Source organism: Dictyobacter alpinus, from assembly GCF_003967575.1.
Classification (GTDB): Bacteria; Chloroflexota; Ktedonobacteria; order Ktedonobacterales; family Ktedonobacteraceae; genus Dictyobacter; species Dictyobacter alpinus.
In genome coordinates this window covers 403,700-519,042 of record NZ_BIFT01000001.1, presented here as the reverse complement: position 1 = coordinate 519,042, position 115,343 = coordinate 403,700, and the positions used below count along the sequence as shown (strand labels likewise).

Genomic DNA, 115,343 nt, shown 5'->3' with positions numbered 1-115,343 from the left:
CATGATTGTCACGTGTATGTACCAGATAGCGCATAACCATCGGCTCAATAATAGTCTGACCTGTATAAACCTCTTCTTTCAAGAATGACAGATCGGCTGTTTCCAGATACTTGCCTGCTACAATCCTTACTGCAAGAGGGACGCCGCGCGTAATCTCTAAAATCCGTGTAGCATTCTTTTGTGCTTCTTCAGGCAGCCATGGAGTATGCGTTTTCTGACAGATAAGGGCAAAGTATTGTTCAATATCACTGAGGGTAAAATCACCGACTCCATCGGCACTAAAGTCAACAACGATACTTCGATTAGGGTAAACTAGCTCGCGATAACCATATTCAGCATCCATGCTGCGTCGTCGTTGTGTGGTGCCGGACCAGAGATTATCCCGCCCCGAAATAATCCAGCCTACGCGTGCTCCCGCAGCTCCCATGCAGATTTGTAGCAGTTTATCGCCTTCATCAATTTCTTCATACGTATCGAAAAATAGTAATAAAGGACGTCGGATCGCAAAGCGGGCTAGATCTTGTCCCAACGCCAGTCCTAATTGTAGCGGCGCATCGAGATAGTCACTGAGGTCGCCTCCCAACTGCTCCTGGAGATACGTGCGTAGCCGTTGCAATTGCTCGCCACCAATTTCTGCCCCTGCATCAAACATCTCACGAACTTTAGCCAGCAGTAGCTCATTGGTGAGCATAATACCTACCCCGGCGGGAGCTATAGTTGCCAGTACAGCCAGAAAAACGTCACGTGCTACACTGAGATGACGTAGCCAGCTAAATCCCTCCTCATGGCGTAATTCTTCCAGTATTTCATACGCTTTGCTGCGCGCACTTAACACCGATTGCTCGGCAGCACGATACATGGTAAATTCTTTACGTTGTTTGCCCATTACAGAAGCCAGACGCTTATACAGTAAATTGTAGTATTGATATGCATCAATACTTTCGCGTTGAGTTACATTGAAGAGCATACGTCGGTCTTGTATCGCGTATTCCCAGTCCAGGATTTCACTGACCAGCAATTCATTTTTGTGTTCCAGGGCAATATCGTGGTAATGATTGAGTAAAGTGCTCTTGCCAAAGCCTCCTCGGCCATGGAGCAATACAAAAAATCCAGCAATTCTATTATTGGGAGAGGGGGGCATCGTAAGTGAGGAAGAGCCTGTACTTTGTATTTGTTGTTGCCAATTCTCTAAATAGGCAATAAAATCATTGACTTGTCGTTCTCTGCCAATGAAGATCTCATTGAGATCTAGATCTTCGGGCGAAACAAACGCATTATTCATATATATGCATCTCCCTATAAAGCATTAACGCTAATTGCCTGCTCAATGGATATTTGCTCCCTTAACTTTTGATTATCCTATGAGTTTGAGAATAGGATGACATATATATAAACGCATATAATGTTGATATCTACAATTATAGAACGAGTGTAGTAAATGTAGAGAGTTGGTTTTTTGATGAGCTAGCGTGTAATAGGCGCGCAAAAAGGAAGATTTAATTGGGGCAGGAGCATAAAATCTACAGCCCAGGGACCTGATCGAGCTCGATCAGGTCCCTGGGCTGTGACGGCGTAATTCACTTACTCGTGTGTTAACACTTCGTCGATGATGCCGTATTCTACTGCTTGTGGTGCTGAGAGATAGTAGTTACGGTCGGCGTCTTTTTGGATGCGCTCAATTGGTTGTCCGGTATGCTTTGAGAGAATACCAAGCAAGCTCTGGCGCAAGCGAATGATTTCGCGGGCAGTAATCTCAATATCGGAGGCCTGTCCTTCGGCTCCACCAAGTGGCTGGTGAATCAGGATGGTGGAATTGGGGAGCGCAAAGCGTTTGCCATGGGCTCCAACGGCCAGTAGAACGGCTCCCATACTCATTGCCATTCCCATACAGACGGTTGAGACATCCGCTTTTAGCGACTGCATGGCGTCATAAATGGCCAGCCCAGCATAAATGACACCACCCGGGCTATTGACATACATACTGATATCTTTTGTGGGATCTTCATTTTGCAAGTAAAGCAACTGTCCTACGACGCTATTGGCCACCATGTCATCAATCTGTGTGCCTACGAAAATGATGCGATCCTGAAGTAGGCGCGAGAAGAGGTCATGGCTGATGATACCACGTGGCGTTGTCTCCACCACATACGGTATAATGCCTCTTGGCTCAAGATATTCGCGAGACTCCTTGATCCATTTGGGATCACGAGGATTGAATGTACTCATTTTTGCTCCTGATATATTACATCTATGTCTCCACTCAGGGAGAATGAAAAACGCGCTCCTCTTTTTTATGGCAAGATGGCACGGGCAGATTTCCAAAGGGTAAGGTATGTTTGTATGATACAAGATACAGACGAAATTGTCCAAGTTTTATGCGCCTGAGCGCTAAGAACCCTTTGCTCGTCAGCTATAGTGGTGCAGGTTAAGATTGCCATGGTTACCTCCGGGGTGCCGCGATTACACTTTTGTTTATAGTATAAGGGCAAGCCGGTATAATGCAAGGGCAGCTTTGTCTGTTGGTAAAATAAGCTTTACCATAGCGTTTCTGTTTGATGTATCCATACAAGATGATAGATTATTTTTGCGACATTTCGAGTGAGAGTCTGGTGGATATTTTATACATAGTGGTTAAGCAAATTTTACAGAACTCTACCAAAATGTACGGCTATGTGGAAAAGGTGTTCTGTAAAAGGAGAAAACATGATAAGCTTAGAGGATAGATATATCAGTGATAAATTGACATACTGGTATAGATTATAAATTATAGCTGATCAATCAAATCAAGTTCATCGAAGAACTATTATCTCTCTGATGAGGCTAGGGAGAAGAGACACATATTGGACGCTTTACATACTTCTAGTGGCTTAACTATGACCGGTTCTGCGAAACGACCTCATGTTGTTATTGTTGGTGCAGGTTTTGGTGGCATGAATGCCGCGAAGGCTTTAAAAGATGCGCCTGTCGATGTCACGATCATCGATCGCAATAATCATCATCTCTTCCAACCTTTATTGTATCAGGTTGCTACGGCCGTTCTCTCGCCCGCGGATATCTCGGCACCTATTCGCCATATTCTGCGCAAACAGAAAAATACGAAAGTGTTATTGGCTGAAGTAACTGGTATTGATCGAGATCAGCAACAGGTACTGACTGCTGATCGTGCGATCCCATATGATTATCTGATCGTAGCAACTGGTGCCAGCCATAGTTACTTTGGCAATGACCAGTGGGCCCCATTTGCTCCTGGCTTGAAGACCGTAAATGATGCGACCTCATTGCGCCGCAAAATTTTGCTGGCCTTTGAGGAGGCTGAACACGAAACTGATCCAGATCGCCAGCGCTCGTTGTTGACGTTCATTTTGATCGGTGCCGGTCCCACAGGCGTGGAGATGGCTGGAGCGATCGCTGAATTGTCCCATGCCGCACTGGCATCTGATTTCCGCAATATTGATCCCAAGGCTGCCCGCATCATCCTGGTTGAGGCGCTGCCGCGCATTCTGCCTGCTTTCGATGAGAAACTGGCGAAAAAGGCCCAGGATGGTTTGCATAATCTCGGCGTCGAAGTACGTACGAGCTCTCCAGTTCAGGATATTAATGAGTCCGGTGTGGTGATTGCCGGTCAACAGATTGAAGCGGGTACTGTCATCTGGACTGCTGGAGTTTCAGCTTCACCAGCAGGTAAGTGGCTGGGTGCCGAGCAAGATCGTGCTGGTCGTGCAAAAGTTGATGAGTATCTTAATCTGCCTGGATATGCCAATATATTCATTGTGGGTGATACGGCTTCAGCTACACAGGCTGGCAAACCGGTTCCAGGCATTGCACCTGCCGCCATGCAAGGTGGAATTTATGCGGCATCAGTAATCGCTGACCGCGTATCGGGTAAACTAAATAGTCATCCATTCCGTTATCATAATAGGGGCAATCTGGCAACGGTGGGACGCTCCTACGGCATTGCCGATCTGGGTAAAGTCAAATTTAGCGGGTTCCTGGCATGGGTCTTCTGGATAGTTGCTCATGTTTTCTTCTTAATTGGATTTCGCAATCGCTTCCTGGTCCTGTTCCAGTCATTCTGGGGATATATAACTTTCCAGCGGAACGCCCGGTTGATTACCCATGATTATGCTGCTGTGGTGAGCCCGAAACCGAGAGAGCGGGAACTTCAACCAAGTTAGAGTTTTTTTTCTTGCCCCTTTCTAGCTAGATTAGCATATGTGCGATAAGCGATAACTTGAGGTGAAGGGATGCAAGAAGAAACACAAATAAAAATTTCGCAGGGCAAGGTTGTCCGGGATCGCTATATTATTGAGGACTTATTAGGGCAGGGTGGTTTTGGTGCGGTGTATCGAGTCAAGGACCGACGTGTTAAAGGCAATGTCTTTGCGCTAAAAGAGGTCGAGGCTCCAGAGCGGCGTCAGAGAGAGGACTTCCTTTTTGAAGGGGAAGTTCTCCGCCGCCTGGACCATCCAGCGCTTCCTCGTGTTTATCGGGTATTTGATGAGCCCGATAAACACCTCCTCTATATGTTGATGGATTATGTGGCTGGTCCCAATTTAGAACAATTGCGTACTCAACAACCTGGCAAGCGTTTTACTTTATCCAGCGTGGTAAAAATGATGGCACCAATTGCGGATGCCCTCTCCTATCTACATACGCAACAACCTCCAATTATTCATCGTGATGTGAAGCCGTCTAATATCATCATTCCTACTTCTGGAGAGAATGCGGTTCTCGTTGATTTTGGTATTGCCAAAGAATACGACCAGGACGCGACAACCACTGCGGTGCGTCATTGTTCACCAGGCTACGGTGCGCCAGAGCAGTATACCAGTGGTACAGGGACTCAAACGGATATTTACGGGTTTGGCGCGACCCTGTATACATTGCTGACAGGGGTTGTGCCTATTGATGCCTTATATCGCATTACGCGTATGAGTGTGAATCGGGCGGACCCGCTGGTACCAGTTCAGCAGGTCGTGCCTGATATTCCGTTAGCAGTAGCTGAAGCCATCCAACGATCACTGGCTGTCAATAGTATTGATCGTTTTGCCACTGTTAAAGAATTCTGGGCGGTACTGGAGTCGCAGGTTGCGCCGGTTAAGGATCCAGTTACTGATCCAGGGCAAGTACCTATAACTTCAGCTGATCATGAAGAGGTTGCGCCGGTTAACGTTCCTGTTGAACCTGTCCATCTGGCTGATGTGAATACTCTAACAGAGAATCCATATCCATCTACCGGGGATGATGAAACAGAGACTGAAACGCTTCCAGTACGTGATGAGCCTGTTAGTTCACCCCCACCAGTGTCAAACGTGCCTCCAGCATCGCCACGGCGTTCTCGTAGACGGTGGCTGGTGCCATTGCTTGTTGCCGTTGTGGTACTGATATTAGGAGGGCTGAGTGCCGAAGCGTGGCTTAACTCCCGTCAGGGAACGCCCGTACCCGCACCTGTGGCGAGGCAAACACCGGCTGTCACAAAAACTGTAGCGCCGACAGTGAAGCCAACGGCTACAAAGGCTCCTACGAAGGTGGCGACAGCGAAACCGACCGCTAATCCGCCAGCGCCTGCTCCAGCGAATCCGCCTGCACCTGATTCTGCTTTTCCTGGTGTCGTAGGAACCTATAGTGGCTCGATTCATAATACGCCGGCCGATGTGGACTCAACGATTACACTTTCAAACATGAGCCAGCAGCAAGGTGCGATCTCAGGCCATCTGACATTAGGTCCAGGCTTACAGGGCGATGGTGATTTTACAGGGAGTGTCACCCGCGATAAGAAAATTCAGTTTCTGGTGCCTTCTTTTGCAGGCCATTTGCCCTTGTTTTTTCAAGGTCAATTTCAACCCAATGGTTCGATAGTCGGCAACTACTGTAGCTTTCAGAACAACCAATGTGATAACAACTCAGGCGGTGGTTATGGTACTTGGAATGTGGCACCTAATGGATCTCCTTCTGCTTCGTTATCGCCTTCAAATATATTGGAGCCTTTCTCTGAGGCCGAAAGTTTATTGAAAATTTCTATGGCTTTTAAGAACAATGTGACAATGGATTTTTGATTTTGAAGCCACATGTAAGGGCGTTGCGTATTACAACGGACACATCTAAATTTAGTAAATGGTATGATGGAAGGACAGATATATGAATAACTTTAATCAAAATAATGATCCAAGGGCCCAGCAATATGCTAATGCCTGGGATCAGGGAACATATAACGAAATTCCACACCAGGATGCCTGGCAGAACTATACCCAGTTTGCTCAGAATGCCTCACCTCAGATGCTAGAACAGGCACACCAGCAAGTCTACGCACAGATGCCTGCTGAGCAGCGCGGCGGATTACTCCAGAACCTTTTAGGTGGTCTTATGCAGCGTGGTATTAGCCCTCAGCAGATGGGTCTTCAGAATAGCGATCCTTATACCATGTCGCCTGCAGATGCCGCTCGTGTGACTGGTTATGCACAGCAGCAGGCACCAGATCTGCTTCATCAGGTGTTTGGTCCTGGCGGTGCTTTGAGTAGTCCCTGGGCGAAATTAGCCATCGCTGGCGTTGCAGCCTTTGCGGCCAAACAATTTTTAGGCGGTGGCTTTGGCGGAGGAAATCAGGGCGGCTTTGGTGGTAACCAGGGTGGCTTTGGCGGAGGAAATCAGGGTGGCTTTGGCGGAGGAAATCAGGGTGGTAGTATGACCGGTAACTCTTCCAATGATGGTGGCTTGCTTTAAGGCATTAACGCTACCTGTGTCCATAGAAAACAACGCTTCTAATACACATACTGTTATTGAAGCTCAAGATAGCCTGCATGAGATCAATATATCTGTTGTATCCATGCAGGCTATTTTTGTGCTAGAGGCAGATTTGTGATATACTCCATTCGCCACAAAAAGACAGAATTTTTACGCCTGCACAACGTATTGGGGATGGATTATGTTTTACGATCATACAAAGATTTTGGTTAAGGCCGGAAATGGGGGCGACGGATCAATACACTTCCGTCGTGAGAAGTTTGCTCCATTTGGCGGCCCCGATGGTGGAGATGGTGGACGCGGTGGAAGTATCTACTTTGAAGCCACAAATAGTTTGAATACACTGATTGATTACCGCTACAAACAGCAGTTTAAGGCTGAGTCAGGGGCTCCAGGCGTTCGTCAAAAGATGCACGGCTCCAAGGGAGAAGATATTGTTTTGCAGGTGCCCTGTGGCACGATTATTCGCGATGCTCAGACCGATGTGTTGATTGCAGACCTTACCGAGCCGGGCCAACAGATTATGGTAGCGCGTGGCGGCCGCGGCGGATTGGGTAATGTGCATTATGCCACTTCAACCAGACAGGCTCCTAAGGAGTCGCAACGCGGTGAGCCGGGCGAAGAACGCTGGCTAAAGTTGGAATTACGCGTAATCGCAGATGTTGGCCTGGTGGGATACCCCAATGCCGGCAAATCAACGTTGCTTTCAGTGATTTCTGCGGCTCGACCAAAAATTGCTAATTATCCTTTTACGACGCTAGAGCCTAATCTGGGCGTTGTCGAGGTTGGTCAGCCCCGGAGTGGTGATGGCTATGATTTTGTGGTTGCCGACATTCCTGGTTTGATTGAAGGTGCAGCGCAAGGTGTTGGACTCGGTCATGAGTTTTTACGCCATATTCGGCGTACGCGGCTTTTGATTCATATGGTGGATGGTTCCGCTATAGAACGCGATCCCTGGACGGATTTTGAAGCCATTAATAAAGAGCTACGTGAGTATGATGCTGAACTGGCCCAGCGCCCACAGATGGTGGTTCTGAATAAGATGGATATCCCTGAAGCGCAAGAACACTGGCCCGAGTTTAAGGCCAAAGTAGAAGCCGCCGGCTACTCCGCTTTTGCCATTTCAGCTGCGGCCCATCAAGGAACTGACGAGTTGATGGTCGAGGCTTCACGGCGCTTACATGAACTGGCCCGTGAAGAGGCCGAACGTGCCGCGGCACAGGTTGTGGTAGATTTGCGCGAAGGCGAGAGTCCTGTCTTACGACCAATGCCCGATGATGCCTTTACAGTCTCCAAAGAGATGGGGGTCTTCGTGGTGCGTGGTAAACGTGTTGAGCGTATGGTTAATATGACGAACCAGGATAGTGAAGAAAGCATGGATCGTATGCAGGTCCAGCTTGAAAAAATGGGTGTGACCAAAGCACTGGAAGAGGCTGGCGTCAAGGTTGGCGATACCGTCCGTTTCGGAAAAGCCGAACTATACTGGGGCGAATGAGTCGTTGTTCCGGGTATCTGCCTGACCGGTTTCTGTAATTTTGACATGTTTTTCTTAGCGCCATCGGCAGAATGGCGCTTTTTGTATTTTCGGTGTTTGCCGATCCTTTCACGCAATGCACGTCACGAGCACAAGTGTGCTATACTTGTAAGTGATAAAGCGGTACGTGTTATTGTGTAAAGAGCAGCAATGGAATGCGAGTATCTGGGGCCCATGGGTGAAACATTAAGCATACAATTTCGTGCATGTGAGGGTGGTACGTATGAGGTGCAAATAAAGGAAAGCTGGTCAGGGCATACGGTAAGTGGTGGTTTTGTTCCTCCGTACACTTCAAAGCAGGTTAATGCAGTACAGAAAAAACTGAATACTCTCGAGAGCAGCGATGTCGAACTACGCGATATAGGCTACCGGCTTTTTTGTGCCATTTCTGGACTAGAAGCTACTCAAGCTAAAACCTCTAAGCCAGCAGAATCTCCCGCGCAATCCGTTTTAAAAAGTGTGATTCAACGCACGTTGAAACGTCGTGGAACGGTGGCGCTCACACTGGTGTTTGGACCTGGTTGTGAAGAATTTGTACGTTATCCCTGGGAGTTATTAAACAACGGCAATCATTTTTTAATTGCTTCAGGTATCTTCACGCTTAGTCGGGCATTACTACGACCCGATGCACCTATCGGTAGTGAACTACCGGTTCACCCACCTTTTCGGATTTTGTATATCAGCGCCTCCCCTACAAATTTTGCGCCTTTAGAGACTGAACGCAGTTTTGAGGCTATGGAGGAAGCTCTCACCCCATTAATTGAAACCGGCCAGATCTTTCTGGACCGTTTAGAACCTCCAACTTTCAGCGAGTTTGTGCGTTACCTGAACTCCTATGGTGGCGCTGGCACCTTTGATGATAGCGATACAACGCTCCCCTGTTATGTGGTGCATTTTGATGGCCATGGGGCTTATGGCAAACTCTGTCCTAAAGATGGCTGTGAGACAGTGAATAATCCCGATGGACGCAAATGTTGTGAATGTGGCACCTCACTTCTGCGCATACCGGCTCAGACCTATCTCTGTTTTTGTGATGAGGATGGTTACAATAGCTTTGTGGACACACAATCCCTGCGCAGGGTATTGGTCAGTAGCGATGTCCATCTGGCGGTCTTTTCAGCCTGTGAAACGGCCACTGTTTGTGATGAAGAGCAGGACTGCCGGCCACAGCAATCCCAAAAGCTGGCGGCAGTTGATTCTACCCTTGCGACTTCCCTGGTGACCGCACAGGTTCCGGCAGTCGTTGCGATGCCTTTTTCACTACAAGATGATTTGAGTCCGACGTTTATGTATCATTTTTATGAAGCGCTAGCAGATGGTCGCACGCTGGAAGAGGCATTATCACGTGCTCGCCAGGCAATGTTACCAATGCAACAGAAAAGCTGGTTTATCCCGGTGCTCTATCGCCATGTAGCGGAGGGTGATGAGGGACCAGTTGCCTTAATGGTGACCGCTGATACAGAAGATGAACATGCGCATCCACTCAGCCATCTAGCGCCATCGACCAACTTTATTGGTCGGGAACGTGAGTTACACGATATTGAGCAGTTGTTGATCCAGGCTGCTACGAGTCAGGAATCTGCACGCATACGCAAGGGAACCTATAAAAAAACGATCTATCATCATATAGCTCTCACTGGATCTCCTGGTATTGGTAAGAGCGCGCTGGCGCTGGAGGCGATTCGGCGCAATCGGGATAAGTTTTTAGGTGGCATTCTAGGCGTATCCCTGGAGAACGGCAAGTTGTTTGCGGATGCCTTGTTAGAAATGGCGCATGCCCTGCAGATTCCCGCCCGCAGTGTTGCCAATAGTGATGCCCGCCAACGCTCGCGGCTCGTTCAAGGTGTACTCCGCTCCCTTGCCAGCCGTGAACTTTCCTGTCTGCTCCTGTTGGACAGTTTTGAGCAAGTAAAGGATCGAGCAGAACTAGAGCAGTGGCTTGTCTTCTTGAGTTCCTTGCCTCAAGAGGTTGTCGTGCTGGTCACCTCGCATTCCAATCCTGAAAGTATGCTCATTGTCGGAGGTCTATCTTCACGTTGGTACGAGTATCGTGTCGGAAAAATGAACAGCGCTGATTTATTGATGCTCTTTTTTGATCTGGCAGCCACCAGCGGCCTGGATCAACGCATCCAGTTAAACGATCCTCACCAGCAAGTTGTCTTGCAAGAGATTTGTACTTTACTGGATGGCTACCCTCTGGGTGCTGAACTTATTTTTGGCACTGCCCGTTCGATTGGTGGACAAGTTTTTACGCCAGAGGCCGCAACACGTTCTCTGGAAGAGGTACGTGATGAGCTCTACAGTCATCCATTAGCTGGCATTTTAGCCGCTTTGGAGGTTTCATACCAGCGCTTGAGTCCACCTGCGCGCCTGCTGCTTTCTTATCTGGCGGCATTCCGGATCCCCTTTAATCGGGAGCAGATCTCCATGCTTATATCTCCCGACACCTTACTGGCGGCCCATGAGCCAACACCCACTGCGGATAAAAATATGAGCGGAAACGTGCCCGAAAGTCTGGGTTCGTTATTACCGCAGCAGTGGAGGGCGGCACGCGATGAACTGGTGCAGGCCTCGATTGTCTTGTTTGATGGGCGCACCTACTCCATTCATCCTCAGATCCGCCATTTTGCGCTGACACGTTTACCATTGGAGGAACGTCGACGAGTTCACCGTGTGGTCGCAGCCTACTATTATTGCCTGCCTCAGCCCGATGCGGAAGAGTGGATTGAAGCGTTTGAGCATTTAGAAGCGGCCAGCCAGGCTCAGGACCTCCAAGAAGCGATCCGGGTGGTTTTGCGCGCCGCAGATTTCTTTGAGGGTCAGGGACTTTTTACCACCCTGCAGACACTGTTGCGCCGGGCTGCTGGGTATGCCACACGTATGGGGGACCAGAGCAGCGTTGGCTTGCTCCAGGCTCGTTTAGGTGCACTATTGCGTCAACTGGGCCAATTTACTGAGGCGGAAGCGTGTTTGCGTAATAGCCTGGGTATTCATCAACAGCAGGAAGACATTGAACAGATTGGCTGGTCGTGTTATGAACTGGCCTTACTCTGTTTTGATCAGGGCTATCTTCAGCAGTCCTTGAAATATGCCCGGCAGGCACAGACGCAGTTTGAAAAGAGTGACCAGAGGCGTGGTCAGGCATTAGTGTTGAATGTACTCGGTATGGTTCGTCGCGGTCAGGCGCGTTATGCAGAAGCTTTGGAATACCTGGAGCAGGCGATGAACGCTTGCTATCAACTCTCTGAGGGTATTGGACGTGCCCGTGCAGTTCACCAGCGTGGTATTGTTTATGCTTCTCTGGGTCAATATAGTCGCGCTGTACGCGATTTTGAGGAAGCTCTACGGCTTTTTTATGATTTGAAACGGCCGATGGATCAGAATTGGGTGCTGGCCAGTAAGTGCGCGGTTCATGTCTGGCAGGGCAAGCAAGAACAGGCTGAAAAGATCTGTCTTGAAGTATTGCAGCGTTTTCGTGAGTACCATGTACAGCGCGGCGAAGGCTTGATCCTGCGTACCCTGGGAGAACTCTATCTGCAGAAACAGGATATGTTTCATGCACATAACTATTATAGTGAAGCCTGGTCCATCTTTAACCAGCTAGGGGATCGGCTCAATATGGCCTCCACCTTTTATCTACAGGCAGAACTGTCTATCCTTAAAGGCGAGTATCTGGAGGCAAAAGATAATTATGAGCAGGCGCAGATTATGGCGCAAGAGTGTGAGGCTACCCATCTGCAAGGCCTGGCGCTCTGTGGACAGGGAGATGTCGCGCGTGTGTTACGCCAATTCCGTGAAGCTGAACACCTCTATCTAGAAGCTGATCGTTTATTAGAATCGATCGCACTACAGAGTGGACGTTTCAAAGTGCTGGATCATTTAGGTCAACTTTATGAGTCACAACATCGTTATCAGGATGCGCTGGCTACCTGGGTTCAAGCCCTAACTCTGAATGTAGATGAGCCCGCTGGAACGCGGGCATCCCTACAAGAAAAAGTACGTCTCCTGGCTGCTGAGAAGCAGCTAGACGGGAAAAATACAGCCTCTAAAGATCACGAAAGCCTGGCTTGATATGCTAGATCTGGCGAATAGCCGGGCGTGCGAGCAATAGAAAGAGGGTATAACCGCCTACGATAGCCGCACTGATAATGACGGTGTATGGTCCGCCAATCGCGCTGATAGCGGCACTGGCAGGGAAATCTCCCAATGGACGTACACCCATAATCATCAAGGTATTTAAGCTCATCACGCGTCCTCTCATTTGTGGGGGGACGCGTGTTTGCATCAGGGTAATGGTTGTCGCGCCAATACCATTTTGTCCTATCCCTACAAAGAGTAATGCTAGCATCGAAAGCCAGAGATTCTGACTAAGCGCAAATGCCAGTAGCGAGAGCGACCAGAGCAGGAATGAGCCTAAGAGTAATAGACCTTTACGCTGAAAGTCACCCAATGACGCGACGGCCAGGGCCCCTAGAATAACCCCCAGGCCTGAAGCTGAGAAGAGCAAGCCCAGTTGGGTAGGTTGCAGGTGTAGGATACCGGTAGCAAAAACAGGTAAGATTAAAGAGGTTGAAGGACCAAAGAAGAGCATCGCTCCGTAGCCTGACAAAATCCAGGGCAAAGCCGAGTCACGGCCGATAACTTTGAGAGAGGCTTGTACTGATGCTAATAATGGCCCTTTTTTATCAACAGCCTGTTCCAGGGCTGCTTCAGGCACCTGGATCAGATACAGCACAAAAAGTACACCCAGGAAACTGAAGCCATTAAGAAAGAAGTTACCGGCATATCTAAATAATGGTCCATTGATGCCAATTTTCGGTCCAAACGCCGCAAATACCCCAATCATAACTCCTGCCAGCGCGGGCCCGATAAAAGCAGATCCGTTGAAGACAATAGATTGCAGTGAGATAGCATTCATAAGGTCTTCTTTTGGCACCAGGATGGGTACCAGTGCTGAACGTGATGGCTGGTCAAAGCTGAGGATGGTTCCCGAGCAGAAGGCCAGAAGAATGATCATCCAGACCTGAATTGTGCCTGTAATGGTCAGGATACCCAGTAAAAAGGCCAGCAGCATTGAGAGACTCTGAGTCACCAATAAGAAACGGCGTTTATCTATCTTATCGGCGACGCTACCCCCAATTAATGCAAACAGGAAGAATGAACTGGCCTGTGCCAGTGAGACTGCTCCCAATGCAAGTGGTGAGCCAGTGAGCTTTAATACCAGCAGACTTTGCGCGACAATCTGCATCCAGGTACCAATGGATGAGACAATCAAGCTGATCCAGAGCAAGAAATAGCTACGGTGGCGCAATGCTCGAAACGTTTGTAATCGCTTACGCTCAGGTTTATGAACCGGTGTAGTTGTCATCAGCTGTCGAAATCCCTATCTTTTTTTGTAGAGGGTTGTGTTTACTTAAATATATGTATACAGCACTATGACATAGACGTGCGAATCTTTCAAGTTGGGGAAAGTCATCGACAGCAGTTTTTACCATAGCGTATGTGACGAGCCAGGTCTGTATTCCTGGCACAGACCTGGCTCGTCACATACATTGTCTTTTAGACGTGTTGCAATAAATTGCTATTTCTTCGCACTATCCTGTCGATAGTTAGCAGGTGAATGTCCATTGGTAGATGGGCCTGTATCTAAACGAGGTTGTTCACTTGTTTGTTTGCTCATGAGCACTTCATTGCTGAGGGGTGCTGTAATTTTTATCTCCTCATTGTTACTCTCGATTGGATAATCTGGAGTGTTGGATGTCCAGACCTTGATCGGTCCGTTCTGGTTTTCCTCCTGGCTAACTGGCTCGTAAGGATTAGGCAGGTCAGCCGGTGGTAAGTTTCCTTCCAGAATGGGCTCTTCTTTCTTGCGTAGAATATCCTGACGTCTGATAGGCTGAGTCTCTTGTTTTTCCAGTGCCAGTTGATTTTCTAGCTCATTGAGTAGATGTACAATCTCTGGCCGCAACACGCGGTTGCGCTCAGGAATACGCGTCCATTGCGCCTGGGCCGCTGGATAATAACCGGCCCGGTAGCAGTAAAGACCGAGCATGGCTCTGGCATCAAAAATGGTCATACGTTGCCATAAAGCCAATTCTTCGGCAGGCGTCTCGATGACATCTTCACTGGCCTCAACAATCTCTACCCGGTGATACAGTCTAATGCCCATGATGCGAAATGGATAGCCGTAATACAAGGCCAATCGTGTGCGTCTGGCACCCTCGACAAAATGTTTGCCGACGAAATAGTTTTTCGACCAGGAGCCACTCGACCAGACGAGTATCGCCAGTAATATAATTAAGAAACGACCGATATAACGCTGCCATGAGAAGGGAACCAGGCTCACCATGATGCCCAGGACGGCAAAACAGGCTCCCAGTGCCCAGGCGGCATAAACTAAGCGTCGGCGATCCCAGCCTAATAGATCAAAGTGATGATGCAGTGGTGTGGCCAGGAACGGCAGTGGGAACTCTGTGTGTGGTACAAATTTCTCTGTGTTGGCAAAGCGTAAAATAGTCAGATAGCGGCGGAAGAAACGCGTCAACAGGCGGGCAGAGATCAGCGCTGAGAGTCCTTCCAATACAAAGGCGCCACCAATCATCAACAACAATGTCTCGTTACGGGAGAATACGGCCACCATCGCGAGGAGCCCGCCCATACCCAGGGCTCCGCTATCACCCATATAAATTTTCGCACGACGCGTGGCATGTCCACGGCGAGCGGCCCAGGCGGAAGGCCAGTTCAAAGGGAGATAACCTAGAATAGCACCGGCTCCCAGTAACGCCAGCACTTCTAATACGACACCATTTGGCTGGGTCCCTACCAGACCAGTGACTACGATACCCAGGCCCAGCGAGGCGCTAAACACCAGTCCACCTGCCAGACCATCCAGACCATCGCTAAAATCGACTGAGACGGACGTGAGGCTGCCAACCACACCAGTCATCAACATCAGGAAGATTAGCCAACCATAATAGGCTACAGGGCTGCCTGTGACTGAACAAATTTCTGGATGATGAGGGATAGGGGTAGGACAGAGAAATGTATTGAGTATGGGAAGATCTTTCCAGAGGCTGTAAGAGATCTGACCACTTTGTGGCAACAGAAAAAAGAACAGTGCAGCAGCAACCGCACCCACGAGAAAAACTCCAGAGAACTTGGCAATCTCTGAGAGTCCTTCATTGCGATACACTTTGCGCCAGTCGTCAATAAAGCCAACCAGGGCGTAGCCGAGCATAGCGCCCAGCGCAATTAATAGCAAGATCCATTGCTCAGACGAAAAATTGAGCAGATAGCCAGTAGCAAGTCCAACTACAATAATTGCGATAGTAAAAGCTGGACCCCCGACAAGTGGTAGCTCGATGGTTCTGATCTCCCGTTTCCCGGTTGGAAGATCAGCGCGATGGGTACCAGGTTTGTGCTCACCACTGCGAAACTTGGGAAAGAGCAGCTTGGCTGCCTGACAAAGCAAGGTACTTGCTACTGCGCAGGCCAGAAATACGAGCAGTAATAACCAGGGTGAATTTGGATTCATATGTACTCCCAAGACGAAATGATGACCTATTCAAACAATCGTTGTGGTTGTGCCGTCTGGCATGGACGATATATTTCCCTGACGACGTATCTATCAATCAGGTGGATGAAGAATGAGAACTTCATCACGCTCTCCATCCCTGTTTATTGAGCTGTTCACGCGCCACACGGCGATCATCCCAGGGAAGTTTCTCTCCTCGACCCATGATAATGCTCTGTTCGTGTCCCTTGCCAGCCAACAGGATTGTGTCACCTGGTTGCGCTCGGGCGAAGGCTGCTGTGATTGCCTGGGTGCGATCAGCGATGCAGAGAAAATCTTTGCCCTCTTGTTTCCCAGTTGCTGCCGCCCCTGCTGCGATCGCACGTAAAATGCTTTCTCGATCTTCATCACGAGGATCTTCATCTGTGATGACGAAGAACTCTGATTGTTCGGCGGCGATCCTCCCCATGACTGGCCGTTTTTGAATATCGCGCTCACCCGCTGACCCGAAGACAAGCATAAGTTTGCCCTGTGTCAATGGACGTAAGGTGGCGATAACCTTTTGTAAACTATCTGGTGTATGCGCATAATCGACAATCACGGAGAAAGGTTGCCCCTCTACAATGTTCTCCATGCGTCCTGTAACGCCTGCCACGGCAGCCATACCACGTTCGATGTCCGCAATACTGATGCCCTGGCTGTATGCGGTAGCGATAGCGGCCAGGCTATTACTAACATTAAAGCGTCCTACCAGACGTGTTTCGATTAGTCCTTCACCATCTGGCAGGAGCACACGGAAACGTGTGCTATGGGCCCGCAGGTCCAGATCGACTGCACGCACGCTTGCTTCTGTATCGATACCATAATCCAGGATAGGGACACGGCAATAGGGTTTGAGAACTTCGTAACTAACATCATCACGATTAAGGATAGCCACGGGACGGGCGTTAATTCCTTTATCGCGCTGAGGATCCAGCATCTCAAACAGGCGTGCCTTGGCCCGGCGATAGTTTTCGAGTGTCTTATGGAAATCTAGATGCTCATGGGTAATATTTGTGACCACACCAACATCAAAGTTACAGCCATGCACGCGTCCTAGCTCTAAACCATGCGAGGTGGCTTCAACGATTGCATACGGCACATCCGAGCTTGCGAGCCGATGGAGAAACTCCTGGATCTCCAGGGCCTCAAGCGTACTCTGACGGGTCGTATTCTCCCACTCTTGACCAGATATTTTAAAGTTGGCTGTAGTCATCAGTCCATTATGGCGGCCAGCGGTCTCAAACAGCGTACTGATCAAGTTACTGGTTGTTGTTTTTCCATCTGTGCCAGTAATGCCAATTGTGCAGAGTTTATCTGCTGGATTGCCATAGAAGGTACGTGCGAGATCAGCGAGCGCGATCCGTACATTTGGTACCTCGATATAAGGAAGAGGAAGTTGTTGCTCCTCAATTGAGAGTTTCTCGCCAACCGCGAGCAGTGCCCCGCGATCCGCTGCATCGCGCAGATAGCGTTGTCCATCTGTATGTGTACCTGGTACGGCCACAAAGATGCTCTGCGCTACAACTTTGCGCGAGTCGTAAGCTATTGATGTGATTTCTTGCTGTGTATCCAGCGCTGTATCCGTTTGTGTGCGCCAGGAGTAATCTTCCAGCGCCGTGAGTAATGTTTGTAATTGCATAAGTAGTATTTTACCGTCGCTATATGTAAATTATGATAAAAAATGTATGTAGTAAACCATCAATAATAAATGGTTCGTGTTCGATGGTATGGAAGCAATGCCTCCGAACGTTGTCCAAGTAACCATAGCCGCATATCAATGTCAGCAGCGGTTACCAGTTGCCCCTGACGTTGCAGCGCCTGCCGTAAAAATTCACATGCCCAGATTGTGCAGGCACGAATCGCAACCTCTTCCTCACTACCTGGTAAAATAAGTTCTTGATTGTCAATTTTTCTGGCAAGTTGTGCCTGGTATTCCAGTACATTATAATCGCGCAACACCTGAGGGAGTTTATAATCAGCAAAAATGGTTAATTGGTCCTGTTCAGCAAGATTCCCCCAGCCCTGTCCATGGAATGAACCGCTGATATCGGCTACGGTAATTTGAGCTCGTTTGAGAAAACGTACCTGGTGCCCATGATAAGAGGCGACATCCCGAAAAGACGGGAAATCACGTTCAAGCAAAAGAACAAGTTTAATGGCACTGTGTTCTGCTTGCTCAATCGCATTGGTGAACTGTCCATCATAGCGCTCAAGCAAGACCCGTCCAACCTCGCGGGCATTCTGGACACGTTGTTCAAAGAGAGGGATAGTTGCCGTGCCGCGAAAAATATGAGCCAGTGTTTCTTCAGATAGGGTTGCTAAATATTCGGCATCCCAGAGAGGAAGTCCCTCTTCTACGCCGCGTTTAAGCGCTGCGGCTTCCGCCCAATAGCCATTGAGTGTTTGATCCCGATAGGTAATTGTCCAGCGCGGTTGATCTTTTTCGGCCCAGAAGCAAAAGTTTAGCGCATCGAGTAACAGCAACCAATTCACGGTTCGCGCAGTTCCATCTGAAAAATGATAGCGTTCATCCCATAACAGAGTTGCTAGTTGTGCCCCTTGCGCATCCTCTTGCTGCCAGCGCTTGCTGAGTTGCTCTATTTGATCGTGATTGATCCATACATACTCTGTTTGCTCAACCACAGTGCGCGTACTACTTAGAATTCCCAGGGGATCTGTAGCCGGCAACGCATAGCCACCTTCCTTATTATTCCACCCGCCAGGAGTAAGCTCGGTCATGGACCCACCTCTTTGCTTTTTCGCTTCGATTCTACAAACAAACCCAGGTTTCGTCAATCATTTACCCATCAGGCAATGAATGGTATAGGTAATATCGGTTGCTTTACACGCCACGACTTAACTGTTCTATTATAATGCTCACCACCTTTTCATAGAACGGTTAGAATTCACGCTTTGTTGCAAAGTAGTACTAGCCAGATTGGTTGAATAAAAGGGTAAACTTGACAATAACATGTATAGTCTCTATCATCTTTTATGAGCGGAAGGAAATAGCAGGAAGATAGTAGAGCCTTAAAAATCAAGAAGATTATGAAATCAGAACTGATTGGTGAAAAGGATACTTTGTAGATCCCTACTGAATATAATAGTTATTCTTCACTGCTATCATTAACCTTCTCTATCTCGATAATCATCCCCTGAGGAATAGCGAGATATATATTATGCTATTTTTTGAGAGGAATTGGCATGCTATATGCGTATCGAATGCTAATAAAATCTCAGCGCCTATTAGTTGTATTGCTGTCAATTTTCTTCTTCCTATTTTTACTCCTTCTCAATGGAAATTATATTTTTACGACGACAATGCATAATGAGGCGGGGGTCGAAGCAGCATGGGTAGACTTTGGTTTTTCTTGTCTACTCGCAACTTCGTTTCTGGCGGTTGGGATGTTTGTGTGGGTATATGCGCGCAATCGTCAGGTTGCTTTTCGCCTGCTCTGTTTATGTATGGCGTTGATTGTTGCTTTTACTGTAAGGAGTAGTGTTTCAGCCAATAAGTGGTTGGGGTTTGTCAGCGATACGGGAAGTATTCTGGCCGTGATTTTTTTATCGGCCTTTTTGATGGTTTTCCCGAAAAGTATCACGGCTAATCAGAATTCCTCCTCGGTGACCAGGTACCTGGCCTGGATCTCAAAGATATACCTCGCGCTTATTAGCGGTAGCGGTATTTTTATCATTGCCGCTTTTTTCAACAGTTATCTTTTGCAGGCAAAGGTAGCTGATTGGCTCTCATTTAGTGATTTAAGCTATTTTTTGGTGACCTTAACTGGTATCCTTGGCTTAATTATCTATTCTTATCAGCGCTCCACCGTGCACTGGGAGCGTCAGCAGATGTCATTATTTGTGGCCGGAGTAATCCTCTCAGCGGCTCCTCTCTTATTTTTTACCGTTATTCCGCGAATATTGCATTTGCCATTCTTTAATGGACGTATTACTACCATAACACTCTTCCTTTTTCCCTTAGCCCTGGGTTATTCAATCTTGCGCTACCAGATCCTGGTCTTTGATACCTATGTGCGCAAGACGGTTGCAGCGCTCTTTGGGATGATTTTTCTGGCGATTGTCGTGTATGTCGTTGTGGCGCTAGGGAATATTTTCCTGATCGGCTATATGCCACAACACCGCAATCTCTATGAATTGGTGATTGTTGGTTCTGCGACCTTTCTCTCACCTCTGGTCTGGAGATTAGCTAAAGTCTTAACGGAAAACGTGTTTTTTCGTGAGGTCGTGCAGTATCGTCGCTTCCTCCAGGAACCCATGGTGATTTCGGATGAGACCTTAGAAGTGTCTGATGCTGCCAGTTTAATTACCTCTGCCGCTATTTATACATTTGATACAGCCCAGGTATGTGTATTTGTTTTTGATGAAAGTAGTGGTCAATATCGTCTTTATCCCGGGTTGACTGATGGAGCTGGCGATGCATCCAGACGTGTATTGTTGACGTCGTTGTTGCATACCTTTCAATTGCCCTTTACCGCTCGCGAGTCTCCTATTGATTATCTCGATACTTTCTTGCCAGCCATTCAGAGATTGCAGCTTGCCAGGCGACCGCTCTTGCTTAGTGAGGCGATTCGCTCCGCGGAAAATAAGCAGACAGGCTTAAAACGTTTTTTGACAGTAGAATCTCCATTGGGTGAAGAAGATTGGTTGTTGGTTCCCATTCGGGCACAGGGAAAGATGATTGGAATTATGGTATTAGGTGAGCGCGGCCACCAGCCCTATGCCGGCCCTGATCTAGAGATCGCGCAGTCGTTGACCGCACGTTTTTCGATGATGTTAGAAATGGCCCGCCTGTATGCCCGTGCAACGCAGCATACCAATCTCTTAAACAATCTTTATTCAATTAGCACGATGCCGAACTCAGCGTTCAATACACTTAAAGATGCCGCTAACACCTATGCTGTTATCGCGGCCGATGCAACTGCATCGGCCGCGGAAATGTGGCTGTATGATGAACAAGCGTCAGCGCTACAACTGGCGGTTGCCACCGGTCATGGACCGCGTCTGACTGCCTATAGTCGTCTGACAGGCATTCAGGAAAGTGATTGGACGACGCGTTTTGTGCAGGGACAACCATCACTCCCTGTTAAGGAAGAGACTGATGGTGCTCTGCCTGGCTGTTTGCCTGAGCAACCTCTCCATCCGTTTGCCTGGCTACCACTACGTAAGAAGGGACGCTCTATCGGTGTGCTGGTAGTGACCTATGGACGCCCACACTACTTCTTTAAAGAAGAGATGCGCGCCTTAGAGATGTTTGCTAGCCAATGTCTGGCTGTGTTAGAGAATGTTCAGATGACGATTGCATTGCGGGCTGCCTACGAGCGTCAAAAAGAGCTTGACCAATTAAAGGATCAATTTATTATGACGGCGTCGCATGAGCTACGTACTCCCCTGACAACCGTTTTGGGATATATTGAGCTCTTAGATCAATATCATGAGCGGCTTGAGGTTGAATCACGTTCAGAATTTATTGATAAAGCGCGTCGTGGCTGCGATGAATTGTCGCTGCTCGTGAGCAATATTATGGATGCCAGCCGTGTAAACATGGATGCAGCAGCGGTGCGCCTGCGACCTATACCGCTCGCGCGTGCGGTCTCGCACGTATTAGAAATTCTTGAAGCGACACTGACAGGTGAACAAAGAACGGTACAGACGCAGATAGCTGAGGATCTCTATGTTAAAGCTGATGATGTTCCATTACGTCAGGTCTTACTTAACATCATGAGCAATGCTTTAAAATATTCACCATCGGGATCTTCGATCATCCTTTCAGCTATTCAAAAGCAGGAAGTCATCATTATCACAGTACAGGACCACGGCTTTGGGGTACCGCTAGAAGATCAACAGCGCCTCTTCGAGCGTTTCGTACGATTAGAGCGCGATATGAATAGTCCTGTACGCGGAGCAGGCCTGGGCTTATTTATCTGCCGCCGCCTGTTAGAAGCAATGGGCGGGCGTATCTGGCTAGAAAGTAGCGGACAACCCGGGGAAGGGAGTACCTTCTCATTTGCTTTACCAGTGGTGTCGAAAAACCCTCTTATTGAAACGGAGACAGTTCAACTTCCTGTATAATCCACCTGATTGATCCTTTTGGGGAGAGTACCCAATTCTCTTGTACACAACGTCATTTTTTATGAACGCATATAGTTGGTATATGCATAGAAAATTTCATGTGTAGGAGAAAATGCGTATGACTATGGTGCGCCGGACATCTACCAGTGTTACCTCTCGTCAACTTGAAGTCTTATCATTTCTGTCTCGCCGTGAACACTGGCTTGTTGGTGAGGTCGCATCTGAGCTGGGAGTAAGTTCCGCAGCAGCGACAAAGGCAATTGCTCGTTTAGAACGTAAAGGTTTGGTAACCCGCTCAGTAGATATGATGGATCGACGCTGTGTAAATGTTCGCATCACGCGTGCAGGTTCTGACGCGGTACGTCACATTGCCCGATCTGTATAATCATATCGTTTCAGGGTGTTATCTTGCCTGGAGGGGTGGCAGCACGGAAGAACTGGTGGCTTCCCAATGAAGGGAAGCTAGGACGCTTCCGTTCTGACATATCCTCGATCCTTGGCATATTGCCAGAGTGATTTTTGTAATTGTCGACGGGCACGTGAGATACGACTCATGACGGTTCCGATTGGAATTTGTAATGCTTCAGCTATCTCTTTGTAGGACAGACCCTCAATATCAGCAAGAATAATTGCCATTCTAAAATTTGGGGGGAGATCATTTAATGCGTTATGAACATCTTCGTCCAGATATTGGCTTAAAACTTCTTCTTCAGCCCCTAAATTTCGTTCCTGACCACTAAGGTCCCGAATCTGGTTGTAGAGATAAAATTCTTCTCCTTCAGGCAGAGCTATGGGATTAGGATGTGCCGCCTGTTTTCTGTAACGATTGATGGCCGATGTATTGAGAATGCGAAAAAGCCATGCGCGTAAGTTCGTACCAGGCTGATAGGTATGAGAGAAGCGAATGGCTTTAAGCATGGTTTCTTGCACCAGATCTTCAGCTTCCTGTGGATTATTGGTCATGCGTAACGCGGTTCGATAGAGACTATCTAATTGTGCCAGGAGCCCTGCCTCAAAATCCTCAGAAGGAGGCTGTGTTCCTGTTGGTTGTATATCCTCTTTATTATCTTCGTCCTTATTATCTTCGTCGGCTAAATCTGTAAAATTGGTCGACAGCTCATCGAATTTTGACTTATCCTGCATTAAATACTCCTCTGACAAGGGGCTCACGGCGAGATCCTCTACTTTCTTTCCGAAAGTATTATCAGTATATCTTATAGATCGTGGGAATGAAAGGGCTACTTAATTATGTTAGAATTAACAGATAGAGTGGCGAGCTAGTGTAGGAGAAGTTTTACTATGGAATGTTTAGATTGTGTTGAGGCGACAGCACGTCTGCATCTTTATATCGATCGCGAATTAACGAATGAGGAAGTAGCGATCGTTAAGCAGCATTTAGACGGTTGCCAGAATTGTGAATGCCGTTTTCATTTTGATTTACAGCTAAAACGACTGATCCATGAACGTTGTACTATTGAGCGTGCTCCTACCCATTTGCGGGAGGCGGTGATGCGTCTGGCTCGTGGTGATCGTGGGACGATTGATACTGCGCTTGCTCATGAAATCAAGCGTGAGATCAGGGCGGACCTTGAAAGTTACTAGATAGTCTATTCCAGGGCTTTGGCCTTGTGAGGAGCTAACAGGCCTGTTTGTTACTTTGTTTTTTGCTTATCTATCTGGGCATGTCTGGCTCCTGAACGTACTACAAAGGAATACTTAACGTCTGTAACAGTAAGACTTTAAGTTGAGCAAGCACAAGCAATTCTCCACTGGCGGCCAGGAGCGCGATGCCACAGAAGGGCAGCAGCTCCACATAACGCGTAAAGGATTGATCGCGATGGCGGAGTAAGATCATGAAAATGATATTCACGCTTCCAACAGCACTCAACAGACCAAGTGAGCTAAGAATTGCCAGTGGATAGAGTACAAGCTGACTGTTAGACGCAGCAGCCAGAAAGCACAAGAGCAATACTGGTAAGAACCACATCAGCGCTTTCCAGGATGGTAAACTGCTCTGTCCATTGCTATACTTCCAGATCAAATCATTGATCACCGGCAAAACAAAGATACCCATGGCGAAACCTGTTATAAGTCCAGTGGCTAGCCGTAGCAAGTTGTGGGGTTGATAAAGATGGGGCAAGCCCAGATCAACCAGAAACGAGTTGCTACCGTCAATGGCCAGGAGCATGATTCCTCCAACGAGAGTGATAATAAGAGCTTTTGCAGGTAACGCCCGGGTTTTGCCACGCCCACTGGCATAAAGGATTATCAATGTAACGATAAAGCCTAGATAGATGCCGGTGTTGCGTGAGCAGAGCGGCAATCTCTCTCCTCCTGGATAGAAGGAGTGAGTAGCTAATTGCGCACAGATACCACTATCTAACCAGCGTAGGCGATCGAGAAATGTTGCCCCTGGCCACCATAACAGAGCTGTCAGCAAGAAAAGATAGAGAAACGCGAGTGCTGTGCTTAACCACGGCGATGGTAAACCTCTGACAGGTAATCTTTGTTTATACTGACGTTGCATCCGCCCCCTCTGGGTCATCCTACTGCTAACAGACTACAAATTGATGCCTGATGTAAAGATCGAATTAATATAGGTAAGCACGTTAAAGAAAATCATCACACCAACAATGATCATCAGGATACCTGTGCCTATCTCGATGCGGCCCAGATGGGGTTTAACCCACTTGAGCGCCTTTGTCATTTGATTAAGCCCCAACCCCAAGAGTAAAAATGGAACTCCCAGACCCAGTGAATAAACCAGTAAGAGTCCAACTCCTTGTTGCAGGGTGGTGGCATTGGCAGCCAGGATCAAGATTCCTGCAAGAATAGGTGTAATACAGGGAGTCCAGGCAATGCCAAAGATAATTCCTACCAATAGCGAGGCTGGATAGGTTGGATGATCGGGTATAAAGGTGAAACGCTTCTGTTGATTGAGAAATGGAACATGCAGTAGTCCAGCTAGATGTAAGCCAAAGAGGACCATAATAATGCCACCTCCCTGGCGTAGAATGGTCAGATGATCTCTCAGGAAATTCCCTAGCGTACTGGCAGTGGCTCCCAGAGCGATAAAGGCAAGCGTAAAGCCTGACACGAATGTAGCTGCGTGAAAAAATGTGGTCAACCTGATTGAAAGAGTCTGCTGAGTTTTTCCGGCCTGGTACACACCAGGACCTACCAGTTGGGCCAGATAAATTGGGACCAGTGGCAGCACGCATGGAGAGAAAAATGAAGCCAGGCCTGCTACAAAGGCAATACCCAGGCTAATTTGTGTTGGATTCATGCAAGCTCCTTGCCGTTTTCTGTCTTTTGCATCATAGTATAGGTCTTTAATCCAAACTGTGCAACATCTTCTGTGTGCTGCCGGACTCGCTTTTTTGCCACTTCTTGAGGATGATCCGTGCTTCACGTCCCAGGTTGCTCCCTGTTTTGGGTTCTTCTTCTGCTAACCGTGCCAGTTCGAGCATGGCATAGACCACAATACCATCTTTAATGGTTGCCACTTCCGAAAGTGCGTTCAAAGCTGTATGGGCAACATGTTCATCTGGATCGAGCAAGGCCTGTAGTAAACTGGTAATCGCCCAGCGCGCAGCGGTCTGGCCGCACACATACGCCATGCAGGCCCGTACACCGCTATCATTGTCACTGAGCAAGAGATTATGACAATACGATTGGATTTCTGGCGCTGTATTGAGAAAATCACCTGACATAGCCAGTAATTCAAGCGAGCGCTGTCTTAGTGCTGGACTTGTCGCATGAAAGAGTCCGAGTATATTGTCATCTCCCGTAATCTCCTCTCGAATTTCCTGCCAGGCTTGTTCACGGCCATTGTGTTGAGCCTGCCAGAGCAATTGTGCCAGTGAGTCCAGTGCCGTGATTTGAAGTTCCTCGTTTGGTATGGTCAGGATTTTTAAGAGCCAGCGTATAATATGTCCTCGTAGCGGTGCCCGGAGCGCTCCATGAAAGAAACGCAGGCATTCTACCGCCTCCATCTGTCCTGGATGGTCTTTATTCATCACGATCGTGCCCATCACAGCCGCAATATATTCTCCTCCACATGCCGCCAGAGTATAGAAAGTCTGACGTCGCAAGTTCGGATAAGCGGATTTGAGCAAGGGTAAAAGATGTCTGCTGAGTGTATGTTGCCGCATCTGGTGGCGCAAAACTTTGTTATGTTGGGCGATCTCTTCAAGTACCGTAAGGATGGTGATCTGTACAGGCTCATTGGATATTTCAAGTAATGGATAAAGGACAGTTAAGGTTTGTGCTGTTGCTACTTTACTTAGAGCATGTGCCGCATGCTGAGCGATCTCAGTATTATCGTCACTCAAAAGGGGAATTAGTTGCAAACTCAGATATTCTTGTTGTTCTCCACTAAGTTTGACTGGTAACTCTGTAGCGAGAATAAACGTAGCCGCTTTACGTACTTCTTCCGGTGTATCCGTATGGAGAAAATGCGTTAGCATCTCTATGCCTGCTCGATCGCCATTATTTAACAGGGCATAAGAAGCGGTGAGGCGCACCGGGAACGTTTCATGTGCTTTTTGATGGTAATAGAGCCGGTTACGCGTTGATGGATGGAGGCTGGCTGTTCTTGCTCGTGTGGCCAGGGCCATAGCTGCAGCATAACGGACCGAGGTCCAGGCGGTATTGAGACCCTGACAGAGTAACTCTTCATTATCGATCTCTGGTACTAAACTGGCCGCCTCCATGATATTGGTCCATAGAACCGGTCCGGGTGTGCCATCTAGAATCGGGTGGTGCAAGAGATCTGCCAGGGAGATCTGTACTTTCTGGCTTAGATGCAGCAAAAGGCGGCTCGTATGCTCATATTGTGGAGGCCACCAGGGCCAGGCCGGTTTGGTAATCTCAGGATAGTTACTAAAAGTGCTGAGAACAAGTGGCAGGATCGTGGGACCTTGTTTTACGAGTCTGCGTGTGGCGCGGAGGCGAGTTCGATATTCTGTTTGTGGTCCCAAAAGAAGGGCAAGGGCCGCCTGGATGCTTTCTTGCTGCATAAACCCCTAAATACGCTTTCTTTTTGCTTCGCTTATTGGTATTTGCTATCCCCACTCTGAAAAAGAATGTAAGCCTGGCAGGACCACAATTTGTGCCCTGCTTTAGTTTAACTGGCGTTCCAAACACACTCTATGTTGTTATATACGATCACTTGCTCCTTCGTGTTCCTGGTCTGTTAACTGAGATCAATGTTCAGAATTTTTAAACAATTTATGCAATTGATCCCAAAGATTAAGTCCCTGCTGGGATTTTTCTTTCGGTAGTGGTTGCTTATGTGGCTGGCTCTGCCCTTCTTGATCGTTAGCAGGTTGTGAATGAGTTGGTGTCCCTGGCACCTTATTGGTATTTTGCAGGGATGTATCTATTGTTTGTTCTGCTTGAAGCCTGTTAAAGCCCTGGGTTGATTGTGGACGTATCGTCTTAGGTGGCAATCTGCGCATCCCCTGAGAAGGTTGACTGGGAAACGCTTGTGCATTACTCGAGAGTGGAGCAAAGCCCTGGGTTGATTGCGGAGGCATAGGGGATTGACCTCCTGGGATGGGCGCAAAGCCCTGAGTTGTTTGCGGGCGTCCTGTATTGGGCGGCAACCTGCGTATGCCCTGAGAGGGTTGGCCAGGAAACGATTGAGCGTTAGATGGAAGCGGAGCAAAGCCCTGAGTTGATTGTTGGGGTCTCTGGGCGTTCTGTGCAGGTGTATGATAGCGTGGCATAGCCGTCTGAGGCCTTTTAGGTGGTTGCGCTATCATCTGACCATGTGGGTTGGCTGGCGATGGGGCCGCACGTGGATGAGTTACAGGTGGTTTTAACTCTAATGCACGTAGTTCCTGTGCCATTAAACTGGCATCTTTATAGCGATGATTCCGTTCGCGTGAAAGCGCGACCATGATAATTTTCTCAAGCTCGGGAGTAATAGATGGATTATGTGCGCGAGGGGACTGTAAACGGCCTTGGATGATAGCTTGTGTCACTTCAGGCATTGTTCGCCCTCCAAAAGGACGATGTCCGCTGACCATTTCATAGAGCACTACGCCAAGGGCATAGATATCACTTCTATTGTCAATCGTGTAGCCCCAGATCTGTTCGGGTGAGGCATAATAGATACTACCCACCAGTGTGCGAGCTACCGTAATCACTTGCAGACCGGGGGCGCGTGCCAGGCCAAAATCCATGACTTTGATCTTACCCCAGCGATTAAGCATCAGGTTCTCTGGTTTGATATCGCGATGAATCACATTGCGTTCGCGATAGGCTGCATCCAGTGCATCAGCAATCTGTGCCGCATATTCTACCGCAAAAAAAGGATCAATGACGCCATCAAGATTGAGGAGATTGGCCAGGGTTGGTCCATGTACGAACTCCATGGCAAAGTAGAGCAATTTTTGCTGCTGCCCCGCATCATAGATTTGTACAATATTGGGATGGTTAAGCCCAGCGATGATCTGTGCCTCGCGCGTAAAGCGAGCGATATAAGAGGCATCCCGTGCCAGCCCTTGCGGCAGCACTTTAATCGCTACCTCACGACCTAAGGCCAGTTGCTTTGCTCGATAGACAACCCCCATCGCCCCTCGCCCCACTTCTTCTTCCAGGTAATATCCACCAAGGTTTTGCCCTGCCAGTTCATTCATAATCGGTTGCGGCAAACAAATGAATCTATGCGATAAACATCAATCAAGGAGCGACCAGTCACTCAGCCTTGATTGCGTGTCGCGTCATAGTTCGCAGGAATGCCACTCTCCTTTCTGGTATGAAGAAATTATTCGTCTGTCGCGATGGAAGATGGTATTACAATCATAGCAAACAAATCTCTTAGCTAGTATATGCGATGTGGCTTTGTCTACAGATGTAGACGTACCATCTTTACTTCTATAGTAGCTATAGCCAAAAGTACTTTATTTCTGTCCCTCTAGCCTTTTCTGCTTGCTTTCTTCTTCTTCTCTAGGGCTTATGCTTCTATGCATAATTATACCGCATGAGGTTGACACGACTTTTCTCCCAACACATGTTATTTTATAGCTAACCGTCCACTACGTCCATAGTTTCAGGCCGGTTATTTTCTGAAAAACGAGAAAAAAAGCGCAAAAAAAAGAGTACAAGGTATAAATTATCCTTGTACTCTCAATACATTCCTGTGTTTAATCGAGATAATCTTTTAGGATACGGCTAGCCTGTGGATGCCGCAACTTACGAATAGCTCGTTCTTCAATCTGACGTACACGTTCACGTGTAACTTTTAATTTTTTACCAACTTCTTCCAGCGTATGATCATGGTCATCAATCAGGCCGAAGCGTAACTCAATAACCTGTCGTTCGCGTACAGTAAGCTGGCCGAGAACCTTACGAATCTCCTCGCGTAACAGTTGCTGATCGGTGATTTCGGTTGGCCCACGCTCGTGAATATCCTCAATGATATCACCAAGGGTATTCTCCTCCTCTTCAGAAAGAGGGGCATCAAGTGAGAAGACTTTTTCAGCCCAGATAAGTAGCTCACTGACGCGTTCAGGCGTCATACCGAGCCGTTCACCGATACCTTCAGGCGTTGGCTCTCGTCCCATTTCCTGGTAGAGCTGGCGAGTGGTACGTTTAACACGCATCACTTCTTCCATAATATACACAGGTAAGCGCACCACACGCGTCCCTTCAAGGATTGCACGTGTAATGGCCTGTTTAATCCACCAGGTCGCATAGGTGGAGAAACGAAAACCTTTGCGATAGTCAAATTTTGTAACTGCCCGGATGAGACCGATATTGCCCTCACCGATAAGGTCTTCTAGAGAGAGACCTTGTCCAACATATTTTTTGGCAATGCTGACCACTAAGCGCAAATTAGCCTCAATAAGGTGATTCCGTGCATCTTTGTCGCCATTCTCGGCCCTCTCGGCGAGGCGTGATTCGCTCACGGCAGAGAGCAGAGGGATGCGTGAAATCTCACGAAGATAGAGGCGTAAGCTATCACTTTGTGCCAGGTTACTGATATCAGTTTCCGCTGCATTGTCGCGTTCAGGTTCAGCTGCCTTATCACGGTCGCGTTCTGCGTTAAACATCACATTTCGTTCCAAGTGCTTGCTCTCTTCTCCTGCAACATGTACGTAGATCAGTTCAATCTTGGCTTATTGTATCATACGTATGTGGTATTGCAAGCAACATCTTCCTCTCTTCTGTAGATTGCACCCCACGTTTGTTGTATTTCTTATCGTGTCGACTTTCTGTCCTTGTGGGACAGGTGTGCACACCGTGGTCCCGTGAGGTTAATGATATGTCCTTTGTTCAAAGTATACCTTTAAGAACAGTAAGATGGTTTTTCTTATTCCTTATTTTTCCTGACGGAGGGAAATAATTATTTATTCTAAGCTATCAATCCTGTCCGGGGTAGACCGTTTTTCCACCCTTACCAGGAAAAATATGCATAAAACAGGTGCAATATTTCATGACAGAAGATGGTGTGCTATGATAACGACTGGTGATATTGACACAAATGTTCAAAATAGGGCGAATGCTGTAACCGCCCTGATCATTGCAACGTAAATATGTTGCGCATCTTCTGGTGTAATGATGAGACCAGAAAATGTTGTGCGGAAAGTTGAGGAGCTTGCTCAACCATGAGCTTACCAGTAGCATTAACACCGGGAACCCTTATCGGTGGCCACTATATCATTGGCAATCTTATAAATCAGGGTGGTTTCGGTGCGGTGTATCGTGGGGTTGATACCAGTGAAAATAATCGTCCTTGTGCGATCAAGGAGACCTATGATGTGACACCAGCAGCGCGTCGACAGGCCTTGATGGAGGCGAGTGTGCTCTTTACGGTTAAGAGCCCCCACCTGCCCGCGGTTTATGATGCGCTTGAGGTGAATGGTCGCTTTTACTTGATTATGCAGCTGATCGAGGGACAGAATCTGTTACAACTGTTGCGTTCACGTGTGCCCGGCGGACGTGTTGGTGAACAAGCTCCCGGTCAGCTAACAATCGGACCATGTAGTGAGCAAGAAGTATTAACCTGGTTATTGCCATTAATGGACGCCTTACAGGAATTACATAGTCGTCGTCCTCCAGTCATGCATCGTGACATTAAACCGGGCAATATCGTGCTGACCCCCAATAATACAGCGGTGCTGTTGGATTTTGGGTTGACCAAATTATATGATCCCCTCTCCAGCACTCAGACATTAGGTCGTGCCGTGACCGAAGGCTTTAGCCCCCTTGAACAATATGTTGGCAAGACTTCTCCTCAGTCAGACATTTATTCCCTGGGTGCGACATTCTATATTCTGTTGACCAATAGATTGCCCCCTCCAGCGACCAGCCGTAGCACGCGCGATGAACTGATTGCACCACGCCTGATGAATCCTTCCATCTCGCCCAAATTAGAATGGACTTTGCTGAAGGCACTCTCCTTGCATGCGGATCAGCGTTTTCAAAGCATGGGTGAATTTGCTCAGGCGTTGCGTGAACCTGGTTTTGATGCCTATAATGACCAGACCGTCGCCGTGCAACGTGGTCCAATGGGACCTGTCTCTACGCCATTCTTTCCTCCTCAGGGTCAAGGTCCGGTTAATAACACATATCCACCGGCGCCAACTATTCCCCCATCTTATTCTATGCCTGGCCCTGTGAGCGCCCCTTATACCCCTGTACAGCCCCCGAACTATAATCAGGGACCATATTCACCTATGTCTCCGCAACAATCTTATGGATATGGACCGGGTGGCGGACAACAACAGGTAGGCTATCCGGGTATGACACCTCTTCCTCAAGGATATATGGGTGGTCAGGCTGGGCCGGGATATCCCTATCAAGTACCAGCTGCTCCCCAGCAGCCAGATCCAGCTGATAAAAAGAAGCAGGCGCGTGCCGAAGCGGCCCGTTATCGCCCTTTGCCCACTGCATCTGGACAGGGATGTTTATGGGGCCTCATTCAAGGTATCGTGGCTGTGGCTCTGGTATTGGCCTTAAAGCAACAGATTGATTTCTACCTGGCAACCATCGTGGGATATCTCTTCTATGTTTTCTCAGGCTTTATGACCACGCGTCGGGGTGGAGCCACGGTTCGTGGTGGTTGGGCTGGCTATTGGACAGGCATCTTTGGGACGATAGTATTCTGGGTTGGCACTTTTACAGGTTTACTGATAGCCGCTGCCCAGCGCTATCAAGTCCTGACAACCAATAATCCTCAAAATGATCCACGGGAATTATTCTCGCAGGCCTGGAGTTTTGTGCAACCACAATGGCCTGACATACCTTTGCTGGTAGCAAAGCAAGCACCATTTATCAATTTCCTGATTCTGATGTTGCTGGGATTGCTTATAGCCTGGATCCTTGGTTGGCTTGGTGGTTTGTGGGGACGATCCCATCTTGTTTCTCGACAATCTAACAGTAATTGAGGTAGATACTCCTGATTGTTAAGGAGCAGGCTTGTCGCTAGAAACGAAGAATGCGAAATGTTATACTGGTAAACGTTTCCCCGCTTCGTCGGGACAACGTTTACTGCTAATTTACAATGGAATTTCTGGTTTCATTGAACCCATCCATTGTCCAGGGAAGGTAGGCTATAGAGAATTGGCAACTCAAGAATCTCTCAATCAAACTGCAACCACACCCGGGGATGTTGCTCTTACATTGTCAGTTGAAGATATTGCGCGGGCTTTGAGCGTTGAGTTAAGTCTTGGTCGGGGACAGATTGTACGAACAATCGAGCTGATCGATGAAGGGAACACAACACCTTTTATCGCGCGTTATCGAAAAGAGGTGACGGGCAGTCTGGATGAGGTACAGATTCAGACTATTGCTGATCGCGCTGCGTCTTTACGCGCTTTATTTGAACGCAAACAAGATGTACATCGTTTGATTGCGGGTCAGGGTAAGTTAACGCCTGAACTGGCAACCTCCATTGAGGCGGCAAAGACGTTGCAAGAAGTTGAAGATCTGTATCTGCCATATCGCCCCAAGAGGAAAACGCGTGCAAGTGTCGCGCGTGAAAAAGGCCTGACGCCGCTAGCAGAGCTTATCTTGCAGCAACCAGAAGTAGCCGGCAATGGAGACGCAATGCTTGAAGCGCGTGCGCAACCCTTTCTCAATGCCGAAAAAGGTGTAGAGACAAGTTTAGAAGCTTACGCAGGTGCCAGCGATATTGTGGCTGAGATTATCGCTGAAGATGCAGCTGTACGTGGCAGTGTACGTACAGCGTTTTTCAAGCAATCCAATGTTGGCGCTAAAGTTGCCGATCCTGACAAAGTGGCTGAGAAAGATCCCAATGGCGTCTATCGTCTCTATTATGATTTTAATGAGAGCGCCTCCAGGCTAGTGCCGCATCGCGTACTGGCACTTAATCGTGGTGAGCGTGAGGATGTGTTGCGGGTCAATATCGCTTTTCCTTATGAGCAGGCGAAAAACGACATCACCGCACATTATCCGGTCAAATCTACTTCTCCCTTTGCCCCTTTGCTGGCTGATGCTATGGAGGATGGATATAAGCGTCTGCTCGCTCCTGCGATGGAACGAGAGGTACGGGTTGAACTGACGCGTAAGGCTGAGGAGCACGCTATCAATGTCTTCGCCACCAATCTACGTAATCTTTTATTACAGCCTCCCTTACGTGGTAAAAAAGTGCTGGGCATTGATCCCGGCTTTCGCACCGGCTGTAAGCTGACCGTGGTTGATGAGACCGGCAAGTATATTACCTCTGATACCATGTACCTCTATCAAGCAGATAAGGCAAGTAAACTGCTGCGACAGATGTTGACCGATTATCGTATTAGCGTGATTGCTATTGGGAATGGTACGGCATCGCGTGAGACGGAGCAACTGGTCGCCGAACTGCTGCGCGAAATGGCCGAGCAACAAAAAGACGCAGATTTTATCGGATATATGATTGTGAATGAGGCAGGCGCATCAGTTTATTCGGCCTCAGAGGCGGCCCGTGAAGAGTTCCCCACTCTGGATGCTACCCAACGTGGCACCATTTCCATTGCACGTCGTTTGCAGGATCCTCTAGCCGAGTTAGTGAAGATTGATCCCAAAGCTGTTGGCGTTGGTTTGTATCAGCATGATGTGGATCAAAAAGAATTGGCGGCGACTTTGGAGCGCGTGGTGGCGTCGTGCGTGAACTTTGCTGGTGTGGAGGTTAATTCAGCCTCGGCAGCCCTGCTCAAGCATGTCTCCGGCATCAATACCCGTGTTGCCAATGCGATCGTCAAATATCGTGAAGCTAACGGACCATTTAAGACGCGCAAGGAATTAATGAAAGTTCCTGGATTGGGCCAGGCGACGTTTGTGCAGGCAGCGGGCTTCTTAAAAATCTCCAATGGCAAGGAACCGCTGGATAATACCTTTATTCATCCAGAAAGCTATGATGCCGCCCGCTCATTGCTTACGATGCTTCCAGAAGAAGAGAAAACGGCGAAGACCGCTGAACGGATTGCACAGTTTCGCCAGCGCATCAAGCTACAGAATAGCCTGGGACGCCTGAATCGCCAGCGTAACAATGCGGTGTCCGGTGATGAAAATGCCACCTGGAACGATATTGCCGCTAAGGTAGGGGTAGGATTGCCAACGTTACAGGACATTCTGGAAAACCTGGAGAAGCCAGGTCTGGATCCACGTGATGAGTTGCCACCACCCATTCTGCGCCATGATGTTCTTAAGATGGAAGACTTACAGCCAGGTATGGTGCTCCAGGGTACTGTGCGCAATGTGGTTGATTTTGGGGCCTTTGTGGATATTGGCGTGAAGCATGATGGACTTGTGCATGTTTCTGAGATGGCGGACCGCTTTGTTCGTGATCCACTAAGTGTAGTGGCTGTCGGCCAGGTTGTGCAGGTTCGCGTGTTGGAAATCGATCTTAAGCGTAACCGTGTACAATTGAGTATGCGTGGTATCACCGCATCGTAGTTCAAGGATGGTAAAGGAATTACTGCATGGTAAATCAAACGTATAGTTTTGAACGCTATCTTAATGTACGGACTGCTTTCGGGCCGCACTTTTCTCCTGATGGCAGGACACTGAGTTTCTTGACGAATATTACAGGAGTTGCCGAAGTCTGGCGTGTACCCCTGGAAGGCCAAACTCTTACACCTTTCTGGCCCGATCAGCTGACGTTTCGTGGCGAACGCGTGATGGGGGCAACCTACTCCCCTCACACGGATGAGTTGTTGGTCTCGGGCGATATTGGTGGTAATGAACAGGCTCAACTCTTTTTGTTGCAGGCCGATGGTTCAAGCTTTAACCAACTCACGACAAACTTAGAGGCGATGCATCTTTTTGGTGGCTGGTCTCCTGATGGCCAATCCATTACCTATAGTAGCAATGAGCGTGATGCCCGCTATTTTGATGTGTATGAATTGGAGATGGCCAGTGGTAAGTCCCGTAAGTTGTTACAGCAGGATGGGACGAACTATGTTAATGGCTATTCTCCCGATGGTTCACAGTTGCTGGTCTCGCGCTGGGATTCCAATACGCGCAATCAGTTATTCCTGGTGGAGCTGGCTTCGGGCAGTGTGCGTGCATTAACACCTGATATCGTGGCTGACGAGCGTGGCGTGATCTATCAATCTGTTGCCTGGTCCTCGGATCGGCGGGGTCTCTATTTGCTAAGTAATCGCGATCGGCAATTTCACGCACTGGCATATCTGGATCTGACCTCTTTGGATTTCCAGTATCTACGTGAGGATAGCTGGGATGTTGAACTGTTAGCCGTGACCAAAGATGGTAAGACACTGGCCATGGCGCTCAATGAGGATGGCTATTCAACACTGGAGATCTTTGATGTTTCTCATGGTTGGGAGTCGCGCCAGATGCTGGTAGCGCCCACACTTCCCCGTGGTGTGATTTATGAAATGGTCTGGTCTGAAGATGGCACTCAGCTAGCCTTGTCCTATGCCACCGCTGATGATGCGCTGGATATCTGGATCTGGAATCTTCAGACGGGCACCATCAAGCGGGCCACTCAGAGCTCTCGTGGTGGCATTCCGCGCTCCGCCTTTGTTACTCCGACGTTGGTGAGGTATCCTTCCTTTGATGGCCGCGAAATACCCGCCTTCCTCTATCAGCCGCGTGATCAGCAGCAGAAGGTTCCAGTAGTGATTAATGTTCATGGTGGACCCGAGGGCCAATCCCGGCCACTGTTTGATCCTGTGACCCAATATTTTGTGGCCCAGGGCTATGCGGTACTGGCACCAAATGTGCGTGGCAGCACTGGCTATGGCTATGAGTATCAAAGTCTGGATGATGTGCGGTTGCGTATGGACTCGGTGGCTGATTTGCAACATGCAGCCCTCTGGTTGCGTGAAAGTGGCATTGCAGATAGTGAACGTATTGCGGTCATGGGTGGCAGTTATGGTGGTTTTATGGTGTTATCCGCGATCACCACATACCCCGATCTCTGGGCCGCCGCCGTCGATATTGTTGGTATCGCCAATTTTGTAACATTCTTGGAGAATACCGGCCCCTGGCGGCGTAAGTTGCGTGAATCCGAGTATGGCAGCCTGGAGCAGGACCGCGAATTCCTGGAAAAGATCTCTCCGATCCGTTCGGTTGATCGTATCACGGCACCACTGTTTGTGATCCATGGTGCCAATGATCCTCGTGTTCCGGTTGGAGAGGCCGAACAGGTCGTAGCCGCGTTACGTAAACGTCAGGTACCAGTAGAATACCTGCGCTTTGAGGATGAAGGGCATGGTCTGATTAAACGGAGCAATCGTCTACAGGCCTATCCAGCAATTGCACGCTTCCTGCAACACTATCTGGCTTCTCCCTCAAAAGAATCTCCAACCATAGAGTAAACACTATGGGTTACGTTTTCTAAACATGACCTTTTAAAGAGGAACATGGTGAGGCGGTCGCGACCGCCTCACCATGTTCCTCTTTAAAAGGTCATGTCACAGACGCGAAATACTTTTCTTCCAGACTTCATAATTTCATTTTTTACCCACATATTAAAAAGCTCTTGAATTATCCCGCAAAAGAGACGATATCTTCTGTAATAGGACCGCGCTTTGGAGCATGTTGAAACACTTTGCTTTGTTATGATATGAGAAGAAAGTACTGGAAATATCACAAGTAACTCTGAAAGGCGGTAAACTACAGCTAGCTTAACTAAGGCTACCACTGGTTTTCCTGCTGGGGTTGATTTGCAGCTCTTTTCAATGGCGTTATGGAAAAGATATCGCATCGCAAAAAGATTTGAGTATAAAAAGGACCTGTTTTTAGGTGAGGTGAAGGTATGGATGACAAGGCTAGCCGTCGTATGAAGCCCCGCAATAGGCGGCCTCAACGGCGGCCAATAAGTTATTATGGGCATAAATGCTGGGAATTTGTATATCGTCATCGTAATCCTGTTATCACATCTGCCCTACTGATAATATTGTGCGCGTTAGTACTGGGTATTGCAGCTCGTCTTCCCGCTCCTGATGCAAGTATGCCCGCCGATGGATCACGTGTTATCGATTATTCGACGTTTGTCCATCAGGTGAAGAGTGGCAATGTCGCCGCAGTAACTATCCAGAGTGCTGATGTGCATGTGTTGTTAAAGCGCCCTCTCCAATCCTCAAAAAATACATCGAATAACAATAATTTAAGCAAACAGAATGCTCCCATTGATGTACAAAGCTGGATCAATGCTATTGCAAATAACGACACGATTTCAGCGACAACAACCCAGAACATGGCAACTGTTGATGAGCATACTGCCTATGTACATATTCCCGCTAATGGCAAAACCTTATTGATGTCGCAATTGGAAGCCGCCAATGTCAATATTACTGTGCTTCCAGTTACTCAAACCTCTCCATTACTGTCGGGATTGGTACATTTCTTTCCATTGCTTGTGCTGTTAGTAATCCTGCTCGTCTTCTTTTTTATGCGGAAAAGGCAGGATCATGGCGGCTTGATGGATGATCGTATTACACAGATTGGTAAGAGTCGCGCACGGCGTTTTGATCGTTTACCTGAAGGGGTAAAATCAGTTCAGAAGAGCTCCCCATCCACGTCAACGCATATGCCCACTCGTTCTGGGGCGACCACTTCAATAGCAAAACCAGTGGCTGCCCGTGTGGAAACTATTCCTTCTGTAACCTTTGCTGATGTGGCTGGCATTGATGAAGTGAAGTCCGAACTGGTTGAAATGGTCCATTTTTTGCGTGAACCTGAGAAATATGCGCGCCTGGGTGCGCATATTCCGCGTGGTGCTCTACTGGTAGGAGTTCCTGGCACCGGTAAGACATTGCTGGCAAAAGCAGTTGCCGGCGAGGCGCAGGTTCCCTTTTTTAGTATAAGCGCATCTGAATTCGTGGAAATGTTTGTGGGAGTAGGCGCCAGCCGCGTACGTGATCTTTTTCTGCAGGCCCGCCAGGTTGCTCCTTGTGTGATTTTCATTGATGAGATCGATGCCGTGGGCCGGAAACGCTCGATGCGAGGTGGCAGTAGCGATGAGCGTGATCAAACATTGAATCAGTTACTAGTGGAATTGGATGGTTTCAATCCGCGTCAGGCAGTGATTGTGCTGGCAGCTACCAACCGCGTGGATACTCTGGATAAAGCTTTATTGCGCCCCGGTCGTTTTGACCGACGTATTACTGTCTCGGCACCTGATCGAGCAGGGCGCGAGGCCATTTTGCGTGTCCATACACGTGAGACTCCGTTAGCAGAGGATGTGTCATTGGAGCGACTGGCTCGCCTCTCGACCGGCATGACCGGTGCGGATCTGGCCAATCTTGTTAATGAAGCCGCTCTAACAGCAGCCAGGAAGGATCTTATGGCGCTTACTCATCAATGTTTTGAAGATGCATTGGCCCGTATTCAACTGGGAGCCTTACGTCCTTTGATCATGACTGAAGCGGAGCGCCGCATTATTGCTGTACACGAAGGTGGCCATGCCCTGGTTGCCCACCATCTGCCAGAGGCTGATCGTGTGAATCGTGTTACTATTTTGCCGCGTGGTCAGAGCCTTGGTGTTACACAGTTTAGTGCTGAGATGGATCACTATAACTTCAGCCGTGAGATGTTAATGGCCCGTATCGCGGTTGGATTGGGTGGTCGGATGGCTGAAGAGCTTACCTTTGGAAGTCAGCGTATTACCACTGGTGCGGAGAATGATCTGCAAGTTGTGACCGATCTGGCCCGAAAAATGGTGACGCGTTGGGGCATGAGCGAGCGTATTGGACTGGTGTTTGCTGATTATCGTCCTGAAGAAACATACGCGCTCAATATGCGCAATCTAGATCCGGACGCTGTTCCCGCCCAGTCACGTTCGCTGGTGGCTGATGCTCAGGGGAACCTGCGTATGAATGGTTCGTCTCTTGTGCCAAACAGATATTATACGCAAACTATGACAGCCAAAAAATCTGGAGGGGCGATGATGAGTGCGTTGATAGATGCGGAAGTACAAAACATCCTGAAAGCCGGTCGTGACATGGCTCGTAGCATTCTATCTGAGCATGCGGAACAACTCTCTACTCTGGCTGATGCCTTGATAGAGCATGAACAACTAGATCGTGCACACTTTGAGCTGGTGGTAAGTAAAGCCTGAACATAGTAGCAGAGAAGACAGCGTACACGACCTGTAAGCAAATTGTTATAGGTCGTGTACGCTGTCATTTTTTATCATGTGTTAATGATTCTGCGAAGAGATGAGAGCATAATATAGCATTTATACTAATTGCGTATTAGAGAATATCGTGTGGGGATAGTAGTGTGCTGCTATGGTAACTTAGACAACAGAAAGCTTTGGGGCCGCTAGCGACCCCGCTTCGCATGGCTTATTTCGTGTCATTTTACTACTATAATAGGGATATAATTATTTATACGGATAAATCAGAAACGACATGTCATAACAATAGCGCTCATGTCGTCGGGCTTTGAGCGTATAGTCTGGTTACGATCTTCATGTGAGCGGCGGCGTGCTCTTTCAACCAGGATGCGACCTGCGGATTGGCGTGGACTGTTGCGCAGGATATCTTCAATTTCTTCATCGGTCAAGTTGTCATGGATTCCATCAGTACAGAGCAGGATACGATCTCCAGGACGTATATTGGCTTTATCCGTATGGATGGTCGGCGGTATCGGGCCACCTAAGGCTTGTGTGATGCCTCCACGTAGTCGGAAGTAGCTATATTCAACTTCTGAGAGTTGATCTGCGCGCATGGCTTGATCGATGCGGAAGGCATGATATTCATTGACAATCTGATTTTCAACCAGCTTGGTTAGTAATCCATCATCATGGGTCAGGCGTTTCAGATGATCCTCTCCACGTAGAAGGTAGACGCGGCTATCGCCTACATGTGCATAAGTCATCGTATACTCGTTTGAGTTGGGGGTGCGACAGAACGCTGCTAGAGCGACAGTCGTTGCAAGGTCATCGGTACCAGCTCTGTCTGCTCCATTTGTGCGGACCTCTTCATCCGCATCCAGAATAAGTTTCTCCAGAATCGGGCACAGGTCGCGCTTGTTGCAATCTTCAAGAAAGGTATAAATTTTACGTCGATTGCGATCTGTTGTCAGTATGCGTTTCCAGGATTCACGTGTCGAATTGGCTGCAGTTTGAGAGGCAATTTCAGCCGCTGCGCTACCACCAACTCCATCAAAAACTGCAAACAGTCCGCCGAGCTCATCTATAATCATACTATCTTCATTACGGGTTGGGTGACGTTCGTTGGCGATGCTGCGGCTAGAAGTAGCGAAAGGTGATCGCTTATGAAGATGATGGGTAGTTGTGCGGTTATAATGTCGTGTTTTGTGTGGCATCTTCGTCGATTGCTGCCTTTCGGGTGATTTTGCTATAAGTGTTGTACTTTTGTTTATCACTTGATAATTCATGTCTATACCATTTACAATAGAACAGACCTATTGGTCCTGGAATACTTTTAAAAGTTTGTAACTTCTCTTTTTATACTTGCTCTACTTTGTCACAACCCCAATGTTTCTGTTATAGACAATTTTGTTGGTTCGCAAGCCTGGTATATTAGACGAACCCATGTGTGTTGGTAGAATAAACTATTGAGTGCAAGTATATCAGATTGCAAGACGAAAAGAAAAGGGTTTTGCACTCTTAGATACTATTTTTCAATGGATCAGGTTGCAAATTCTAAGAAAATTCTCGAATAGCATTTTTGTGTGCTGTTGATAGATAGGAAACTCTTCTTTCCGCGCTTGCTCTATAGCCTGGTATGCTGGAAGTCCAAGAACTTCGATAATACTCTCTTTCATTGACGGATGGTAAAGCCAGGTATTAAGAATATCATTATCAATTTCTATATGGTACTGGAGACCGTAGAAATGACGTCCATAACGGAAGGCCTGATTCTCCGTATTGGCACTGGTTGCTAATAGCACAGCTTCTGTGGGCAAGTCAAAAGTATCTTCATGCCAATGAAACACCTTTTCATAGCCCTCGGTAAATCCTACAAACAAAGGATCTTGCTGTCCCTGGGGAGTGAGTTGAACATTGAAAAAACCGATCTCTGTGAGATTGTGTGGTCGAGTCAGTCCACCAAGTGCATCCGCTAGCATTTGTGCCCCCAGACAAATTCCCAGATAGGGAATATCCTGAGCGACAAGCTGTCGCAGCCAGACCTTTTCCTGGACCAGATAAGGAAACTCTTGTTCCGCGTAAGCATGCTGTGAACCACCCAGTGCGATAATTGCTGCATAAGTGGTTGGATCAGGAAGGGGAGTGTTTTCAATCTGCACCACATCATAGTCGATGCCATGGATCTCTAGCAGGTTTCCGAGATAGCCATGAGGATCATCCCAGGTATGTTGTAATAGCAAGACCTTCTGCACCTTCGCTGCTCCTTTCTATATACACAATAATCGATAATTATCTCAGCAACATAAATTGTAGATAAGACCGAGATAGCAGCAGGTAGTTAAGCCAGAAAAACCGTAGCCATGACATGATCTCTATGTTGAGAAAGCCAACCATAAATTGATAGTACTCTCTCTTATATTCAACGACACAGCTACGATTCTTTCTTCAATCCTACCCGTTTGTGCGAACTAGTGCATTACCTTTGGGCTATTCAGGTTGTTTTCCCTCGGCGATCATCCCGACGGTCCAGCTTTCGCCTGCATCGAGCGCTAATTGCCAGAGGAACGTAAAGCTACTCCCCTGATGGGTACGTTCAAAACCAGCTTCCGAACCGGTCACAGTATCAATTGAGAAGTGCCAGAGGGTAGCCGGCTCACTGATTGAGATACCCAGATCTTGTTGGAGCCAGCTATTGCCGATATGCATTTCGCGCATATTCAGGACTTCTCCGGTACTATCAAAGCTATGACTCGGTAATTGCTGATCTTTGACAGTGACATAGGCCTGTGGATTGCCACCACCACCGAGTAAATTCATGTTCCACTCTGTTGCAAAGCTGGTTTGCAGGCGTGACTGTCCCTTATTCTCAATGTGATAGCGCACGACCAGTTTCTCCTCGCCCTGTGGCACAAAGAGTGTCTTGGTCAGATGGACTGGTAGTGGATCAAGCGCCCCGGCGCGCTTCACTTGTCCCTCGCGGCTCATAACTACTGTGATGCCATGCTCATCCTGGCTGACGTTTGCTTCATAAGGCTGATTGGCGAAGTTGCCCAATTCTTCATAACGTATCTGTGTGAAACTGGCCAGTGGTAATCCAGCAGGCAGGAAATGGTCAACCAGGCTACTGCGGCGGTAGCGATCAATAACCAGATGCTGGTCTAAATCAGCTTCCTTGGTGCGAATAGTACTGTGTGGATTGCCAGGATCTCCAGCGGCCTGCTGTGTGGTCTTGTTAGCTGCATTGCGACGTCGTTCCTGTTCGTAGCTACGCAACGTTTGATGATAGCTCTCCTCCTGTCGGGTCATGACGCTGAGCAGGTTATGGGCGCTACGGCGCATATCCCATTCAAACAGGCTGCCACCATGTTGAGGATCCAGGTAAAGATTTTGTTTGTCACCTTCGATGATTAACTGTTGTAAGGTATTGCGTTCAAAATCAGTGAACTCATACTGCTGCCAGGAACCTGTGCCGTGGGTAACGGCATCAGCGGCATTTTCAGCTTTGATCAAGTGGTGATAGATGGCTGAGCGCACATGGGCCATGTAGATGCCTCCGAAGAGACCATGCCAATAAGTGTCGTTCGCCTGGGCTTTTAAGAGATGTGTCAGTCCCACTTCTTCGCTGGCACCAGCCGCCTGGACGTTTTTATGCACGCGCAACATCTTTTTATGCTGGTTGTTGATCTCTGCGTAGCGCACAAGGAAACTGCGCCAGAAGCCACCACGCATAAATTGTAAAATATCAGTGCGCTTCTCATCTTCCAGTTGATGCACTAACTGTGAAAACTGATAGGCGCGTTGAGCAGGCAACGCCCACTCGGTCATCTCGATATAAGAGGAGGTAGGAATATACACACGGCCCAGCGCTGGATTTTGCGCGGCATGCTCCCCCAGTGGTGTCGTATGCAACCAATCGGCGTTTTCTTCTAGAGCTGTAAAGAACTGGTCAACCCAGCCTGAGTGTCCATCTGGACCCCAGCAGTAAGGATGTGTATCGGGCCAGCTACCGAATTTCTCTCCATCGTCGCCCATGACAACAATGCGATTGCCATCAGCGGTGGCCAGTTTGCGCAATGTCTCAATTGTCTCTTGCGGTGGACGCCAGGGAATCGTATAACGGAGTGACTGGCTGGTGGCGTAGACTTTGAGGATCCCGGTCTGATCTTCGGTCGCATAATAACCATAGAGATCATTATCTTGCAGCCCCACATTTTTAAAATGGATATCATCTAGAATGGTCCATTCGATACCGGCTTCGGTTAAATAGCGTGGGAGGCTTGGCTCCCAGACGCGCTCCGCCAGCCACATTCCTGTTGGCTTGACGCCAAAATCAGCCTGTACCCGCTCGGAGAGGCGGCGAATCTGAGTAACTTTATCGCTATCAGGTATAGAAGGCAGGATTGGTTCATAGTAGCCACCGCCCACGATCTCAACCTGTTTTCTGGCAACCAGGCGTGAGACACGCTGTAAAAATTCTGGATGGGCCTCTTCTAGCCAATCCAGGAGCGATCCTGTATAGTGGAGTGAGAGCCGCACATTGGGATGTCGCTCTAATGCCTCAATCATTGGCAAATAGGATTCTTCATAGACCTGTTGAAATACCCATGGAAAATTACCAACTGGTTGGTGATTATGAAGTAATAGACCAATTTGAATACTCTGTTGTGGGTTTGACCCTACTGTCATTTCTCTTCGTCCTTTATGATATGTTTATGTAAGCAGGAGCGACAATTCCAGGCTTATGTGAGCGCAATGCCTGATGCTGGCGAGACAAAGTCTTTAGTCTAAATGATTTTTATCTCTCTTGCCAACTCCTTTGCTTTCTTATTAAGTAGCAGGATTTTTTCTGAGTGTCCCTACACTGCATAGTGTTATAGTATAGTTTTCTCTGTTTGATTTCAATATATCATGGTTGTCATTATGGACAAATAGTAATTGTAAAGCTTGTTGTATACCTCATCCATAAAAAATTTTCTATGAGATTGTAGTGTGACCTTGTTGCTCGTAGCTTTGCTTGAATAGTACCACTGATCGCGTGTGCAGTTTTTATGGTTTCGGATGCTATCCTCTTGTGGCAGAAATTGTTATACTGAACAAAATGTATGGAGGCGATTGTGGGGTAGGGAGGTATCATCTGTCTATGAAAAAAGAGTTGATTGATGAGAGAATCGCATGGAGTAACCAGTATATTATGGGAATACTCAAAATACTAATTGTTGATGACCATGGTCCTTTACGTAAGGCGTTGTATCAGGGATTAGAGGCGACGCGCGAGGTACAGGTGGTTGGAGAGGCTGCCACTGGTCGTGAGGCAGTAACGAGAGCATTAGAATTGGATATGGATGTAATCCTGATGGATGTTCAGTTGCGGGATCCACGGGAAGGTCGTCGTGCCTTGAGTGGAGTTGGGGCCGCAGTGGCGATCAGGCGTGAGCGTCCGCGTATGCCCGTGGTTTTTTATTCTATTCAGGATGATGATGAGTATTATCGTGAATTTCGCGCATCGGGAATTCTGACACACTATGCGTATGTGCGTAAAAGTAACTATTTATTGCCCAGCATGCTGGTACCGTTACTACGAGATGCTGTGAGTGGTCGTAGCCTGGTGGATCCTGAAATAGAGGATCGAGTGCAAGAGGTGCGTGATCTTGATGAGCAATCTCCACGGGCCTTGTTGGAACCTAACGAGTTGCGCGTCGCCGAGTTAATGGCGCAGGGGATGACCAATGAGCAGATTGCTTCGCGCTTAAGCTTGCATGATAAACGTGCTGTCAGCCGTACGAATGGCCGTATCTATGCTGCCTGGGGACTGAGTGAGAATGCGGTGGATGATAAAGTTGCACGCGCACGCGCAACGTTGATTTTTATGCTTAATCGTATGGTAATGTGGGACGAAGATGGCATCGCGCTGGTACAAGACCGTCGAGGTGAGTGGGTCCCGTTATACAAAGAAGAATAATAATAATGTCTGTGCCCTTTTTTCATACTCCTGCTTTACTGCTGCAAACGTTTGCTCTGGCCCTTTCTATCTTCAATTTAATCGCCTTTTTATGGCTGGCGGTTACCGTGTGGCTGAATGGGGATCGCCGCAGCCTGATTGCCCGTATTGGTGTCGTTGGTTTAAGTCTGGCGGCCCTCTTTTTCTTTATCCATTCGCTACTCATCTCTGGCCCACTCTCTAAAGCGACGGGTAGTCCAGTTTCCACCGATTTTTTATGGCGCCTGATCTGGTTTCCCGCATTGGGCGTGCCGTATATCTGGTTTATGATCGGACTATATTACGCTTCATTTTTGAATGAGCGCTGGCGGAGACGTAGACCATTTTTGTTAATAAGCAGCGCAGCCCTTGGGTGTAGTGTTTTATTCATTCTGCTCAGTAATCAGTCGACTTTTACCTTTAAGGATACTCTGCTGTGGTTGGCTTATGGCAGTGATTTTGGTGGGACGCGGCAGATGGCACCCTCTTTTCCATTGGTAGCCGTCCCCATTTTGTTTTTAGCATACGTCACATTTTGTGTCATTGGTCCCTGGTTTACCCCTGCCCGCGTAGGACGTCTATTGAGCGCGCTCTGGCGTTATGGTGTACTTAGAGCACGTACAATCTCTTTACGTCGTTCGCTCGTAGATGCTTTTTGGGATGATCAGGTGGCTGTAGATAACCTTATGGAGCCGATGTTATCCTGGCATCTGGCCCGTCCGGTCCTGCTATTGGCGGCCCTCTTCATGGTTTGCCTGACCCTCAGTCTGGGTAGTATGGGGGTCTGGTCCATGACCAACTGGCTTAAAATGCAGACTAATATGGTGCAACCAACTGGCCCTGTGGTTGATCTCAACACAATCCCAACCAGCCTGATTATATTGGATGTCTATGCAACTGGCTGTGTGGCTTTGATCGTGCTATTGATTGGCTACTCAATTGTGCGCCATGGAATTTTGATCGAACGACCACTGGCCCGGCGTGGCTTTTTTGAGCAGTGGCGAGGTATTGTTATTGTCGCTACAACCATCGCTTTATTTATCTCTTTTCTGCTATTGATCACCCATAGCTCATTGGGTAGTCTGCTTTTGATCACCATGATTGCTACCGGCACCTATGCCTTGTTTACCTGGAGTAGTTATACCGCGCACGATCGTTATGTCGCATTACTTGGACCTTTTTTACGCAGTACCAGTGTGCGCCATTGGTTGAATACAGATTTGCAGAAAACAGAACAGAATATGGAGGCCCTCTTCTTCCATCTGTGCAAAGAAGTGCTAGAGGTACGCTGTGCGCGCCTGGTGGTGCTGGCTGGTCCAGTCAGACGAAGCTTTTCTTATCGCTGGTCGATCGTGGATGCTCCCTCTGTTTCCCAGGAACTGGGTGGAACGGCCAGTAATGAGCAAATATTGGGTGATGGCACTGATCGAAAAAATCTACGTTCAGGGCTACATACCTATCGTATTCGTGTGCTATTACATGGTTTGCCTGTTATCTGTTGGGTTTTGCCAATCTATGATGAATTAGGCCTGGTCGCCAGACTCTATCTCGGCCCACGTCAGAATGGCGGTGCATTTACCAACGAAGATATGGATCTGGCTCAGGCGTGTGGACAGCGGATGCTGGATACGTTGCGTGATCATGAGGCAATGCTCGCTGTGGCTGGATTATTACGACGACGGGTCGTGGATGTCAAGTTGTTAGGTGCCCAGCAACGCCGTGTCTTGCACGACGAAACGTTACCAATGCTGCATCTGGCCCTGCTCAACCTGGAAACTATGCGTTCCCTGAATAATCAGCAGGAACCGGTGGCACCAGAGCGCTTTGACGAATCCTTGAACGAGGCGATTAGCTCGATTAGCACGGTCCATCGTCAACTGGCCTCAATGATGCGCGCCATGTCTACCGGGGCGCCCCATCGCCTTGAACGCGATGGAATGATGACCGCGATCCATACCATGCTTGAACAGGATTTCCAGCAGGCATTTGATGACATTGAATGGCTGGTCTCAGATGAGGTCGCCGGCTTTATCGATGATGCAGTCCCACCCGCCATTGCGGAGTTGATCTTTGCGGCCGTGCAGGAGGCGTTGCGCAATGCCGCTCGCCATGCACGGGGTACCGATGTTCATCGTCGCCTGCGTATGACCATCTCTGCGACCTGTAATCCCCATTTAGAGGTATTGGTAACGGATGATGGTGTTGGGATTGTCACTTCTGGTAGCTCGACCACTGGTACAGGTGGCGGTTTACTCACCCATAGCGCCCTGCTCGCTATTGCGGGTGGCAGTGTAACCGTCAAGACAGCCCCAAATGAAGGGGTCAGTGTACGCATCTTCCTTCCAATTGAAGCACTACGTTAAAAAGCAATGTGCCCACTCACCTGCTTATTCATGATGCTATCTCCTGGTATTCAGTATGTTTTCGCTCTATCGTGATAAGACAACCCGGTGGCGAACCGCTGCTGATGCAGATGCAACTCTATTGGGGTAGGACAGTAATAGTACCTGAAGTTTGGCTGGATAGCATCTCTAGCATAAAGTGCTTTATTTTTACGGGGAGGGACACAATTCATGATACTGATTACAGGCGCAACAGGTTTTATTGGCCGCCATCTGGTAGCTCGACTGGTAGCTCAAGGTGAGCGTCCGCGCTGTCTGGTGCGCGATGTGCGTCAGGCTGCAACGGTACTTCCGGCCGACAAAGTTGAGCTAGTGCAGGGCGCAACCACGCAGCCCGTAACCCTGGTGAAGGCGGTTAATGGGATTGAGACGATTGTCCATGCGGCGTTTATGACTGCTGATCGTAAACAATCGGTGGGAAACCATTACGAAGAAACAAATGTTGGTGGAACCTCAAATCTTATCCTGGCAGCCAAAGCGGCGGGCGTAAAAAGGATCGTTGAGATTAGTGGTCTGGGCACCAAACCAGATAAACCGGGCAGTTATATGCAGGGACGCTATTTAGCAGAAAAAATGTTGATTGAGAGTGGATTGGACTGGACCATTATTCGTCCTTCTGTTCTGTTTGGCAAAGGTGCTCCTTTCATTAAAGGACTGGTGGATCTGATTCAGACGGCACCAGTGGTTCCTTTGATTGGAGGTGGGAAGATACTGTTCCAGCCGATTGCTGTGGATGATGTTGTCACGGTCATCCTTAAAGTGTTGGCTGATCCTGCCAGGACCAACAGCAAGATTTTTACCATTGGTGGTCCTGAATACTATTCATTCTCTCAGGTCTTTGATGTATTATTAAAGGCAACGCATAAGAGTCGGCCTAAAGTTTATGCACCAACACCATTGGTTGGTATCGGAGCAGCCGTGATGGAGGCTATTCTGCCCAAGCCACCGCTCACCAGTGCAGCGATGACCCTCTTCTCCTTCAATAACACCACTGACCTTGATAGTGTGGAACGTGATTTTGGTTTTAAACCTCAATCCTTCAAAACAGCGCTAGAGACTCAGGGCGTATAGCAAGCGATTCAAGCGCAGATTCGAGGTTGCTGTGCTATAATAAGTGGGCTTCTTCGTTTATAGATTGAAGTGAATGCCCACTTATTCATGTACATAGATAGAGCTATCCACAACGGACGCGTTACTGTTTTGGAGGGAGGAATCTGCGTGATCTCTGCCGATTTGTCTGGGAAAGCAGGCGATGAATTACGCGCTATCAGTGAGCGGGTGATCCGTATCTCGCGCCTGATCCATGAAAGTTCTGAGAGATTAAGTATTGCCGTTGAGGGCACTTTTGCCAGTGATGGGGGAGATCCCCGGGTGCGTTTGCTGAGTGATGCCTTAAATGTGAGTCGCAACGCGGATCTTGAGCTAGGGCGTATTTATCAGGCGATGCAACGGACCGTGAATGCCGCGCAGAATCCGGTTCCAGGTCAGGATCGACCATCGCTTGCCTCTCACCAGACTCCTTCATCTCCTAATAATGGATTTGAGCATGAGCGCGAAGCTATGGTGACCAGCATCTTCAATCTAGAGCAGCAGCGCGATGAACTAGAAACCCTATCCGAAATTGCCCGAACTCTCAATTCTACCCTCGAATTTGATGAAGTTCTGTCACTGGTCATGGATCGTGTCATCCAATTCGTTAAGGCAGAACGCGGCGTGTTGATGCTGGTAAATACCAGTTCAGGGGCCTCTGAAGTGACCGTGGCACGTGATAAAAATGCCAATACCATTCCGGTGAGCGCTTTTAGTACCGCCCAGATCAGTCGCAATACCATTAAAAAAGTCATCGATTCTCGTCAACCTTTATTGACTGACGATGCCCAATTGGACGAGGGCTTAAAAGATAATCAGAGCATCCTGGTTTATGGGATTCGCTCGATTATGTGTGCGCCTTTAATTGTGCGTAATAGTTGTATTGGCGCGGTTTATGTTGATAGCCGCTATAATACGCGCCTCTTTAATAAAAAGCACCTGGAGCTTTTGCTGGCCTTTTGCAATCAGGCGGCTATTGCCATTGATAATGCCCGACTCTTCGCTGATTTAAACAGGGCTATTCGCACAGTACGCGAAGATAAGCAGTATATGGATAACATCTTTGGCTCCATCGCTAATGGTGTGGTTACCACCAACTCGGCAGGCGTTATTACCACTTTTAACGCTGCGGCCAGCATTATTCTTCGCCTCCACCCCAATATGGCTCTAGGTAAACATTATCGTGAAGCCTTCAAAATATTACCTTCCCGTGTGGGCATTATTGATGCGCTCTACAATGCGCAGGCTCAACATGAGCATGGAACCCTGATCAAGCAAGCTATTGACTGTAAGATTCCTGGACGTGAACGTGATGATATTGTTAGTTTAAATTACTATGTCAGCTCATTGCGCGATGTGCAGGGCACACATATTGGTATGGCATTGGTCATTGATGATCAGACCGAGTTAAAGCGTTCGGAAGCGCGGGCCAGGCAAGTTCGTGGTATCTTTGAGCGTTATGTTCATCCCAGTGTGGTTGAGCAGTTGATCCGTGATCCAATGGCCTTAAATCTTGGTGGTGAGACGAAAGAGATATCGGTTGTCTTTGCTGATATTCGCGGCTATACACGTTTGAGCGAAAATATGCGCCCTGAAGAAGTTATGCATCTGATCAACCGTTATCTCAAGACGATGTGTGATGCGATCTGGGAAGAATCCGGCACCCTGACAGCGTTTCAGGGAGATGCCTTGATGGCAATTTTCAATGCACCCTTAGCTCAACCTGATCATGCCTTACGCGCCGTACGCGCGGCCTGGAAGATGCGCATGGCTGTCTTGGCCTACCATCGCTCACAGCCGCAGGAAGTGCAGGTCTCCTTTGGGATTGGCGTGAATACCGGACTCGCTACAGTGGGAAATGTTGGTGCGCAGGAGCGCTTACAAAATTATACTGCTATTGGCGATGCCGTCAATGTCGCTTCACGATTGCAAAACAATGTATCTGATAACGATATCCTCATCAATGATACAACTTTTCTACAGGTGCAGAATAAGGTGCATACCGGTAAACCCTATGCATTGTCGGTGAAGAACAAGAGCACCCCTTTGACGGTACGCTATCTTTTGGGTCTACCCTAAATGATTTTACGCAGTACAAAACCTTTTTGTTGCAGGCGCAAAAAGCCAAACCACTCGTAGAGGTGGTGTGCATGATAGTTATCTTCCTGCGTATTTAGCATGATGCGTGACACGCGCGCCTGCTCAAAAAAATGGATCGCCTCAGCCATCAAGCGCGTGCCAATTCCCTTGCTACCTGCGGATGGATGCACAGCAATGCGGATGAGATAACCAAAGTCATCATCTAGTGCATTAAATTGATAGCCCACCACTTGCCCTGCTAATTCGACTACCACAAAGTAAGGATGGGTAGCGGCAATGTCCTGAAAGGAGATTGGATCATAGCGCCAGAGGTCTTCAAAGCAAGCGGCTTCAATTCTTAGCAGTTCAGAGAGGTCGCGTTTCAAATCTACCGGACGAATGGTTACTTCCTGATTGCCTTCGGATGGTATCTTATAGTCGAACTTATCGTAGGAATAGAGGCTGCGGTAGGGGATAAAGCCACGACCGAGGAGCAGTGAACGCAGCCAATCATTGTCACTATCATTGCCCGAATAATGTAAAAATTGTACTCCCTTTGCCTGTAGCTGGACATACAATTCATCGAGGAGCGTTCCAAGCACGGCTACGTAATTTTTACTTTCAGTCCAACTAACGCCGAAACCGCTAAACCAGGCTAATGGTGGATTAATAATCTGTGAAAGTAAAAATCCATAGAGCGTGGAATCGTTCCACAGGCCAACGGCTGGATAGCGGGCTAATAATGAGGGTAACTCATTCAGCGTAAAACGTTGGTAGACATACTCGGATGTACGCAAAAGTCGCTCAATGGCCTGTATATCTTCAGGTCGGAGTAAGCGTACCTCTCGATGCTTTTGTAACATAATTCCTCTGTTTAAATCATGCCGGAGTGGAAGCCAACTGGTTGTTTTTGTTCGCTGTACACGACTGTAGTGTATCTCTTAGGATAGTGATGCGTCAATAATGAGAAAATGTGCTAAGAAGGGAAGATGACGAGTTGGCACCTCAGCTCTTCCCTCCTGTATTGAAGTACTTATTCTTTATCCTGGCAGCAGGTATCGCTGTCAGCATGAGTTGTTTCAGGAGCAGATGTTTTAGTAATCACAGGCCCCTTCATTTCACGTAGCAGCTTCTCACGATCCGGTTTGGCCTGATTGCGCATGCGATAACCAGTTAATTGATGGATACGACGTAACTCTGAGATCACCACATCAGTGTTAAGCTGATAGTCAATATCGGGTGCCTGACCATAATTATCGACGGCCTCAACACCGCCCAGCAACTGATTAATGCTGGTAGCCACGCCAGAAGCGACGACATCAAGATCATAGCCACCTTCCTGGACCATGATCAGTCGACCCTCGCAGAGGGTGTCGGCGAGTTTGATAATAATCTCATTGAGTTTGGCAAAGCCCGCGGTCGAAAGACGCATTCCTGGCTGCACGCCGGTATGTCCTTCTGCCTCTTTCCAGTGTGCATCGAAGCCTGCTGAGACCAGAATCAGTTGGGGATTAAAGCGGTCGGCCGCTGGTGCGAGTACCTGACGGAAAATGGGTTCGTAAATTTCATAACCTGAACCAGCCGGTAATGCGATATTGATATTTGTTCCGTGTGCCGCGCCTTCGCCCAGTTCCTCTGTTTCACCTGTACCCGGGAAAAATGGAAACTGATGAGCTGAGAAATAGAGCACACGTGGATCAGCGTAGAACGTCTCCTGTGTGCCGTTACCATGGTGTACATCATAATCAACAATCATGACGCGCTCAAGTCCATAGTGGTCCAGAGCGTAACGTGCCGCGACAGCCACATTATTGAAGATGCAGAAACCAAAGCCTGCCTCAGCCACCGCATGATGTCCTGGCGGGCGCACCAGACAATAGGCGTTGTTGATCTCACCCTTCATGATGGCATCCAGAGCCGTCAATGGAGCGCCAGCAGCTTTGAGGGCCGCCTCATAAGTTTTAGCCGAGACAAAGGTATCGGTACCAAGTTGTAAGCTGTTAGCTGTGCCAGTGCTGGCATCAGCCTCAGCAGCCTGTTGGCTTAGCTCTTCAACTTCGCGGATATACTCACGCTCATGTACCGTTGTCAGTTCATCTATACTGGCGGCGCGAGGAGCCAGTTGCACGAGTCCCGGGCGCTCAAGCCAGTTGAGCGCTTTCAGATAGCCGATCGACATCTCCATCCTTTGAGGACGTTCAGGATGTCCCTGGGGGACGAGGTGTTCGAGAAATATTGGATCATAGACGAGGGCCGTTGTCATACATTTCCTTGTTCAAGCAGTCGATAACGCTGCCTGGCTGTGTTCTAGCTGGGATATCCATGGTCGAGACCACAGATATCCCAGCAATAGGTGTTAGAGTACTTTTTTTACTAATTCAGGAATATCAAAAATGGTATCAGCGACCGGAACGCCGGCAGCCTCAAGGGCGGCCACTTTTCCTTGCGCAGTACCCGTATTGCCAGAGATAATTGCTCCAGCATGTCCCATTCGTTTGCCGGCTGGTGCGGTGCGGCCAGAGACAAAGGAAACGACAGGTTTACTCATTGTTTTAATGAACTCTGCCGCATCTTCTTCGTCACTACCACCAATTTCACCACACATAACCACCACTTTCGTCTGTGGATCTTTTTCAAACAGGGCCAGGTAGTCTGCAAAGGTTGAGCCGATGATTGGATCACCGCCGATACCGATGCAGGTTGACTGGCCTATACCCGCTCCTGTGAGTAAGGAGACGACCTCATAGGTCAGGGTTCCTGAGCGTGAAATAAAGCCGACAGGACCTGGAGTGAAGATCTGATAAGGGATGATACCAATCTTGCCGGATCCAGGAGTGCACATACCAGGACAGTTAGGTCCGATCAAGCGAGCGCCTTTTTCGCGTACCACCAGCATCGCGCGGGTCATATCAATGACCGGAATACCTTCGGTGATACAGACGATCAGTTCGATCCCGGCGGAGGCGGCTTCCATGATGGCATCAGCGGCACCTGCAGGTGGGACGAAAATACAACTGGCATTGGCATCTGTGGCGGCTTTTGCCTGTGCGACAGTATCGAAGACTGGAACGCCTTCGACGCTCTGGCCACCTTTAGAAGGAGTCACACCACCTACGATATGTGTGCCAGCAGCAATCATATTGCGCGTATGATATTGACCTTCGCGGCCAGTGATACCCTGGACAATGACACGTGTTGTGTTATCTAATAGAATACTCATAATCGCTTACAGTCCTTTTCCCGTTCGAGCTATCGCGGCCACAATCTTCTCTGATGCGTCGCGCATATCTTTACCCCAGTCCAGTCCTGCATCTTTGAGTAAGGCGCGTCCTTCTTCGGCACCCGTTCCTGAGAGGCGGACAACGATCGGCATTCCTTTTGGAAGTTCTGCCTGGGCCATAATCACACCCTTGGCGACCTCTTCACCACGCGTAATACCGCCGAAGATGTTGACAAGGATTCCTTTGACCTGGGGATCGCGTGCTACAAACGTCAATGACTTATACATGACCTCGGCCTTTGCGCCGCCACCGATATCCAGGAAGTTAGCGGGCTTACCGCCTGAGCGAGCGACCATATCTAGTGTTGTCATAACCAGACCTGCACCATTGCCGATGATACCAACATCACCATCCAGTTTAACATACGTCAGGCCGGCCTGTTTGGCTTCGTATTCTAATGGATTCGCTTCTTCTGTCTCAGCCCAGGTGGCATATTCTTTCTGGCGGAACAAGCCATTATCATCAATCACGATTTTGCCATCAGCAGCCAGAACCTTCCCATCGGTGGTGTAAGCCAACGGATTGATCTCAGCCAGATTCGCATCGCTCTCGATAAAGGCTTTAGCCAGGGCCGCCAGAATAGCGGCTGATTGACGTAGCATATAGGATGGGAAGCCTGCGCGTGCCACGATATCCAGGGCTTCAAAGTGGCGTAGTCCCCAGCGCATATCGATTGGTTGTTGAATGATCTTTTCAGGTGTCTTTTCAGCAACCTCTTCGATGTCAATACCACCAGCGGTCGAAACCATCACAACGGGGGCCTGTGACTTACGATCGAGGACGATACCCATGTAGTATTCATCTTTGATATCGATCTTCGAGGTCACCAGGACCTTTTCTACCGTCAATCCTTTAATATCCATACCGAGTACGCGGGAAGCGGCCTCACGCGCCTGTTCGGGAGTATCACCAAACTGGATACCGCCAGCCTTGCCACGTCCACCAACATAGACCTGGGCTTTAATAACAACGGGTCCGCCTAGTTCACGGGCAATGGCTTCGGCCTCTTCGGGCGTATGGGCGACTTTTCCTGGTTGAACCGGGATACCATACTTTGCCAGAATATCCTTGGCCTGATATTCATGAATTTTCAAAATAGTTGCTCCTTGTGATATATGTCGTACATCTTTGTACTCCTCACTATTTTAAAGAATTTACGTATCATGCGCAAGATAAAACATAGTGCCTTTCAAGGCGTGTTGAACGTCTTGATGTGACCAGAATGGGGAATACAGAGGGATACCTCTGAAGCTTATGGCACATACGCAATTCTTTGGGCACCTATGATTTCTTTGTGCTTCGATCTTCTGTCATTATATGACCCAACTAATACCCCGTCAATGAATATTTTGTTAACTGTCGAGTTTTTCAATAATCTGCTTGTTGCCGGCTGCCTACCCACGGTATTTATCTGCCCATACTATTTAACGCCATGTTCCTCCTCAAAAAATTGGGTATGTGGAAAACTTGCACATGGCGTTAGTTAAAAATGCGCTGTATGTAAATACATAGATAGCGCGACATATGCGGATTCAGCCACATATGTCGCGCTATCTATCATCAAACTGGCTGGCCCGCCAGCAGGCGTACGTTTTTTAGCTGCGAATGAAAGCGAGTACCTCGTCGCGCTTCTGTTCTAGCTGTGCTTGTTCTTTCGCTTCGACGTTCAGGCGTAGCAGTGGCTCGGTATTTGATGGGCGGACATTGAACCACCAGTCGCCAAAGTCAAAGGTCAGACCGTCAAGTTTGTCGACGGAGTTCGCTTTGTTACCGAAATGCTCTTCAAGCGCCTGGAGTTTGGATTTGGTATCGGTTACCGTGCTATTGATTTCACCGCTGCGCACCCAATGATCCAATGGCTTGATGATCTCGGATAAAGGCTTATCCTCAACTGAGATGAGCTCAAGCATGATGAGCAGAGCAATCAAGCCTGAGTCAGCGAACCAGTTATCGCGGAAGTAGAAGTGGCCAGAATGCTCACCACCAAAGATACCGTTGGCCTGGCGCATATCTGCTTTGATGAACGAGTGACCAACTCGAGTGCGCAGTCCTTTTCCGCCGAGCTTCTCAATCAACTCTGGCACACTTTTGGAGACGATCAGATTGTAGAGAATTGTTGAACCTGGCTGTTTCTGGAGCAGGCTGTTGGTGACCGCCAGGGTAACCATAGAGCCATCGACCAGATTGCCATGCTCGTCAACCGGGAACATACGGTCGGCATCGCCATCAAAGGCGGCGCCAACATCTGCGCCCACTTCTCGCACCTTTTTCTGGACATCCACCATGTTTTCAGGCTCAATTGGACTGGCTGGATGATTTGGGAAGGTGCCATCAAGCTCAAAGTAGAGTGGTACCAGTTCGCAGGGAAGGTGTTTGAAGACGCGGGGCATGATCAGACCAGACATGCCGTTACCGGCATCAATGACAACTTTGAGGGGTTTGAGTTTCTTAACATCGATAAATGTCAAGGCATGTTGGACGTAATCGTCGATGACATCACGTTGAGTAATCTCACCTTTTTTCTCAGATTCGGCGAAGTTACCACTTACAGCCAGATCCCGAATATCTCCCAGACCAGTATCCAGACTGATAGGGAATGCCTCGGCGCGGCAGAACTTGATACCGTTATATTTACCAGGATTATGTGAAGCGGTGACCATCGCGCCAGCCGCGTATTTAAATTTTCCAACCGCGAAATAAAGGCCGTCCGTGGTGATTTGGCCCAGGTCAATGACGTTGACGCCTTGATCACTGATACCTCGAATGAGAGCCTCGGCGATCTGTGGTGATGAGACACGCATATCACGGCCGACCGCGATTTCTGGAACCTTTAAGTATTGTGCGGCTGCGCGACCGATACGATAGGCTGTCTCTGCATGTAAGGTTTCACCGTAGACACCACGCACATCATATGCTTTAAAGATGGATGGGTCAACAGTTGTATTAGAAGTATTCATGGTTATTTATGAGTGTTTTTCTGACCAGGCTATCAGAGCTGTGGATAAGAAAAAACTCATCTCCTTTCTTAACTGATTATATGGTATGTTTTTTCCATATTTCCAGTAGTACCCATGGTTCTCCCGTGCTGCGGGGATCATAAATTCGCCCGACCTCAACAAAGCTAGCTTTCGCAAAGGCTCGTCGAGAGGGATGATTAGCTAAAGCGGTTTCGGCATAGACGCGTCGAATGCCAGGTAATGTAAAGAGGTGCTGCACAAGTGCGCCGATTGCCTCTGGTCCATAGCCATGGCCCCAACGTGCCTTCTCGCCGAGTCCCAGACCAACTTCGGCCTGCCCCAGTCGGTTATCAACATTAAAGTACGTGATGGTGCCGATGGGGCTTCTTGTTTCGTCTTCAATGATAAACCAGAACTGGCGTCCATTGCCACGCACATAGTTGCGCTCAAAGATAGGCAAAAATTCGCCCATTGTACGTGAATATGGCCGGTGAATATCGTAGCGCCAGACCTCGTCATCGCGTTCCCAGCGAAAAACGAACTCTGCATCTTTCATGTTTGGCCGGCGCAAGCGGATACGTTCACCTTGTAGGAACGGCCCTCGGGCTTCACCAGCTTTATTATCACGTTGTAACTCTGTCATACCAACCCCAATGTGCGTGCAAAACTCGTTCCAGCCGCCAGGTTTTTTACGCCAAAGGCCTCTGCCAGCGTCTGGCCCAGATCGGCAAAGGTGGGTCGTAATCCCAGATCAACCCCGGAACGAATTGTCTCTCCATAGGCAAGCAAGGGGACACATTCTCTTGTATGGTCGGTCCCGCGATACGTTGGGTCAACACCATGATCAGCCGTAAAGAACAGCGCATCTCCAGGCCGCATGCGCTGTTGTACTTGTGGGAGCCACTGATCAACATCGCGTAAAGCTTGAGCATACCCCTGGCTATCCCGGCGATGCCCCCATAACATATCAAATTCTACCAGATTGACAAAAAGCAGACCTGTGAAATCCTGTTCAAGCCAATTAAGGGTTGAAGCCATGCCCTCGCGATTCGTTTCTGTGTGGTCGCGTTGGGTTAAGCCACGTCCGGCGAAGAGATCTTCAATTTTGCCCAGGCCAATCACATCCTTGCCAGCCTCTTTGAGGCGATCCAGTAACGTAATTCCGGTGGGAGCCAGAGAGAAGTCTCTGCGGTGCTCTGTACGTTGAAATGCACCAGGTTCGCCAATAAATGGACGAGCAATAACCCTGCCGACCGCGTGATCGCCTGTAAGCATATCACGGGCAACTTCGCACATTCGATACAACTCTGTGAGGGGAATAACCTCTTGATGAGCGGCAATCTGGAAGACGCTGTCAGCAGAGGTATAGAGGATAGGATAGCCGGTGCGCACGTGTTCCTCGCCGAGCTCTTTAATGATCTCGGTACCTGAGGCTACCTTATTGCCAATAACTTTTCGTCCAATGGCTTGTTCGAACGCACTCACGACCTCTGCGGGAAAACCGTGTGGATAGGTTGGGAGAGCTTTCTCAAGGACGACTCCCGTCATTTCCCAGTGTCCGGTGGTGCTATCCTTGCCGGCCGCTGCGGATGCCATGCGCCCATAGGAACCTGTAACTTCTTGACGGGCGGGTGTGCCGATGATCGGAGTAATATTGCCGATCCCGATTTTTCCCAGATTGGGTAGTTCCAGGCCACCAATGGCCTGGGCGCAATGTTCGAGCGAGCTTGCTCCCTCATCTCCATAGGCATGGGCATCGGGATTTTCGCCCGCGCCCACGCCATCTAACACAATCAGGATTGCTCGCGTTAGCTGTGTCATCGCCGTATCCTCGTCATTTCCAATTGGGTATGGTGTACCAGTGGTTCACCGATTAGTGGCAAGGCATACTCATAGAATGCCTGTGTCACCATGGTTTTGTCTTCAGTTAAATATTCATCTGGCATCAGGCGTTGGACATTTGCCACCTTGCTTAAATCTGCCAGTCCGGTTGTGCAGTGATAAGCAGGCTGGTCTTCACGCACTAACGTTATCATCTTATCACTTTCACCGGCCAGCAGGGCTTGTACTCCCATCTTGCCAGCCAGATAGGCCTCGTCGCGATCAGGAATAGAGATATGGGCTGATGACATGCGTTGTAGATCGCCGGGTTTGTCGAAGCGGGCACGGATCTTTAGTTCGCGCTTGACCAGTTCAACCAGGTACTGGGCAGCACCACTGAGCAGGGGATGGTGAAACGCATCCACGCCAGCCTGTCCTGCGCTTCCAAGCGCCTGACCTTTCTCATCGCGGATGGCTTCGGCTGCCACCACAATCACATAGCCGAGGCGCTTATAGATTGCCTCGACCTGTGTCAGAAAGTTTGCTTCCTGAAAAGGCTGTTCTGGAAGAAGTAGGATGTGTGGAGCCTCATCTGCGCTGCGTTTGCCCAGCGCCGCTGAAGCTGTCAGCCAACCAGCATCCCGGCCCATGGTCTCGATCACTTTGACCGGATAATGCCAGGGGATGGAAAGCGTGTTCATGGTGGAGTCTTGCGTGGCCTGTGCCAGGAAGCGTGCCGCGCTACCGTAGCCAGGACAGTGATCTGTGAATGGTAAATCGTTATCGATGGTTTTAGGGACGCTGATGATCCAGAGTTCATAGTTGGCTTGTTGTGCCGCCTGGGCTAGCCTATGGGCGGTATCGGCTGAATCGTTGCCACCGATATAGAGCATGTAACGGATATCATAGCGGCGCAAAATCTCGATCGTGTGTTCCAGGTCGTGTTCTTGTAACTTATAGCGGCAAGAACCCAGGGCTGCCGATGGTGTATGTAAGAGCTGTGACCACACAGAGTTTGGTTGATTGCTTAAGTCGATGATATCTTCCTTGAGTAGACCTTCAATGCCATGGTGCATGCCGTAGATGTTGCCGATACGTTGATCTGCAAGCGCGGCCTCAACCGCTCCTACGAGGCTGGCATTAATTACGGCGGTTGCTCCGCCGGATTGTCCAATAATCAAATTCCCAGATTGTTTTAATGACAATGCAATACCCTCTATTTTCAACTAGCTGTCGCAGCTATAGTTTTCCAGGGTCATTATAACAATGCCATGGGTTGGCGTCGAGTGTTATCTGGCAGGTTCTTTGAAGATTGTGCTGCTTTATGATTGAGTTGAAATAGCTTTCTGTGCATGTTACGATAAATCTACACAGTCTTGTCCCTCTGGTAGACGATCACGTTTATTGTATCAATGAAGATCTCTATTTGTGAAGGAAAAGCATATGAGACAGAAGGTGATTCTGGATTGTGATCCAGGACACGATGATGCGATTGCGCTTCTGTTGGCTGCTCGTCATCCAGCGCTAGAACTGCTGGCTGTTACCACTGTAGCGGGCAACCAGTCTGTGGAGAAAACGTCCTTAAATGCGCTTAAAGTGTGCTCCCTGGCCAATATCCTGGAAGTGCCTGTGGCCAAAGGCATGAACCAGCCGTTGATCCGTCCTGCGCGCCATGCCGCTGATATCCATGGAGATTCAGGTATGGATGGTCCTGAGATGCCACCTCCCACATGTTCGCTGGTCCCTCAGCACGCCGTTGACTTATTGATTGAAATGCTTCTCCAGTCGGATGGGGATGTAGTGCTGATTCCAACCGGTCCACTGACGAATATTGCCACCGCTATGCGTCGTGAACCAGCTATCCTACCGAAGATTCAGGCAATTTCCTTGATGGGAGGAGCCATTAGCGTTGGTAATGTGACTGCCAGCGCTGAATTTAATATTTGGGCTGACCCTGAAGCGGCCGCGTTAGTGTTTGCCTGTGGCCGGCCAATTACGATGGTGCCGCTAGAAGTCACCCATCAGGCGTTAGCAACCGGGGAAATCATGCAGCGGCTGAAAGCAATGACTGGCCCTGTTCCTGCTTTTGTCGCAGACCTGCTGACGTACTTCGCAGATTCTTACCGTCAGGTCTTTGGTTTTCCATCCCCGCCCATCCATGATCCATGCGCTGTGGCGGCACTTATTGATCCTGATGTTATCGCCTATAAAGAGATGCACGTTGCCATAGAATGTCGAGGACAATGGACCGAAGGACGTACCATCTGTGATATCTATGGAAAGACCGAACTTCCTCCCAATGTACGCGTCGGTTATGCCCTCAACTTCGAACGCTTCTGGACTCTCTTATTGGATACCTTGCAACTATATTGAGTTGCATCTGTCAGGATGTTGAAGTACCTGTGGCTGGATCACTGGGAATTAGATCTGATAATCCATCTCCCAGGGATCTTTCCCATTCCAACCCTGAGTCAACTCCTGATGCGTTTCCAGTGTCTCGCCGCCTTTGACCAGGAGTTCAGCCGGTTTAGAGACCACCACTGAATTGGCGGGTACCGATTCCAGTACCAGTGTCATTCCTCCAATTTTACTGCCTTTGCCGATGGTAATGGGGCCAAGAATAGCCGCTCCAACACCGATGGTGACATCGTTTTCGATGGTTGGATGGCGTTTCTGTTGTCGGCGGAATGGATTGGGTCGCCACCAGCCGGTGGCTCCTAGTGTAACCTGGTGATAAAGCATAACGTTATCGCCAATAATCGCCGTCTCCCCAATTACAACGCCGGCACCATGGTCAATAAAAAAGCGTTTGCCGATCTGTGCTCCTGGATGAATCTCAATTCCGCCCGTTATGAAGCGTGCTAACTGTGAGATCAGGCGTGGAATGAACGGGATGTGCGCCTGATACAGTGAGTGTGCAGCGCGGTGGAACAGGATTGCCCAGAAACCCTGATAGAGAAGTGCCTCAAAGATGCTTTTACAGGCTGGATCTTTCTCAAAGATTACATCTATTGCATCTGGCCAGAATGTTTTCTTCCTGGGTGTTTTTTCCGGTACGGGAATAAAAATACCAGGTGGAAGTTCTGGTAGTGCAGCCAGGTCTTCTCCTTCAGTCGAAAGTTGTTCATTATTGTCTGGTGTGCTCTCAGGAATGCCTGTCCCCTTTGAAACACCGTTTGGTCCCTGTGACATACCTGTGTGTATCCTTTTCTCTGCATGGCCAATTTTTATCTGTGTCTTCTCTTTGGAGTGTAGGACAGGGATTTCTGCTTGTCAAGTGTGTTTTGATCCCCCGGTTCTGCGCAACGAAAATTTATTATACTTCTAAATGGTTTCCTGGTGTTAATCAAAATATAACATATATTTAACATAAAGAAGTATGCTGTTCCGTATCCCAAGTAGACGTTGATTTTTCAACGCCAATTGTACACAACCTGTTAATGGTGGATTGAATTTATTCTTAACGCTAACAATTAGCGAAAGGAGAGTCCAATGTCGTCTTCTCAGGAAGCGCTCAAACAACTTGATGAAAGTCCCTTATCTGGATTTCATTTTAAGACGGTTATCACCGCAGGTATGGGATTTCTCACAGATGCCTATGACCTCTTTATTATTGGCGTTGTTACCTCTATCCTCAAGGACACCTGGCATATTACTTCTCTTGAAACCTCTCTTTTAAGTAGTGTTGCCTTGCTGGCTTCCGTGTTGGGTGCGGTGGTCTTTGGTCGTATCGCAGACACCATGGGGCGCAAATTTATCTATGGCTATGAATTATTGGTACTGGCTATCGGTGCAATTGCCTCGGCACTGGCCCCCAATGTCATCTGGCTTTTGATTTTCCGCTTTATCCTCGGCGTAGGTATTGGTGGTGATTATCCAGTAAGTTCAACCCTGATGAGCGAATATGCCAACCGCAAAGATCGTGGTAAGCTGATCACCTTTGTTTTTTCTACCCAGGCTCTTGGTCTTATTATTGGTCCATTGCTTACCTATATTCTTTTGCAAAGTGGTATTGATAAAGAGTTGACATGGCGTCTCATTCTCGGTGCCGGTGCTATTCCAGCACTGGCCACATTCTGGTTGCGACGTCAAATTTCGGAGACTCCTCGCTTTGCTCTGGCTAAGGGTGATGATGCTGGCGTAACACGTGCCGTTGAGATGGCTGAAGGCAAGCATAGCAATGCTGCTGAAGCCGGCGATAAAAGTGAAAATCTGGTGCCAGAACAGACTCGCCAGGACCAGGAAACCTCTACGCAGGAGAAAAATGAGTCTGTACAGGAACGTAAGACAAGTTGGCGTGAACTATTCACTGTACGCCACTGGTTGATCTGGTTGTTAGGCGCAGCCGGAACATGGTTCTTGCTGGATATCGCCTATTATGGCACGACGGTTTCAACCCCCATTGTGATTAAACTGTTCAGTCCTAAGACCTCTCTGACTACCAATATGTTGTATACCTTGCTCATTTTTGTCGTTGCCGCCTTACCAGGCTATATCCTATCCGCCTTTACCGTAGACCGGATTGGACGTAAACCAATACAATTAGTGGGATTTGGCATGATGGCTGTCTCTTATGGAGTACTCTTCATTTTTCCACAATTGACCGCTATCACCATTCCTTTCTTGTTATGCTATGGTCTGGCCTACCTGTTCACTGAATTTGGACCCAATGTCACCACGTTCCTCTATCCTGCCGAAATTTTTCCAGTCACTGTACGCACAACGGCTCATGGTATCGCGGCCGGACTTGGGAAGTTTGGCGCGTTTATTGGTGCTTTCATTTTCCCTCTAATGCTCGCCTCGGCAAATTTCAAACTGCCCGGCGCTATGGGTGTTGCAGCCATCATTTGTCTGGCAGGATTTTTGCTGACCTTCGTGTTGCCTGAACCCAAACAGAAATCCCTTGAAACCATTGAAAAAGAGGGAGAAGAGTTAGATCAAAAAATTGAGGTTCGTGAAAACCAACAAGGTTCTCCTGCCTGATAGAGTTTGTTGTATGTTTTTATAAAGATGTCATGGGGGAACAGGTGGACCAAACTTGTTGCCCCCATGTAGTTAACACCATGTGCAAGTGTTATTCCTCACACCTCGCGCCTACGGCTCTCGCTTCTTTTGAGGAGGAAGATGGCGAGGCGGTCGCGACCGCCTCGCCATCTTCCTCCTCAAAAGAGTGGGTATGTGAAAACTTGTACATGGCGCTAGTTATTTACCGGGTAAGATAGGATAACAAGTACCGGTCGGAGAATGTTTTTTGACAGGGCGCTACACTGTGCTATATAAATAGGCATGTTGATCTGTTTATTCTATTTACACAATGCATAGTATGAATTGAAAGAGATATGATGAAAATCACACGCCGTTCTCGACCGCGCAGTATCACCACCTTTGCCATCTTTGAGTTGATGGGTTCGCTTGGCTGCCTTGTCTTGCTTCCATTTACTGCATTGGGTTCACGTGATTTCATTGCTTTATTGCTTGGCGCGCTCCTGGGTTTTGTGGTTGTCTATGGTTTATGGACAGTTCAATTCTGGGCGTATTGGGCGACAGTCACTTATGAATGTAGTGAGGTTCTTTACGAGCTATACTTGCTGACACGGCCCGAGTATAGAAGTGTGATTCATATGTTTGGACCAATCTTTGGTATCCTGATGAGTGCTCTCGCGCTTGGCTACTTGTTTTTAGACCGTTCAATCAAGCCAGTTTTCAATCGCACTGCCATTTTATAGACCTTTGTTTGGCTTAGACGAGCTCAAAAAAGTGGTGAAATTTCACAATTTTATCCTGGCCTACAAATTTAAAAAAATTGTGGTGTTTAGGTCTTGACAACTCGCAAGCCGTCCGGTATACTGTCGAAGTGCTAAGAAATGAGCACACAAAATGTGGTGACCGTAGCTCAATAGGCGGAGCTCTGGATTGTGGCTCCAGCGGTTGTGGGTTCGAGCCCCATCGGTCACCCCCACAAAAAGACACCCTATCTTTAAAAGATAGGGTGTCTTTTTTTCTTAGTTTTGCAACGGGACAGATAAAATAACGGCCATATAGCTACAACTGTAGTTATATGGCCGAAATGATTTATAGCGTGCGTGCCGCAAAAAAGAGGTTAGCGGCGTGAATCGCGCCAGCGTACCAATTTTTCGACGGCCTCAAAGTCCCATGGCGCACCCATACCGAGGATCAATTGACTGATGCCAGCGTTGACGAGCGCATCACGTGACTCGTCGCTATCCTTCGCATCGGTGCCACAGGTACGCTCAATCTCATTAGGATTGCGGCCTTCCTGGGCACACCAGTCGTCAAGAACCTTCATTTTATGGTTGATGGTATCAACATCACCAAAGCCGTGCCACATGTCAGCATACTTCGCGGTGATGCGTAGCGTTTTCTTTTCGCCACCTCCACCGATCAGTATCGGCACGCTACCATTTACAGGTTTCGGCACATCGACTTCCCAGCGCTTCTTGATCGTCGCCAGGCTTTGTTCGAGAGCTTCCAGACGGCTGCCTGCGGTACCGAAATCATAGCCATATTCTTTATAGTCGCGCTCAAACCAGCCAGCACCAATACCCAGGATCAAACGGCCATTGGTTATATGGTCGAGTGTCTTGGCCATATCGGCCAGTAGAGCGGGATTGCGGTATGTGTTACAGGTTACCAGACAGCCAATTTGAGCCTTGCTGGTCAGCATACCCATGGCTGTCAAAAGGGTCCAACCCTCAAAATGGTTTCCTTGTGGATCTCCATAAAGAGGGAAAAAGTGATCCCAGTTCCAAATACTGTCTACGCCGAGTTCCTCAACACGTTTGACTGCATTAGCGTAATCCTCATAGGAGGTGTGCTGTGGATGAAGCTGAACTCCTACTTTTAATGGATACTTCTTCGTTGTCTGTGACACGTGATATACCCTTTCTCACTACTAACTGTATGGAAATGCCCATACACCTCTGAGTGTATTCACGTTTTAACACCGGTTGCAAGTTTCGCTAGGAAACCTCTTGCCAGCGCTGCTTGTAATGAAAAAAGAGGCATAGAAGGTTAAAACTGCAAGCTGCATTGAAATAAACTGGATTTTGGTGCTTATAATAGAAGTTAAGTTCGTTTGAAAGGAAATTTTTAAATAGATGGAACCCAGAATCTTGATTCGTAAAGATCCCGTTCGGTGGGGGATTTTGAGCTCGGCCAACATTGGTGTGCGGGCTGTCGCGCCAGCTATTCGTGCTTCATCGAATGGTAAACTCCTTGCCGTTGGTAGTCGTGATCGCCAACATGCCAGCGAATTGTATGCATTTGCTTCCGATGTGCGTATTTATGAAGGGTATGAAGCGATTCTTGCTGATCCCGATATCGAGGCCGTCTATATTCCCCTTCCCAATAGCTTACATGCAGAATGGAGCATCAAAGCCATGCAGGCTGGTAAGCACGTGTTATGTGAGAAGCCACTGGCTGTAACGCGTGAGGAAGGCGAAGAGATGGTGCAGGCTGCCGAGGATAATCAGGTATTCCTGATGGAGGCATTTATGTACCGCTTCCATCCACAGATCGTCTGGGCTCTTGAACAGGTTAAATCGGGATTGATTGGCCCGGTGCGACTGGTGCGAGCATCGTTCTCCTTTGATATCCGTTCCCATCCAGAGAACATTCGCTTGCAACCCGAACTGGGGGGTGGCTCATTGATGGATGTTGGTAGTTATCCGCTTAATCTGTTCCATGCTATCTATGAGCGTTCGCCTCGCTCAGTGGCTGCCCGCGTTCATGTGACAGGACCGACCAGTGTTGATCTTGCTACCAATGCTGTACTGGATTATGGTGAGGGTAGTTTTGGTATTATGGATAGTAGCTTTGGCCTGCCATCCCGTCAGGGTGCGGAGATCATTGGTGAAGCCGGTATCATCACATTGCCAGTGCCATTTACACCAGGCAATTATGATATGACCGCGTTTGTTACTAAAGATGGACAGATGACCGAGCAAAACTTTTCTGGCGTGGATCAATATCAGTTGGAGGTTGAACACTTTGCTCAGTGTATTCGCTCCAAACAAGATCCTCGTCTCTCTTTAACCGAAACCCTGGAAAATCTGGCAACTATCGAAGCTATCTACGAGGCCGCCGGACTGGATTGGCCGATCCTGTAGTAGACCTGATGAGGCCGCAAAAATTAGAAAATGCTGGGAAACTACGTTTGCTTGTTGACGCCACCCGAGTATCCATCTAGAATGGATAGAAGAGCATGCTGTGATAGACACAAGCTGTAAATGTATTTTATACTTCACCATTCCTTGCGGGGAAGGAGCCAATCATGGATGCAATCGTTGGGCGTTACCGGGCTCGAATGGAGGAGACCGGCCTGATCCTTAGACATGCCTCAGGCATTAATTTTGATTTAACGCCTGAAGAGACATTGGGCTTATTGGATTTCATTACCGCCTATCGACAGACCTTACTATCATTGCAAGAGCGTGATACAGATCCACGTATGGAACGTATTGTGCTGGATATCAATGAAAAAACAGAAGATAAGCGCCCACTGAATAGCTAAGTATTTTTTAACAGGCTCCTTTTTTACAAGTGTCTGTTGCCAGGAAGAAGCATACTGCTTCCTCCTGGTTTAATTTTTTGCGTCTCTCACCTCTTACTTGCTTCACTTACAATAAAAGTGATAATCTCAGGGCGTAAGAAGCGTTTGTTATAGACGATCCACACATCACTCTGAAGCGGATGATGTTAGTTTTGTGGGAGGTTAAGAGCATTGGTTGCTGTTGAATTTGGATTAATGCTGCGACAGAATGATCCAGGTCATTCGTTGCAAGAGGTGATAGAGTTTAATCGTCGTTGTATCGCAGAGCTCAAAGCTGGCTTTACCACGTTGTGGTTAGAAGATCATTTACAGGTTGGGGTGACTGAAGAGTTAGAGTGCCTGAGTACCTTGAGTTATCTGGCCGCCCAATATCCCCAGTTTAAGATCGGTTCATTAGTGTTGTCTCAATCCTATCGCAATCCTGCTTTGCTTGCTAAGATGGCTGCGAACCTTCAGGTATTGACTGGTGGGCGTCTGGTGCTTGGTCTTGGGGCAGGCTGGAAAGAAGATGAGTATAAGGCTTATAACTATCCTTTCCCTGCGGTCAAGACGCGTATGGAGCAATTAGAGGATGCTATTCACATCTTGCGCGCACTTTGGAGTCCAGAGCAGCCAGTGACCTATGAAGGAAAGCACTATCAGATCCACGATGCCTATTGTGCTCCTCAGCCAGAACCAGCCATCCCCCTGCTCATTGGTGGAGGTGGTGAGCAGCGTACGCTGGAGATTGTGGCCCGTTATGCAGACTGGTGGAACTTTAACTCCTGCACCCATGAAGAGTATGGGCGTAAGCTAGACATTTTACGTCAGCATTGTGCGAAAGTGGGACGTAATTTTTCTGATATCCAATTATCTTATTTGAGTACAATAAGCGTCTCAGATGATCCGGCAAAGATCAAACGTCATCCTGATAAACACTTTATCGCCGGCACTCCAGATGAAGTTATTCAAGAGCTCCAGCAGTTTCGTGCCATTGGCGTTTCACATTTTATGTTCCGCATCCTGGATGTCGAATCTCTGCGCCACTTTGCTACCCATGTTGTTCCCCATTTCTTATAGACTAAGATAGAGAAGAAAAATTCTCTTTTAGCACGCTATTTTGTCAACAAATGCACGCCAGAAACAGCCATATCCTGCTGCTTTTTGTGCTCAAGTGTGCCTGCAGGCTGACATGCAATCCCTGGTGTGTGATACACTGGTTTTATAGAGATCGATTCGCCTACTGGAAAGCCCTATATACCGATGTTTCTTTCGTGTTATCTCGGTGGGTCGTTTTGTACCCTTGGGAGCATAAGCGAAAGATAATGGAAAACGAAAGCAAGGTCGCTCGTAAAGGGCGAACGTCCGACCATTTCATGGGAGAATGTTCCTAACATGACGCAAACAATTGATCCGGAGAAAAATTATTCTGCGGTTGGCAAGCCAACGCGCCGTATGGATGGCGAAGAGAAGTTAACGGGACGAACACGCTATGCTGGCGATCTGTCTTTTCCCGGCCTGCTTCATGCTCGTATGGTATTAAGTCCTTACGCACATGCTCGCATTCTTGGTATTGACTCGTCGGCTGCCCTGGCGATTCCCGGGGTGGTTGCTGTCTATACAGCTGAAACGTTGAAGATGGCAAAGTCGCATGAAAGCTCTCGCTCACAATCGCCACTGGCACGAGATGAGACATTCTGGTCTGGCCATCCAGTAGCTGTGGTACTGGCAGAGACAGAGGCCTTGGCCGAGGATGGAGCAGCAGCAGTAGATGTAGATTATGAGCCATTGCCTGTGGTGATTGATTTAGTGGCGGCGATGGATCCATCCTCTCCTTTAACGCGGCCACGTAAGGAAGAAGAGCCATCAGAAATTGCGGGTGGAGGGACCCATGCTGATGTTGGGACTGCGCAGGTGGAGGACGAAGAGCAGGAAAAGCTATCGCCCAATGTGACCGATCGTGCCCATATGCATTCAGGCGACATTGAGGCTGGCTGGCGTGAAGCTGATGCTGTAATTGAGCGCACCTATCGTACCCATCCTGTGCATCAGTCATATCTGGAACCTCAGTCGATTATAGTGGTACCAGATAAGGCGGGCCAGCAGTTTACTGCCTACGCCAGTTCCCAGGGCCTCTTTAGCGCCCGCTCAGATATGGCTGGTGCGCTCGATCTGCCAGAGCGACAGATTCGTGTAGAGCCAATGCCAATTGGTGGCGCTTTTGGTGGAAAATTTGGTCTGGTGGAGCCGCTGGCTGCGGCCCTAGCTGCTGCGATCCGCAAACCGGTACGCCTGGTTTACACACGGCAAGAAGATTTGCTAGCTGGTAATCCTGCGCCGCAAGCGGTTATGACGGTAAAGTTAGGAGCCAAACAGGATGGCACTCTGGTAGCCATGCAGGCCAAACTGATTCTGGATGCAGGCGCTTTTTCTGGAGCCGCCGCCGGACTGGCTGGTTATCTGATCTCAAGCGTTTATCGCTGTCCCAATACGGATATTCGTGCCTATGAAGTTCTAACCAATAAGGTTAGTGTCGGGGCATATAGAGCTCCTGGCGCTCCCCAGACGGCTTTTGCGCTGGAGTCTGCCGTCACCGAACTTTGCCAGGAATTAGGCATGGATCCACTGGAGTTTCGTAAGAAGAATGCACTACGTGGCGGTGATCCTTCTGGTAATCGCCGGCGTCCAATTTTGCCTCCTCTGGGCCTGATCGAATGTTTGGAAAGTGTGGAACAACATCCACTATGGAAAGAGCGCGCAGCCCAAAAAGCGCATCCTTCTGCTGAGTTAGCTGGCTGGAAGATTGGCATTGGACTTGCTGTTGGTGGCTGGCCAGGTGGAAATGACGTGGCTGCCGCTGCTTGTCGCCTGGAGTCCGATGGCACGGTCTCAGTGGTCATCGGTACGGTTGACTTGACCGGATCTGATACTTCGCTGGCCTTGATTGCGGCTGAGGGACTGGGTCTGAATACTTCACAGGTGAATATTGCCCATGATGCCACCGACACCATGCCTTATAGTGGTGCCACGGGTGGAAGTAAAACGATCTACTCGATGGGACCAGCCGTAATGGCTGCAGCTCAGGACGCCCGGCAGCAGATCTTGCAAATCGCCAGTGACATGCTTGAGGCTTCGGTAGAGGATCTTGAAATTGAAAATGGTGCAGTCGCCGTGAAAGGCGTGCCAGGTAAGAGCCTGACTTTGCAAAAGATTGCTACAGCTTCCACCAGCTATAGTCGCCGAGGACCTGTCTATGGACAGGGCCGTACCCCTATTCCAGAGGGTTCGCCGATGTATGCTGCCCATCTAGCCAAGGTGGCGGTTGATCCTGAGACTGGTGAAGTACGTGTATTGGAGTATGTGGCGGCTCAGGATGTCGGTCGAGCCATCAATCCTCCTGCTGTAGAAGGGCAGATTCATGGTGGTGTGGCTCAAGGTATAGGCTGGGCTCTCCTTGAAGGTCTAGAGTACGATGAGAATGGACAAGCTCTGACTGCTACCTTTATGGATTATGCTATGCCCCATAGCTTTGATGTTCCCAACATTACTCCGATCCTGGTAGAAGTTCCTTCGGGTGTGGGCCCATATGGCGCTAAGGGCGTCGGTGAGCCACCTGTCATTCCGGTTGCAGGTGCGATTGCCAACGCTATCTATGATGCCGTTGGTGTTCATCCTTCTGAGATTCCTATAACCCCTGAGCGTTTGTTTACCGCTTTACAATAGGTGTAAAGACTGTCAAACGATTATAAAAAGTTCTGCCGCCGTTACTCCCGAGAGTAACGGCGGCAGAACTTTTTATAAAACAGACTAATACTATAGGAGCGATGCGTTGTCTGGAAGGATAGAGAAGTTATTGGATGCAAAGCAAGTGGTGCGACTTTTTATATAATTTATTCGCAGGGGAAATGAATCTCCTTTTAGCAGAAAATACTACATGTAGTCTGTGTAAATACTCATAGTTGGGTTCAGGCTTATTCAATAAGTTTCATTAAATAGTTTATTTTAAACCTATTTGATGGGTTTTATTATCTAAATGACAATAAAAATGTTTCTCTATGCTTTATTAGGGAAATCATTCGGTTTTTATGGTGCTTGATAACATCCGTAGCATTGACAGGTTTTGGTTCCCATGCTATTGTAGCCTACATAGAATGTGACGAATGTAATGACGTATCTGTACAAAAATACTGCGTCTATTATCGTCTCATCCTCGACTTAAAATTAAGTTGCGTGTTCTTATGCTAGAGCCTTTTTTCTATAATGTATGCAAAGAAGTTATACTTCACTGAAAAAGGAGTGATAGCTAAAGAGTCGGAAACTGTTTTGTTTCTCTTGCTATTAAAGAATTGTAATTTTTCTAGCAGGAGAACGCTGCGTTTTTTTGTAGATAAGCTTTTTAGCATCAAGCGAGGAAAAGTTTATCGCAGTTTGCATACATATCTACAGATAATTGGTATATATCTGTTGTATATGTAGCTCAAGGGAGAGTTTTAATTTATGCAGTCTCGTTTCCATGTTCGCCGTGCGCGGATTACCAACCTGGCGTGTTTGTTTCTCGCCGTATTTTTGCTGCTTCCAGCTTTAGCTGCTTGCGGTGGCTCCTCTTCAGATACTGGAAGTAATAGCGGTAACGGACCTGTCAATCTGACCTTCCAATCCTGGGTTCCTGGCATGGATAAAGCCGTCGATATTTTCAACAAAACCCATTCGAATATTCATGTCAAATGGGAATCAGTTCCGGCAGGCAACAATGGCACGTATGCAAAAATGTTTACTGCCATTAAAGCCAAGAATGCTCCTGATCTAGGCCAGGTGGAATATCAGTTCCTACCAACCTTTGAGGCCACTGGTGGCCTGCTTGATCTCTCAAAATATGATGCTGGTTCGTTGCAAGGTAAATTCCTACCCTGGGCCTGGAATCAGGTAAAGCAGGGTGACTCGATCTATGCTATTCCTCAGGATAGTGGCCCGATGGCGATGTTCTATCGTGCCGACCTCTTCAAGAAATACAACATTCCTGTTCCTACTACCTGGGACGAATATGCCAAGGCTGCAGAGAAGCTGCATGCTGCAGATCCCAAGGCCTACATCACTGACTTTCCTCCGAAATCACAGGGCTGGTTCATTGGTATGATCTGGCAGGCTGGTGGTCGCTGGTTCAATATTCAGGGTGATTCCTGGAAGGTTGGCATCAATGATGCCGCTTCTAAGAAAGTCGCTGATTACTGGCAGGGATTACAGGATAAGAAACTGATCAAAAATGATCCTGACTTTGAGCAGAGCTGGTACAACGATCTGAACACCGGCCAGGTAGCTACCTGGGTTACGGCTGTCTGGGGTGCTAATACCATTCTGTCAAACGCTCCTAAGACCGCTGGCGACTGGCGTGTTGCTCCTATGCCTCAGTGGGAATCAGGTAAAAAAGTCTCTGGTAACTGGGGTGGCTCAACTACCGTGGTCTTTAGCAACACCCAGCATCCACAGGAAGCCGCTGAGTTTGCTAAATGGCTCAACACCAACTCTGATGCCGTTGATAGCATGGTCAAAACTGCCCAGATCTATCCTGCATTGACTTCCGCATTGGATATCAAAGCTACTGATGATGTGAAGAAATTCTACAGTGGTCAGGATATCAACGAAGTTTTCAGAGATTCAGCTTCACAGGTTGATGACAAGTTCCAGTGGGGTCCAACCATGAACGATGTCTTCACCTCTATGGCTGACACCTTTAGTAATGCGGTAGACGGAAAAGGGACGTTTGGTTCAGCTTTGGATAGTATTCAGAACACGGTCGTCCAGGGTATGGAGAAACAAGGTTTCAAAGTATCCAAATAAGCGGTTTCTATAGCTAACTCCCAATGCATAGCGGTCGCTGCAGTGCAACTGCTGCTGACCGCTATGCTCCCCAACAGATAGATCTGGTCTATAACCTGTTTACCTGTATTCTTAAGAACCATCTTGTGGCTATATGCCTGAACCTATGCTGCTGTGCAAAATATTGACGGCTATTGTTCTTTATTGTAGGGGATCTGGGATCAGAGAGGATCAATGTATATGGCACTTGCGACTTCAAAGACGGGGAGGACCTCTGGTTCTCGGCGAGCCAGGCAAAGTCCTGGTTTGTTCAAGGGAAAATCCATGACGCCCTACCTGTTCTTAACGCCGTTTTGTGTGATGTTTCTGTTGTTTTTTGTGGTACCGATTTTCTATGCATTGTACCAGAGCTTTTTCCGTAGCCAGCGTAGTGGCCTTGGCTTAGGGGCTCCGACAGTAGTTTTTGCTGGCCTGAGTAATTATCAGCAGGTGTTGACCGACCGCAGTTTCTTTGAAGGCATTGGGCGTATGATCCTGTTCGGTATCGTACAGGTTCCTGTGATGCTTGCATTGGCGCTGGTCCTGGCCTTGTTGTTGGATTCAGTGACCGTGCGCTTCAAGTCCTTTTTCCGGATTGCCTTCTTTATTCCTTATGGTGTTCCTGGCGTGATTGGTGCGCTGCTCTGGGGATTCCTCTACAATCCGCAACTTAGCCCACTTGTTCAGGGATTACAAGCCATTGGGATCAATATCAATTTCTTGAATGGCAACACCATCCTCTGGTCCATGGCCAATATTGTGACCTGGACTTATACCGGTTACAATATGCTGATCATCTATGCATCGCTCCAATCTATTCCGACGCAGCTCTATGAGGCGGCAAGCCTGGATGGTTGTTCCGCGATTGGCATTGCCTGGCGCATCAAAATACCGCTGGTCGCTCCGGCACTGATTCTCACCTGTGTGCTGTCAGTGATTGGTACCTTGCAACTCTTTACCGAACCTCAAGTATTATCCCAGGTCTCGAATAGTATTACCAGTTCCTACACACCGAATCTGTATGCATACTTTATGGCCTTTAGCAATAACAACTATAACTACACCGCCGCCCTCTCTGTTGTGCTGGCTGTGGTTACATTTGTGTTTTCCTTTGGGTTCTTGCGTCTTACCCAGCGTCAGTCAGGAGTGTAAACGATTATGGTAACTACAACAAAAGAACAGGAATCAAGGTTTCCGACGGCAAGCGCGGACGGTAAAAAGGCCGGATCGGGGAGGAAGATACGTCCTGGCAGTGTGCTAGCGATGGCCATCTTGTTTGTGCTCTCGATCTACTTTCTTTTACCGCTCTACTGGCTTTTCATTTCGGCCACAAAGAGTTCTGGTGATCTTTTCAGCACCTTTGGTCTCTGGTTTTCTAATGATTTCCAGCTTTTGAACAATATTCAGCATGTCTTTGCCTATAATAATGGTGCCTACCTGCTTTGGGTAGGAAACTCATTTTTCTACGCCCTGATCAGCGCAGCCATCGGAACCTTGTTTTCCTCAATGGCCGGCTATGCCCTGGCGAAATTTACTTTCCGTGGACGGAGTGCGATCTTCTCCATCATCCTGGGCGCGATCCTGGTTCCCACGCCAGCGCTGGTTTTGCCGTTGTACCTGTTGATGAGCGGCTTCCATTTGACTGATACCTACCTGGCTATTATTTTGCCCAGCATTGTTAGCCCGTTTGGTGTCTATCTGTCGCGTATTTATGCGGATGGATCAGTGCCTGATGCCTTGCTCGATGCGGCACGTGTAGATGGCTCTAGCGAATTCCGCACCTACTGGTCGATTGCTATGCGTATTATGTCTCCTGCCCTGGTTACGGTCTTCCTGTTTCAGTTTGTGGCGGTATGGACAAACTACTTCTTGCAGTATGTTATGGTCAGCAACTCGAATCTGTTTCCGGTGACTGTTGGCCTGCAGCTCTGGAATTCCTCCTATACTAGTGGGGGAGCCCAGCAATATGTTTATAGCATTCTGGTAACTGGCTCTTTGTTGTCAATCCTGCCATTGATTGTGGGCTTCCTGTTGTTACAGCGCTACTGGCGTAACGGCCTGACACTGGGCAGTGTTGTCGGCTAATCATCCCCTCCTCCTCTCATTTTCAAAAAGTGACGATGCTTATAAATGAGCATCGTCACTTTTTGTTGTGTTGACATACTTTGGTTTGTGTTGACGCACCATGTGGTATACTGCAATGTTGTCTCTTTGAGTAAGTTTCCTCTCCGAAGCCGCGTTATTGTGTTTCATTACTACTGTGCTGACATTGCCTGGCATATTATTGTGAGGTGTAATGATGACACCCTCTTCAGATTTTTCTACACAGAATTATACGGACAGCGCGGGGGAGCAGTTGCCTATGCCGCCTGTTTCGGATGTGACTACTCCTCCAATTGGAGAGACGCCCCCCCAGATATTGGCTCAGCAGGCGGCTGATGGACATCGTGGAGCGGCCTGGCGCTTAATGATATGGATTCTGAAAAACGATCCACGAGCCGTGGTCGCGGTTTCTTCGCTGGATGATGATCGTCTGGCTGAGCACCTGCTTGGATTTATTGCTCAGGGTACCTGGGCCGGTAAATCTTTTGATGTACCTGTGTTATTGCGTTCAGCGTACGCGCGTATGCGTCTACGAACCCTTTTCATGCCTGGCTCTGGCATGGATATCGATCGTGCACGGCGCGTCCTGTTAGCTGGACTGCGTTCGCCACGTCCAGCATTGCGCGCAAATGCTGCTCATATTCTGGGCCTGATCGCGGTGCGGAGTGATGCTTCAGTGCTGTTAAAGGCTTTAAACGATCCTGATTATGACGTGCGTTTAGAGGCTGCCAAAGCGCTGGGATATGTTGGGGCGCCGGAAGCGGTGCCCGCTCTTATCGTGGCTCTACGCAGCGCTGACGAGCAACTGGGTGTCCAGATCTTTCATTCTTTGGTTCAGTCAGGTAGCTGGTCAGTACCGGCACTCATCGCTGAATGTGATAGTACATCAGCCTGGACACGCTGGTATTGTATGCGCGCATTGGGTGAGATCAATGACGAACGCGCTATTCCTGTTCTGGCCCGCAGCTTGAATGATCCCGATCATGGAGTTGCGTGGATGGCCGCCAAAGAATTAGTGCAATTTGGGAAAAATGGAGTTAAGCCATTATTGTCCGTTTTGATGACCCAGGAAACGTCTCCCTGGCTAGCCGAAACTGCCTCGTATGTGTTTCGTCAGCTCTATACACGCTATGGAAGGCTTAAGCCATATCTTGAGCCTGTTTTCCGGGAAATGCAGGCCTCATCGTTCAGGGTTGGTACTGCCCAGGCTGCTCACAAAGCGCTTGAGCAACTGGAAAAGGATCAAATCCTGCAACTTTCCAGCCGTGAACTTACATTCAAAAGTGTCTGATACTGACGCTTAGCGCCATCTTTCTCTATCATTGTTAGCCTGCTAAATCCTACAAATGGAGTCCGGCAGGCTTTTTTGTGGAAAGTTCTGTTTATGGAATATTTTTGTCAGCCTGTGCTGTTTATAACAATAGCAAAAGAAAACTTCACAATATAATCTCCTTCTAACCTGTGCAGTGGCCATGTGCAATGTGCGTACACGCAACGATAATTAGCTCAGCTTCCTTGACAAGAAAAATTTGAACATGGTACTCTTTGGTGAGAAAGATAAAAACTAATTTGATATACTTAGTCAACAATGAGGTGATGTAACATGGGTGACGCTTTTCGCGAGATACTGCGGCAAGCACGGCAACATGTACCCGAGTGGTCGGCTTCACAGGTAAATGAAGCAATAGGCCAGCGTAAGCAGGGCGATGCAGATTTTACTCTGGTCGATGTCCGTGAGAAAAACGAATGGAATGAAGGATACATTCCAGGCGCGATACATGTTCCTCGTGGACATCTTGAATCACAGATTGAAGAAGCTGTTCCCGATAAATCTAAAAGAGTTGTCTTATATTGTGCTGGCGGCGTGCGCTCACTCATGGCAGGCAATACCTTACAGCAGATGGGCTACCAGGATGTGGTATCCATGGCTGGTGGTTTTGGACAATGGAAGGGTAGTGGCTTAGGCTTTACTCAACCTCGCACACTGAACGAGGCACAGACGAAGCGCTATAGCCGTCATCTTTTAGTGCCAGAGGTTGGTGAGCAGGGTCAGTTGAAACTCCTGGACTCCAAGGTACTCTTTATTGGTGCTGGTGGTCTGGGTTCTCCCGCTGCACTGTACCTGGCTGCGGCCGGCGTTGGCACCATCGGTATCATTGATGCTGATGTGGTAGACGATAGTAACTTACAGCGCCAGGTAATCCACAATACCGAGCGTATTGGTCAATATAAAGCAGAGTCAGCGCGTACAACCATCAATGCACTGAATCCTGATATAAAGGTCAATACATATATTGAGCGGTTGGATGAGACCAACGTTAAACAGCTCGTCTCTGAATATGATTTGATCATTGACGGTACTGATAATTTCCCCACGCGTTATATGCTGAATGATGCCGCTCTTATCTTTAACAAGCCGGTTGTCCATGGCAGCGTCTTCCGCTTTGAGGGACAGGTAACCGTCTTCAAACCTTATGAAGGACCTTGCTATCGCTGTCTCTATCCAGAGCCACCCCCCCCAGCCCTGGCACCTAGTTGTGCGGAAGCGGGTGTCTTAGGTGTGCTACCTGGTATTATCGGTCTGTTGCAGGCGACAGAGGCAATTAAAGTACTCCTCGGTATTGGTGAGCCATTGGTTGGTCGCTTGTTGACCTACGATGCCCTCTCCGGTGAGTTCATGGAACTGCGCCTCTTCCGCGATCCTAATTGCCCCGCTTGTGGCGAGCATGGACATCCTGAAGATCTGCCCACATATGCTGATGTGTGTGCAATACCAGCGTAAGATGTAAAGTAATTAGTGGTGGTAACTAGTCGCTAGTACCACCACTACTGGTAAGTAGGAAACCAATCGGCCGCAAGGACCGAACCTACGGTTATTAATATTTCTTTATGAAGGGAACCGAAATCATGGCAAATATCCGTCTGGCGCCAGTACTGCGCTCATATGCAGGTGGCTCAAAGCAAGTTAACGCACAGGGTAGCACTTTAGCTGAAGTTCTGAACAATCTCTATCAGAGCCATCCCTCTTTGAAGGAGCAGATTCAGCCAGAGCAAGAGCTGAGCCGTTTTGTGAATGTATATGTTAATGACCAGGATGTCCGCTACTTGCAGGGATTAGAGACCGCTGTAGAAGCTAATGACACCATTACTCTTTTGCCTGCTATGGCGGGTGGACGCTAGGAGAAAAGACGCATGCGCTACGGCAGCCTGTTAGAGACCATTGGAAATACACCACTTGTCGAGCTGAAAAGCTTCAGCCCACGTCCCGGGGTAGAGATTTATGCCAAACTCGAGGGGAACAATCCTACCGGCAGTGTCAAGGATCGTGTGGCTAAGAAGATGATCGAGGAGGCCGAGGCAAACGGCACATTGCGTCCAGGCTCGATTTTGTTGGAACCGACCAGTGGCAATACAGGTATTGCCCTGGCGATGATTGCGCGCATTAAAGGCTATCAGTTTGTAGCCGTGATGCCCGATAATGTAACGAGTGAACGTCGTCAGATGCTTGAACTCTATGGCGCGAAGATCATTTATTCAGATGGTAGCCAGGGAAGTAATGGGGCGGTCAAACAGGCCAAGGAACTGGCAAAGACTGATGATCGCTACGTTATGCTCTATCAATATGGCAATCCGGCTAATCCTGGAGCTCATTATGATGGAACTGCGGTGGAGATCATCCGAGACCTGCCTGATCTGGATGTCTTTGTGGCTGGCCTGGGAACGGGCGGTACCCTGACGGGTAATGGGCGTCGCCTGAAGGAATACAATCCTGCTATCCGCATCGTGGCCGCCGAGCCAATGCAGGGGGAGGGTGTGCAGGGACTACGCAGTTTGCAGGATGGTTTTGTACCACCAGTACTTGATCAGTCAATATTAGATGGCAAGATTCTTGTGACTAGCGGTGATTCTATTCGTCGCACTCGACAGTTGAAGGATCAAGAAGGTATCTTCGCGGGACCTTCCTGTGGCGCTTCTTTACAGGCGGCTTTGCGCGTTGCCAGTAGTATGGAGCAAGGCAAAATCGTGGTCTTGCTGGCTGATGGTGGTTGGAAATATTTGAGCGAAGATCTCTGGACCCGTTCGGTTGAGCAGATTGAAGAGGAGTTAGAGGCAAAAGTATTATGGTAGTGGACGCAAGTTTTGTTATTCATATCCCTTCTAACCTCTATCAAGAAATGGTAGAGCATGTTCGTGCTGGCTATCCTGATGAGACCTGTGGAGCGCTTGGGAGTGTTGATGAGCGTGTAGTGAAAAATTATCCTACCGCCAATGTTGCCGAGCATCCCGATGATTTCTCGATTATCAGCGAGAGCGATATGGTGCGTATCTACAATGACATTGATACGTATGATGGGGATCTGATTTATTATCATTCGCATCCAATTACCGAAGCCTATCCTTCGGCGCGTGATATCGAGTATGCCAGACGTAGTGGCTATCTGTATATTATCTTTTCACACCGTCATCATCCAGACGATCCATATGCGCGTGTATTCAAAATTGATCCTCAAGGTAGCGTCACTGAAGGAGAGATCGCCATCGATTAGCCTCTTCTCTCAAGCAAACATAGTCTGAAAGCTTATCTTACCACCGGTAAGGTAGGCTTTTTTGTGCCTTAATTCTTCTTTTGATAGAGATATGTCTCTGTTCGATCTTCTCAACCGTGCTTTATATGTAGCTTATCTAGTTGCGTCATAGTAATAGGATAGTGTTCAGATACTCAGAAACGAGGAGTAGCATGCTTAATGATAAACGTGCGAAGAAGCGCAACTGGCTTATTACTGGAGCCTGGTTCGGGACAATTGTCCTGTTAGGTGTCCTGAAGCGTGTCAAGGATAAGCAGCAGCAAAGTTAAAATGTGGCACTTGTTTTGATCAATGGCTTCCGGCAACGTTGTTATTAAAGGGAGCTATAATCTTCCCCTATACCTATTAATTATTGTTATTGAAAAAGAGAATGTATATGACTGAAGGAAGAGGTTCTTCCTGGTTGCTGGAGTCCAAATCACAGGGGAATTCCAGTGATATGCAGGATGCAGAAAATTATATTCAGGACAAGAAGGTAGACGACACGAAATCTGACAATTTCGTGTTCTCCGTAATCAAAGAAGTTGTATTCAAGCCAGTCGTTGCAACACCTGAAAAAAGCGTACGTCATCTCCCGGCTGATATGGCGCGCTTTGTTTCGGTGCTTGGACTCAGCGCGGCTCTGCTCGGACCACTTAGCGCCTGTAGCAACAATGATTCTCCCTGTCCTACTCCCAATAATCCCAAGGATACAAAGCAAATTTCCTGTACGGGTAGTGGCGGTTCACATTATCTATGGATCCCAAACCGTGGTGGTTGGGTACCCAGCGACGATGGTGTTCATCCTAATGCTGGAGCAAAGGGTGTTGGTGCGGATGATGGGAATGGTGGCGTAGGTGGTGGTAAAGGTGGTAGTAGTAAAGGTGGCAGCGGAGAAGGTGGTGGTGGAGAGGGTGGAGGAGCACATGGAGGCGGTGGTGAGGGAGGCTGATCCTTTGAATATAACCCCTGGTTCTGAAGGTAATCATTTCGCCCAGGCATATCGCGAGTGGCGGCGTGCCTATTATAACCGGTTCCCCACATTCTGGGGAACCCTGCCCGGCGAGAGTGTTGAAGAATATGCCGTCTATGGAGCCCTCGAAATTTCTCATGAGCATGCGGAGGCGTTGCGTAACGCCTCTTCACGCCTCTATACCCTGATGACACGGCTAGCGCTCTTGCTCCAGCAAGCAGATAACGAGTCACTCATTGAGATGGGTATACCTGTATCCGCATTGCCGTATGTGCATATTGTCATGCCAGAGATGCCTGCTGTAATGTGTGGCCGCTTTGAATTTGTCATGAGTGCAGAAGGTCCCAAACTGCTAGAATTTAATGCTGAGACTCCTACCTTTGTTGTTGAGCTATTCCATATGAATGGGCAGGTCTGTACAGATTTTGGACTACCAGATCCTAATGTGCATTGTCAGCAACAATTGGTGCAGGCAGTGCGCGCAGCTATTACCGCCGGTCTTGATTGGATTGAACCTCAACCGTCAGGCGAGCGCTCAGTCGTCTTTAGCGCCTATGCTCACCGTAAAGAAGAGCGTATCACCACGGAGTTTTACCATCAACTCCTCCTGGAGCAGGGTGACGTACCATATCGAACCTCGTTTCGTGGTCTGCATGAATTGCGCGTAACCCGCAACGGCCTGTTTACCGCCGACGGCGAGCGTGTGGATGTTCTTTACAAGCTTTATCCTACCGAGCATCTTATGCTGGATGAGGATGTGGATGGCACACCGGTTGGTTTGGCCCTGATGGAGTTGGTCCGTAAAAGGCAACTGGCCGTGATCAATCCACCCATTTCATTTGTATTGCAGAATAAAGCACTGGTTGCCATCTTATGGGCCTTGCATCTGGCGGAGAGTGAGCTCTTCACCTCTGAAGAACATGCCTGGATTGAGCAGTATGTGCTTCCCACATATCTGAGTCCTCTTGATGCCGAGGGCCAGCCAATCTTTACCGGCCAGCATGTCATCAAACCGGTCTATGGCCGCGAGGGCTCCTCAGTCACGATCCTTGATCAACATGAGGTGATTGAGCACAGTCAATGGAATTTTTATGATAAGCAGATCAAGGTGTATCAGCAATATGCAGGTCTGCCCACTACCACAATTCAAACGGAAGCCGGACTTACACCGGTAAACCTTGTGCATAATTGCTTTATCGTTGATGGAACACCTTCCGCAATTGGTGTGCGTGCCTGCCAGAAGTTAATTTTTGATGATAACTCCTACTTCCTGCCTGTCTGCTCTCCAACCACGACATAAGTAAAGCAGCAACAATCGGACATCGCATTACGCAAATGCTGTTCAGGCGCTGGTAGGGAATGGCGCACCATTCCCTACCAGCGCCTGAACAGCATTCAACCTATCTTTCAGACGTCCTCTCTAAAAACTTCTATAGCCTGATTCGTGTAACTATTGTCAATGATCCTATTTCTGTGTATAAATGGTATGATTGCTTATTTGATAATATAGTTTGATCAGGCTTGTTTTGTTGATATCTGGTGATTGGAGAATAGCTGAATGAAACTTCAGGCTGCGACACGTTATCCGTTGACGGTTGAGAAAGCCACAATTGAGGGATCTCGCTTTAACCTCATTTTTGCCCTGTCTACCGTGTGGTTTCTGGCAGGCGCCTGTTTGGATGCCTGGGCACACAGCCATCTGGCCCGCCTGGAAACCTTTTTTACCCCCTGGCATGCGGTGCTCTATTCTGGATTTCTGGCAACCGCGCTGGTTCTCCTGGGCGTGATCTGCTTTAATCGTCTGCGCACTTCCTCGTGGCGTGAAGCTATTCCTGCGGGCTATGAATTGACCGTACTGGCGGTGGCTGGCTTTGCGATCGGAGGCGTAGGGGATATGTTCTGGCATATTTTCTTTGGCATTGAACAGAATATCGATGCTGAGATGAGCCCTACCCATCTCTTTTTGATGGCTTGTGGTTGTATTTTTCTAGCCAGCCCATATCGTGCGCTCTATCACAACTCAGGCACTACTTTGCAAGGTGTGCAGCGTCTAAATCTGGTCCTCTCGCAGATCTTATTGATGGCCTTGCCCTCAATTATCCTGACGAGTTTTCACCCATTGACACAGTTCTGGCCAACATATGTACCGACAGGCGACAACAAAGGACAATCTCTGGCTGTGGTCAGTATTTATTTTCAAGCCGTACTTGTGACCGGGTATGCGCTTTTTGCCGTTCAACGCTGGCGCCTTTTCCCGGGTTTCTTTACATTCTCCTGGGGTGTAACAGCGATCATGATGGCGGTGTTGGGAGATAGTGTACTCAGTGTTGTGATTGCTAGCCTGGCAGGATTGCTAACGGATGTGGCTTATGCGTGGTTGCGGCCAGATCCGAGTAAGCAACTGACAAATTATCGTCTCTTTGCGATGTGTGTGCCGATGCTCCTTTTCCTGGTTTACTTTCTGGTCCTGCAATTTGCTACTCCTACAGGAGTTATCTGGACCATCCATCTATCGGTTGGTTCTATTGTTGTGAGTGGTCTGCTCGGCTTATTGCTCACCTATCTGATTAAGCCACCTGTGATCCAGGGATAAAAAAAGCGGCCAAAAAGCAGGAGGACCAGTATATGACACACTGGTCCTCCTGCTTTTTGGCTGCTCTCGTCTTTTGTCGAAGTTGGTTCGCCCGCTACGCGGGCGGGGAGGGGGAGAGATGCCGGGGGCACAGCCCTCGAACCCCCAGTCAAGGGGCTCGCCGCCCCTTGCATCCCCGCTTTTCCACCATAGGGAGAGATGTTGGAGACACTAGCCTGGGTTTCTCAATGAAGGGGCTGGTTGGCTCTTTCATCTCTATTTTTCTATTAAATGATATCTGACCAGTCTATCAGGCATGATAAGCATCTAGTGTGGTGCGTAAAACTTGTCCATGGGCATTTAATTGTTGACGTGCTTGTTCGACTGGCAGATTTGTGAGTGCCATCAGGATGGCAACCTTTGTTTCACCGTTGGCTTCTTTAAGTAAAGTTTCGGCCCGTTCGCGCTCACAGTCGGTTGCGAGTTGCACGATTTTAATTGCTCGTTGAGCCAGTTTATAATTGGTGGCGCGTACATCGACCATTAGATTACCATAGGTTTTGCCAAGACGAATCATTGCTCCTGTACTCAGCATATTCAGGACCATTTTTTGCGCGCTACCAGCTTTAAGGCGGGTTGAGCCGCTGATAACTTCTGGTCCCACTACTGGTGCGATCATGATATCTACCGCCGATTCTAGTGGGGATGCAGCATTACAGGCGACTCCAATGGTGAGCGCGCCCTGTGTTCTGGCGTATGCGACTGCACCCAGAACATACGGGGTACGGCCACTGGCTGCCAGGCCTACTACACTATCGCGGTCAGTAATATCAAGTTCCTTGAGCGCTACTTCTCCAGCGGCTGGATCATCTTCAGCACCTTCGATGGCGCTGGTAATGGCACGGGCGCCACCTGCGATCATACCGACAACCTGTTCTGGAGAAGTATTAAACGTTGGGGGACATTCAGATGCGTCCAGCACTCCCAGCCGTCCTGATGTACCGGCACCGATATAGATGAGCCGTCCACCCTGGCGCATGCGTTTAGCGATGGCTTCGATGGCGTGCCCGATACATGGTAGTTCGGTTTGAATGGCTTCAGGAACCCGTGTATCTTCGCTATTCATCACACGGGCGATCTCTAGCCCGCTCATCTGGTCAATATGGGTCGTAGCTGGATTGTTTTTTTCAGTCTCTAAGGCTGCGAGCGTTGGCTCTGTTGGTTTCTGTGACATATGTCCATGTCTCCCTGGGAAAATTATCTTTTTCTGCTTGATGCTATCAACCATATGCATAAGACATATGGCCTGGTGTGGAACGACAATTATGATAGTAGTTGTTCGCGTTTCAGGCTGGTGTAGAAAATATATTTATGTCCACAATAAATGGATCGCGCATACTCAATGGGTAGATTACGTTCGGTGTAAGCTGTACGGCAAGTGTAGAGGGCAGGACTGCCGATGGGCATCTGGAGCAGATCAGCCTCTTTGTTACTGATCAGGCCAGCTTCAAGTTCTTGTTCGGCTTCGATAAGTGTCAGGCCGTATGTATTTTCAAGCAACTGATAAAGGGAATTATGCTCCAGGTCCTCTTCAAGCAATTTTTCACAGCCGATGAAATTGAGATGCGAAACTTCCAATGCTAAGGGTTCATCGTTCGCTAAACGCAAGCGTCGTAGTGTGAAGATCATTTGACCTGTTTTGATGCGCAAATGTTCGGCCGTCGTTTCATCGGCTGGACACATTTGCGCGGATAATACTCTGGTAGCGGGGCGTTGCCCACGTGCGCTAATGTCCTCGGTAAAGCCGGTTAGATGGATCAACTGCTGAGTGATTTTATGCCGACTGACAAACGTACCTTTGCCCTGTTCGCGGTAAAAAAGTCCTTCATTGACCAACTCGGTGATGGCCTGTCGTGCTGTCATACGGCTGATACCATACTGCTCACTCAGTTCACGTTCCGAGGGAATCAAATCGCCGGATTTCCACTCTTGTGCGTTGATTTTCTCGCGCATAATCTCTTTTAATTGATAATAGCGCGGTAACGGTCCTTTCCGATGGCTTATATGCATGAATCTGTCCTATCTGTCTCACAGCGTGGGCTAAAAACGCGTGGTTTTTGTGCTGCCTCTTTTTTTCTAACTATACCTTTGTCGTTCTCTTACAGAGCGCTTTTATTCACTCCCTGTTATCAGTTGACGAAGGTAAGCTTGTTCAGATATGGTTGTTCTGCAGCGGCTGGCTCAGCCTGTTCTGACTTGAATAGCTGCTGCATTACGCGTAAATAGTTCGCACCTGGCGTAATTTTGCCTAGAATAGTGTGCGCGCTGGCACCGGTACACTGAGGAAGATTAGCCGAGCGTCCATACAATGTTTCATGACCAAGTAAGGCAAAGGTAACGGCTTCCTTCGCACTGGCTGGTAGACCTACTGTATCAAAGGAACGTACCTGTGTATCAGGTAGGGCTGCTTGCAGTCCTGCCATAAGTACAGGATTGTAGCTACCGCCTCCACTGACAATAACCTCGTCGATCTGGGCTGGCCCAAAGTTGTGATATGCGTGGGCGATACTCTCGGCAGTAACGGTGGTCAGCGTTGCCATGGTATCTTCCATAGAGAGTTGCCGTTGTTGCGCGGTCGTGAGAATCGCTTCGGCAAAGGCATCCCCAAAAAGCTCGCGGCCCGTAGTTTTGGGAGGCGTCTGTTTGAAATAAGGATGGGCCAGAATTTCGTCTACCAATCTCTGGTTGGGTTGACCGTTGCGTGCCAGTTTGCCATCCTCATCAAAGCCAGCTTGTCCTTGAGTGAAGTAGCGTGCCCCATAATCGATCAATACATTTCCAGGTCCCGTATCGAATGCATAGGCTCCTGTGCTTCCCTGTCTCGCTGGTAAGAAGGTCACATTCCCAATGCCTCCAATATTTTGCAGGGCGCGGGTCTTCTCATCGTCCGCAAACAGTAGCGCATCCAGGAAAGAGACCAATGGTGCCCCCTGACCTCCGGCAGCCATATCGGCCACGCGAAAATCAGCCACAGTTGTAATGCCTGTACGATGGGCAATCACTGCCGCTTCTCCTATTTGGAGCGTTGAGAGCGTGCGGCCTGCCTCCACTAAATGGTAGATGGTCTGTCCATGAGAAGCGATCAGGTCAACGTCTCTGCTTGTCAGCCCCTCATCTCTCATGAAATGTAAAAAGGCCGCAGCAAAAGCCTCTCCCAGTACAAAGTTTAATTCTGTCAGCTCATCCAATGGAGCATGTTTCTCGCGGCACAGTCGCAGTACCTGTTGCCGTAATGCCGGCTCATGAGCATATTCTTTTTGTGCCAGCAAACGGCAGGAAAGCGTGTTGGCTTGCGGTCCTGGTGAAAACTCACAAAGGGCAAGATTGATGCCATCAACCGATGTGCCTGAATTCATTCCAACTACACGCATATTATTCCTCCTCATCTTTGTAGAGCAAGCACGAACGTCTGCGCTCTTGAAACGTAGCTCGCTCGGCTTCCCAGTTTGTGAGTATCTCAGCTACTTCATCGCCAGCATCCAATGCCAGGCGTAATTGATCGCTACCGGCTAGCAAATCAATGAAGTAGCGGCCATCGGCCATTTGTAGCCAATCAAGAGAAACAGATGAAACAGTACGTACAGCATGCAGTAGATGCAAGCCAACCGCGACTGGGTGTAGTGCCTGGCGATCGCTAATATGAATCTGCACACCGCCGCAGGTTTGCTGTGCATACTTGGAAAAGGTGGGTGTAAAGTAGACTGGGCGGAAGATAGCGCCAGGAATAGTTCGGTTTTCCAGTTCAGCCACAAGTTCAAATGAATCAAGATCTGGTGCACCAATCAGTTCAAATGGCCGTGTGGTGCCACGACCCTCGGAATAACGGGTTCCTTCAAACAAGCAGGTACCTGGATAGAGGGTCAGTGAGTCCAGGGTAGGGAGATTTGGTGTGGGTTGTACCCAGGGCAGGTCGGTCTCATCAAACCAGAGGTTACGCTGCCAGCCATGCATCGGTACAACAAGTGGTGCTGGCCAGCCGCGCTCGGTAGCAATCAAACGAGCCAGTTCACCTGTAGTCAGGCCGTGTTGTATCGGTATTGGATGGATACCAATAAAGGATGAGAAGTCGGACTTTAGCAGATTGCCAGCTGGAGCACTACCTCCAATGGGATTGGGGCGATCAAAAACTACAAAGGTTAATCCTGCCTCAGCCGCCGCCTCCTGAGCATAGACCATAGTTGCGATATACGTGGAATAACGCGTCCCTAGATCCTGTATGTCGTAGATCAACGCATCCAATCCAGCCAGCATGTCGCTGGCTGGACGCCGTGACTTGCCATACAGGCTAAACATGGGCAGGCCAGTGCGTGGATCAGGCTGGCCACTGATATGTACACCAGCCTGTACGTCGCCACGAATCCCATGTTCAGGTCCAAAGAGGGAGGTGAGTTGTATGCGTGTATCCGCGTTCAACAGATCAACTGTGCTGTGCAGGTGATGATCGACACCCGTTGCATTAGTAATTAAACCAACTTGTTGTCCTGCTAACTCGGAGCTTGTAGTTGCTAGAAAAACCTCAAGCCCCGTCCGTACTTGTACTTTAGTCGCTCTCACCGGTTACCCCTTAATCGCTCCCATACGCACACCACTCAAGAAGTTGCGTTGGAAGATCATAAAGAAGATAACCATTGGTAACGCTGCCAGAGCAGCACCAGCGAAAATAATACCAAAGTCAGTCGTAAATTCACCCTGTAGACCAGCGACACCAACGGGTAGGGTATAGTTGCTACTGGATTGTAGGACAACGAGTGGCCAGAAGAAGTCGTTCCAGTGCTGTACAAAGACCATAATCGCCAGGGCGCCTACTGCTGGTTTAGAGAGCGGCAAGATCACATACCAGAAGACACGTAGTTCACCACAACCATCCATTCTGGCGGCCTCCAACAGTTCGGTTGGAAGCGTCTGGATATACTGGCGCATCAAAAAGATACCAAAGACGCCAGCCAATCCTGGTAGGATTACTGCCATCAAGCTGTCTAGCAGACCCAGGTTGCGTGTCTCTATATACAGTGGAATAAAGGTCACATACGATGGAATCATCATTGTTGCTACCAGTAGCCAGAACAAGAAATCTTTGCCTGGAAAGTTTTTCTTGGCAAAAGCATACCCTGCCAGCGTATCAAAGAAGATATGGAAAACCGTAATCGTCACGGCAACAATAATGCTATTTTTACCCCATGCCCAGTAATCAGTCGCCTGTGACAGCAGGCGTTGAAAATTGTCGATGCTGGCATGTAACGGAATCAGATCGGGCGGTGTTTTAATGGCAAATGTTGTTGGCGTCAAAGCCGTAACAAAGAGCCAGTACATCGGCCAGAGTGCCACCACAGCTGCCGCGATCAAAATGATCCAGGCCAGAATACTTGACCATTTGACTGGTCTTGTTGGGCGTTTCACGTGAACTGAATGTTGTGCCATGACTAATACTCCACATCACTTCTAAGAAAACGGAACTGCACTACGGTGACGGCGGCAATCATCAAGAACAAGATAAATGCCTGTGCAGACGCAATACCATAGCGGAATTGCTGGAAGGCATTCTGATAAATCTGGGTGATAATTACCTGTGTGCTATTACCAACGCCACTTGGTACCAGAATAAACACTTTTTCAAAGACCTGGAAGCTGGCAATGGTATAGAGCACAACTACATAGAGTGTCGTTGACTTGATGAGTGGGAGCGTAATGTGCCACCAGCGCATCACCGGGCCGGCACCATCCAATTTCGCTGCCTCATAAAATTCTGGTGGAATACTGCCCATGGCGGCATTAAACAGCACGATACCTGTAGCAGGAATAGTCAGGACGGTAGAGAGGGTAATGCTATTAAGGACAAGATTGGGATCTGAGAGCCAGCGCATAGGAGCAATATGAACGAGGCCGATCAGATAATTTAAGAAGCCATATTCCGAATTATAGATAAACTTCCAGACAATCGCTACGACGACCGAACTGGTTACCGCGGGCAGATAGAAAGCTGCCAGGAAAAAGGTCTTGACATGCTTATGCCGCCCCTGGATTAAAGCAGCCAGGGCCAGCGCGATCAACATATTGGCGACGACCGTGATTATTGTATAGTAGAGCGTATTCTGGATGGCTTTCACAAAAACGCCGCTATCGGTGGTAAAGGCGCGCAGATAGTTTTTGAAGCCAACCCACTGGTTATTGGCAACAATATCTCCTTGTTGAAAAGAGATAATTAAAGCCCAGAGGACCGGGAATAGGGTAAATAAAGCAAAGCAGAGCATACTGGGTAAAACAAATGCATAGCTCCAACCATGCTCTTTAAAGAAACGTTGAACGGTATTTGGTCGGTATGCAGGGCGCGTTTTTGCCTCTGCTAACTGAACGTCCGACATGGCCATCCTCCTCATCAAGACTTAAAACGACGGTATTCCAAGCAGAGGGTGAAAAGGTACCGGGAGAGAGAACCCTCCCGGCCTTTTCCTAACGCCAGATCTTACTGGTTATCGGCGAGAATGGAGTTAATTTCATCGGCGGGTGCCTTGAATGCCTGCTCTGGTTTCTCTTTGCCCAGAACTGCATTCTGAATATGGGTGTGGATCAGTGTACGTACCTGGGACCATGATGCAATCAATGGCATAAGGTATGTATACTCTACAAATGGTGTGAATTTATTGATCGGATCCGTAACTGTAATGGATTTACGAGCACCGGGAGCCAAATAATACTTCGGCACGTCCTTGGCGACCTCGCTACCAGTTAGATAACGTGCCAGATCCATGGTGGCTTTGAGTTTATTGGTATCGCTGGATTTAGCGACCGCGATCAGTCCGATACCACCGGTGGTCAAATGTTTGCCCAGTTTACCAATCGGCATCGGTTTAACGGTGAAATTCATCCCAAGAGATGCATAGCCGCCAGAATCACCGCTAGGTGCACAATACATAGCATAATTCTTATGCTGACTAAAGCCAGTACCAATATCATCTGGGGACTGTGTGCCGAAGTCGGGGGGAGTTACCTTATACTTCAGCGCCAGATCAGCCAACTTCTGTAATCCACTGATTGCTTCAGGGCTATCAAACATATACTTCTTGTTATCTGTACTGATTGGCACGCCACCATCGCCCATGATAATAGGCCAGGTATTTACCAGATCAGGATCGATTGCGCCTGTGAAGCCATATACCTTTTGCCCATTGGCGCGCGTAAAGGTCAACTTCTGGGCAATCTCAACGAACTGCTCATACGTCCAGTTATCATCAGGGACAGGCACGCCGCGCTCTTTAAAGAGATCCAGATTCAGATACATACCAACGGGTGGAACCCACAAAGGCCAGGCATATGTTTTTCCATTAAATTTGATTGCATCAAGCAGATTAGGATATAGATCAGCTTTATCATCGGCTGTCAAATAATCATCAATAGGCTGAACCAGATTCTGCTTCACTAGCAATGGTAGATTATCAGCTGGGAAACGGAAGAGGTCTAAAGAAGAACCACCACTGACCGCCTGGGTAACTTTGGTAAAACCAGCATTGTCGCCAGTATAACCAGTGATTTTGACATTTGTATGAGCATGTTTCTTCGTATAGGCAGCTATAGCTGCATCGGTGAGCTTGCCGGTTGCATTGGCACCACCTGGCTGATAGCCCAGAGTCCAATACTTCAGTGTAATGTCCTGGGTGGCGGATGATCCTGCTGGTGCTTCACCACAGGCTGCCAGGAAAGCAGCCAGGGCGCTGGCGCCCACTACAGCTTTGCCACCTTCAATGAAAAACTGTCGCCGTGTAACAGAACTCATGCTTATTTCTCCTCAATGTGCTATGTTTGGGGCTCGCATGTGTGTAAATAGGGTATCTTGCTACAATAGCATCGTTGCCATTGCGAACAAAGGAGCGTCCTTTCGCTCTCTGCTCTTTTTCCTCAATACAAATAATTTCGAAACATCTTTTTTCTTTATAATAAAAGTAAATGATGCATCAATCTCTTTTTCTCTAGGGATACGCGAAGAAAGAGGAATAAGTGTGCTGTGCGAGATATCTACGCATTCTCTTGTTGGCGCTGGCTCCTTCCCTGATCTCATAAGAATGCTAGCTGTTATAGTCGATAGGTTGTATAGACCAACCGCCGCATTTTTAACACTATGCCATACTTTCAATATGCTGTCAAGCTACAATCATTGTTTCGATAAAAAATAGGCGAGAGGTGTGTAACTTAATTCTACTCTTCTCTCGTTTCTCACTCTTATCGTGGAGTGTGCAGCTAGCCGCACACGGGCCCTGAAGGGCCCATGCTTTTTTGATACCACGTGTAAAACCGTTTGAGTGCCAAATGAGGACAGGCTAAATATGTCCACGCCATTGTTGGAAGAGACGGTCGAAGTTGCCCTGGGGATCGCGATACCATTCTTCAGGCGTGAGCTGGAGTGGTTCGATTGTTCTTTGTGGCAACTTGCCTTCAGCGACGAGCTGTGCGAAATCGCGCATAGCTTCGCCGGACGGTTTGACCGTTCCATCATAGCGTGTCAGGCCAAAGAAGCGTTCATGTACATTCAGTTTAAATGGTGGTTTCTCCCATAAGGAAGGATCATAATCAGAGAACATCCAGCCAAATGCGCCTATTGAGCCACAGCGAGCTAACTTCTCCAGGACCTCTCGGTAATAGCGTCCGCCTGCTTCATCTGAGGCTAAATATTGTGTTTTTAGCTTACCTGCTCGCTCGATCTGAATGAATTCTGAAACATCTCCGTCTGGCGAACTGGCATAGCCAAACTCTTCGAAGAGTACCTGTTTGCCACCCAGGGCCTCAGTTATCAGGTTGGCCAGTGGTACCACATCGCTATTCAATGGCTCATCTTTCTCTGTCAGGCTATAGTAAATACTATAGGCATGCATAGATAGAAAATCATCGTAGGGCGCCAGCAATTGAGGCTGGAAACCATTGTTACTGGTGAGCAGAGGTAGATGCATACCGGCACTTACGGGACGAGTCGAGTATTTGCGTACCTCTGCGCTTAACAACCTGTTCCAATTCGCACTATCATTGATATGTTTCGGTATGGCGAACAGGTCTGGTTCATTCGAGAAATTCCATGAATAGATGGCCGGATGGCTACCATAACGCCCACAGACAGCTGCAACCAGACGTAATTCCGCATCAAGTAGCAATGGATCAGTATAAGGATCGCGGCCCATGCGGGCTGTATATTCACCATTTGTGAGCCGTGGGGGATGTCCAACTTCGCCTTCGGTATCGAGCAACGTCCATTCTGGCCACCAGTTTGCCCCTGACATGTGGCCCGTAAAGAATGTAGGCATCACTTGAATACCTACCTCCTGCGCCACATCCAGTACCGTTCCCAGATCGGTCAGTGCTTTATCACTTATGCGGTCTGGAGCAGGTTGGAAATCTTCCCAGAACAAGAAGATACGCGCAACCTGTAACTTGAGTGCAGCGATCTCAGCAAACTCTTGCTCAACCTCAGCCCGTTCAAAGTCTTTCCACCAGTACATTGCTTTTTTGCGTGGCCAGTAATTCACACCTAATGTAAACATTATAAGGGTTCCTTTCATATTCTGGATTGATTCAATTATTTTACACCCTATTGATAGATTATGACCATTTTTTGTTAATAAATATATTTAACTTATTGAATATGTAGTGATATACCGCGAAATCAAGCGAGGAAACGCTGTGAGAATTACTTTTTTGTTGCTGAGAATGGAGACAATTGCCGTAAGTGTGGGCGCAGGCTAATCATTGTTTCAGGTAGGTCTGGATCCATCATCAGTTTATCGAGTAGCGAGAACATAGCCTGCACAATATGGGTTGGATCAAATTCATAGACCGTCATATTTTTTGTACGACCAAATAGAATAGGTGAGCCAGTATTGGCATGAGTCACAATTTGCACATCATGTCCAATTTGTATATCAAGTTCGTCTAGAGCAACCAGGGCTCCATCGGTCATCATATCATTGGCAATGAAGATACCATCAGGTTTAACAGGATTAAACGAACCAAACACCTCTTTAGCTAGCAAATAGCCCTGTTCTTGTAATGTGAGTGAGGTTTGGGATGGTGGAAAATAGGATTGTCGAGTGAACTCAGGGAAATAGGGGATTTTTCGTTCATTGAGTACCTGGCGCATCGCTTGAATTGGCTCCTCATCGGCCGTATAAGGTTGAGGGAGAACTGGCGTCCAGATACCGATGCGTTTACAGTTTTGTTGGACGAGGGTTATGGTGGCTAAACGTCCCAATTCTCTGGTATCCAGGGTTACATTCCAATGACCGATAGCAGCAAAGCTCACATTTGGAGTTGATGGTTGCTGGTTGTCCATGTTTTCGCATAGATTAGCCCCAATGGTGAGCAAGCCATGAAACTTCCTGGCTTCAACCATTTCTGAAATTTCGGGGGGAAACAAGCTGCCATTGTCATTGGCTGGTTTCACAAAGTGGAAGGTGCAAATTTCATTCCGATAGGTTGAACGCTGCTGAGCTTCCTGTTCCAGACTAATCCAGAGCATACTCCAGAAGGGAGATGCTGCATGACCAGCCAGCAGTGAAGAATCGAAGAGAATACCGATGGATTTGTGATAGATCGTGGGAGAGACAAAAATGCCCTGCCGTTCTCGGCGATAGAGAATTTGTTCCGCCTCTAATTTGTTTAGTGCCTCACTTAATGTTACACGCGTTGTTGCCAGTTGGTCACACAGTTGACGAATTGTCGGTAATTTGGTGCTTGGACCCTGTGTGAAGGCTAAATCTCGCAACTGCTTATAAATAACCTCGACCTTTGTTTCAGTTTTGAGTTGTGATTTCAACGTTATTCTCAACAATCTTTTTGGATAGTGGGCGATTTCCATGCTTTTACTGTACTAGAACAATTATAAGTTTGAGCCTGGATACTGTCAAGGCATTTTCTTAAATATCTCTGCACCATGCCGGTATAGGTATAGTAGGAGAGGATATTCGGCAACGAACAAAAGGAAAAAGGCTTTAACTGCTAAAAAATGGCAGGTAATTCTGGTAATATAGGATATTATTTATCCAACAGTCCAAATTCAGTCATCAAAGTCTTGACAATATTTATCTATCTATCTATACTTGTACTAGGACATGAACGAAACGTGTTCATGATTTGAGGAACATTGTTTTATGGAAAACTACTATTTTGCATGGCTACCCGTAGCAGGACCGTTCCTCAACGCCATATCCGGGTAGATATCTGGTTATGGTAGACGCACCTTTGGCTTTAGTGAGCCCAAAATAAAAGATAATGCACGGAACCTGTAGTGATTAAACGAGTGGTAGGTAAGTATTTGGGATACTACTGCATACAGCTCATCTTCACTACTCCAAAGGCAGACCATCTGGAGTCATCGTTGTTTTCTTTTGTCTGTTCTAGTTCTACCTTTTTATAAGAAGCACAAAAAAGATAGAACAGGTAACGTTACAGATCATCACTTCATTGTTGAAGTACCTGTTAACTGAGTGCTAAGGAGCATAACTATGTCCTGCAATATTTTTTACGACCAGAGCACGCGCCAATCTATCATCCAAACGCTATACTCCCGTCCTTTTTCCCTGAGATGCCAACTTCAATAGGTACACACATACAGTATATTCTTTTTGCCATGTAGGTATGAAGTTAACCTGTCACGCCTACTTTAAACTCTCATTCATTCTTGCCTGTGATATGGGCAGTTTGCGTGATGTCAGAACGTGTCTGTCCTAGAACAGGCAGTGATTTTGCTTTTCGCTTGCCGGCCCAATTTCAGGACTGATTGATATATTTTCCTGTTAGATATTGCTGTCGGAGATATGAGTCTTGCCAGAAGCCAGATTTCATACATACAGAAATATCTGTTCATGGGCCAACTGTATTTGTCCTGTTCTTATTTATGAGCAAAGGAGCAATTACCAGATGAGTGATTTTGCGCGAATGAATCGCCGTAGTTTTCTGCAAACCGCTGCTACTACCGCAGGGGCTGCAACCCTTGGTAGTGCGTTAGCCGCTTGTGGAGCCACCAGTCCTGCTGGAACTTCAGGATCTACCGTAACTCTCAAGTACTGGGATTGGTTTGTGACCCAGGCGCCATGGGTTGATAATGAGATTAAGTTATTTCAGCAAGCCCATCCAGGTATCAAGGTGAAAAAGACCACCCAGGCCAGCAATACTTTTGATAACCTCTACGCCCTGGCCGTAAAAAGCGGTAATCAGCCAGATGTTTCAATGATTGCACAGAAGCCAAACCTGAATATTCAGGTGGACCAGGGTTGGTTGTTGCCAGTTGATAAGTGGGCAAACAGTTCCTGGCGCTCAAAATTTCCCGAGGGTACCTTCCATGAAGGCAGTAACATCTTTAAGGGAAAGCTCTATTCAGCACCACTTAGCGGTACCGCACCCTGGCTCCAACTCTATATCAATAACGATGTCTTTAAAAAAGCTGGCCTGGTGAATGCAGATGGTAGTGTCATGGTTCCTAAGACCTGGGATGATGTGACACATGCCGCTGAAACGATTACCAAGAAAAGTGGTGGCGGCACCTATGGACTGGGTTTTGGTAATAGTTCCTTTGGCTTGCTTGTATGGTGGATGCACACCTTCATTCTTGCAGCCGGTAGTCCAGGTGGTGCGTATGGCATGGATCTGCGTACTGGAAAATACACCTATGCTACCGATCGCAATTATACCGATTTCCTGAATCTGTTCAAAGAGTGGAAAACCAAAGGCTACTTCTATCCTAACTCCATGAGCCTGACTGATGAAGTTGCACGTGCCTACTTTGAACGTGGCAAATTTGGTATGACTGTGGGTGGTGTCTGGAATCAGCCTGAGTGGACCCAGCACAAATTTACCGATTATACACTGACCACATTGATTGGCCCGGAAACCACGCCAAAGGGCTATTTCCCTTCTATGCCTGGCGGCACTTTTGTGGCCATCTCTGCTAAGACCAAGCATCCTGATGAAGCCTGGGCCTGGATGAATTGGATCTATAGTCCTGAAGCTGGAAAACGCTGGGTTGGCATGGGACAGGATCTCTCAGTTTTTCAGCAAAATAATGATCCTGCTCTGGTCACATTCAAGCCCTTCGCTCAATATGTGGCCACCTCTAAACTGGCGCTTGCTGCACCGGATGTCTCAGTGCGTAATCCCCAAACCTCTAACGTACTGGTGCAAGGTGTCAAACCTGATCTGGGAGATGTAATGGCTGGCTACTATACCGGCCAGATCAGTAATCTCCAGGGCGCCCTGTCTGATCTGCAAGGTCGTATGCAGAAGGCGCAAGATGATGCTGTGAAGCAGGCACAGAGTAAAGGCTTTAAAGTAAGTCCCAATGACTATGCATTCCCAGATTGGGATTTGACCAAGCCATATATTACCAAGCCAAATGCTTAAGCTGTTTTTTAAGTAGAAGGCTGTACGATTTCTGCATAAGGATAGCAGGGAAGCCGTCCTTATGCAGAAATCGTGGCAAGACGTGTCTTTCTTTCATTGTATCGTAACGCACAGGTTCAATTAAGTATGTTTTTACCACAGGTTTTGTGTCGGAGTGAAACTTACCGTCTGATGCGTTTCCTCCTGCCTTAATCTGCTCATGTGTAAGAAAAGGAGATTGTATGCAAGCACCGACGTTGCCTTCGGGCCCCTCGAATACGCCCGTAGCATCTCGCCAGCGTACATCATCAAAGCGAACACTCTGGCAGGAGATTCGGGCGAATAGTTGGTCGTATCTCTATGTCGCTCCGATGGTGGTGTTGTTGTTGGGATTTACGATTTATCCTACTTTTGCTTCTTTAGGCTATACTTTGTATCAGTGGAATGGTATTGGAGATCCTTCAAATTATGTGGGGCTAGATAATTTTGTACGTGTGATGCACGACAATTTTTTCTGGGGATCATTTTTACATACCCTGATTTATACGGCTGTACTGGTCCCGATTCAATTGGCTTTAGCCCTGGCCCTGGCTTTAGTATTGAATAATCCGAAACTGAAATTCGCTACATTTTACCGCTCGGTATATTTTATTCCAGTGGTCACATCAGCTGCTGTAATTGGTGTTGTTGTGCAGCTGATACTCTCCAACTTTGGCGATGATCTGAATAAGATACTGTTAAATTTGCATCTCACCCATGATCATATCGATTGGCTGGGCGATCCACGCTTTGCGTTGGGTATTATTATTCTGGTTGGTATCTGGAATACTTTGGGTTATAACCTGGTGTATTTTCTAGCTGGTTTGCAAACTATTCCAGCCGAGCTGTATGAAGCGGCTACTATCGATGGCGCAAATAGCTTTGCGCGCTTCTACTCAATCACGATCCCCATGTTACGAGCCGTTGGCTTGATTATCGTGATCCTGGCCATCCTGGGAAGCTTGCAGGTCTTTGACCTTGTCTTAGTTCTGACTGATGGTGGTCCTTACAATGCTACGGAAGTTGTGAACACCTATATCTTCCACCAGGCTTTTGGAGGCGCATCCCGTGTAGCCGTAGAGCCCAATATTGGTTTTGCTTCGGCGGCATCCTTCTTTTATGGCCTGATTCTGCTGGTTTTCTCAGGTCTCCAACTGTTGATTGTGCGTTATGTGAATCGCCAGCGCGCATTACTGAGCTAGAGAGGAAAACACTATGTCCGCAATAAGTCGAAATAACCTGGCGACCCATCATGCTCGTTCGCCACGCCGGAGGCGGCAGCGTATAAGCATGGGGATGTTGCTGACGCACCTTATCCTTCTGGCTGGTGGCGTGGTCTGGGTCTATCCTTTTTTATGGATGCTGGGAAGCTCGGTTAAGTCAGATCAAGACTTTTTTGATCAAGGACTGAATATTTTCCCGAAGTCGATCCATCTCGAAAATTATCCCGCCGCCTGGAACGAAGCGTCCTTTGGGCAATACTTTATCAATACGGTCATCGTTTCGGGGTTGACTGTGGTGTTTGTGTTACTCTTTACCACTATGGCAGGGTATGCTATCGCCAGGACGCAATTTCCTGGCAAAAAAATACTGTTAGGGCTGATTGCTTTAACACTCTTTTTGCCGCATGGTTACACCATTCTACCAATCTTTGACCTGATTCAACGTCTGGGATTGCTCAATAATTTGACTTCAATCATCCTGGTTCAGACGGCAGGTGGCATGGTATTCAGTACTTTCCTCTTTATTGGTTACTTTTCATCGATGGATAAAGAACTCGAGGATGCTGCCCGTGTAGATGGGGCAAGCTTTAACCAGCGTTTCTGGCAGGTAATGTTTCCGCTTGCGGGTCCGATGTTAGCGACGGTCGCCCTGTTCACATTTATAGGAGCCTGGAACAGCTTCTTTATTCCGCTGGTTTTTACGCTGGGTGTGCCTGAACTGCGCACACTGGCGGTCGGCATGTATGCCTTTATTGGTCAGAACTCAACCAACTGGACCTATCTGACGGCTGGATCGGTGATTACACTGGCTCCAATCATGATTGTGTTTGTTTTCTTACAACGCTACTTCATTAATGGAGTTGCAGGCGCGATTAAAGCCTAAAATACCCTTCTCTTTGACCCTTGGGGACCTCCTAACGGGTGCAGGCCGGAACTCCACATTCCAGCCTGCACTTTTTTGTGTTCAGCAGCTACTGCTTTCGTCTTTACCTTTTCTTCTCTAACCTTTGAGTCCACTTTGTTTATAGCCTTCTACAATGAAGCGCTGTAGGAAGAAGAAGATGACCACCAATGGCAGGATCGCAATGACGGTACTTAAGAAAAGCTCGTGGAGATTGACGTTCTGCGAGTTCAAGAAATTTGAAATGACGATCTGAATCGTCCAGGCCGAAGGATCCTGTCCAATGACCAATGGCCAGAGGAAGGCATTCCAGCCGGCGATAAAGGTAATGACACTGAGGGCGGCAATGATGCCGGTTGAATTAGGAATCACAATACGCCAGAAGATGCCCCAGTAGCCCAGTCCATCGACGCGTCCAGCCTCTTCCAGTTCATGTGGGAAGCTGAGGAAAAATTGGCGGAACAGGAAGGTAGTAAAACCACTAAAAATACCTGGTACCACCAGGCCTTGCAGTGTATTCACCCAGTGAAGATAGGAGACGATCACATACACCGGAACAAAGATAACGGCAAATGGGATCATCAGGGTAACCAATATTGAGTAGAAAATGCCATCCGACCAACGGTAAGGAATGCGGGCCAATCCGTAGCCGGCCATCATACAGATCAGGATTTGTCCAATCGTTTGCAGGACCGAGATTATGGTTGAGTTGATGAGGCCATCGACGAATGGCACCTCTGGATCACTAAAGAGTTCTGTTATATTCTCGAAATGCAGTTCCGTTGGGATTAACGGTGAGGTTGGCGATGTTACCTGTGCCTCCGTCATCAGCCCATTGCGCAGCATAATGTAGAAGGGCAAGATAAACAGGAACGCCAGAATTACTAAGATGGTATAGCGCACGATGGCACTGACGACCTTACTGGACGACAAATGTGGTTGTGTGGGTTGTGTTGTCCTTTTCCTTGGATAAGAAGCAAGGGTTGCCATGATATCATTCCTTTTTTCTACAGGTGCCTGTTACAGATAATGTACTTCTTACTATCTAGACAATCAGTCGCGTCGACCAAAGCCCAGGAACCTGCCTTGAATGAGGGTAAAGACTAAGATGATAATCGTCAGGATAATCGCGCCTGCGCTACCACGTCCATAATCCTGATTGTTTAAGGCCACCTGATACAGGTAGATTAATGGAGGACGCGCGAGGTTAGAGTTTCCACCAAACAGGATGTTGAAGAATTCATCGAAGGCCTGGAATGCAGCGATGATGTTGAGCAGAAGTACAGAAATAGACGCGTTGCGCAGGAGTGGGAAGGTGATTGAGCGGAAGGTTTGCCAACCTCGACTGGCACCATCTACATATGCGGCCTCATACAGCTCGCGTGGAATATCCTGTAGTCCAGCAATGAAGATGATCATATAAATGCCCACCTGTAACCACAGGCGAACCGTTACCAGGACCAGCCAGAACCATGGGGGGCTTGGACTGGATGTCCAGGCAATTGGTTCAATACCTACGAGATACAGCACACGATTGGCGATACCATAAAAGGTACCCTGGAAAAGGCTGGCACGCCAGACGGTTGAGGCCAGAACATAAGAACAGGCGGTTGGTAGAAAGAAAACTGAGCGAAAAAAGCCCTGTCCAAATTTAACACTATTCACCAATAACGCCAGTGCCAGGGCGAAAATAAAGGTCGTGGGTACAATAAAAATGGCAAAAATTGTGAAGGTTCCCAGTGTGCCGGTAAATGTGGTATCACTGAGCATCTCAACATAGTTTTGTAGGCCAACAAAGGTAGTTGGCGTAACCGTCGCACGTGCATTTGCGAAGCTCAGAATGAATGCCCAGATGATAGGAGCATAGAAGAAAACTGTCAGACCGAGTATAAGTGGACCGACGAAGCTCCAGAAGGCCAGCGCATTTCTGCGGTGTTGCCGTCTTGTTCTCTGCACACTCTCTTTTTTTTCATTGCGGGCAGTCAGAACCTCTGAATTAGAAGGGGTACTCAGGGACTTCATTGATGCAACCTTTTTTACACTAGTTATGGCGGCACCTTGTCTATGTTGCGCTACATATTGGATGCCGACTCCATATTCATGAGCGTTTTGGGTGGTTCATATGTTGTGCCACTAAAGGAAAGAGGAGGGAAGGAACGACTTTATGCAGAGGTTCCTTCCACAACGGTTGAAAGGCTGCAAGACTTGTGGCTTGTAGACACTTTCAATGTAAGGACTGAGGATGATGGCTTAGACGAGCTTTTGCAGTTCGGTGTTACACTTATCCGCTGCTTTATCCAACTCTGCCTTGCCCTTAGCTCCTTTTTTGATGATGTTGGTCACGGCTTCCACGAGCGCGGTCTCCATCGTGGAATCCCAGTATGGTGTCATTGAATGACCATACTTGTTCAGGATATCCACCGCATCTGAAGCGGGGGCCGTTTTGAGCTTATCCGTTTCTGTTGAAATGCTGACGCGCGCTGGAACGTGGAAGCCATACGCTACGTTCCAATCTTTCTGTACCGCGGCATTATCGATCCAGAGTGCTTTGACATAGGCCTTAGCCGCATCAACATTTTTCCCTTTGGCCGAAACCATTTCTGCCCAACCGCCATCTGCGGTTGCTGGTTTGCTTTGCGCATCTAATGCAGGGAATGGGAAGATCCCAAAATCATCGCCCAGTGCTGCTTTGATCTCCGGCATCGCCCATAGGCCGCACCATTGCATTGCCACACTACCATTTTTGAATGGAGCAGAGTTCCACCAGAAGTCTGGAGCATCCGGCAGTAGCGCACCCGAAGTATAGAGTGTATGCAGTTTCTCATAGGCTGCCGCCACGCGATCGGTGTTAAAGATAATTTTCTTATCATCCGAAATGAAATCGCCGCCGGAGGCCCAACCTGCGATCTGGTGGAAGGCATCCACACCGCCATCAGGACCAACATAGATACCTTTAACGGTGCCACTGGACAATTTTTTCGCAACGCTGATAAACTCATCTAGTGTCTTCGGGGTATCTGTAATATTGGCCTTCTTGAACATACTCTTGCGATAGTAGACGAAGACCGGATCGTTAATCATTTTGATGGCATAAACATGTCCATTAATCGTCAATGGTTTGAGTGAAGCTGGCAGGAAATCGCTTTTTACGCTATCAATGATGTCGTCCAGTGGAGCGATCAAGCCGGCTTTGACCTGGTCGACTGTGGGTCCCGGAAGCTCGAAGACATCAGGTGGAGTTGATCCAAGCAGTGCCGCGCGTACTTTGGATCCATATTCGTCGCCAACCCCTGGTACCCAGCTGACTTTGACATTAGCTTTAGTATAGTCCTTGGCGTATTTGAGCACCGCCTCATGAGTACCTTTTTCTCCATATACGTGATACCACTGGGTGAGGGAAGGTACGCTGTTGTTGGTTGATGTGCCTGGAGTTGTTGTTCCAGTGCCTGCGCAGGCCGCTAAGAGCGAACCGCTCATGGCCAGTCCACCGGAATATTGAAGGAAGCGACGTCGCGTGAGTGATGTAGGAAGGAATTGGCTCTGACCCATTGTTAGTCTCCTTGCCTTGTAATACAACCATGTATTACCTAAAGTTAAAAAATAGTAGAAGTTCAAAGTCACCATAAAATATGCATGTGTCTATAGATGAGACGCAATACTTTATGGAAGATAAATAAAAGTGATGTCATCTTAAACCCCAATGAATAAGACAACATACTTCTTTGTAACAATGATGCGAGACTTCTTCTGTTTTTAAAAGAGCATTGTGATGGATATAGTCCATCGAGGAAGCTCTCAGGTGACTTACCACGACCAGTAATCGGTGTTGATCTGGTGTGTTACATTGGTTTGCTCGTGCTAACTTTTCGCCTGACAAGTCGCTATATTACCAATATTCCGTGCCCACTTGTCAAAAACTAGCATAACATTTATACTTCTTTTTGTCAATGATAAAACAGACATTATAAAGATGGAGCTGATTCATCATTGGTATGTATAGTAACGTACGATGGTCCAGCACGTATTTTGGTTACTGTAAGCAAAGGATTAAACTATGTATCGGCATGTTCCACCGGTGGATCGTAAAATGATGCAGAAGATCAATCGGAATACTCTGCTCAATTTAATTCGTGTGCATGCGCCTATATCTAGAACGGAACTCAAGCGCCTGTCTGGTTTAAGTCAAGGTACGATTTTTGGCATGACTGCGAATCTCATTGAACAACAACTCATTGTAGAGACGGGAGAGACACAATCAACAGGGGGTCGCAAGGCTGAGTTATTGGAAATATATCCTGATGGAGGATATGTGATTGGTATCGAGATTCGCGAATATGAGCTGATGGTAGTATTGCTAAATTTGCATGGAGAAATTGTCGCAACAGAAACATATTTGACGCAATTCCGCCATCATCCAGAATCTGCCACGGCTATCATTATCAAAAATGTGGAAGCATTTATTGTGGCCACCGCGGTTCCCCGTGAAAAGATTATAGGCTTAGGCTGTGGTGTCTCTGGTTGTGTCAATGTACAAGATGGAACGGTTGTGGATAGTTGGATCCTAAACTGGCATAACGTTGTTGTGGGGACACCCTTGCGCGCACACTTCGACTGGCCCGTTTTCGTGGACAACTCGGTAAATTGCATGATCTCCTATGAAAAACTTTTTCGCAGTGGGCAAATGTATCATGATTTTCTGCTAGTGACGGTAGGACGAGGACTGGGCATGGCGGCGATTATTCGCGATCTGCCATTTCGTGGCTCACAGGGCCTGGGTGCGGAGTTTGGGCATATTCCCTTTGACCTCCATGGTCGTCTCTGCGAATGCGGGAATCGAGGTTGTCTGGAGGCATATGTCTCTGATTATGGAATGCTAGCTACATATCGAGAACTACGTACCAACGTGGATCCGGATAAAGATATCTCACTTCCAGAATTGATTAAGTTAGCCTGTCAAAACGATCCAATCGCCCGTAAAGTCTTTGAATTGACGGGAACCTATTTAGGCAATGGGATAGCCAGCCTGGTTAACCTTTTTAATCCAGAATGCATCATTATCAGCAATGATGCAGAGGAACTATTAGAGCTACTTTCACCTTCGATGCACACTGCTTTGCAGCAGCATATCTTCTCTCAGCTGGGAAAAGATTTAAGCATTATTTGTGAAAAGAGTACGACTATTGAGTCCTGGGCACGTGGCGCAGGCTGTCTGGTGCTACAAGATTTTTTTTCTTCACCCAAACAATTTTAACCGAGCGGCCTCTACAGGTACATGGTACGTATCAGTAGGGGCCTTGCACTATTTCCAGGATAGGCCTTCCTCTCGTTATAGATAAGCATGTATCGCTGCTGCTGGGATTCGCGTATAGAAGAAAAAGACATTTCTTCTATAGAGTGTCAAATTTCAGCCTCTATACTCGCTATGCACGTGAGGGAAGGAATATCCATGTTTCAATCGTTACCATTATTTGTGCTATTTGCCATTTTTCTGATTGCCGCGGTAGCCGTCTGGTTTTCTGGAGTCCAATTATCTAATTCAACCGATGTTTTGTCTGATCATTTTGGTTTTGGCGAGGCCCTTGGTGGTCTGATTTTTCTGGCGCTCGCCACAAATCTGCCTGAAATTGCTATTACCGCCACCGCGAGTGCTTCCCATAATCTAGACATTGCCACCGGCAATATTCTGGGTGGAGTTGCCATTCAGACTGTTGTACTTGTGGCGCTGGATGTCTTTGGCGCCAAAAAGAAGGATGCTCTTTCGCACCTTGCCTCTTCAATCGAATTGGTTTTGGAGGGTGTACTGGTCATTGCCATCCTTGTCCTGGCAATTATGGGTACACAACTGCCCCAGGGAGTTGCTTTTCTACGCATGTCACCATCGGCCCTCATCATTGCCATTTCCTGGATCGTAGGAGTATGGCTATTAAATAAAGCTCGCAAAGACCTTCCCTGGCAAGTGAAGGAACAGCCTGCTGATAGCTCATCTGAAAAGGATAGCCATGCTAAAAAGCAACAAACTAAAAAGAAACAGCAGCATGTAGGTCGTGCTATCTTCATTTTTGCGCTGGCCTCCCTTGTTACCCTCATCGCAGGTGCTGTGCTGGAATTTAGTGGTGATGCCATCGCCAAAGATACGGGACTCAGTGGTGTCCTATTTGGAGCGACCTTTCTGGCTGCGGCAACTGCTCTGCCAGAAATTTCTACTGGTCTTCAATCTACCTGGATTGGTGATTATGAACTGGCATTTAGTGATATCTTTGGTGGCAATGCCTTCCTGCCTGTCCTGTTTTTACTCGCGGACCTTCTTTCAGGCAAATCAGTACTTCCCCAGGCCCAAAAAAGCGACATCTATCTTGCCGGCCTTGGCTGTCTGCTCACCGCCATATACATCTATGGACTGATCTTCCGCCGCCGCAAACAGGTTTTTCAACGCCTGGGCATTGATTCCGTAGCCGTCCTCATTGTATATGCTATCGCTGTCGTAGGGCTGATCGCCATCAGTAGATAAACCGTTCACTACTTCCGTTTTCCGTGTCTATGGGGAAGAGCGACGCTCCTACCAGATAAGAACGTACTCTTCTCCATTCTAGAGCGTAGCAATATGGAAGTGCATCACTTCTGACAGCATATCGCTTAGATTTTGTCAGACAAAGATAGACAATCATGCTGTTAAAAGAACCAGGCAGGCGGCATTGTTTCCCTCATAAAAGGGCTGGACAAACGCAAAAAAACCGTGTACACTCTTATGAAAAGGCTGTTAGTGTAAAAAACACACCTTTTCTTTTTTGTCTGAGTCGTAAGTGTACAAGTTACACTTATTCGAAGGAGAATAAGGCATGACTCACTGCCAACCGTTTGATGTTGCGATCATTGGTGGCGGCATCGCGGGACTCTCAGTGGCGTTACGATTGCCTGAGCATGTGCGTGTGGCTCTTTTTACCAAGGGGAAGCTTGGTGAGAGTAATACGCGTTATGCACAGGGTGGCCTTGCGGTGGCGTTGGGGGATGATGATAGCCCTGAACTTCATTTGCAAGATACATTGGCTGCTGGCGCTGGATTGTGTGATGAGGATGCGGTGCGTATCCTGGTTGAGCAGGCTCCTGCATCGGTGCGCTGGTTGATCGAAATGGGTGTCCAGTTCGATCGCGCCCAGGCTGGAGAAGATGCTCATACGACACCTGATGGGCTGCTGTTAGGCCGCGAGGGTGCCCATTGTCGCTGGCGTGTCTTACATGCTGGCGGTGATGCGACGGGCGCAGAAATTGAACGTGCTTTGCTGGTTGCTGTACAGGCGCGTTCTTCAATTGAGTTATACGAAGAGACCTTTGTTCAAAATATATTGTTACGCGATGGTCGCTGTGCGGGTTTACATGCGACACGCTGTAATGGTGAGTCCTTTGATCTTTATGCGTCGTCTGTGGTGCTGGCGAGTGGAGGAGCGGGCGGACTCTGGCTCCATACTTCGAATCCAGCGGGCGCGACAGCTGATGGTCTGGCATTGGCCTGGCGGGCTGGCGCGGCATTAACGGACCTTGAATTTATGCAATTTCATCCAACCGTCCTGGTTGCTGGTGGTTCTTCGCATTTGATCTCTGAGGCGGTGCGTGGTGAAGGCGCATATCTTCGCAATCATGCGGGTGAACGTTTTATGCCTCGGTATAGTCCTCAGGAGGAGCTGGCTCCTCGGGATGTGGTGGCACGCGCGATCTTGAATGAGATGCTGACGGAAAAGACCGATTACCAGTATCTGGATCTACGTCATCTGCCATCTGAGAAGATGCATGCGCGCTTTCCTACGATTTCCGCCTTCTGTCAACAATACGGCCTGGATCTAACAAAAGATCTTTTGCCGGTTGCACCTGCGGCTCATTATTGTATGGGTGGTGTCCTGGTTGATACTTATGGACGCACGACTGTTGATGGACTGTATGCAGTTGGTGAAGTTTCCTGTACTGGTGTCCACGGAGCAAATCGTCTGGCCAGTAATTCGTTGCTTGAAGGTCTGGTCTATGGTATTCGGATTGCTGATCATCTTGCGCAGGCAGGCCGATCTGAGAGCGTGAAATCCTCTTCCCTGGAGCGCTCTTCTCGGTTCTTTACTTATGATGATGCTCTCGAATCCATTTCGTCATCGAGTTTAACGAACAAACTGTCAACAGCACAGGTTACTCGTCAGGTTCGACAGTTAATGTGGCAATATGTCTCTCTGGGTAGAGATCATGAGGGGCTTCTGGTGGCAAAACAGCAGATACGTGAATTGCGTTCAGCATTACAGTCACAAGAAGGTCTGGATATACATTTCCTGGAAACGTTGAATATGTTGCTTGTGTCTGAACTGGTAATTACTGCGGCCCTTGAGCGCCGCGAGAGCCGAGGCAGCCACTGGCGTCTGGATTATCAATTCACCGATCAAGATCTGGCCGCCCGACATCTAGCTTTTGTGCCTCTGCGCATTGATCCTTATGGATCAATGGTCCAGCAGAAGGAGGCGATTTCATGTATAAACTGCCGGTAGATTTGATCAAGCAGGCGTTGGAAGAAGATGGTGCGTTTGCTGATATTACGACGTTGAGTACAGTACCTGAGGAGCAGTGGTCTGAGGCTCGTATTCTGGCACGTAAGCCTGGCGTGGTCGCTGGTATTGCAGTCGCTGTAGAAGTCTTTCATCAGGTAGATGAACGTGTTCAAGTACAGCAATTAGTAAAAGATGGGGCGTCCGTAGAGGCGAATCAGGACCTGTTGCTGTTGAAGGGGCCTTCCCGTGCGGTGCTGAGCGCTGAACGTGTGGCACTCAATTTTCTGGGCCGGCTTTCGGGTATCGCCACGCTAACCGCACATTGCGCACAAGCTTTAGCTGGAACACAAACTCGTATCCTGGATACGCGCAAGACGACACCCGGACTGCGGGCGCTGGAGAAAATGGCGGTTCAACTGGGCGGTGGACAAAATCATCGTTTTGGCTTAAGTGATGGGGTGTTGATTAAAGATAACCATATCAAAGCCGCTGGCGGTATTGCTGAGGCTGTGGCGGCTGCACGTCGCTCTGCGCCCCATCTCCTCAAAATTGAAGTAGAGTGCGAGGTGCTGGATGAGGTACGCACAGCAATAGTGGCTGGTGCGGATGTGATTCTGTTAGACAATATGACGCTAGCACAGATGCGCCAGGCAGTCGAGGTTATCCGTGAAGAAGATCCTCGGATCCTGATCGAAGCCTCAGGCAATATTGGTACCGATACCGAGCGTTTAGCCGCGGTTGCGGCTACAGGAGTAGATTTTATCTCGCTCGGTGCCCTGACGCATTCCGCGCCCAACTTTGATATCTCTCTAGAGTTCGCATAAAGCACTTTTTTAAGGAGCAAAACCATGGCGATTAAATCCGAGTGTGCAGTGAGCCAGGAGACGCATGTTCTACCATTGCTCAGTCCTCAGAAACGCGCCCGTTATGATGTCTCAAAACGTATTGATGCTATCCCTTTGTTTTATGCTGAGATGGGGGGAGAGGAGTTAGATCGGCGTATTGCTGCGGCTCGCGAGGCTCTTGGCGAGCGCCTGGTAATTCTAGGACATCATTATCAGCGTGACGAAATTATTAAGTATGCTGACTATCGTGGTGATTCATTTAAGCTGGCACAATTAGCCTCCCAGCGCCCAAATGCCGATTATATTGTGTTCTGTGGTGTACACTTTATGGCGGAAAGCGCGGATATCTTGAGTGCTCCTCACCAGAAAGTGATCCTGCCTAATCCAGCCGCTGGCTGTTCAATGGCAGATATGGCCAATATTGCTGAGGTTGAGGAATGCTGGGAGCTGTTACACGAAACGCTGGGAGATGATGCTGGCATTATTCCAGTCACTTACATGAACTCGGCGGCCAACTTGAAAGCTTTTTGTGGTGCTAACGGTGGCATTGTCTGTACCTCTTCGAATGCTCCCAAAGTTATCGACTGGGCTTTCAAGCAAGGAAAGCGTGTCCTTTTCTTCCCTGATCAGCACCTTGGTCGTAATACAGCCACGCATTATGGTATTGATGCGGAGCAGATGGTGGTCTGGGATCCTAAAGATCCAATGGCTTTTGATGACGCTGAAGAAGTACTTGCCAATTCTAAAATCATCTTGTGGAAAGGCCATTGTTCGACCCATATGCGTTTTAATGTCGAGCAGATCGAGAAAGCGCGTGCCGATTATCCTGGTATCAATGTTCTCGTGCACCCAGAATGTCGGCAGGAAGTTGTCGAAGCCGCTGACCTCTATGGTTCGACCGAGTATATCATTGAGCAGATCGAGAAAGCTCCGGCTGGTAGTCAATGGGCTGTCGCTACCGAGATTAACCTGGTACACCGTCTGGCCCAGGAAAATCCCGATAAATTCATTTTCTGCCTTGATCCGATTGTCTGTCCTTGCTCAACTATGTATCGTATCCATCCTGCTTACGTAGCCTGGGTGCTGGAAGGACTGCTGGACGATAATGTGATCAACCAGGTCCGTGTTGATGAGGAGATTACGCATTGGGCGCGCGTCGCTCTACAGCGTATGCTTGATCTGGCGTGATGTGTGTAGAGAAATACAAATAGAAAAAATTTAGGGTGTGAGGTTGCAGAAAAGTGTCGGCTCAGCCGACACTTTTCTGCAACCTCACACCCTAAGTCTGTCGATGCTATAGGCATTGACAGACCCGACTCTACTCAACACCTTGTACCAGCATAGCCCGGCCTTCTGATGCCTCCATGCGGATGGCGCGTATCTTCGTATATTCAGGAGAATGATACCAGCGCTTGAAGTGTTCTGCATCATCAAATTCCAGTATAACCAGACGTTGTATCGGCCACACACCCTCAATTACTTCAGTTTGACCACCACGCACAATGAATTTGCCCCCATATTTTTGGAGGGTTGCTCCCACCTGGTTGCGATACTCATCATATAGTTGTGGATTGGTTACTTTAATATCAACTATAAAATATGCTGCCATCAGTTCCTCTGCTTTCTTTATTACGCGTTGGATGTGAGCCCGTAGCCACTATTCTTCAAGCATAATGGACCATCAAGCTCCTGTCAATGTCAGTGTGTAGCACAACAACCAGACTTTTTCATAGTTGCCCAGAGGTCGCTGTGATATCAGGAGCAATAGATGATATAGGTGTCTTTTTGAATGTGAATTATGTTGAGGGCGCGGCTGCAGCCGCGCCCTCAACATAATTCACACTCACAATCTGACGCTGCAGGTGCCAAAGGGAAAATTTTGATCGGCTTGCTAGCACAAAGTATCTTCTCTTAAGAGGAATACGTGTTAGAAAAAGATGCTATTTCATAGTTTCTACTTATTTTCTAAGCTTACAAGAAAATAAGTAGAAACTATGATGATTTTATAGTATAGCGCAGATGATTTGCCTGAAATTATAGTATTATTTGTATAATATTGACTTTGTTTCAGGTTTTTGCGATTGCTCTTTTTGTTGAATAGTCACATTGTAGTGTTGAGTTATTTGTGCTACAGTGAAGGTACCCATTGATGGGTATATATTGGAGGTTAATTTACTATGGAAGAGCGTGTTGGGAATGTGCGTTGGGGTATTGCGGGCTTATTGAGCTTAGGGATTATTGTTAATTACCTGGACCGTGTGAATATCTCGGTCGCGCTATCTCCACTTGAAAAAGAGCTTGGGCTCTCTAATTTTGAAACTGGTTTGATTCTTTCTTCGTTCCTTTGGAGCTATGCTATTTTGCAACTTCCCGTTGGTGCCTGGTTGGACCGGTTTGGGGTACGTTGGCTTAATCGTATTGGAAGTATTATCTGGGCTTTAGCTACGTTTATGACAGGTCTTGTAAGTGGATTTGGCTTGATCTTACTATCCCGTATCTTACTTGGTATTGGTGAAGCGCCAGTCTTTCCTGGTGCCTCTAAAGCAACTGGTTACTGGTTCCCCATCAAGGAGCGTGGTCTGGCTACTTCAACTTTTGATGCTGCCGCCAAGTTCTCTTCTGTAATTGGTGCGCCATTAATGGCCTTTGTCGTGGCAGGTCATGGATGGAGAGCGGCCTTTCTGGTTGCAGGCGTAATCAACGTGGTCTACGCAATCATCTATTGGATTGCTTATCGCGATCCCAGTGAATCAAAGGCGCTTTCTGAGAAAGAGCATCGCTATATTGTCGAAGGGGGAGCGCAGCCTGAGCAAGTTGCTCCTACCAATGCTCTGGCGAATTTTGGTTTTCTGTTGCGCCAGCCTAAGGTCTGGGGACTCAGCCTCGGCTTTGCGGCCTATAACTATTCTTTCTACCTGTTCCTCACCTGGTTACCTGGATATCTACAAAAATCTTTGCATATGTCGGTCCTGAAGAGTGGCTGGTACACGATTGTTCCCTGGATTGTCGCTACGATCACGGACATTGTTATTGGTGGTATACTCGTAGATGCTTTGATTCGTCGAGGTTATGATCCCACTAAAGTTCGTAAATCGATAGTGACGATTGGTATGTTGCTTGGATTGGCGGTAATCGGGGCTGCATTTACTACCGACGCCGTTGTGGCTACAATCTGGATTAGTATCGCTATTGGTGGCCTGGCCTTTGCGGCTCCTGTGGCCTGGAGTATTCCAAGTATTATTGCTCCCAAAGGAACGGTTGGTTCAGTGGGAAGTATTATGAATATGTTGGGTAACCTTTCTGGTATTGCAGCTCCTATTGTTGCTGGCCTGGTGATTGATAAAACGAACTCATTCGCAGCTAACTTCTTGATTGCGGGTGCCATCCTGGTGATTGGCATTTTCTGTTTCGTTTTCTTGCTGGGCCGTATTGAGCAGATCAAGTCCCCGGAAGAAATTGTGCAGTAAATTGTAATAGTTCCCCACTTCTACGCAATGAGAGCCTGAATTGGAATAGAATTTTGTGATATCCTGTTTCTATGCATGAAAGGTCAGATCGGGAACTATTGCCCGAAATGCTTTTTCGCCAGAATCTTTCAGCGCGTTTCAGGCTCTATTGTAATATGAAGAGGTGTTTCTATGAGTGAGAAAGAAATCCAGGAGCAGCAGTCTGCTCCCGATTTTACTTTGCCAGCCGTTGGTAATGAAGAGATTGTTAAGGATGGTAAGGTTCATCTGGAAGATCTTAAAGGCCATAATGTGGTGCTTTATTTCTATCCAAAAGATGATACCCCGGGCTGTACCGCGGAAGCATGTTCGTTCCGTGATGCTGATCACGAGATGCAGAAACGTGGCATTGTTGTGCTGGGTGTAAGTGCTGATAATATCGCTTCACATCAAAAATTTGCCGCTAAATATGGTTTATCCTTTCCTCTGCTGGCTGATACGGATACCACCGTATCACAGCTTTACGGAGTCTGGAAAGAGCGTAATATGTATGGCAAAAAGTTCATGGGTGTGAATCGTGAGACGTTCTTGATCGACAAAGAGGGTGTTGTACGCAAAATCTGGCCGAAGGTTAAGGCAGAGGGACATGCGCAAGAGGTACTTGACACCGTTGAGTCACTGCACCTTTAAATTTCGTGCTCCAAAATAAGGGCAACGACACTCCACTACAAAGTGGAGTGTCGTTTTTTTACTGTTATTGAGCGTCATTTGTTTCTTGTAGTTGTTTAAATTCTTCGTCAATTTTCTGGCGACGCAGACGACGTTGGCGTGCATACTCGATAATTTTTGCTTCTTCTTCATTCTCTGCCAGGAGTGGGGGTACAGGCCTTGGTTTGCGATTCTCATCTAACGCCACGTAGATCACATAGCTGCTCGCGATCTTCCGTATCTCTCGATTGATCAGGTCCTCGGCAGTAACTTCTACGCCGACCTCCATACTGCTGCGTCCGACATAATGCATTGTGCAGTTGACTGAGACGACATCACCAATAAAGGCGGGCGCTAGAAAGTCGAAGCGCTCAACGCGGGCTGTGACGACGGTGGGACTTTGACTATGCTTGATGGCTACGATAGCAGCCGCCTCATCAACCATTCTCATGATGACTCCACCATGGACATTGCCATGTCCATTGGCGTCAATGAGTTCCATCATACGCCGTGTAGTACTGCGCGAGTAGGCGATGCTGCGCCCCTGGCTCACATCCACATCAGGAAAATTGCGGTAGCGGTTAAATATTCTATCAAATGGATTCATTTTTTTCTCATCTCTTGGAAATGGTTGTTGTTACGCCCATAACTATACTGCATTCTTTTGCTGCTAACAAGGTAGCTAGCTAAAAGTATCTGGGTTTGTTGCCACTCTTTGTTGTACCCTTTCCGCTTTTTTGTCGAGAGCATGGTATTTCTTTAGCAGGATGTCTTAAAAACATATATGTCAGGTTGGATGTTGAGAGGTGGGTGCTATGCGTACAAAAGATGAACAATGGTCATTGGTAGTCAATCTGTTTGGTGATAATGGATATCGGAGTACTTCAATGCGTGATATTGCGCGCACGCTAGATTTAAGCGAGGCACATGTCCATGCATTGTTAGGCTCAAAAGAAGATATGCTCTGGCATATTGTCAGTCGCGTCGCGCGTCTGTTTCTAAGTCAGGCGCGAACGGTCCCACGTAGTATCTCGCCTGCCGAACAACTCCACTTATTGATTTATCGTCACCTGGAATTGGTGTCTCAGGATAAAGATTATGTACTGGTGTTCTTACGCGATTGGACATTGCTGGATGATATCCATCGTCAGGAAGTACAGTCAATGCGTGAGACTTACGATGCGTACTTCTATCGTGTGATCGATGCCGGAGTGAAGGAAGGCATCTTCAATGTGCCAGATACTTTACTCGCCTGTTTGTTTGTTTTGTCGGCTTTGCAGTGGACTCATCAGTGGTTTACGGCCAGTGATGCTCTGACCTTTGTGCAGTTGGTTGATCAATATAGCGCATTCATCTTACGCGCGTTATGTTCTGATTATACGCTACCGCTTGATGGAGCTATGGCGTACCTTTATCATCAAGGTGATCAGACAGAGCAAGGTGGATAGGCATGGATGGTGGTGATGCTGTTCGTTGTCAGCGTTACCCACAACCATCCATGAGGGAGGGACAGGTCGCGCACTCGTGGGTATATGGGTGGGTAGCGAGTGTCGACATGTGTTAGCATCCTGATAGCGGCGCTATCATGCGCCTGCTAGACAGTAAAAGGCATGCGATATTCAATATTAGGCAGGCTGGTGCTGACCTGTCCATAGGTATAGGTATTACCCGTAGCCGGTGCAAGGAAGCCAGCAGTGGTTAACAGGTCTATTGTATCGGCAACGCTTTTCACCAGAATGGGTGCATAAGCGTAGTTGTTGGCTGGTTGTGCGCCAGCGATAACACGTCCCAGCACACGGTGCTCTGCTTCAATACAGGCCATCTGGCCAAAGATCTGTGCTAACCGATAAGCATTGAGTTTTGCTGCCTCGACGCTAGCAGCCAGGTAGGCGGAATTGAAGGCATTTTCCAGAGCCTGTTGTGTATCGATAAAGGTTGCGAGATCAGTAAAGGTTTGTGCGCCATTTGGATAACTGAATGAACTGGAAAGTGTTTGTGCGCCCAACGATTCGAGGAAGAGTTCATGAATCTGCTCTTCTATAAGGGCTGTCTGTAGATGTGTCAGATTATCGCCAGTGATTCCCAGTGCCGCCGCACCGGTGAAGGCATTATTATAGGTAGTAACAGCCAGTTGTTCAACTGTCACAAGAGTATCTAGGATTTTCTGGAGCTTTGTGCGCGAGCCATCCGCAAATACTGCTTCTGTATCAATGAATGCGCCTGTTCCTAAAGCAGTAAAAGAAGCCAGACTGGCTACGGCTCCTTTGAGAACAGTACGTCGTGCGCGTTGAGCAGAAATCATTTCAAGTAAGGTAGATTTAGCATTATCGAGCGACCGATCGTCATTTGTACTCATGAGATACGTATTTCCTTTCTCAAGAAGGATTAGAAAAATCCTGGTAGTGAGATTAGCGATTTGCTAACCTCACTACTAGCATAAACAAGCGCTAAAATGTCGAATACGTATCTGTTGCCAGTGCTTAGATTGGGAGCTCTTTGTCCTGAAGTGCATTACTCTGTCCATGCCAGAGGTGCTGCATTTCATTGCTATGTACGAGTAGGTCCGCGAG

86 protein-coding genes and 1 tRNA gene (2 of these 87 running past the window's edge) are annotated in these 115,343 nt (G+C 48.1%); 46 read left to right on the top strand and 41 right to left on the bottom strand.

Features of this window, described 5'->3' with window-relative positions; translation table 11 throughout:
• Positions 1–1,282 carry the 5' end (the start) of a WD40 repeat domain-containing protein gene (locus EL633_RS01990; RefSeq protein ID WP_126625592.1) on the bottom strand. It extends 2,246 nt beyond the left edge of the window, so the window shows 1,282 of its 3,528 coding nt (coding positions 1–1,282); it begins with the start codon at positions 1,280–1,282; its stop codon lies beyond the left edge, outside the window.
• 299 nt (positions 1,283–1,581) lie between these two features.
• Positions 1,582–2,226, bottom strand: coding sequence for an ATP-dependent Clp protease proteolytic subunit (locus EL633_RS01985; protein ID WP_126625591.1), 645 nt, complete (start codon positions 2,224–2,226; stop codon positions 1,582–1,584).
• 614 nt (positions 2,227–2,840) lie between these two features.
• On the opposite strand from EL633_RS01985, the gene EL633_RS01980 reads away from it, so the two are divergent.
• The 5 genes from EL633_RS01980 (at position 2,841) to EL633_RS01960 (ending at position 12,346) form a co-directional block, all read left to right on the top strand.
• Positions 2,841–4,175: an NAD(P)/FAD-dependent oxidoreductase gene (locus EL633_RS01980; RefSeq protein WP_246039067.1), complete on the top strand. Its 1,335-nt coding sequence runs from the start codon at positions 2,841–2,843 to the stop codon at positions 4,173–4,175.
• A gap of 69 nt (positions 4,176–4,244) precedes the next feature.
• Positions 4,245–6,056, top strand: a complete 1,812-nt coding sequence (locus tag EL633_RS01975; protein WP_126625590.1) for a serine/threonine protein kinase — start codon at positions 4,245–4,247, stop codon at positions 6,054–6,056.
• Positions 6,057–6,138: 82 nt separating this feature from the next.
• A complete protein-coding gene (locus tag EL633_RS37185) occupies positions 6,139–6,720 on the top strand; it encodes a hypothetical protein (RefSeq protein WP_176599702.1) in 582 nt (193 codons plus the stop codon).
• Positions 6,721–6,922: 202 nt separating this feature from the next.
• Complete coding sequence (gene obgE / locus EL633_RS01965) at positions 6,923–8,236, top strand: GTPase ObgE (RefSeq protein ID WP_126625589.1); 1,314 nt, start codon at positions 6,923–6,925, stop codon at positions 8,234–8,236.
• 267 nt (positions 8,237–8,503) lie between these two features.
• Entirely contained in the window at positions 8,504–12,346 is a 3,843-nt protein-coding gene (locus tag EL633_RS01960; RefSeq protein WP_161981869.1) for a CHAT domain-containing tetratricopeptide repeat protein, read from the top strand.
• A 4-nt stretch (positions 12,347–12,350) separates the two neighbouring features.
• Here the strand turns inward: EL633_RS01960 and EL633_RS01955 are convergent, their stop codons facing one another.
• The 4 genes from EL633_RS01955 to EL633_RS01940 all read right to left on the bottom strand — a co-directional run bounded on the left by EL633_RS01955 (position 12,351) and on the right by EL633_RS01940 (position 18,569).
• A complete protein-coding gene (locus EL633_RS01955; RefSeq protein ID WP_126625587.1) occupies positions 12,351–13,643 on the bottom strand; it encodes an MFS transporter in 1,293 nt (430 codons plus the stop codon).
• A gap of 213 nt (positions 13,644–13,856) precedes the next feature.
• The gene (locus EL633_RS01950; protein WP_126625586.1) at positions 13,857–15,809 is read right to left on the bottom strand and encodes an MraY family glycosyltransferase; all 1,953 of its coding nucleotides are present in this window, start codon (positions 15,807–15,809) and stop codon (positions 13,857–13,859) included.
• Between the two features lie 124 nt (positions 15,810–15,933).
• A complete protein-coding gene (locus EL633_RS01945) occupies positions 15,934–17,469 on the bottom strand; it encodes a UDP-N-acetylmuramoyl-L-alanyl-D-glutamate--2,6-diaminopimelate ligase (protein WP_126625585.1) in 1,536 nt (511 codons plus the stop codon).
• A gap of 59 nt (positions 17,470–17,528) precedes the next feature.
• Entirely contained in the window at positions 17,529–18,569 is a 1,041-nt protein-coding gene (locus EL633_RS01940; RefSeq protein WP_126625584.1) for a queuosine 5'-phosphate N-glycosylase/hydrolase, read from the bottom strand.
• 666 nt (positions 18,570–19,235) lie between these two features.
• Between EL633_RS01940 and EL633_RS01935 the strand changes: the two genes are divergently transcribed.
• Together EL633_RS01935 and EL633_RS01930 are read left to right on the top strand one after the other, a co-directional pair.
• The gene (locus tag EL633_RS01935; RefSeq protein WP_161981868.1) at positions 19,236–21,920 is read left to right on the top strand and encodes a GAF domain-containing sensor histidine kinase; all 2,685 of its coding nucleotides are present in this window, start codon (positions 19,236–19,238) and stop codon (positions 21,918–21,920) included.
• Between the two features lie 118 nt (positions 21,921–22,038).
• Positions 22,039–22,305: a MarR family transcriptional regulator gene (locus EL633_RS01930; protein WP_161981867.1), complete on the top strand. Its 267-nt coding sequence runs from the start codon at positions 22,039–22,041 to the stop codon at positions 22,303–22,305.
• 77 nt (positions 22,306–22,382) lie between these two features.
• Here the strand turns inward: EL633_RS01930 and EL633_RS01925 are convergent, their stop codons facing one another.
• A complete protein-coding gene (locus tag EL633_RS01925) occupies positions 22,383–23,063 on the bottom strand; it encodes a sigma-70 family RNA polymerase sigma factor (protein ID WP_126625581.1) in 681 nt (226 codons plus the stop codon).
• Between the two features lie 156 nt (positions 23,064–23,219).
• On the opposite strand from EL633_RS01925, the gene EL633_RS01920 reads away from it, so the two are divergent.
• Positions 23,220–23,522, top strand: a complete 303-nt coding sequence (locus EL633_RS01920) for an anti-sigma factor family protein (protein ID WP_126625580.1) — start codon at positions 23,220–23,222, stop codon at positions 23,520–23,522.
• Between the two features lie 100 nt (positions 23,523–23,622).
• Here EL633_RS01920 and EL633_RS01915 read toward each other — a convergent pair whose 3' ends face one another.
• The 5 genes from EL633_RS01915 to EL633_RS01895 form a co-directional block, all read right to left on the bottom strand.
• Positions 23,623–24,447 (bottom strand): DUF2085 domain-containing protein, encoded by an 825-nt coding sequence (locus EL633_RS01915; protein WP_161981866.1) that lies wholly within the window; start codon positions 24,445–24,447, stop codon positions 23,623–23,625.
• Between the two features lie 33 nt (positions 24,448–24,480).
• A complete protein-coding gene (locus tag EL633_RS01910) occupies positions 24,481–25,206 on the bottom strand; it encodes a cytochrome c biogenesis CcdA family protein (protein WP_126625578.1) in 726 nt (241 codons plus the stop codon).
• Between the two features lie 46 nt (positions 25,207–25,252).
• Entirely contained in the window at positions 25,253–26,941 is a 1,689-nt protein-coding gene (locus EL633_RS01905; protein ID WP_126625577.1) for a HEAT repeat domain-containing protein, read from the bottom strand.
• A gap of 186 nt (positions 26,942–27,127) precedes the next feature.
• The gene (locus EL633_RS01900) at positions 27,128–28,582 is read right to left on the bottom strand and encodes a serine/threonine protein kinase (RefSeq protein WP_126625576.1); all 1,455 of its coding nucleotides are present in this window, start codon (positions 28,580–28,582) and stop codon (positions 27,128–27,130) included.
• A 492-nt stretch (positions 28,583–29,074) separates the two neighbouring features.
• The gene (locus EL633_RS01895; RefSeq protein ID WP_126625575.1) at positions 29,075–29,983 is read right to left on the bottom strand and encodes a sigma-70 family RNA polymerase sigma factor; all 909 of its coding nucleotides are present in this window, start codon (positions 29,981–29,983) and stop codon (positions 29,075–29,077) included.
• Between the two features lie 555 nt (positions 29,984–30,538).
• Between EL633_RS01895 and EL633_RS01890 the strand changes: the two genes are divergently transcribed.
• The 4 genes from EL633_RS01890 (at position 30,539) to ftsH (ending at position 39,459) form a co-directional block, all read left to right on the top strand.
• A complete protein-coding gene (locus tag EL633_RS01890; RefSeq protein ID WP_126625574.1) occupies positions 30,539–32,320 on the top strand; it encodes a serine/threonine protein kinase in 1,782 nt (593 codons plus the stop codon).
• A 175-nt stretch (positions 32,321–32,495) separates the two neighbouring features.
• Positions 32,496–34,826, top strand: coding sequence for a Tex family protein (locus EL633_RS01885; RefSeq protein ID WP_218027400.1), 2,331 nt, complete (start codon positions 32,496–32,498; stop codon positions 34,824–34,826).
• Between the two features lie 26 nt (positions 34,827–34,852).
• On the top strand, positions 34,853–36,715 hold the full coding sequence (locus tag EL633_RS01880; RefSeq protein ID WP_126625573.1) for a S9 family peptidase: 1,863 nt from the start codon (positions 34,853–34,855) through the stop codon (positions 36,713–36,715).
• Positions 36,716–37,155: 440 nt separating this feature from the next.
• The gene (gene ftsH / locus EL633_RS01875) at positions 37,156–39,459 is read left to right on the top strand and encodes an ATP-dependent zinc metalloprotease FtsH (RefSeq protein WP_126625572.1); all 2,304 of its coding nucleotides are present in this window, start codon (positions 37,156–37,158) and stop codon (positions 39,457–39,459) included.
• Between the two features lie 284 nt (positions 39,460–39,743).
• Here the strand turns inward: ftsH and EL633_RS01870 are convergent, their stop codons facing one another.
• The 3 genes from EL633_RS01870 to EL633_RS01860 form a co-directional block, all read right to left on the bottom strand.
• Positions 39,744–40,673: a PP2C family protein-serine/threonine phosphatase gene (locus tag EL633_RS01870; RefSeq protein ID WP_161981865.1), complete on the bottom strand. Its 930-nt coding sequence runs from the start codon at positions 40,671–40,673 to the stop codon at positions 39,744–39,746.
• Positions 40,674–40,991: 318 nt separating this feature from the next.
• On the bottom strand, positions 40,992–41,711 hold the full coding sequence (locus EL633_RS01865) for a type 1 glutamine amidotransferase (RefSeq protein WP_126625570.1): 720 nt from the start codon (positions 41,709–41,711) through the stop codon (positions 40,992–40,994).
• Positions 41,712–41,946: 235 nt separating this feature from the next.
• Entirely contained in the window at positions 41,947–44,145 is a 2,199-nt protein-coding gene (locus tag EL633_RS01860; protein ID WP_126625569.1) for an alpha-amylase/4-alpha-glucanotransferase domain-containing protein, read from the bottom strand.
• Positions 44,146–44,650: 505 nt separating this feature from the next.
• Between EL633_RS01860 and EL633_RS01855 the strand changes: the two genes are divergently transcribed.
• The 4 genes from EL633_RS01855 (at position 44,651) to EL633_RS01840 (ending at position 51,006) form a co-directional block, all read left to right on the top strand.
• Entirely contained in the window at positions 44,651–45,418 is a 768-nt protein-coding gene (locus tag EL633_RS01855; RefSeq protein WP_126629308.1) for a response regulator, read from the top strand.
• Positions 45,419–45,423: 5 nt separating this feature from the next.
• A complete protein-coding gene (locus EL633_RS01850; protein WP_126625568.1) occupies positions 45,424–47,799 on the top strand; it encodes a sensor histidine kinase in 2,376 nt (791 codons plus the stop codon).
• A gap of 210 nt (positions 47,800–48,009) precedes the next feature.
• The gene (locus EL633_RS01845; RefSeq protein WP_126625567.1) at positions 48,010–48,909 is read left to right on the top strand and encodes an SDR family oxidoreductase; all 900 of its coding nucleotides are present in this window, start codon (positions 48,010–48,012) and stop codon (positions 48,907–48,909) included.
• 147 nt (positions 48,910–49,056) lie between these two features.
• The gene (locus tag EL633_RS01840) at positions 49,057–51,006 is read left to right on the top strand and encodes an adenylate/guanylate cyclase domain-containing protein (RefSeq protein WP_161981864.1); all 1,950 of its coding nucleotides are present in this window, start codon (positions 49,057–49,059) and stop codon (positions 51,004–51,006) included.
• Here EL633_RS01840 and EL633_RS01835 read toward each other — a convergent pair.
• The 8 genes from EL633_RS01835 to EL633_RS01800 form a co-directional block, all read right to left on the bottom strand.
• Positions 51,003–51,869, bottom strand: a complete 867-nt coding sequence (locus EL633_RS01835) for a GNAT family N-acetyltransferase (protein WP_126625565.1) — start codon at positions 51,867–51,869, stop codon at positions 51,003–51,005. The two genes, EL633_RS01840 and EL633_RS01835, sit on opposite strands and share 4 nt — an antisense overlap.
• Before the next feature lie 170 nt (positions 51,870–52,039).
• The gene (locus tag EL633_RS01830) at positions 52,040–53,269 is read right to left on the bottom strand and encodes a histone deacetylase family protein (protein WP_126625564.1); all 1,230 of its coding nucleotides are present in this window, start codon (positions 53,267–53,269) and stop codon (positions 52,040–52,042) included.
• A 93-nt stretch (positions 53,270–53,362) separates the two neighbouring features.
• Positions 53,363–54,226 (bottom strand): succinate--CoA ligase subunit alpha, encoded by an 864-nt coding sequence (gene sucD, locus EL633_RS01825; RefSeq protein ID WP_126625563.1) that lies wholly within the window; start codon positions 54,224–54,226, stop codon positions 53,363–53,365.
• Positions 54,227–54,232: 6 nt separating this feature from the next.
• Positions 54,233–55,381: an ADP-forming succinate--CoA ligase subunit beta gene (sucC, locus tag EL633_RS01820; RefSeq protein ID WP_126625562.1), complete on the bottom strand. Its 1,149-nt coding sequence runs from the start codon at positions 55,379–55,381 to the stop codon at positions 54,233–54,235.
• A gap of 501 nt (positions 55,382–55,882) precedes the next feature.
• The gene (locus tag EL633_RS01815) at positions 55,883–57,244 is read right to left on the bottom strand and encodes a phosphohexomutase domain-containing protein (protein WP_126625561.1); all 1,362 of its coding nucleotides are present in this window, start codon (positions 57,242–57,244) and stop codon (positions 55,883–55,885) included.
• A 76-nt stretch (positions 57,245–57,320) separates the two neighbouring features.
• Complete coding sequence (locus EL633_RS01810; RefSeq protein ID WP_126625560.1) at positions 57,321–57,887, bottom strand: GNAT family N-acetyltransferase; 567 nt, start codon at positions 57,885–57,887, stop codon at positions 57,321–57,323.
• Entirely contained in the window at positions 57,884–59,065 is a 1,182-nt protein-coding gene (locus EL633_RS01805) for a phosphopentomutase (protein WP_126625559.1), read from the bottom strand. The genes EL633_RS01810 and EL633_RS01805 overlap by 4 nt, the downstream gene beginning before the upstream one ends.
• Entirely contained in the window at positions 59,062–60,270 is a 1,209-nt protein-coding gene (locus tag EL633_RS01800) for a 6-phosphofructokinase (protein WP_126625558.1), read from the bottom strand. The genes EL633_RS01805 and EL633_RS01800 overlap by 4 nt, the downstream gene beginning before the upstream one ends.
• A gap of 238 nt (positions 60,271–60,508) precedes the next feature.
• Here EL633_RS01800 and EL633_RS01795 point away from each other — a divergent pair, with 238 nt between their 5' ends.
• The gene (locus EL633_RS01795; RefSeq protein ID WP_126625557.1) at positions 60,509–61,438 is read left to right on the top strand and encodes a nucleoside hydrolase; all 930 of its coding nucleotides are present in this window, start codon (positions 60,509–60,511) and stop codon (positions 61,436–61,438) included.
• A gap of 48 nt (positions 61,439–61,486) precedes the next feature.
• Here EL633_RS01795 and epsC read toward each other — a convergent pair whose 3' ends face one another.
• A complete protein-coding gene (gene epsC / locus EL633_RS01790; protein ID WP_126625556.1) occupies positions 61,487–62,257 on the bottom strand; it encodes a serine O-acetyltransferase EpsC in 771 nt (256 codons plus the stop codon).
• Between the two features lie 300 nt (positions 62,258–62,557).
• Between epsC and EL633_RS01785 the strand changes: the two genes are divergently transcribed.
• From EL633_RS01785 to EL633_RS01775, 3 genes are all read left to right on the top strand, one after another.
• A complete protein-coding gene (locus EL633_RS01785) occupies positions 62,558–64,048 on the top strand; it encodes an MFS transporter (protein WP_126625555.1) in 1,491 nt (496 codons plus the stop codon).
• Positions 64,049–64,404: 356 nt separating this feature from the next.
• The gene (locus EL633_RS01780) at positions 64,405–64,791 is read left to right on the top strand and encodes a hypothetical protein (protein WP_126625554.1); all 387 of its coding nucleotides are present in this window, start codon (positions 64,405–64,407) and stop codon (positions 64,789–64,791) included.
• 155 nt (positions 64,792–64,946) lie between these two features.
• A tRNA-His gene (locus EL633_RS01775) sits at positions 64,947–65,024 on the top strand.
• Between the two features lie 141 nt (positions 65,025–65,165).
• Here EL633_RS01775 and EL633_RS01770 read toward each other — a convergent pair.
• On the bottom strand, positions 65,166–65,957 hold the full coding sequence (locus tag EL633_RS01770) for an LLM class F420-dependent oxidoreductase (RefSeq protein WP_126625553.1): 792 nt from the start codon (positions 65,955–65,957) through the stop codon (positions 65,166–65,168).
• A gap of 226 nt (positions 65,958–66,183) precedes the next feature.
• Between EL633_RS01770 and EL633_RS01765 the strand changes: the two genes are divergently transcribed.
• The 15 genes from EL633_RS01765 to EL633_RS01695 all read left to right on the top strand — a co-directional run bounded on the left by EL633_RS01765 (position 66,184) and on the right by EL633_RS01695 (position 83,703).
• A complete protein-coding gene (locus tag EL633_RS01765; RefSeq protein ID WP_126625552.1) occupies positions 66,184–67,194 on the top strand; it encodes a Gfo/Idh/MocA family protein in 1,011 nt (336 codons plus the stop codon).
• Positions 67,195–67,358: 164 nt separating this feature from the next.
• Positions 67,359–67,598, top strand: a complete 240-nt coding sequence (locus tag EL633_RS01760) for a hypothetical protein (protein WP_126625551.1) — start codon at positions 67,359–67,361, stop codon at positions 67,596–67,598.
• Between the two features lie 210 nt (positions 67,599–67,808).
• On the top strand, positions 67,809–68,696 hold the full coding sequence (locus tag EL633_RS01755) for an LLM class flavin-dependent oxidoreductase (RefSeq protein WP_126625550.1): 888 nt from the start codon (positions 67,809–67,811) through the stop codon (positions 68,694–68,696).
• A 315-nt stretch (positions 68,697–69,011) separates the two neighbouring features.
• Positions 69,012–71,339, top strand: coding sequence for a xanthine dehydrogenase family protein molybdopterin-binding subunit (locus EL633_RS01750; RefSeq protein WP_126625549.1), 2,328 nt, complete (start codon positions 69,012–69,014; stop codon positions 71,337–71,339).
• A 774-nt stretch (positions 71,340–72,113) separates the two neighbouring features.
• Entirely contained in the window at positions 72,114–73,451 is a 1,338-nt protein-coding gene (locus tag EL633_RS01745; RefSeq protein ID WP_126625548.1) for an ABC transporter substrate-binding protein, read from the top strand.
• A 219-nt stretch (positions 73,452–73,670) separates the two neighbouring features.
• Complete coding sequence (locus tag EL633_RS01740) at positions 73,671–74,621, top strand: carbohydrate ABC transporter permease (RefSeq protein WP_174845153.1); 951 nt, start codon at positions 73,671–73,673, stop codon at positions 74,619–74,621.
• A gap of 6 nt (positions 74,622–74,627) precedes the next feature.
• Positions 74,628–75,554 carry a carbohydrate ABC transporter permease gene (locus tag EL633_RS01735; RefSeq protein ID WP_218027399.1) on the top strand — a complete coding sequence of 309 codons (927 nt, stop codon included), beginning with the start codon at positions 74,628–74,630 and terminating at the stop codon, positions 75,552–75,554.
• A 277-nt stretch (positions 75,555–75,831) separates the two neighbouring features.
• Complete coding sequence (locus tag EL633_RS01730; RefSeq protein WP_161981863.1) at positions 75,832–76,863, top strand: HEAT repeat domain-containing protein; 1,032 nt, start codon at positions 75,832–75,834, stop codon at positions 76,861–76,863.
• Positions 76,864–77,175: 312 nt separating this feature from the next.
• On the top strand, positions 77,176–78,354 hold the full coding sequence (gene moeB, locus EL633_RS01725) for a molybdopterin-synthase adenylyltransferase MoeB (protein WP_126625545.1): 1,179 nt from the start codon (positions 77,176–77,178) through the stop codon (positions 78,352–78,354).
• A 125-nt stretch (positions 78,355–78,479) separates the two neighbouring features.
• Positions 78,480–78,752 (top strand): MoaD/ThiS family protein, encoded by a 273-nt coding sequence (locus EL633_RS01720; RefSeq protein WP_174845152.1) that lies wholly within the window; start codon positions 78,480–78,482, stop codon positions 78,750–78,752.
• A gap of 12 nt (positions 78,753–78,764) precedes the next feature.
• Entirely contained in the window at positions 78,765–79,700 is a 936-nt protein-coding gene (locus EL633_RS01715) for a PLP-dependent cysteine synthase family protein (RefSeq protein WP_126625544.1), read from the top strand.
• Positions 79,694–80,119, top strand: a complete 426-nt coding sequence (locus EL633_RS01710; protein WP_126625543.1) for a M67 family metallopeptidase — start codon at positions 79,694–79,696, stop codon at positions 80,117–80,119. Before EL633_RS01715 ends, EL633_RS01710 begins: the two co-directional genes overlap by 7 nt.
• 415 nt (positions 80,120–80,534) lie before the next feature.
• Positions 80,535–81,089, top strand: coding sequence for a hypothetical protein (locus EL633_RS36435; RefSeq protein WP_161981862.1), 555 nt, complete (start codon positions 80,535–80,537; stop codon positions 81,087–81,089).
• 4 nt (positions 81,090–81,093) lie between these two features.
• A complete protein-coding gene (locus EL633_RS01700) occupies positions 81,094–82,410 on the top strand; it encodes a glutathionylspermidine synthase family protein (RefSeq protein WP_161981861.1) in 1,317 nt (438 codons plus the stop codon).
• Positions 82,411–82,668: 258 nt separating this feature from the next.
• Positions 82,669–83,703: a hypothetical protein gene (locus EL633_RS01695; RefSeq protein WP_126625541.1), complete on the top strand. Its 1,035-nt coding sequence runs from the start codon at positions 82,669–82,671 to the stop codon at positions 83,701–83,703.
• A gap of 289 nt (positions 83,704–83,992) precedes the next feature.
• Here the strand turns inward: EL633_RS01695 and murQ are convergent, their stop codons facing one another.
• The 9 genes from murQ to EL633_RS01650 all read right to left on the bottom strand — a co-directional run bounded on the left by murQ (position 83,993) and on the right by EL633_RS01650 (position 94,534).
• The gene (gene murQ / locus EL633_RS01690) at positions 83,993–84,916 is read right to left on the bottom strand and encodes an N-acetylmuramic acid 6-phosphate etherase (protein ID WP_126625540.1); all 924 of its coding nucleotides are present in this window, start codon (positions 84,914–84,916) and stop codon (positions 83,993–83,995) included.
• An 89-nt stretch (positions 84,917–85,005) separates the two neighbouring features.
• Positions 85,006–85,752, bottom strand: coding sequence for a GntR family transcriptional regulator (locus tag EL633_RS01685; protein WP_170216679.1), 747 nt, complete (start codon positions 85,750–85,752; stop codon positions 85,006–85,008).
• Between the two features lie 119 nt (positions 85,753–85,871).
• Positions 85,872–87,113, bottom strand: a complete 1,242-nt coding sequence (locus EL633_RS01680) for an anhydro-N-acetylmuramic acid kinase (protein WP_161981860.1) — start codon at positions 87,111–87,113, stop codon at positions 85,872–85,874.
• Between the two features lies 1 nt (position 87,114).
• Positions 87,115–88,296, bottom strand: a complete 1,182-nt coding sequence (locus EL633_RS01675; RefSeq protein ID WP_126625538.1) for an exo-beta-N-acetylmuramidase NamZ family protein — start codon at positions 88,294–88,296, stop codon at positions 87,115–87,117.
• 3 nt (positions 88,297–88,299) lie between these two features.
• Positions 88,300–89,160, bottom strand: coding sequence for a carbohydrate ABC transporter permease (locus EL633_RS01670; protein WP_126625537.1), 861 nt, complete (start codon positions 89,158–89,160; stop codon positions 88,300–88,302).
• A gap of 2 nt (positions 89,161–89,162) precedes the next feature.
• A complete protein-coding gene (locus EL633_RS01665) occupies positions 89,163–90,101 on the bottom strand; it encodes a carbohydrate ABC transporter permease (RefSeq protein WP_126625536.1) in 939 nt (312 codons plus the stop codon).
• Between the two features lie 101 nt (positions 90,102–90,202).
• A complete protein-coding gene (locus EL633_RS01660; protein WP_126625535.1) occupies positions 90,203–91,510 on the bottom strand; it encodes an ABC transporter substrate-binding protein in 1,308 nt (435 codons plus the stop codon).
• Between the two features lie 541 nt (positions 91,511–92,051).
• A complete protein-coding gene (locus EL633_RS01655) occupies positions 92,052–93,263 on the bottom strand; it encodes a glycoside hydrolase 5 family protein (RefSeq protein WP_126625534.1) in 1,212 nt (403 codons plus the stop codon).
• Positions 93,264–93,409: 146 nt separating this feature from the next.
• On the bottom strand, positions 93,410–94,534 hold the full coding sequence (locus EL633_RS01650; protein ID WP_161981859.1) for a substrate-binding domain-containing protein: 1,125 nt from the start codon (positions 94,532–94,534) through the stop codon (positions 93,410–93,412).
• 1,103 nt (positions 94,535–95,637) lie between these two features.
• Between EL633_RS01650 and EL633_RS01645 the strand changes: the two genes are divergently transcribed.
• The 3 genes from EL633_RS01645 to EL633_RS01635 all read left to right on the top strand — a co-directional run bounded on the left by EL633_RS01645 (position 95,638) and on the right by EL633_RS01635 (position 99,240).
• A complete protein-coding gene (locus EL633_RS01645) occupies positions 95,638–97,116 on the top strand; it encodes an ABC transporter substrate-binding protein (RefSeq protein WP_126625532.1) in 1,479 nt (492 codons plus the stop codon).
• 221 nt (positions 97,117–97,337) lie between these two features.
• A complete protein-coding gene (locus EL633_RS01640; RefSeq protein WP_126625531.1) occupies positions 97,338–98,336 on the top strand; it encodes a carbohydrate ABC transporter permease in 999 nt (332 codons plus the stop codon).
• 13 nt (positions 98,337–98,349) lie between these two features.
• Positions 98,350–99,240, top strand: a complete 891-nt coding sequence (locus EL633_RS01635) for a carbohydrate ABC transporter permease (RefSeq protein WP_126625530.1) — start codon at positions 98,350–98,352, stop codon at positions 99,238–99,240.
• A 117-nt stretch (positions 99,241–99,357) separates the two neighbouring features.
• Here EL633_RS01635 and EL633_RS01630 read toward each other — a convergent pair whose 3' ends face one another.
• The 3 genes from EL633_RS01630 to EL633_RS01620 all read right to left on the bottom strand — a co-directional run bounded on the left by EL633_RS01630 (position 99,358) and on the right by EL633_RS01620 (position 102,807).
• Entirely contained in the window at positions 99,358–100,248 is an 891-nt protein-coding gene (locus EL633_RS01630; protein WP_126625529.1) for a carbohydrate ABC transporter permease, read from the bottom strand.
• Between the two features lie 63 nt (positions 100,249–100,311).
• Positions 100,312–101,271 (bottom strand): carbohydrate ABC transporter permease, encoded by a 960-nt coding sequence (locus tag EL633_RS01625; RefSeq protein WP_371865551.1) that lies wholly within the window; start codon positions 101,269–101,271, stop codon positions 100,312–100,314.
• Positions 101,272–101,508: 237 nt separating this feature from the next.
• Positions 101,509–102,807 carry an ABC transporter substrate-binding protein gene (locus EL633_RS01620; protein WP_126625527.1) on the bottom strand — a complete coding sequence of 433 codons (1,299 nt, stop codon included), beginning with the start codon at positions 102,805–102,807 and terminating at the stop codon, positions 101,509–101,511.
• Positions 102,808–103,312: 505 nt separating this feature from the next.
• Between EL633_RS01620 and EL633_RS01615 the strand changes: the two genes are divergently transcribed.
• The 5 genes from EL633_RS01615 to nadA all read left to right on the top strand — a co-directional run bounded on the left by EL633_RS01615 (position 103,313) and on the right by nadA (position 109,807).
• Entirely contained in the window at positions 103,313–104,509 is a 1,197-nt protein-coding gene (locus tag EL633_RS01615; RefSeq protein ID WP_126625526.1) for an ROK family protein, read from the top strand.
• 195 nt (positions 104,510–104,704) lie between these two features.
• Positions 104,705–105,766: a sodium:calcium antiporter gene (locus tag EL633_RS01610; RefSeq protein ID WP_126625525.1), complete on the top strand. Its 1,062-nt coding sequence runs from the start codon at positions 104,705–104,707 to the stop codon at positions 105,764–105,766.
• 328 nt (positions 105,767–106,094) lie between these two features.
• The gene (nadB, locus tag EL633_RS01605; protein ID WP_126625524.1) at positions 106,095–107,774 is read left to right on the top strand and encodes an L-aspartate oxidase; all 1,680 of its coding nucleotides are present in this window, start codon (positions 106,095–106,097) and stop codon (positions 107,772–107,774) included.
• Positions 107,756–108,598, top strand: coding sequence for a carboxylating nicotinate-nucleotide diphosphorylase (nadC, locus tag EL633_RS01600; protein WP_126625523.1), 843 nt, complete (start codon positions 107,756–107,758; stop codon positions 108,596–108,598). The genes nadB and nadC overlap by 19 nt, the downstream gene beginning before the upstream one ends.
• Before the next feature lie 24 nt (positions 108,599–108,622).
• A complete protein-coding gene (gene nadA, locus EL633_RS01595) occupies positions 108,623–109,807 on the top strand; it encodes a quinolinate synthase NadA (RefSeq protein ID WP_126625522.1) in 1,185 nt (394 codons plus the stop codon).
• 130 nt (positions 109,808–109,937) lie between these two features.
• Here nadA and EL633_RS01590 read toward each other — a convergent pair whose 3' ends face one another.
• The gene (locus tag EL633_RS01590; protein WP_126625521.1) at positions 109,938–110,228 is read right to left on the bottom strand and encodes a DUF1330 domain-containing protein; all 291 of its coding nucleotides are present in this window, start codon (positions 110,226–110,228) and stop codon (positions 109,938–109,940) included.
• Positions 110,229–110,796: 568 nt separating this feature from the next.
• Between EL633_RS01590 and EL633_RS01585 the strand changes: the two genes are divergently transcribed.
• Positions 110,797–112,086 (top strand): MFS transporter, encoded by a 1,290-nt coding sequence (locus EL633_RS01585; protein WP_126625520.1) that lies wholly within the window; start codon positions 110,797–110,799, stop codon positions 112,084–112,086.
• Positions 112,087–112,257: 171 nt separating this feature from the next.
• Entirely contained in the window at positions 112,258–112,755 is a 498-nt protein-coding gene (bcp, locus tag EL633_RS01580) for a thioredoxin-dependent thiol peroxidase (RefSeq protein ID WP_126625519.1), read from the top strand.
• 64 nt (positions 112,756–112,819) lie between these two features.
• Here the strand turns inward: bcp and EL633_RS01575 are convergent, their stop codons facing one another.
• On the bottom strand, positions 112,820–113,380 hold the full coding sequence (locus tag EL633_RS01575) for an acyl-CoA thioesterase (protein WP_126625518.1): 561 nt from the start codon (positions 113,378–113,380) through the stop codon (positions 112,820–112,822).
• Positions 113,381–113,588: 208 nt separating this feature from the next.
• On the opposite strand from EL633_RS01575, the gene EL633_RS01570 reads away from it, so the two are divergent.
• Positions 113,589–114,221 carry a TetR/AcrR family transcriptional regulator gene (locus tag EL633_RS01570; RefSeq protein WP_126625517.1) on the top strand — a complete coding sequence of 211 codons (633 nt, stop codon included), beginning with the start codon at positions 113,589–113,591 and terminating at the stop codon, positions 114,219–114,221.
• Between the two features lie 146 nt (positions 114,222–114,367).
• On the opposite strand, the gene EL633_RS01565 is transcribed toward EL633_RS01570, so the two are convergent.
• On the bottom strand, positions 114,368–115,129 hold the full coding sequence (locus EL633_RS01565) for a ferritin-like domain-containing protein (RefSeq protein ID WP_126625516.1): 762 nt from the start codon (positions 115,127–115,129) through the stop codon (positions 114,368–114,370).
• 124 nt (positions 115,130–115,253) lie between these two features.
• Positions 115,254–115,343, bottom strand: the end of a protein-coding gene (locus tag EL633_RS01560) for an ABC transporter ATP-binding protein (RefSeq protein ID WP_126625515.1). The gene runs 1,695 nt beyond the window's last position; 90 of the gene's 1,785 nt are visible here — the last part of the coding sequence; its start codon lies off the right edge, out of view; the stop codon is at positions 115,254–115,256.

Excerpts from the sequence above, each read along its gene's own strand:
- EL633_RS01905 (WP_126625577.1), bottom strand. The coding sequence starts at position 26,941 with ATGCAGCAAGAAAGCATCCAGGCGGCCCTTGCCCTTCTTTTGGGACCA.
- EL633_RS01830 (WP_126625564.1), bottom strand. The coding sequence starts at position 53,269 with ATGACAACGGCCCTCGTCTATGATCCAATATTTCTCGAACACCTCGTC.
- EL633_RS01590 (WP_126625521.1), bottom strand. The coding sequence starts at position 110,228 with ATGGCAGCATATTTTATAGTTGATATTAAAGTAACCAATCCACAACTA.
- nadA (WP_126625522.1), top strand. The coding sequence starts at position 108,623 with ATGGCGATTAAATCCGAGTGTGCAGTGAGCCAGGAGACGCATGTTCTA.
- nadB (WP_126625524.1), top strand. The coding sequence starts at position 106,095 with ATGACTCACTGCCAACCGTTTGATGTTGCGATCATTGGTGGCGGCATC.
- EL633_RS01730 (WP_161981863.1), top strand. The coding sequence starts at position 75,832 with ATGCCGCCTGTTTCGGATGTGACTACTCCTCCAATTGGAGAGACGCCC.
- EL633_RS01630 (WP_126625529.1), bottom strand. The coding sequence starts at position 100,248 with ATGGCAACCCTTGCTTCTTATCCAAGGAAAAGGACAACACAACCCACA.
- EL633_RS01665 (WP_126625536.1), bottom strand. The coding sequence starts at position 90,101 with ATGTCGGACGTTCAGTTAGCAGAGGCAAAAACGCGCCCTGCATACCGA.
- EL633_RS01765 (WP_126625552.1), top strand. The coding sequence starts at position 66,184 with ATGGAACCCAGAATCTTGATTCGTAAAGATCCCGTTCGGTGGGGGATT.
- moeB (WP_126625545.1), top strand. The coding sequence starts at position 77,176 with ATGGGTGACGCTTTTCGCGAGATACTGCGGCAAGCACGGCAACATGTA.
- EL633_RS01880 (WP_126625573.1), top strand. The coding sequence starts at position 34,853 with ATGGTAAATCAAACGTATAGTTTTGAACGCTATCTTAATGTACGGACT.
- EL633_RS01640 (WP_126625531.1), top strand. The coding sequence starts at position 97,338 with ATGCAAGCACCGACGTTGCCTTCGGGCCCCTCGAATACGCCCGTAGCA.
- EL633_RS01940 (WP_126625584.1), bottom strand. The coding sequence starts at position 18,569 with ATGACCGAGCTTACTCCTGGCGGGTGGAATAATAAGGAAGGTGGCTAT.
- EL633_RS01680 (WP_161981860.1), bottom strand. The coding sequence starts at position 87,113 with ATGCGTGTAGTTGGAATGAATTCAGGCACATCGGTTGATGGCATCAAT.
- EL633_RS01930 (WP_161981867.1), top strand. The coding sequence starts at position 22,039 with ATGACTATGGTGCGCCGGACATCTACCAGTGTTACCTCTCGTCAACTT.
- EL633_RS01610 (WP_126625525.1), top strand. The coding sequence starts at position 104,705 with ATGTTTCAATCGTTACCATTATTTGTGCTATTTGCCATTTTTCTGATT.
- EL633_RS01750 (WP_126625549.1), top strand. The coding sequence starts at position 69,012 with ATGACGCAAACAATTGATCCGGAGAAAAATTATTCTGCGGTTGGCAAG.
- bcp (WP_126625519.1), top strand. The coding sequence starts at position 112,258 with ATGAGTGAGAAAGAAATCCAGGAGCAGCAGTCTGCTCCCGATTTTACT.
- EL633_RS01620 (WP_126625527.1), bottom strand. The coding sequence starts at position 102,807 with ATGGGTCAGAGCCAATTCCTTCCTACATCACTCACGCGACGTCGCTTC.
- EL633_RS01935 (WP_161981868.1), top strand. The coding sequence starts at position 19,236 with ATGTTTGTGTGGGTATATGCGCGCAATCGTCAGGTTGCTTTTCGCCTG.
- EL633_RS01895 (WP_126625575.1), bottom strand. The coding sequence starts at position 29,983 with ATGTTTAACGCAGAACGCGACCGTGATAAGGCAGCTGAACCTGAACGC.
- EL633_RS01860 (WP_126625569.1), bottom strand. The coding sequence starts at position 44,145 with ATGACAGTAGGGTCAAACCCACAACAGAGTATTCAAATTGGTCTATTA.
- EL633_RS01655 (WP_126625534.1), bottom strand. The coding sequence starts at position 93,263 with ATGTTTACATTAGGTGTGAATTACTGGCCACGCAAAAAAGCAATGTAC.
- EL633_RS01835 (WP_126625565.1), bottom strand. The coding sequence starts at position 51,869 with ATGTTACAAAAGCATCGAGAGGTACGCTTACTCCGACCTGAAGATATA.
- EL633_RS37185 (WP_176599702.1), top strand. The coding sequence starts at position 6,139 with ATGAATAACTTTAATCAAAATAATGATCCAAGGGCCCAGCAATATGCT.
- EL633_RS01745 (WP_126625548.1), top strand. The coding sequence starts at position 72,114 with ATGCAGTCTCGTTTCCATGTTCGCCGTGCGCGGATTACCAACCTGGCG.
- EL633_RS01890 (WP_126625574.1), top strand. The coding sequence starts at position 30,539 with ATGAGCTTACCAGTAGCATTAACACCGGGAACCCTTATCGGTGGCCAC.
- nadC (WP_126625523.1), top strand. The coding sequence starts at position 107,756 with ATGTATAAACTGCCGGTAGATTTGATCAAGCAGGCGTTGGAAGAAGAT.
- EL633_RS01585 (WP_126625520.1), top strand. The coding sequence starts at position 110,797 with ATGGAAGAGCGTGTTGGGAATGTGCGTTGGGGTATTGCGGGCTTATTG.
- EL633_RS01920 (WP_126625580.1), top strand. The coding sequence starts at position 23,220 with ATGGAATGTTTAGATTGTGTTGAGGCGACAGCACGTCTGCATCTTTAT.
- EL633_RS01915 (WP_161981866.1), bottom strand. The coding sequence starts at position 24,447 with ATGCAACGTCAGTATAAACAAAGATTACCTGTCAGAGGTTTACCATCG.
- EL633_RS01950 (WP_126625586.1), bottom strand. The coding sequence starts at position 15,809 with ATGAATCCAAATTCACCCTGGTTATTACTGCTCGTATTTCTGGCCTGC.
- epsC (WP_126625556.1), bottom strand. The coding sequence starts at position 62,257 with ATGTCACAGGGACCAAACGGTGTTTCAAAGGGGACAGGCATTCCTGAG.
- EL633_RS01815 (WP_126625561.1), bottom strand. The coding sequence starts at position 57,244 with ATGAATACTTCTAATACAACTGTTGACCCATCCATCTTTAAAGCATAT.
- EL633_RS01780 (WP_126625554.1), top strand. The coding sequence starts at position 64,405 with ATGATGAAAATCACACGCCGTTCTCGACCGCGCAGTATCACCACCTTT.
- EL633_RS01710 (WP_126625543.1), top strand. The coding sequence starts at position 79,694 with ATGGTAGTGGACGCAAGTTTTGTTATTCATATCCCTTCTAACCTCTAT.
- EL633_RS01735 (WP_218027399.1), top strand. The coding sequence starts at position 74,628 with ATGGTAACTACAACAAAAGAACAGGAATCAAGGTTTCCGACGGCAAGC.
- EL633_RS01740 (WP_174845153.1), top strand. The coding sequence starts at position 73,671 with ATGGCACTTGCGACTTCAAAGACGGGGAGGACCTCTGGTTCTCGGCGA.
- EL633_RS01660 (WP_126625535.1), bottom strand. The coding sequence starts at position 91,510 with ATGAGTTCTGTTACACGGCGACAGTTTTTCATTGAAGGTGGCAAAGCT.
- EL633_RS01715 (WP_126625544.1), top strand. The coding sequence starts at position 78,765 with ATGCGCTACGGCAGCCTGTTAGAGACCATTGGAAATACACCACTTGTC.
- EL633_RS01670 (WP_126625537.1), bottom strand. The coding sequence starts at position 89,160 with ATGGCACAACATTCAGTTCACGTGAAACGCCCAACAAGACCAGTCAAA.
- EL633_RS01760 (WP_126625551.1), top strand. The coding sequence starts at position 67,359 with ATGGATGCAATCGTTGGGCGTTACCGGGCTCGAATGGAGGAGACCGGC.
- EL633_RS01925 (WP_126625581.1), bottom strand. The coding sequence starts at position 23,063 with ATGCAGGATAAGTCAAAATTCGATGAGCTGTCGACCAATTTTACAGAT.
- EL633_RS01720 (WP_174845152.1), top strand. The coding sequence starts at position 78,480 with ATGGCAAATATCCGTCTGGCGCCAGTACTGCGCTCATATGCAGGTGGC.
- EL633_RS01975 (WP_126625590.1), top strand. The coding sequence starts at position 4,245 with ATGCAAGAAGAAACACAAATAAAAATTTCGCAGGGCAAGGTTGTCCGG.
- EL633_RS01635 (WP_126625530.1), top strand. The coding sequence starts at position 98,350 with ATGTCCGCAATAAGTCGAAATAACCTGGCGACCCATCATGCTCGTTCG.
- EL633_RS01870 (WP_161981865.1), bottom strand. The coding sequence starts at position 40,673 with ATGCCACACAAAACACGACATTATAACCGCACAACTACCCATCATCTT.
- EL633_RS01695 (WP_126625541.1), top strand. The coding sequence starts at position 82,669 with ATGAAACTTCAGGCTGCGACACGTTATCCGTTGACGGTTGAGAAAGCC.
- EL633_RS01955 (WP_126625587.1), bottom strand. The coding sequence starts at position 13,643 with ATGACAACTACACCGGTTCATAAACCTGAGCGTAAGCGATTACAAACG.
- EL633_RS01855 (WP_126629308.1), top strand. The coding sequence starts at position 44,651 with ATGGGAATACTCAAAATACTAATTGTTGATGACCATGGTCCTTTACGT.
- EL633_RS01805 (WP_126625559.1), bottom strand. The coding sequence starts at position 59,065 with ATGACACAGCTAACGCGAGCAATCCTGATTGTGTTAGATGGCGTGGGC.
- EL633_RS01570 (WP_126625517.1), top strand. The coding sequence starts at position 113,589 with ATGCGTACAAAAGATGAACAATGGTCATTGGTAGTCAATCTGTTTGGT.
- obgE (WP_126625589.1), top strand. The coding sequence starts at position 6,923 with ATGTTTTACGATCATACAAAGATTTTGGTTAAGGCCGGAAATGGGGGC.
- EL633_RS01985 (WP_126625591.1), bottom strand. The coding sequence starts at position 2,226 with ATGAGTACATTCAATCCTCGTGATCCCAAATGGATCAAGGAGTCTCGC.
- EL633_RS01575 (WP_126625518.1), bottom strand. The coding sequence starts at position 113,380 with ATGAATCCATTTGATAGAATATTTAACCGCTACCGCAATTTTCCTGAT.
- EL633_RS01785 (WP_126625555.1), top strand. The coding sequence starts at position 62,558 with ATGTCGTCTTCTCAGGAAGCGCTCAAACAACTTGATGAAAGTCCCTTA.
- EL633_RS01645 (WP_126625532.1), top strand. The coding sequence starts at position 95,638 with ATGAGTGATTTTGCGCGAATGAATCGCCGTAGTTTTCTGCAAACCGCT.
- EL633_RS01565 (WP_126625516.1), bottom strand. The coding sequence starts at position 115,129 with ATGAGTACAAATGACGATCGGTCGCTCGATAATGCTAAATCTACCTTA.
- EL633_RS01615 (WP_126625526.1), top strand. The coding sequence starts at position 103,313 with ATGTATCGGCATGTTCCACCGGTGGATCGTAAAATGATGCAGAAGATC.
- ftsH (WP_126625572.1), top strand. The coding sequence starts at position 37,156 with ATGGATGACAAGGCTAGCCGTCGTATGAAGCCCCGCAATAGGCGGCCT.
- EL633_RS01810 (WP_126625560.1), bottom strand. The coding sequence starts at position 57,887 with ATGACAGAGTTACAACGTGATAATAAAGCTGGTGAAGCCCGAGGGCCG.
- EL633_RS01850 (WP_126625568.1), top strand. The coding sequence starts at position 45,424 with ATGTCTGTGCCCTTTTTTCATACTCCTGCTTTACTGCTGCAAACGTTT.
- EL633_RS01795 (WP_126625557.1), top strand. The coding sequence starts at position 60,509 with ATGAGACAGAAGGTGATTCTGGATTGTGATCCAGGACACGATGATGCG.
- EL633_RS01910 (WP_126625578.1), bottom strand. The coding sequence starts at position 25,206 with ATGAATCCAACACAAATTAGCCTGGGTATTGCCTTTGTAGCAGGCCTG.
- EL633_RS01945 (WP_126625585.1), bottom strand. The coding sequence starts at position 17,469 with ATGCAATTACAAACATTACTCACGGCGCTGGAAGATTACTCCTGGCGC.
- sucD (WP_126625563.1), bottom strand. The coding sequence starts at position 54,226 with ATGAGTATTCTATTAGATAACACAACACGTGTCATTGTCCAGGGTATC.
- EL633_RS36435 (WP_161981862.1), top strand. The coding sequence starts at position 80,535 with ATGACTGAAGGAAGAGGTTCTTCCTGGTTGCTGGAGTCCAAATCACAG.
- EL633_RS01685 (WP_170216679.1), bottom strand. The coding sequence starts at position 85,752 with ATGCATATAAGCCATCGGAAAGGACCGTTACCGCGCTATTATCAATTA.
- EL633_RS01845 (WP_126625567.1), top strand. The coding sequence starts at position 48,010 with ATGATACTGATTACAGGCGCAACAGGTTTTATTGGCCGCCATCTGGTA.
- murQ (WP_126625540.1), bottom strand. The coding sequence starts at position 84,916 with ATGTCACAGAAACCAACAGAGCCAACGCTCGCAGCCTTAGAGACTGAA.